This is a genomic window from Pantoea sp. X-Soil-TKNS-1280 (assembly GCF_059730475.1).
The window spans coordinates 630001-745343 of sequence record NZ_AP035962.1; the positions used below are offsets into that span (position 1 = coordinate 630001).

Genomic DNA, 115343 nt, shown 5'->3' on the forward strand with positions numbered 1-115343 from the left:
TACGCGCACCACTAAAGCTGCTCGCCCGGCTAAAAAAGGCAACAAGCATTCTGAAGCCAAAACCGACCGTGAAGAAGCGCGTGCCGCTGTTCGTGGTGGTAAAGGTGGTAAGAACCGTAAGCCGAGCGCACTGCAGCAGGGCTTTAACAAGCCGGCTCAGGCCGTTAACCGCGACGTTATCATTGGCGAAACCATCACTGTTTCCGAACTGGCCAACAAAATGGCGGTGAAAGGTTCTCTGGTCATCAAAGCGATGATGAAGATGGGTGCAATGGCAACCATCAACCAGGTAATCGATCAGGAAACGGCTCAGCTGGTAGCGGAAGAAATGGGTCACAAAGTGATCCTGCGCCGTGAGAATGAGCTGGAAGAAGCGGTGATGGACGATCGTGATACCGATGCTGCGCAGGAAAGCCGCGCACCGGTTGTGACCATCATGGGTCACGTTGACCACGGTAAAACCTCACTGCTGGACTACATCCGTTCAACCAAAGTCGCTTCAGGCGAGGCTGGCGGTATTACTCAGCATATCGGCGCATACCACGTTGAAACTGATAACGGCATGATCACCTTCCTGGATACCCCGGGCCACGCCGCGTTTACCGCGATGCGTGCACGTGGTGCGCAGGCAACGGATATCGTTATCCTGGTGGTGGCTGCGGATGATGGCGTAATGCCACAGACTATCGAAGCAATCCAGCATGCTAAAGCCGCGAAAGTGCCGGTCGTTGTTGCTGTGAACAAAATCGATAAACCGGAAGCCGATCCCGATCGCGTTAAGAACGAGCTGACTCAGTACGGTATCATCCCGGAAGAGTGGGGCGGCGAAAACATGTTCGTCAACGTTTCTGCGAAAGCAGGTACCGGTATCGACGATCTGCTGAACGCCATTCTGTTGCAGGCGGAAGTTCTGGAACTGACCGCTATCCGTGAAGGTATGGCAAGCGGCGTGGTGATTGAATCGTTCCTCGATAAAGGTCGTGGTCCGGTTGCTACCGTGCTGGTGCGTGAAGGTACCCTGAACAAAGGCGACATCGTGCTGTGCGGCTTTGAATATGGCCGTGTGCGTGCGATGCGTGATGAGCTGGGCCGTGAAGTCCTGGCTGCAGGTCCGTCTATTCCAGTTGAAATCCTCGGCCTGTCTGGTGTTCCGGCGGCCGGTGACGAAGCCACTGTGGTTCGTGACGAGAAGAAAGCGCGTGAAGTCGCACTGTATCGTCAGGGTAAATTCCGCGAAGTGAAACTGGCGCGTCAGCAGAAGTCGAAGCTGGAGAACATGTTCGCCAACATGACCGAAGGCGAAGTCTCCGAGCTGAACATCGTACTGAAATCCGACGTACAGGGTTCTGTGGAAGCGATCTCCGACTCCCTGCTGAAACTCTCCACCGACGAAGTGAAGGTGAAGATTATCGGTTCGGGTGTGGGTGGCATCACCGAAACCGACGCCACGCTGGCAGCGGCTTCCAACGCGATTATCCTTGGCTTCAACGTGCGTGCTGATGCGTCTGCGCGTCGCGTGATCGAAGCGGAAAGCGTGGATCTGCGTTACTACTCCGTCATCTATAACCTGATCGACGAAGTAAAAGCAGCGATGAGCGGCATGCTGGCTCCGGAATATAAACAGCAGATCATTGGTCTGGCTGAAGTCCGTGATGTGTTCAAGTCACCGAAATTCGGCGCTATCGCAGGCTGTATGGTCACCGAAGGCAACATCAAACGTCACAACCCGATCCGCGTTCTGCGCGACAACGTTGTTATCTATGAAGGCGAGCTGGAATCTCTGCGCCGCTTCAAAGACGATGTCAACGAAGTGCGTAACGGCATGGAATGTGGTATCGGCGTGAAGAACTACAACGACGTTCGTGTTGGCGATATGATCGAAGTCTTTGAAGTGATTGAAGTTAAACGCACCATCGATTGATCATCATCTGATGTGTTGCAATTTGGGAGGCCATTGGCCTCCCGAATTATTTGGGAGAAATAATCATGGCGAAAGAATTTGGTCGCCCGCAGCGCGTTTCTCAGGAGCTGCAGAAAGAGATTGCCATTATTCTGCAACGCGAAATTAAAGATCCGCGCCTCGGTATGATGGTGACGGTTTCTGGCGTTGAAGTGTCACGCGATCTGGCTTATGCCAAAGTGTTTGTCACTTTTCTGAACGATAAAGATGAAGAAGCGGTGAAAAACGGTCTGAAGGCGCTGAAAGAAGCTTCAGGCTATATCCGTACTTTGCTGGGTAAAGCGATGCGTCTGCGCATTGTGCCTGAGCTGACCTTCTTCTATGACAACTCGTTGATCGAAGGTATGCGCATGTCAAACCTGGTCACCAATGTTGTCAAAAATGATGCTGAACGCCGTGGCGATCATGCAGCGGACGACGACAAGGAGGATTGATGAGTCGTCCTCGTCGTCGCGGTCGCGATGTGCATGGTGTATTGCTGCTGGATAAGCATCAGGGCGCGTCTTCCAATGACGTGCTGCAAAAAGTAAAACGCATCTTCAATGCGAACAAAGCGGGCCACACGGGTGCTCTGGATCCTCTGGCGACGGGCATGTTGCCCATTTGCCTCGGCGAAGCGACCAAGTTCTCGCAATATCTGCTGGATTCAGACAAGCGTTACCGCGTGATTGCCCGCCTCGGCGAGCGTACCGATACCTCCGATGCTGACGGCAACGTGGTCGAAACGCGTGCGGTGACCTTTACTCAGGCGGATCTTGACGCCGCGCTGGAAAGTTTTCGTGGCGACACCCAACAGGTGCCGACCATGTTTTCGGCGCTGAAGCATCAGGGACGCCCGTTGTATGAGTACGCGCGTCAGGGAATCACCGTCGAGCGCGAACCCCGTCCCATCACCGTGTATGAACTGCTGTTTATTCGCTGGGAAGGGGACGAGCTGGAGCTGGAGATTCACTGCTCCAAAGGCACCTACATTCGTACCATCATTGACGATTTGGGTGAAAAGCTGGGCTGTGGTGCGCATGTGACCATGCTGCGTCGCTTGCAGGTTTCCCGCTATCCGGCAGAAAAAATGGTGACGCTTGAGCAGTTGCAGGCTTTGCTGGAGCAGGCCAATGCGGCAGAAATTGCGCCCGCTGATTTGCTTGACCCTCTGCTGCTACCGATGGATAGCCCGGCGGCGGATTTCCCGGAAGTGAATCTCCCCGATGCCATCGCGGTTTACTTCAAGCTGGGGCAACCGGTAGAGGCCGTTGACGTGCCTGCTGCTGGCCTGGTGCGTGTCACCGAAGGTGAGGCGCGTAAATTTATTGGTATGGCAGAGATTGATGACCGGCAGCGCGTTGCCCCACGCCGTCTGGTGGTGGAGTTTCCACAATAATGCGCCTTGCATAAAGGGGCATTTGCGTTGCTGTTGTACGAAGAGTAGAATAGCGCGGCTTTAAAGCGGGCTGCTGAATTAGAGATCGGCACCCATACATTCATTATTCACTGGAGTTTATTATGTCTCTAAGCGTAGAAGCTAAAGCAGAGATCGTTGCCAAATACGGTCGTGGCACCAACGACAGCGGTTCAACTGAAGTTCAGGTTGCTCTGCTGACTGCTCAGATTAACCACCTGCAGGGTCACTTCTCTGAGCACAAAAAAGACCACCACAGCCGTCGCGGTCTGCTGCGCATGGTATCCCAGCGTCGTAAGCTGCTGGACTACCTGAAGCGTAAAGACGTTGCACGCTACACCAGCCTGATCGAAAACCTGGGTCTGCGTCGCTAAGTCTGAAGAATCTGATCAAGGGCGTAGCGCAGACAGTATGCAAAAAAACGCATCTGACGATCAGATTTGTGCGAGTTTCGCGAAAAGGGGGCCTTTACGGCCCCTTTTTTCGAGCAATCGGCAGCAATCCGGTCCAAACTCATGTATTGTTGCTGAGAGTGATCTTCGCTTGCAGAGGTTCGCGCGGCTAATGAGAGGCTTTACCGCAAGGGCGGTTAAAGGTTGTCATTAGTCGCGAGGATGCAGCTGAAGATCGGTAATCCCCGGCGGGCCTGAGATGGGTCTGCCCCGACGTTAAGGACTTTTATTTTGCTGAACCCGATCGTACGCAAATTCCAATATGGTCAGCATACCGTCACGCTGGAAACCGGCATGATGGCACGCCAGGCTACTGCCGCTGTGATGGTGAGCATGGACGACACCGCGGTTTTCGTAACCGTTGTTGGCCAGAAAAAAGCGAAAGCTGGTCAGGATTTCTTCCCGCTGACCGTTAACTACCAGGAGCGTACCTACGCTGCTGGCCGTATCCCGGGTAGCTTCTTCCGTCGTGAAGGCCGTCCGAGCGAAGGCGAAACCCTGATCGCGCGTCTGATTGACCGCCCGGTTCGCCCGCTGTTCCCGGAAGGCTTCGTTAACGAAGTTCAGGTTATCGCTACCGTTGTTTCCGTTAACCCGCAGGTTAACCCGGACATCGTGGCAATGATCGGTGCCTCTGCTGCACTGTCACTGTCCGGTATCCCGTTCAATGGCCCGATTGGCGCGGCACGTGTTGGCTATATCAACGATCAGTATGTCCTGAACCCAACCGCTGACGAAGTCAAACAATCTCGTCTGGACCTGGTGGTTGCCGGTACTCAGAACGCGGTGTTGATGGTTGAATCAGAAGCTGACATCCTGACTGAAGATCAGATGCTGGGCGCAGTGGTATTCGGCCACGACCAGCAGCAGGTTGTTATTGAGAACATCAATGCACTGGTGGCTGAAGCCGGCAAACCGCGTTGGGACTGGCAGCCAGAAGCGGCTAATGATGCCCTGATTGCACGCGTTGCTGCCCTGGCAGAAGCACGTATCAGCGATGCTTACCGCATCACCGACAAGCAGGAGCGTTATACTCAGGTTGGCGTCATCAAAGATGAAACCATCGCTGCACTGCTGGCTGAAGATGAAACTCTGGATAGCGCTGAAATCGGCGATATCGTGCACAGCCTTGAGAAGAACGTTGTTCGTACCCGTATTCTGAACGGTGAACCGCGTATCGATGGCCGTGAAAAAGACATGATCCGTGGTCTGGACGTGCGTACTGGCGTGCTGCCGCGTACCCACGGTTCAGCTCTGTTCACCCGTGGTGAAACTCAGGCGTTGGTTGCTGCGACCCTGGGTACCGCACGTGATGCGCAGAACCTGGACGAGCTGATGGGTGAGCGCACCGACAGCTTCCTGTTCCACTACAACTTCCCTCCGTATTCGGTGGGTGAGACTGGTATGGTCGGTTCGCCGAAGCGTCGTGAAATTGGTCACGGTCGTCTGGCAAAACGCGGCGTACTGGCAGTGATGCCGAAACAGGAAGATTTCCCGTACACCGTACGTGTGGTATCTGAAATCACTGAATCAAACGGTTCTTCTTCTATGGCTTCCGTCTGCGGTGCTTCTCTGGCACTGATGGATGCAGGCGTACCGATCAAAGCGGCCGTTGCCGGTATCGCGATGGGTCTGGTGAAAGAAGACGAGAAATTTGTTGTTCTGTCTGACATCCTGGGTGACGAAGATCACCTCGGCGACATGGACTTCAAAGTAGCCGGTAGCCGTGAAGGTATTACCGCGCTGCAGATGGATATCAAAATTGAAGGGATCACCCGCGAGATCATGCAGGTTGCTCTGAATCAGGCTAAGGGTGCGCGTCTGCATATCCTGAGCGTGATGGAGCAGGCAATCAGCACGCCGCGTCAGGAGATCTCTGAGTTCGCACCGCGCATTTACACCATCAAGATCAATTCTGACAAGATCAAAGATGTTATCGGTAAAGGCGGTTCTGTCATCCGTGCGCTGACTGAAGAAACCGGCACCACCATCGAAATCGAAGATGATGGCACCGTGAAGATCGCAGCGACCGATGGTCTGAAAGCGAAAGAAGCAATCCGTCGTATCGAAGAAATCACCGCAGAAATCGAAGTGGGCCGTATTTACACTGGTAAAGTGACCCGTATCGTTGATTTCGGTGCCTTCGTTGCGATTGGCGGCGGCAAAGAGGGTCTGGTTCATATTTCGCAAATCGCTGATAAGCGCGTTGAGAAAGTGACCGACTACCTGCAGATGGGCCAGGAAGTTCCGGTTAAAGTACTGGAAGTGGACCGTCAGGGCCGTGTGCGTCTGAGCATCAAAGAAGCGACAGAGCAGAAACCGCAGGCGATCGAGACCATCGCTGCGACCGACGCACCTGAAGCTGAATAAGTATTTCCTGATTAACCTCTCCCTGCCAGGCAGGGAGAGGTGTTTGTATACCGCAGGTAATTCAGATAGCAGTAAGGTGGCAAGCGAGTGAATCCCAGGAAACTTACTCAGGTAAGCGACCAGGGTGAATGAGTACAGCCAACGTAGCTGCAATCTGAAGTATGACGGGTATCATCGCGAGGGCGGGAACCCTTGTGCATAGCAGGCGGATGACAGGATGGTTATCCCAATGTTTGTATTCGGGAGTGGGAAATGAAGCCTTTTTTGCGCTGGTGTTTTGTTGCGACAGCTTTGACGCTGGCAGGATGCAGCAACTCCAATTGGCGTAAGAACGAAGTTCTGGCAGTACCTTTGCAGCCCACACTGCAGCAGGAAGTGATTCTGGCGCGAATGGAACAAATTCTTGCCAGTCGTGCCCTGACCGATGATGAACGCGCACAGCTATTATATGAGCGTGGAGTGTTGTATGATAGCTTAGGTCTGAGAGCATTAGCGCGGAACGATTTTTCGCAAGCGCTGTCTATCAGGCCGGATATGCCAGAGGTGTTTAACTATCTCGGCATATATTTAACGCAGGCAGGCAATTTTGATGCTGCCTATGAAGCGTTTGATTCTGTACTTGAGCTTGATCCAACTTACAATTATGCGCATTTAAACCGTGGTATCGCCCTCTATTACGGCGGTCGATACAAGTTAGCGCAAGATGATCTGCTGGCGTTTTATCAAGACGATCCTAATGATCCATTCCGCAGTCTGTGGCTCTACCTCGTTGAACACGAGATGGATGCCAGCAAGGCCAAAGTAACGCTTAAACAACGTTACGATAAAGCGGTCCGGGACCAATGGGGATGGAATATTGTCGAGTTCTACCTGGGCGACATCAGTGAAAAAACATTGATGGAACGTCTCAAGGCGGACGCAACGGATAACACCTCGCTCGCTGAACATCTCAGTGAAACCAACTTCTATTTAGGTAAGTACTACCTAAGTCTGGGGGAGAAGGACGACGCGAAAGCGTTGTTCAAACTGGCGGTGGCCAACAACGTCAACAACTTTGTTGAACACCGATACGCATTGTTGGAACTGGCGCAACTCGGCCAGGCACAAGACGATTTATCAGAATCTGACCAGCAATAGCTGACGAACTTTTATTGCCTGAATTACCCGTTAAGTCATCATCTTCCGGGATGAGGGCTTTTCTGTTCGTCGAAACTTCTAATTTGAGCCGGTTCACACTTTTCGATGAAAATGACTGAAAATTTTCATGACGAGTTATGTAGACTGGCCGCCGCAATCTAAGAGGCACGTGTACTACATGACTGATATTCAAACCACTTTTGCTGATCTGGGCCTTAACGAATCCATCCTGTCTGCTCTTAATGACATGGGTTACGTCAAGCCGTCACCGATCCAGGCCGAGTGCATTCCGCACCTGCTGGCTGGCCGTGACGTGCTGGGTATGGCACAGACCGGTAGTGGTAAAACTGCAGCGTTCTCTCTGCCGCTGCTGAACAACATTGACCCGTCGCTGAAGGCACCGCAAATTCTGGTGCTGGCACCCACCCGCGAACTGGCGGTGCAGGTAGCTGAAGCAGCGACTGAATTCTCTAAACATATGCGTGGCGTCAACGTCCTGGCCCTGTACGGCGGCCAGCGTTATGACGTGCAGCTGCGCGCACTGCGTCAGGGCCCACAAATTGTGGTGGGCACCCCGGGTCGTCTGCTCGACCACCTGAAACGCGGTACTCTTGATCTGTCTAACCTGCGTGGTCTGGTGCTGGACGAAGCCGACGAAATGCTGCGCATGGGCTTTATTGAAGACGTTGAAACCATCATGGCGCAGATCCCGGAAGGTCACCAGACCGCTCTGTTCTCTGCCACCATGCCGGAAGCGATCCGTCGTATCACTAAGCGTTTCATGAAAGATCCGCAGGAAGTGCGCATTCAGTCCAGCGTTACGACTCGCCCGGACATCTCTCAGTCTTACTGGACCGCTTATGGCCGTAAAACTGATGCGCTGGTACGTTTCCTCGAAGCAGAAGACTTCGATGCTGCGATCATCTTTGTGCGTACCAAAAACGCAACGCTGGAAGTGGCTGAAGCGCTGGAGCGCAGCGGTTATAACAGCGCAGCACTGAACGGTGACATGAACCAGGCACTGCGTGAGCAGACGCTGGAGCGCCTGAAAGATGGTCGTCTGGACATCCTGATCGCGACCGACGTTGCGGCACGTGGTCTGGACGTTGAGCGTATCAGCCTGGTTGTTAACTACGACATCCCGATGGACGCAGAATCTTACGTTCACCGTATCGGCCGTACCGGTCGTGCGGGTCGTGCAGGCCGTGCGCTGCTGTTCGTTGAGAACCGCGAGCGTCGTCTGCTGCGCAACATTGAACGCACCATGAAGCTGACCATTCCGGAAGTTGAACTGCCGAATGCCGAGCTGCTGGGTGAGCGTCGTCTGGCTAAATTTGCTGCGAAAGTACAGCAGCAACTGGAAAGCAGCGATCTGGACATGTACCGCGCGCTGCTCAGCAAAATGCAGCCGGAAGAAGAGCTGGATATGGAAACCCTGGCTGCTGCACTGCTGAAAATGGCACAGGGCGAACGTCCGCTGATTCTGCCAGCAGATGCACCGCGTCCGCAGCGCCGTGAATTCCGCGATCGTGATGATCGTCGTGACAGCCGTGATTCACGTGACTCACGCGGTCCGCGTGAAAGCCGTGATGGCGACCGTCCGCGTCGTGAGCGTCGTGACGTTGGCGAAATGCAGCTGTACCGCATTGAAGTAGGCCGTGATGATGGCGTTGAAGTTCGTCATATCGTGGGCGCAATTGCTAACGAAGGTGATATCAGCAGCCGTTACATCGGTAACATCAAACTGTTTGGTACCCACTCCACCATCGAGCTGCCGAAAGGCATGCCGGGTGAAGTTCTGCAGCATTTCACCCGTACGCGTATTCTCAACAAGCCGATGAATATGCAGCTGCTGGGCGATGCACAGCCGCACGAGCGTGGTGGTGAGCGCAGCGGCGAACGTCGTAGCGGTGGTCGTGATTTCGGTGGTGAGCGTCGTGGCAACCGTGAAGGCGGTGCTGGTGCACGTGGTGAAGGTCGTGAAGGCGGTCGTCGCTTCTCCTCTGAGCGTCGTGAAGGTGGCCGTGAAGGCGGACGCTTCAGCCGTGAAGGTGGCCGTGGCCCGCGTCGCGAAGAAGCAGGTGCTGCTGCACCGCGTCGTCGTGACATCTAAGCGACAAAGCTAAATAGCAAAATGGGACGCCTCGGCGTCCCATTTTTTTATCCAGTGTCAGCTAAAGTTTACACCCCGCCAGCAATCAGTACCCGTTCACCGCTGACATAGGCCGACTCCTCTGATGCCAGAAACAGCGCAACCTGCGCGACATCTTCCGGCAAACCAAAACGTCCCAGTGGGGTCGCCGCAATTAACTGTGCTTTCAGTTCCGGATGCATCTTCTTCGCTGCCAGTAAACCTTCAGTCAGGATGATGCCAGGTGCCAGCGCATTAACGCGGATATTACGGGGACCCAGTTCTCGTGCCAGCCCCTGGGTGAGGGTATCAATCGCGCCTTTGGTCGCCGCCCACAGCACCGAGCCAGGGGTGCTACGCTGGCTATTTAGTGCGCTGAGGTTAATGATGCAACCGCCACGCGTAGGGAAATGCCGGGCTGCCTGCTGGCAAACCAGCAACGTACCCAGCAGATTTACATTCAACTGCTGCTGCATCTCAACAACGTTGAGCGCCACAAAATCGCCGTGATGAAAAATGCCTGCGTTGTTGACCACAATATCCGGTGCGCCAAATTGCTCAATACAGGTAGCGAACAACCGCACCACATCATCTTCACGTGAGATATCGGCCTGAACGGCGATGGCATCGCTGCCCAGACCACGAATATCCGTGACGACATCAGCCGCGCCAACTTCGTCCTGACGATAATTCACCACAACCCGGGCACCGGCCGCCGCGAAAGTCATGGCGATAGCGGCACCGATGCCTTTCGAAGCGCCCGTCACCAGCGCAATTTTGCCTTCAAGTGCTTTCATCGTGTCTCTCCACCTGAGGTTTCGGGGAAGCATAAGAATGCGCTGTCCATACAATTAACAGGTAGCGCAATCCTGCAAGCTTTTTGCCCGATCCTGCAAATCTCAGCACCAGAGGCCAGGCGCTACGTCAACGCCAGGTTAGAATAAAAACTCAATGATCCCTCATTGCGGAGCGCTCAACGCATGATTCATCAGGAACAGTGGCAACAGCTGGTTGCTATGATTGCCCGTCACGCCCCGGACGATGGTCGCCATCATAGCGCCATCGATTTTCTCTCTTTTGGTCGCAGCTCCAGGCCAAGCAGTCTGTCACATGTGGCCACCTGGGCCAGTTTTGCGCTGGTGGCACAGGGGCAGAAAGCGTTACGCATGGGTGACGATGTGATGCATTACGGCGCAGGGGATCTGCTGCTGGTGACGCTGGATATGGCGGTACAATCCTGCGTGGTCATGGCGACGCCGGAGAAGCCTAACCTGGGGGTAGGTATCACCATCAATGAAACGCGCCTGATGCGCTATCTTGAGCACTTCCCTATGCAGCAGGTAGGAGCCGCAGCAACCAATGAGCGCGGCATCACGGTACACAAGGTGGCACCTCCGCTGGTGGATGCGGTTATTCGCCTGATCGAGTTGCTGGATCAACCACAGGATATTCCGGCGCTGGCGCCGTTGATTGAACAGGAAATTTTCTATCGACTGCTCACCGGCCCGGAAGGCCCACGCATTCTGAATATGGCGCTGGCGGAACGTCCGGGCAACAAAGTGGCGCGTGCGGCCCGCTGGCTGCGGGAAAATTTTCATCAGCCACTGAAGATGGATCAACTGGCAAGCAACGTGGGTATGAGCATTTCGTCACTGCATCACCACTTCAAAGCAGTTACCGCGATGACGCCGATGCAGTATCAAAAGCAATTGCGTCTCAACGAAGCGCGCCGACTGATGTTGATGGAAAAGCTGGACGCCGGAACGGCAGGTTATCGGGTGGGGTATCAGAGCGCTTCACAATTCAGCCGCGAATACAGCCGCTTTTATGGTCAGTCGCCGGGACGTGATGTGCGGCAGAATGCGGTGGGGGCCGAAGCCTGGCCACCGCAATAATCAGGTTTACAGCGAGCGGGCGGCTTCCATCGCCAGTGCAAAGGAGCGCAGACGCGCTTGTGGATCGAATATCTGGCCGTTTACCATGATTTCATCCGCCTGGGTTTCACGCAGCAAGGCTGCAAGTCCATGGCGTACTTTATCGCTATCACCCACAATCGACATACTCAGCGCCTGCTGGACGCCATATTGTTCTGACGGCGACCACAGGTTATCCATGTTCTCCACCGGTGCCGGTAGCGGACCGGGTTTGCCGCGACGCAGGTTAATAAACTGCTGCTGCATCGAGGTGAACAGGAAACGCGCATCGCGCTCGCTGTCGGCGGCAACCACGTTCACGCATACCATGGCGTAAGGTTTTGCCAGACGCGCGGATGGCTGGAATTTCTCACGGTACACATGCAGCGCCTGGAACAGCAGGTCAGGGGCGAAGTGTGAGGCAAAGGCGAACGGTAAGCCCAGTTGAGCCGCCAGCTGCGCGCTGTAGAGACTGGAACCCAGCAGCCATACCGGAATTTTCGAGCACAGGCCCGGTACTGGCTGCACCGGTGGGCATTCACCGACTTCGGCGTCAAACCAGCTAATCAGTTCGGCAACATCGTCCGGGAAGCTGTCAGCCTGCGCGCCGGAAAGATGGCGACGCAGCGCCAGCATGGTGCGCTGATCGGAGCCTGGCGCACGGCCCAGACCGAGATCAATACGGCCCGGATAGAGCGATTCCAGAGTGCCAAACTGCTCTGCAATCACCAGTGGCGAATGGTTGGGCAGCATAATGCCGCCTGAACCGAGGCGCAGGGTTTCGGTGTTGGCAGCCAGATAGCCAATCAGCACCGAGGTGGCTGCGCTGGCAATGCCGGTCATGTTGTGGTGTTCAGCTAACCAATAGCGGTAAAAGCCGAGGGCTTCAGCCTGACGGGCCAGGGCCAGCGAGTTGTGGAACGCATCACGCGGCGTTGCGCCCTGTGGAATGGGGGCCAGGTCCAGCACGGACAGGCGAACAGTTTTTTTCTCAGACATGGGCACTCCAGAATAAGTATGGCGCAGGTGTTCATTAAGCCTGCGCCATCCAGTATTACGCATCAGTACCCATATTAAAACTGCTAATAAGGGCAGGAATATAGCCGGAACGTGCCTTTCAGCGGCCGCTATCCAGCGCCATTCCTGCCAGGCGTCGCCAGTAACCGTTACTGTCGCTGCCGCGGGCCACCATCAGCGGCGCTTCACCTGCTTCGTTGGCGCGGAAGCGATCCACATCCTCCAGCGTACTGTCGTCCTGCGGTGATAAACGTACGATATCGACCCAGTTATGCATGCCGACCAGATCATTGCCAAGGTTGTAGCAGTAGCCACTCATAGTCTGGATACCATTCAGCACAAACACCTGCTGGCCTTCCTGGGACAACACGCGTCGTCCGTTGGGATAGTCGATGCAGCAGGTCTGACAATCGTCTTTGGCGCGATTTTCCGAGCGTGCGGTGAAGCAGCGCGCGGACAAGGCCAGCGGCAGATAGCCGTAGCCCAGCACTTCTACCTCAAAGCGATCGCGCATGCCTGCGGCATCGCACTGCTGCAACAGCTGAATCAGCCAGTCGCGAGACATCTCAACCGGCATGCACCAGCGCGTCATGCCTTCTTTCAGCAACAGCTGCAAGGTTTGCGCGTTGTAGACGTTAAGCGTCGGGCCAGCGACAAACGGCAACTGGCGTTCGGCCGCCATATTCACCGTACCGATGTCGTTAGCTTCAATCAGAAACTCGCCGTTTTCCACATAGCGGCGCAGTTCTTTCAATTCCGATGGCGATTGCAGCAGCGCCAGCGTGCTGATAACCACCTGTTTGCCGTGCTGTGCCAGTGCGCGGCCCATTTCCATCCATTGGGCGAAAGGCGTGGCGCGGCGTTTGCTGCACACTGCCTCACCCAGATAGACGATTTCCGCGCTGGATTGCGCGGCGCGCTGATAAAAGTTTTCCAGTTTGTCACTGGGCCAGTACCACAGTACCGGGCCGATTGCGTATTTCATGCTGACTCCTTACTGCCAGTCGCGATGGTAAGCGCCGAGCGTGGTCTGGCTACCTTCAGAAAGTTCGCCCAGCGCCTGCATCCAGGGTTCCTGAACGGCATACTGCTCTGGCGCTGCCATACAACGGTCAATCGCCTGACGCCACACTTTCGCCACCTGGGCCACATAGGCCGGGCTGCGCTGGCGACCCTCAATCTTCACCGATGCCACCCCGGCACGCAGCAGTTCCGGCAGCAGCGACAGGGTGTTGAGGCTGGTGGGTTCTTCCAGCACGTGATAACGCTGGTTATCGACCTCGTAGCGTCCTTTACACAGGGTGGGATAACCGGCACTTTCATCCGGTCCATAGCGGTCAATCAGCACCTCATTCAGGCGTGATTCCATGCCCTGCGGCGTCTGTTGCCAGCGCACGAATTTGGCGGGGGAACAGGCGCCGGCGCTGTTCGGTGATTCCCCGGTCAGCCATGAGGAGAGGTAGCAGCGGCCTTCGGCCATGATGCACAGGCTACCGAAAGCAAACACTTCCAGCGGCACCGGTGTTTCTCGTGCCAGCTGCTTCACCTGGTGCAGCGACAATACGCGCGGCAGCACCACGCGATGCAGCTGAAAATGGCGGTGATAAAAGCGGATCGCTTCCAGATTGGTGGCCGACGCCTGTACTGAAAGGTGGCGTTCGACCTGCGGATAGTGCTTTGCCGCATATTCCAGCGTGGCGATATCGGCGAGAATCAGCGCGTCTGCGCCATTTTGCGCGGCGATATCAATCGCCTGTTGCCAGCGATTCATGCCGTCAGGATGGGCAAAGGTGTTAATCGCGACGTGCAGCTTGCGCCGATGCTGGTGCACAAAGCGCGCCGCTTCGGCCAGTTTTTTGTCGGTAAAATTAAGACCAGCAAAGTGGCGGGCATTGGTATCGTCTTTCAGGCCGACGTAGACGGCGTCGGCGCCATGCTCCACCGCCGATTTCAGCGCGGGTAAATTCCCCGCCGGGCACAGCAGTTCCATACATTTTCCTCCCCCGGGTTCTGGACGGCGTTGAGTGTAGGTAAGCACTCGTCACAGAATGTTGATTTAAGGCAGTGAAACGGCCAATGGTGATGCAGATTGAAGATTTTTCACACAACCAGAGTGCGAATTCCTTGATCTCAGTGGAGGCGAAGCCAAACGGATGTGGCAGAATAGGTAAAATTTTCTGAAGGGAGTGCAGCTGGTGTTTACTCGCTTACGCGGTTTGATTGTTGAAAAAGGGCCTGAATTCTTAGCCTTACCGGTGTCATTAACCCCTTTCGCGCTGAAAAAAGCCGTTTTGCAACAACTCCTAAACTGGCAATTTCGCCATGCTTTGGCTGAAGGTGAGTTAGACTTTCTGGAAGGGCGCTCCCTGGGAATCGAAATCAGCGACATCAATTTGCGCTGGATGACCACGTTACAGGCCGGGCGTCTGACTGTTTCGCGCGACACCGAAGCTGATGTCTGGTTTCGCGGCGAAGCCAACGATCTGTTGCTGGTGGCAGCACGCAAAGCGGACCCCGATATGTTGTTCTTTCAACGCCGTCTGGTGATTGAAGGTGACACGGAGCTGGGGCTGGAGGTGAAGAACCTGATGGATGCCATTGAACTGGATGCCATGCCCACGCCATTGCGAACGGGATTGCAGCAGCTGGCTGCTTTTGTTGAGGCTGGACTGAAACAGGACGCGAAGGCCACTGAGTCGCGCGCGGGGATCTCATGTTGATTCGTACTGAAATTGGCGTCGATGCGGCCAGCATCGACAGTCTGTTAAAGCGCTGTTTTGCCAGCGCCGCCGAAGCGGAACTGGTGCAGCAGTTGCGTGAAGATGGTTTGCTGACCCTTGGCGTGGTTGCGACCGATGATGAAGGTCAGGTTTTGGGGTATGCCGCGTTCAGCCCGGTGACGTTGCAGGGCGAAGACCGTAACTGGGTCGCTCTGGCACCGCTGGCGGTGGATGAGACGGTACGCAAACAGGGCATCGGTAAACAACTGGTGTACGAAGGGCTGGATGCGCTGAACGAATTTGGTTACAGCGCAGTGGTGGTGCTGGGCGATCCGGCTTACTACCATGACTTCGGCTTTGAACCGGCAGCGCGTCACGGGCTACATTGCCGCTGGCCTGGCTCAGAAGCCGCGTTTCAGGTGTATAAACTGGCTGACGACGCATTTGCTGGCGCGGAAGGGCAGATCGAGTTCGCTGCACCTTTCAATCGTTTTGCGTAAACCAGTTGTTCAGGCTGGGCGGCTGTTGTGCCACCAGTTGCAGCTTCTGTGCCCGGCTTAACTGCTTCACCTGATACTCAAGCCGTGATGCGGCAGACCGATCGCCCGCATCACAATGAAACACCAGCGTCAGTGGACCTTTTCCGCGCAATGATCGCGCTCCACGTCCCTGCTGATGCTGCTGTAAACGCCGGTTCACGTCTGTGGTGATGCCGGTGTAGAGTTGGCCTGCGGCGGTTTGCAGCATATAAAGCTGCCAGCCCTGCTCCATGATGATTAACCTCGGAAAAATCGCTGACAGGCAGTGTAGCGCGCATCAGGCGTTGCCGCTATCCGTCAGCACAGGCCTCCGGCCTGCAAGGGAGTTCGATTGTGTCCGACCATTCCCATCTGATTCGCTACCTGAAAAAACAGCATGCGCTGTCGCTGTGCGCGACAGACGGCGACGATCTATGGTGCGCCAACTGTTTTTATGTCTTCGATGAATCCCGCATGGTTTTCTGGCTGATGACCGAGCCGGACACCCGACATGGTCAGCTGATGCAGGCTAATCCCCGCGTGGCGGGCACCGTCAACGGCCAGCCGAAAACGGTGCTGCTGATCAAAGGTGTACAGTATCGCGGTCATATTCAGCGTTTAAGCGATGAAGCTGAACAACAGGCGCGTCACGCCTATCAGCGCCGCTTCCCGATCTCACGCGCCGTCACGGCACCGCTGTGGGAGATTGTGCTGGAAGAAGTGAAGATGACCGATAACGCGCTGGGTTTCGGCAAAAAAATTGTCTGGCAGCGCGGTGATTCGTAGCGGCGCGATTTATTGCGCAATGCCGTGCATGCTGGCGGAGAAAAACGCGCGATAAATCGCGCCGCTACGGGTTGTGCAGGCTTAAACTATCAGGCCGTAGTGTTGAGAATCCGCAGGGATTCGCGGTTAAAGGCGGGCAGATCATCCGGGGTGCGGCTGGTGACCAGTTTGTCATCATCCACCACCACTTCTTTGTCGTAGAAGTCGGCACCGGCGTTGCGCAGATCAATGGCGATGGCTTTCACGCAGGTCATTTTCCGCCCGCGCACGCCATTGGCACTGATTAATAACTGCGGCCCGTGGCAGATGGCAAACACCGGTTTCCCGCTGGCAACAAATGCTTTGGTGAAGTTGACGAAACGATCGTCACCGCGCAACGTATCGGGTGAATGTCCGCCCGGCAGCAGCAACGCATCGAACTCTGCCGCGTCCGCATGATCAATATCCTTATCGATTTTTACCTCGGCTTTGCCTTTTTTGCCTTTGACAGTTTTACCGGCTTTCATCTCAATAGTGACCACTTCATGGCCCGCCTTGGTGTAAGCCTCCGCCGGTGAGGTAAATTCTGAGTCTTCAAATTCATCGGTAATCAATACCGCAATCTTCTTGCTCATCTTTCTCCTCCTTGTCGTACCTGTGTCTCAGATCAAGTGTGGTTGCCCACCTGCAAAACGCAAGCAGGTCAAATTTAGAGCGTTTAAGCATGGAAAAATTCCTTCACCTGATAAACACTCAGGTTAATCCGTCGCACCGTTCGGTGTGATTTTCGTTATTCAGGCTGAATACGGGACTCTGTAATGACTCAACTTACATCTGCTGCTCCGGCAACGCGTTTTGCCTGGTGGAAACCGCTGTTGTTTTTGCTGGTGGTGATCATTGGCCTCTGGTACGTCAAATGGCAGCCTTACTACGGCAAAGCCTTTACGGCGGCGGAAACGCATTCCATTGGCAAATCGATTCTCGCGAGCGCTGATGCCTCACCCTGGCGTGCCGCGCTGGATTACGCGATGGTGTATTTTCTGGCGGTGTGGAAAGCGGCGGTGCTGGGCGTGTTGCTGGGGTCGCTGGTCCAGGTACTGATCCCGCGCAACTGGCTGCTACGGCTGATGGGGCAAAACAGCTTCGGCTCAGCGCTGGTGGGCACTGGCCTCGGGCTGCCTGGGATGATGTGTAGCTGCTGTGCAGCACCGGTTGCCGCCGGGCTGCGCCAGTCACAGGTATCCAGCGGGGCGGCGATGGCCTTCTGGCTGGCGAATCCGGTGCTCAATCCGGCTACGCTGATTTTTATGGGGTTTGTGCTTGGCTGGCAGTTTGCCGCCATCCGGCTGGTGGCTGGGGTCATCATGGTGCTGGGCATTGCCTGGCTGGTGCAGCGCAGCGTGCCAGAGCGCATCGCCTCCCCGGTTGCCATTCAGGACACCGGGCCGGAAGAGCCTTTCCTGCAACGCTGGTTGCGTGTGCTGTGGCGACTGTTCTGGAACACCATCCCGTTGTATATCGTGGCGGTGCTGCTGCTGGGGGCGGCGCGTGTCTGGTTGTTCCCGCACGCCGATGGTGCCGTGGGCAATACGTTGTTTTGGGTGGTGGTGATGGCGCTGGCGGGATGCCTGTTTGTGATCCCGACGGCAGCCGAGATCCCGATCGTGCAAACCATGATGCTGGCGGGAATGGGCATCGCGCCAGCCCTGGCGCTGTTGCTGACATTACCCGCTGTTAGCGTACCTTCGTTACTGATGCTGCACCGGGCTTTTCCGGCCCGCGCCTTGTGGATAGCCCTGTTGGGTGTGGCCTTCAGTGGGATGTTGGTCGGGGTGCTCGCCCTGGGGCTGGCGTAAATACCAGATTTTCTGATTGCGGCTGCCGCGCCACAGCAGCCGCGCATCTTTCTCTTCTTCGATAAAACGCCCGTCGATTAGCACGTCAATTTCCGCGATCACCTCGCGCTGGGCATCGCTCAGTTCCGCCAGCTGATAGCCGGTCCACAACCAGATATCTTTATCTGGACATTCGCGCCGTACGCGTTTCACCAGGCGACGTATATGCGGCACGTTATGCGGATGCAGCGGATCGCCGCCGCTCAGCGACAATCCCTGACGCGGAATGCGACGATCCTGCAAATCGGCGATCAATTTTTCTTCCATCGCCAGCGTAAACGGCACACCAGAATCGAGTCGCCAGGTGCTCTGGTTGTAGCAGCCACGGCACTGGTGCTCGCAACCGGCGACAAACAGCGTGCAGCGCGTACCGGGTCCGTTAACGATATCGACGTCATAATAGCGATGGATATGCATCATCCCAGTTGTCCCGTATCCAGGTGTTTAACCCGACGCTGCACCTCTTCCTGCTTACCGGCGTTAAACGGACGCGCATCCGGGCTGCCGAGATAGCCACACACGCGCCGCGTCACCGAAACGCGTGCCGGATCGTGGTTACCACAGCTGGGGCAGGTAAAGCCTTTGCTGGTACAGCTGAATTCACCGCTAAAACCACATTCGTAGCATTCATCAATCGGCGTATTGGTGCCGTAATAGGGCACGCGGTCGTAGCTGTAATCCCAGACATCTTCCAGCGCTTTGAGATTGTGCTGGATATTGGGATATTCGCCGTAACAGATAAAACCGCCACTGGCGAGGGGCGGGTAGGGTGCCTCAAAATCAATTTTGTCGTACGGATTAACCTTCTTCTCGACATCAAGATGGAAGCTGTTGGTGTAATACCCTTTGTCGGTGACACCAGGTACCACGCCAAATTCGGCGGCATCGAGGCGGCAGAAGCGGTCGCACAGATTCTCGCTCGGCGTACTGTACAGGCTAAAGCCGTAGCCGGTTTCAGCTTTCCACGCATCGACGGCCTGGCGCAGATGCTCGACAATCGCCACCCCTTTGGCGCGCAGATAATCGGCATCATAGGGATGGACCTCGTTGCCGCTCAGGGCATTGAGGGTTTCATGCAGGCCGATATAGCCGAGGGAGATGGACGCGCGGCCATTGCGGAAAATCGGCCCGATATCGTCATCCGCGTTAAGACGCACGCCACAGGCTCCTTCCATATACAGAATTGGCGCGACGCGCGCTTTGGTTTTTTCCAGCCGGGCGATACGTGTCATCAGCGCGCGTTTTGCCAGCGCCAGACGCTCATCCAGCAGCGACCAGAAACGTGTTTCATCGCCCTGCGCTTCCAGCGCAATGCGCGGTAGATTGAGGCTGATGACGCCAAGATTATTGCGTCCTTCATGAATCAGCTGACCATTTTCCTTGTACACGCCAAGGAAGCTGCGGCAACCCATCGGGGTTTTAAACGATCCAGTGACTTTCACCACTTGATCATAATTCAGGATATCCGGGTACATGCGCTTACTGGCGCACTCCAGCGCCAGTTGTTTGATGTCGTAGTTCATATCGCCTGCGCGACGGTTGATGCCTTCGCGAATGGCAAACACCAGTTTTGGGAATACCGCGGTTTTATGGTTTTTGCCCAGTCCGGCTATGCGATTACGCAGAATCGATTGCTGTATCAGGCGCGCGGCCCAGTCGGTGCCGAGGCCAAAACCAAAGGTCACAAACGGCGTTTGCCCGTTAGCGGTATGCAGCGTGTTGACCTCATATTCCAGCGACTGAAAGGCGTCGTAGCACTCTTTTTCTGTACGCGCGCGGGCATAAGCCTCGACATCATCAATCTGCCATTCAAGTGCGACGGCCCGATGTTTTTCCAGGCTCAGGGTGACAAAGGGGGCCAGTACTTCGTCAATGCGGTTGATAGTGGTGCCACCGTAAATATGGCTGGCGACCTGGGCAATGATCTGGGCGGTGACGGCGGTGGCGGTGGCGATCGATTTTGGCGGTTCGATCTCTGCATTGCCCATTTTGAAGCCGTTGGTCAGCATGCCGCGCAGATCGATCAGCATGCAGTTAAACATCGGGAAGAAGGGCGAATAATCGAGATCGTGGTAGTGGATCTCGCCGCGCTCGTGCGCCAGCACCACATCACGCGGCAGGATTTGTTGCTGTGCGTAGTGTTTAGCCACGATGCCAGCCAGCAAATCGCGCTGGGTAGGGATCACTTTGCTGTCTTTGTTGGCGTTTTCATTCAGCAGGGCGGCGTTGGTTTGTTCCACCAGGCCACGAATCGCGTGATGCAGTTTCCCGCGCTGCTCGCGTGCCAGATCGCGATCGTGACGATATTCAATATAGGCGCGTGCCAGTTGGGGCCAGGGGCCGCTCATCAGCGTCTCTTCTACCGCGCACTGAATGTCGCGAATATCCACTTCGTCGCGGCTAGCCAGCTGCTGGCTTACCTCAGTCGCCACTTGAGTGCACCAGGCGTTATCGTTCACCTGGGCAGCGCATGCTGCAGCCTGCACCGCACTGGCAATGCGCTGTTCATCAAAAGGCACTTTGCAGCCATCACGCTTAATCACTACCGTTGCCATTTAGCCTCCATGAAACTATATGTTGTGGTTTTATTGAAGTGTAATATCTACATATGGTGTTTGCGCGGAAATTAATTAGGCCGTTATTGACCAGGCGCAAAGAAGTTCCTGCAAAGCATGAAAGGCGTGCAATCTGCCATCTGACTAAACTGAAAAAGTTTTAACACGCCCATACTTCTGGTTTGCCTGGCTTGATTTGCGTCGCGAAGCAGGTTTAATGGGCTTTTTGCCGGTTTTGGTCCGTCAATTTTCCACAAGGATGCCCTTCATGCCTCTGCCCCGAACGCTGCTTGCCTGTTGTTTAGCAATGAGTTTTTCTGCTTTCGCGACACCGGCGGGTGACCTGCCGCTCATGCCCTGGCCGCAACAGGTTGAACTGCCGCACAGCGGCGGAGCGTATCAGCTGACACCACAGCTCACGCTGCAAATCTCAGGCGATCATCTGGAGGGGGCGGAGGCACGCTGGCTGGCACGCATCGCACGGCAAACGGGCTGGCCGTTGTTACCGTCCGCTGCGTCAGACGAAAAGGCCACCATCCGCATCCAGATTGCGGATGCGGTTGATCCGATCCCCCAGCCGGACAGCGATGAAAGCTATCATCTGGTGGTCAACAGTGACGGCGTGCTGCTGGAGGCCAGGACTCGCTTTGGGGCGATGCGCGGCATGGAGACGTTGTTGCAACTGATTGAAAACAGCGAAAGTGGCACGGTGATCCCTTATGTCACCATTGACGATCAACCGCGCTTTGCGTGGCGCGGATTGCTGATCGATTCTGCCCGTCACTTTATGCCGGTGGAGACCCTCAAACGTCAGATTGATGGCATCGCGGCGGCACGCATGAATGTTTTCCACTGGCATCTGACCGACGATCAGGGTTGGCGCTTTGCCTCCAGCCATTATCCCCAGTTGCAGGAGAAAGCCAGCGATGGTCGCTACTACACGCAGCAGGATATGCGCGATGTGGTGCAATATGCCACGCAACGCGGCATCCGCGTGGTGCCGGAAATCGATCTGCCAGGCCATGCGTCGGCCATTGCGGTGGCGATGCCAGAGCTGATGAGCGCACCGGGACCCTATACGATGGAGCGCGGCTGGGGGGTGTTTAAGCCGCTGCTCGATCCGAGTAATGAAGAAGTCTTCAACTTTATTAATACGCTGGTGGGGGAAGTAGCGGCGATCTTCCCGGATCCTTACCTGCATATTGGCGGCGATGAAGTTGATCCCACGCAGTGGAATGATTCCCCAAAGATTCAGCAGTTTATGCGCGATCATGGCTTGAAAGACGCCCATGCTTTGCAGGCATGGTTTAATCAGCGGGTGGAAAAAATCCTCGAAGCCCACCAACGGCAGATGGTGGGCTGGGACGAAATCTATCATCCCTCCCTGCCGCATAGCATTCTGATCCAGTCATGGCAGGGGCAGGATGCGCTGGGCGAGGTGGTGAAAAATGGCTACCGCGGTATCCTCTCTACCGGCTTCTATCTTGACCAGCCGCAGCCTGCGGCTTATCACTACCGCAACGAACCTTTCCCCCAGGGGTTAAATGGGCAGGATCAGCTGCAACCGGGTGAACAGGCGCAGAGCTGGCAATTCACCCTGCCGCGTCTGAAGGGCAGTGCGGTGCAGGGCAGCTTCACCCTGATTGACGGCAAAGAGGGCTGGCGTGGGTTTATCGACTTCAACGGCAAAGCACGGCGTCTGGTCAGCCAGGTTGACTGGCTGTCCCCTGGGCAGGTGACGTTCCGCGTTGATAGCTGGATGGGAGAAGTGCAGCCGGTGGTGACGCTGACGGAAAACAACCTGACCGGTTATATGCTGGTGGGTAACGTGCGTTATCCCACGGAAGGTAGCCGCCTGGCGCAGGTACCGGCGGGCATCGCTCCGTCGCTGCCGACAACCCAGCAGCTCAGCGAAAATCTGCTGGGCGGCGAAGCGGCGTTATGGGCAGAAAACGTCAACAGCCAGATTATTGATACCAAACTGTGGCCACGTACTTTTGTCGTGGCCGAGCGGCTGTGGTCTGCCGCTGATGTGAACGACAGCGACAATATGTACCAGCGTCTGCGTGCTATCGATCGCTGGAGCACCGTGTCGGTGGGGTTACAACAATACCGGCAGGCGGAAGTGCAGATGATGCGTCTGGCCAACAGTACCGATATCACCCCGCTGCGAGTGCTGAGCGAAGTGCTGGAACCGGCGCAATATTACACGCGCCAGCATCTGAAATTCCAGGCGGGACACTACAACTATTTCGAACCACTGAACCGGCTGGCCGACGTGCTACCTGCGGAGAGTGAAGCGATACGTTTGCTGGATCAACAGGTCGATGCGTTGATTGCCAATCGTGAAAACCATCAGGCCGCCAACGCCATTCGCCAGCAGCTACAACGCTGGTTGAGCAATTGCGACCGGGTAATGCCGCTGACGCTGCATAACTATCAGTTACACGCGTTGCAACCGCAGGTGCAGCAGGTGGCTGAGCTGAGTCGTATGGGGCTGGATTTAGTGGCGACGTTGCAGCGTAATCAGGCGTATGGCGCAGGCGAAGTGGCGCAGATGCAGGCAAAACTGGATGCGGCTGCGCAGGTGCAGGATGAAACGGTATTGGCTATGGTGCGACCACTGGAGAAACTGCTGCATTCTTTGAAATAAAGACGGACATAACGGCGCGATTTATCGCGCCGTTATGGCGGATCAACGACGAATCGCGATCGCTTCGATCTCAATCTTCACGTCTTTCGGCAGACGAGCGACTTCTACGCAGGAGCGTGCCGGGAAGCTGGCGTTGTGCTCGGTGAAAAAGGCTTCATAGGTGGCGTTAACGGTGGCGAAATCGTTCAGATCTTTCACGAACACCGTGGTTTTTACGATATCGCCCACTTTCAGGCCAGCGGCTTCAACAATCGCCTTCACGTTCTCCAGCGACTGACGTGCCTGTGCTGACACATCTTCTGCCACGGCACCGGTTTGCGGATTCACTGGGATCTGACCAGAAGTGATGATCATGCTGCCGAGATCCACGCCCTGTACGTAAGGTCCAATCGCTGCCGGTGCTTTTTCGGTACTGATTTCGCGAGACATTGTTTCTCCTTAAGAAGTGCGCTACCGGCAGTCGCCAGCAGCGTGAAAATATCGACCCATTATAGGGACGCAGCCGACGATTACCAGTGACCGAGCACCACGTGGTGCGCGAACTCTTTCTCGCAATATTTGCACTTCAGATGCACTTCATTGTCGCGCTTTTTCACCGCAAAACTGGAGAACACCGGTTCACTGCGGCTGATGCAGTTGCCGTTCGGGCAGGTGAGCACGCGCTCGATACGATCCGGTAAAGTCGGGGCGATCTTCGCCACCACTTCATACTCGTCGATGCGGTTGACGGTGGCATGCGGCGCATACACTGCCAGCTGGTTGATCTGATCGTCAGTCAGGAAGGTGTTTTCGATCTTGATCAGATCCTTACGCCCCATTTCGCCGGAAGGCAGATTCAAACCGATGGTGATGCGTTGATCGGTTTCCGTCAGGCGAAACAGCGACAGTAACTTAAAGCCAACCTGCGCCGGGATATGGTCAATCACCGTGCCGCGTTTGATGGCTTCAACCTGCAATTTGTTATCGTGTGTCATGCTGTTTTCCTCCTTACAGGGCCAGGTCGCGATTCAGGACCAGCGCCAGCAGCGCCTGGCGGGCGAAGATGCCGTTACCCGCCTGCTGGAAATACCAGGCGTGTGGTGTGCTATCGACATCGGTGGTGATCTCATCAATGCGGGGCAGTGGATGCAGCACCTTCATATTGTCGCGTGCCCCTACCAGATCGCTGGCGCGCAGGATGAACTGGGCCTTAACGTTGGCGTATTCCGACGGGTCAAGACGCTCTTTCTGCACGCGCGTCATGTACAGGATATCCAGCTGCGGCAGCACTTCTTCGATACTGTCATGACGTGACCAGCTGATGTTCCGCTCATCCAGCATATCGGTGATGTAAGACGGCATCGCCAGCGCATCAGGGGCGATAAAGAAGAAGCGGTTGCCGTCGAATTTCGCCAGTGCCTGAGTCAGGGAATGCACGGTACGGCCATATTTCAGGTCACCGACCATCGCCACATTCAGGTTATCCAGGCGACTCTGGGTTTCGCGGATGGTGAACAGGTCGAGCAGGGTTTGGGTCGGATGCTGGTTGGCACCGTCACCGGCATTAAGAATCGGCACGCCGCCGGAAAACTCGGTCGCAAGGCGAGCGGCCCCTTCCTGTGGATGGCGCATCACGATGGCATCAACATAGGTGCCAATCACCGAGATGGTATCGGCGAGGGTTTCGCCCTTTTTACCGAGCGAGGTGTTGCTGCCATCAGCAAAACCCACCACCGAGGCACCGAGGCGATGGATGGCGGTTTCGAACGACAGGCGGGTGCGGGTCGAGGCTTCAAAGAAGCAGCTGGCAATCACGTTGTGCTTCAGCAGTTCTGGCTGTGGGTGCGCTTTCAATTGCGCAGCGGTATGCAGTACCAGCTCAAGCTCGTCGCGGCTGAGATCGTTGATAGAAATAATGTGCTTACGATATAGCGGGTTGGCCATAGCTCTCTCCTCTGCGCTGCCGGATGACGGACAAAAAAAAGCCCCTGCTTAAGGGGCTTTTTTTGCGATCGATTGATGACGGAAAGAAACAGGTGCGCCGCCAGCTTTCTGGCGTAATGGAGCGTCAAATTGTGCGCTGCGCTGTTGCATGCTTCCTCCCGGCAAATTGTGGCGCATTATACGCATTCACTGATTTGCATCAAGCAAAAATCGCGGTGAGGTAAACGTTTGCCCTGACGGCTGCTACGGCTGCCCCAGCGTGGCGACCATCACCGCTTTGATGGTGTGCATACGGTTCTCTGCCTGATCAAAGACGATGCTGTGCTCCGACTCAAACACGTCATTGCTGACTTCCATGCCGTCATGCAGACCGTACTGCTCGGCCATCTGGTGTCCGAGGGTGGTTTGATCGTCGTGGAAGGCGGGCAGGCAGTGCAGGAATTTGACCTGCGGATTGCCGGTCAGCGCCAGCATCGCGCTGTTGACCTGATACGGGCGCAGCAGGGCGATACGATCGGCCCATACTGATTTGTCTTCACCCATCGATACCCATACGTCAGTGTAGATGAAATCGGCACCCTGTACGCCGTCGGCGATATCTTCCGTCAGGGTAATTTTGCCACCGGTTTTCTGTGCCGCCACACGACATTGCTCCACCAGCTGTTCTTCTGGCCAGCAGCCTTTTGGTGCGACCAGACGCAGATCCAGCCCGACCAGCGCTGCCGCTTCCAGCATGCTGTTGCCCATATTGTTGCGTGCGTCACCGACGTACACCAGCGTCATTTCGCTCAGGGATTTCTGCGGCAGATGTTCCTGCATGGTGAGGAGATCGGCCAGCAGCTGTGTTGGGTGGAATTCGGTGGTCAGCCCGTTCCATACCGGCACGCCAGCGTATTCGGCAAGGGTTTCCACCAGCGCCTGGCCGTAGCCACGATACTGGATGCCGTCATACATGCGGCCCAGCACACGCGCGGTATCTTTCATCGACTCTTTATGGCCGATCTGGCTGCCGCTCGGGCCGAGGTAAGTGACGTTAGCACCCTGGTCGTAAGCGGCAACTTCGAAAGAGCAACGGGTACGGGTCGAGTCTTTTTCGAAGATGAGCGCGATGTTTTTACCTTTCAGGTACTGCGTTTCGCTGGCGTTTTTCTTTGCGTGTTTTAATTCACCGGCAAGGCTTAACAGGTAATCAATTTCTGCTGGGGTGAAATCCAGCAATCTCAGGAAATGACGTTGATTCAGCTGACTCATACAGCTCTCCGTGTGATCATCATAAATGAATTAAAATTCAATCTAACCGGATGAATATGCATTTTCAACCCCAGCGTTAAGAAACTTTGTGTTTTGAGTAGTGGCGCGCGAGGCAGTGTGGGAAAATAATTGCATTCATTGCCGAACATTTTGAGGACATCACCATGGCATACGAAGCATTGCTGGAAGAACAACGCGAAGAGACGCGGTTGATCATTGATGAATTACTGGAAGATGGCAGCGATCCGGATGCGCTCTACACCATCGAGCATCATCTCTCCTGCAACAATTTTGACTCGCTGGAAAAAGCGGCGGTTGATGCCTTCAAACTCGGCTACGAAGTCACCGAGCCGGAGGAACTGGAGCTGGAAGATGGCAGCACGGTGATGTGTGTCGATATTCTGAGCGAAGCGGCGCTGAAACCCGAGCTGATCGATGCGCAGGTTGAGCAACTGGTGAACCTGGCGGGTAAATACAACGTCGATTACGACGGCTGGGGCACCTATTTTGAAGACCCGGATGCTGAAGACGAGGATGACGACGGCGACTTTATCGACGATGAAGACGACAACGGTGTGCGTCACTAAGGATTAACGGGCGGCCCAGGCCGCCCGAACCCCATTCCCCGCAAGACAAAGACAACCGATGAATTACGCCCCGCTGTTAGAACCTATCCATCAGTTTTTGCATTGCCGCACGCCGCAGGCGTGGATTGATGAAGCACGCAAACCAGAAAATCTGACGTTGCTGCTCACCGATCATATGGTGTGCGAGTTAAAAGCGGCACAAACCGCCGTTTGGCTGATTCGCAAATATGTCGCGGATAAGCCCAGTGGTGACGCCATTCTGGCGTGGCTACAGCCTTATGAAGATTTCATCTTTGGTGAAAATCACGACAGCAACTTTATCAACGCCCATAAGAATCTGACCAAAAGCATCATCGTGCGCAATGAACTGCCGTGGGCAGATGATCTGGTGGAAAAGATGGTGTTGCTGATCAAAGAAGAGCTGCATCATTTTTATCAGGTATGGGAAATCATGCAGGCGCGCGATCTGCCGTATCGCAAAATCACCGCCAGCCGCTACGCGAAGGGATTGCTGCGCGAGGTCACCACGCATGAACCGGATACGCTGGTGGATAAGCTGATTTGTGGTGCTTACATCGAAGCGCGTTCCTGCGAACGTTTTGCCAGCCTGGCACCGTATCTGGATGAGCAACTGGAGAAATTCTACATCTCACTGCTGCGTTCAGAGGCGCGTCATTACCAGGATTATCTGGCGCTGGCGGCGCAGATATCGCCGAAGGATATTGCACCACGCGTGCGCGCCATTGGTGAGGCAGAAGGGCGGTTAATCAGCTCACCGGATACGGAGCTGCGTTTTCATAGCGGTGTACCGACCTTCTGACGTCGCGGCGCGTGTACCAAAACCCGCGCGATAAATCGCGCCGCTACGGTGTTGTGCCACGTGTCTGGCACTCTTTCCTGCCGTATGATTTGTAGCGGCGCAATTTATTGCGCGGTCAATCGTGGTGTTAAAGGGTACGCAGCATCCGTACTTCGCAATCCACATGCCCGGTACAGCCCAGCGCTTCTTCAATCAGCGTAAAACCGAGCGATTCATATAACTTAATGGCACGCGTCAGGCTGCCGGTGGTTTCCAGATAACAGCGACGAAACCCCTGCTGGCGTGCGTAATCCATCGCGCGCAGTGCCAGATCCCGCGCCAGGCCGAAACCGCGCACTTCCGGCATAAAGTACATCTTCTGCAATTCACAAATATCCGGCGCACTGCATGCCAGTGGTGCCACGCCGCCCCCACCCAGCACCTTGCCCTGATGCTCAACAATCCAGTAGGCGCTGTTCGCCTCGCTATACAATTCAAACAGACGATCCAGGTTGGGATCGGACACGGTATAGCCTTTGTCCGCGGTCAGACCGAACTCGGCAGACACCGCGCGAATTACCTGCGCAATCAGCGGATTATCGGCAGCAGTGATCGGGCGCACCTGAAGATCCAGTGGGGTGACGGTGGTCATTATCATCTCATCCGATATAAAAAAGCCGGGCAGTGCCCGGCTTCGGTTAAGCAGTTGGCCTGAAACGCTTACAATGCCGCAATCACGCCCTGCTGTTCAATCAGTTTTGCTTTCGATTGTTCCAGTTCCGCTGCGCGCTCGCGCTCTTTCGCCACCACCGCTTCCGGTGCACGGGCGACAAAGCCTTCGTTCGCCAGCTTGGTCTGGATCTTCTCGATCTCAACATCAAGCTTGGTCAGCTCTTTCGCCAGACGATCCAGCTCCGCGTCTTTGTTGACCAGATCCGCCATCGGGATCAGCAGCTCCGCGCCTTCAACGATCTTGGTCACCGATACCGGACCTTTCTCGCCCGCAGGCAGAATGGTCAGGCTTTCCAGGCGCGCCAGACGCGACAGGAAGTTGCGGTTCTCCTCCACGCGACGCAGCGCCGCAGGGGAGCAATCACGCAGCAGCACATCCAGCGGCTTGCTCAGTGCGATGTTCATTTCGGCACGGATATTACGTACCGCGACAATCGCCTGCTTCATCCACTCGATATCCGCTTTGGCTACGGCATCTTCTTTCGCCGCATCGTACTGCGGGAACGGCTGCAGCATGATGGTATCGTCGCTGATATTTTTCAGTACTTTGACACGCTGCCAGATGGTTTCGGTGATAAACGGAATAATCGGGTGCGCCAGGCGCAGCAACGCTTCCAGCACGGTGACCAGCGTGTTACGCGTGCCGCGCAGTTCCGCTTCGCTGCCGCTGTTCATCACTGGCTTGGTCAGCTCCAGATACCAGTCACAGAACTGGTTCCAGGTGAAGTCGTACAGCAGGTTCGCCGCGATATCGAAACGATAGCTGTCCAGCGCTTCACGATAGGCTTTCACCGTGCTGTTGAACTCGGTCAGGATCCAGTGATCCGCCAGCGACAGCTTCATTTCGCCGCCGTTCTGACCACAATCCTGCTCTTCGGTGTTCATCAGCACAAAGCGGCTGGCGTTCCACAGCTTGTTACAGAAGTTGCGGTAGCCTTCCAGGCGCTTCATATCCCAGTTGATGTCACGGCCGGTTGACGCCAGTGCCGCCAGGGTAAAGCGCAGGGCGTCGGTGCCTGATGGCACGATCCCGTCCGGGAACTGTTTCTCGGTGCGTTTACGGATTTTATCCGCCAGCTGCGGCTGCATCATGTTGCCGGTACGTTTTTCCAGCAGATCTTCCAGCGAAATGCCGTCAACCATATCCAGTGGATCGATGACGTTACCTTTCGACTTGGACATCTTCTGTCCCTCTTCGTCGCGGATCAGGCCGGTGATATACACGGTCTTGAACGGCACCTGCGGCTTGCCGTCTTCATCTTTCATGAAGTGCATGGTCAGCATGATCATGCGGGCAATCCAGAAGAAGATGATGTCGAAGCCACTCACCAGCACGCTGGTCGGGTGGAAGGTACGCAGCGCTTCGGTGTTCTCCGGCCAGCCGAGGGTAGAGAAGGTCCACAGGCCGGAAGAGAACCAGGTATCCAGCACGTCTTCGTCCTGGCGCAGCGCGACGTCGGCAGCCAGATTATTTTCCTGACGAACTTCCTCTTCAGTACGACCCACGTACACGTTGCCGTGGTTGTCGTACCATGCCGGGATGCGGTGACCCCACCACAGCTGACGGGAAATACACCAGTCCTGAATGTCACGCATCCAGGAGAAATACATGTTTTCGTACTGCTTCGGCACAAACTGAATGTCGCCGTTTTCCACCGCTTCCACCGCGACTTTCGCCAGCGGGGCAGTGCGCACGTACCACTGATCGGTCAGCATCGGCTCAATCACCACGCCACCACGGTCACCGTAAGGCACAGTCAGATCGTGCGGTTTGATCTCATCCAGCAGGCCGAGTGCGTCAACCGCAGCCACCATGGCTTTGCGCGCGGCAAAGCGTTCCATGTTCTGGAACTGCGCCGGGATTTCGTTGCTGTACACATCGGTTTCTTCACCGTTGGTGTCCAGCACTTCGGCGGTGACACGGATGTCGCCATCGAAAGTCAGGATGTTGATCATCGGCAGCGCGTGACGACGACCCACTTCGTAGTCATTAAAGTCGTGCGCCGGGGTGATCTTCACGCAACCGGTGCCTTTTTCCATATCGGCGTGATCATCACCGACGATCGGAATGCGACGGTTGACCAGCGGCAGGATCAGCTCTTTGCCGATGAGATCTTTGTAGCGTGGATCTTCCGGGTTCACCGCCACACCGGTGTCGCCCAGCAAGGTTTCCGGGCGGGTGGTGGCGACCACCAGATAATCTTTACCTTCCGCCGTTTTGGCACCATCGGCCAGCGGATAGCGGATATGCCACATGGAACCTTTGGTTTCACGGTTCTCTACTTCAAGGTCAGAAATGGCGGTACGCAGTTTCGGATCCCAGTTTACCAGGCGCTTGCCACGGTAAATCAGGTTCTCTTTGTACAGACGTACAAACACTTCTTTCACGGCATTGGAAAGCCCTTCATCCATGGTGAAGCGCTCGCGCTCCCAGTCAACTGAGTTGCCGAGGCGACGCATCTGACGGGAGATATTGCCGCCAGATTCCGCTTTCCACTGCCAGATTTTGTCGATAAAGGCTTCGCGTCCGTAATCCTGACGTGTTTTGCCCTCTTCAGCCGCGATTTTGCGCTCAACCACCATCTGGGTAGCGATACCCGCGTGGTCAGTACCGGCCTGCCACAGGGTGTTTTTACCCTGCATACGCTGGTAGCGAATCATGGTGTCCATGATGGTCTGCTGGAAGGCGTGACCCATATGCAAGCTGCCGGTGACGTTCGGCGGCGGGATCATGATGCAAAAGCTTTCCTGGCTGGTATCGCCATTGGGTTTAAAGTAGCCCTGCTGTTCCCAGTGCTCGTAAAGCGGCTGCTCGATATCTTGCGGGTTATATGTCTTTTCCATTTCTGCTATGTCGTTTGCGGCTGTGGTGGCGTCGCCGTATTCAATTGGAAACCAACGCTGCGATACGCTTTGTAGCGGTCACGCGCCAGTTGTTTCTGGGATTCTTCGTAAGGTACGAAGTCTATCACTTCATGGAAAGCAGTAGCAAAATCTGCAAACTGCGGCAGCAGGCTGATCAGCAAATCGCGTGGCGAGCTGCCACGACGTTGCGGCCACGCCAGTTCAACCGGTGCGCCATAACGCGGCCCTTCACCGGCAAGGTTATGCGGCACAAAGGCGTTGGCCGGGCGCTGCCATAATGCTTCATCCAGACGATTCGCCTGTTGTTCATCATTGCAGGCAATCAGGATGCGTTTGCCGTCACGCCAGCGTGCTTCAGCCAGATCGCACACCAGCGCTTCGATGGCGCTCAGGCCGTCGCTGGCAGTATCGGACTCCATCACATAAAAGGTGGCGTTTTTCATGGCGGGCTACATTCCATTAATGACATTGGGGCGCATTATGCGCCCCACAAGTAAGGTCAATCCAGCAATCAATCGTCGCCGTTGAGACCTGCACGATTCAGCAGGAACTGCGACAGCAGCGGCACCGGACGGCCGGTGGCACCTTTGGCTTTACCGGAACGCCAGGCGGTACCGGCGATATCCAGGTGCGCCCAGTTAAATTTGCGGGCAAAGCGTGCGAGGAAGCAGGCGGCAGTGATGGCACCACCGGGACGGCCACCAATGTTTGCCATATCGGCAAAGTTGGATTCCAGCTGTTCCTGATACTCATCCGCCATCGGTAAACGCCAGGCGCGGTCGCCAGACTGTTCTGAAGCCCCGATCAATTCGTGCGCCAGCGGATTATGGTTCGACATCAAACCACTGACATGATGGCCCAGCGCAATCACGCAGGCACCGGTCAGGGTAGCGACGTCAATCACCACTTCCGGCTCGAAGCGTTCAACGTAAGTCAGGGCATCACACAACACCAGACGACCTTCGGCATCGGTGTTCAGCACTTCTACTGTCTGGCCTGACATCGTGGTCAGCACATCACCCGGACGCATGGAACGGCCATCAGGCATGTTTTCACAGCCCGCCAGCACGCCCACCACGTTCAGCGGCAGATTCAGCTCCGCCACCATGCGCATCACGCCATAAACCGAGGCAGCGCCGCACATGTCGTACTTCATTTCGTCCATGGCTTCGGCGGGTTTGATCGAGATACCGCCGGAATCGAAGGTCAGACCTTTACCAACCAGCACAATCGGACGTTCGTCCGGATCGCTGCTTCCTTTGTATTCAATCACTGACATCAGCGATTCATTCTGCGAACCGGCACCGACGGCGAGATAGGCATTCATACCCAGCTCTTTCATCTGCTGTTCGCCAATCACCCGGGTGGTGACATTTTTGCTGAAGGCATCCGCCAGCTGGCGCGCCTGCGACGCCAGATAAGCGGCGTTACAAATATTTGGCGGCATATTGCTGAGGTCTTTGGCGGCTTTCACACCAGAGGCGACAGCCAGACCATGCTGAATGGCGCGTTCGCCACTGGTTAACTCACGACGCGTCGGCACGTTAAACACCAGCTTACGCAGCGGGCGACGAGGTTCGACTTTGTTGCTTTTCAGCTGATCGAAGTTGTACAGCGCCTCTTTCGAGGTTTCGACTGCCTGACGCACTTTCCAGTAGGTATTGCGGCCTTTGACGTGCAGTTCGGTCAGAAAACATACCGCTTCCATTGAGCCGGTATCGTTCAGCGTGTTAATCGTTTTCTGAATAACCTGCTTATACTGACGCTCGTCCAGCTCGCGTTCTTTGCCACAGCCGATCAGCAGGATGCGCTCGGAAAGAATATTTGGCACATGGTGCAGCAGCAGTGTCTGGCCCACTTTACCCTCAAGCTCACCGCGGCGCAGCAGGGCGCTGATGTAGCCGTCGCTGATCTTATCGAGCTGTTCGGCAATCGGTGACAGACGGCGCGGTTCGAAAACACCAACTACAATACAGGCGCTACGCTGTTTTTCCGGGCTACCGCTTTTTACACTGAACTCCATGCACTCTCCTGAATCTTAAAGACAACGGCCGAAGCTGTCGTTAGAATGTAGCGCGCTCGTAACGCATTAAATTTGTTGCGACGCCATGACATTTAAACGCCGGCGGTCATAATGAGTTAGGGTGGCAATGTGTTGTTTTTTCACCACCCGGACGCGTTTGTCATACTATTTTAGCTGCGATGACGGCCATTGATGAAGAAAAATGGCTGATAAGCGTTGAAACTAGCGATTTTCCTGCAAAAAGACAAGTTATCACAGGCGTACTAAGCGTGATCATCATTAGATATCTGGTTCGGGAAACGCTCAAAAGCCAGCTGGCTATCCTGTTCATCCTGCTACTGATCTTCTTTTGTCAGAAGTTAGTGAGGATCCTGGGTGCCGCGGTGGATGGCGAAATCCCGACAAACCTGGTTCTGACATTGTTAGGACTTGGCGTGCCTGAAATGGCACAACTAATCCTGCCCCTAAGCCTGTTTCTGGCGATTTTAATGACCCTTGGGCGGCTGTACACCGAAAGTGAAATCACGGTGATGCATGCCTGCGGCCTGGGTAAAAGCGTGCTGGTGAAAGCAGCCATGATCCTGATGCTGCTCACTTCCATCGTGGCAACCATCAACGTGGTGTGGCTGGGTCCCTGGTCCTCGCGTTATCAGGATGAGGTGACGCAGAACGCGAAAGCCAACCCTGGTGCGGCGGCGCTGGCGGCAGGTCAATTCCAGACCTCCAGCGACGGCAATGCAGTGTTGTTCGTTGAAGATGTGAAGGGCAATCAGTTCGGCAACGTTTTCCTCGCGCAGCTGCGTCCGAAGGGCAATGCGCGTCCTTCCGTGGTGCTGGCCGACAGCGGGCATATGCAGCAACGCCCGGATGGTTCGCAGGTGGTGACGCTGGATAAAGGCACTCGCTTTGAAGGCACGGCGATGCTGCGGGATTTCCGCATTACCGACTTCGTCAATTATCAGGCGGTAGTGGGTTACAAAGAAGCGGTGCTCGATCCTAACGATTCCAGCCAGGCCGATATGCTCACGCTGTGGCAAAGCAAAGATCCGTCGTTTAATGCAGAGTTAAACTGGCGTCTGACACTGGTGTTTGCGGTGCTGGTGATGGCGTTGATGGTGGTGCCGCTTAGCGTGGTGAACCCGCGCCAGGGCCGTGTGCTGTCGATGCTGCCTGCCATGCTGCTGTATCTGATCTTCTTCCTGTTGCAAAGCTCGCTGCGGTCGAATGCGGCAAAAGGCAAGTTCGATCCGGCGATTTGGATGTGGGTGGTTAACTTCGCGTATCTGGCGCTGGCGATCGGCCTGAACCTGTGGGATACGGTGCCGATGCGCCGCATCCGTGCCCGTTTTAGCCGTGGAGGGTCAGTGTGATGTTTAAGGTACTTGACCGCTACATCGGCAAAACCATCTTCAACACCATCATGATGACGCTGTTCATGCTGGTGTCACTGTCGGGCATCATCAAGTTTGTTGATCAGCTGCGTAAAACCGGGCAAGGCGTGTACACCGCTCTGGATGCGGGTTACTACACCCTGCTCAGCGTGCCGAAAGATATCGAGATCTTCTTCCCGATGGCGGCACTGCTCGGCGCGTTGTTGGGTCTGGGAACGCTGGCGCAGCGTAGTGAGCTGGTGGTGATGCAGGCATCGGGTTTTACCCGCATGCAGGTGGCACTGGCGGTGATGAAAACGGCGATTCCGCTGGTATTGCTGACCATGGCGATTGGTGAGTTTGTTGCGCCGCAGGGCGAACAAATGGCGCGTAACTACCGGGCGCAGCAGCTGTATGGCGGGGCGCTGGTCTCGACGCAAAATGGTCTGTGGGCGAAAGATGGTCGCAGCTTCATCTATATCGAACGCATCAAAGGCGATAACCAGATTGATGGTGTCAGCATCTACAACTTCAACGATCAACGTCGTCTGCTGAGCGTACGCTATGCGGCGACCGCCACCTGGGATAACGCGAAGAAGCTCTGGGTGTTGTCGCAGGTCGATGAGTCCGACCTGACAGATCCGAAGCAAATTACCGGTTCGCAGAGCCTGAGCGGTGAATGGAAAACCAACCTGACGCCAGATAAGCTGGGTGTGGTAGCGCTGGACCCGGATGCGCTGTCGATTCGCGGTCTCTACAACTACAGCAAATACCTCAAGCAAAGCGGGCAGGAAGCCGGTCGTTATCAGCTGAATATGTGGAGTAAAATCTTCCAGCCACTTTCCGTGGCGGTGATGATGCTGATGGCGCTGTCGTTTATCTTCGGCCCGCTACGTAGTGTGTCGATGGGGGTGCGTGTGGTAACAGGTATCAGCTTCGGCTTCCTGTTCTACGTGCTGGACCAGATTTTTGGCCCATTAAGCCTGGTGTATGGCATCCCGCCGATTCTCGGCGCGATTCTGCCGAGCGGTGCGTTCCTGCTGATCAGCCTGTTCCTGCTGTTTAAACGGCGCTGATAGCTGCATCATCTGTAACGGCGCGATAAATCGCGCCGTTACGGGGAACGGCTTAAATGCTCAATCAACATCGGTAGCTGCGACAGCAGATACAAGCCCAGCCCAATCGAACCGCCCACCAGCGTGCCGTTGATGCGGATAAACTGCAAATCCCGGCCAATATTCAACTCAATCTGCTGCGACATCTCACGGGCATCCCAGCTTTTTACCGTATCGCTGATATGGCGCGTCAGAAACTGTGCAAACTCGGGTGCAACGCTGCGCGCGGCATCTTCCAGATGCTGATTCATTGAGGTACGCAGCGCCTGATCGGCCGCCAGCGTTTCCCCCAGCCATAACGCCGCCAGCCGGACCCGTTCCTGCACGCGCGAGTTATCGCTACTCAGATCTTCCTTCAGCCAGCCGCGCAGATCCTGCCACAATTCACCGATATAACGGTTCAGCGACTCATCTTCCTTTAACCAGCTTTTGATGACATCGGCACGCTCAGCCATGTCCGGATCGTTTTTCAGCTTTGCAATCAACCGTTCCACTGCGCGGTTAAAACCAAGGCGAAATTCGTGTCCCTGATCGAGTGCTACTTCGTCCAGAATCGAATCCACCGCGTTGGCCACCAGATCGGCGCTGTGCTCACCGAGCCACTCCGTCGGCAGCATTTTGGCTTTAATCGGATGCTCACGTTTCAGCCAGCGAACAATTTGCGTGGCGATAAATTCCCGCGTGCCCGGTTTATGCAGCAGGCGCAGCAGTTGTTGTACTGCGGCATCCAGCAGTTCCTGATGACGATTGTTTTTGGTCAGACTCTCCAGCAGCAGCGCACCGGATTGTGTGAGATCCACTTTGTCGAGCGCGCGATGCACCGCCCGACGCAGAAACTGCTGAATACGGGCATCGTCAGTAAGATCGAGAAAGCCGCGCATCACCTGCAACAGATGGCGGCCAATGCGATCGGCGTTACCCGGCGCATTCAGCCACTGCGCCAGCATTTGGGACGGATCATGACGCCGAATCAGCGCCAGCAGAGAATCGGTATCGAGGAATTTTTCCTGCACAAAGCGCCCAAGGTTTTCGCCGATGCGGTCCTTATTGCGGGGAATGATCGCGGTGTGGCGCGAAATAAACGGCACCGGTACGCGGCGGAATAGCGCGACCACTGCAAACCAGTCAGCCAGTGCGCCCACCATCGCCGCTTCCGCAATCGCCTTCACGCCGCTTACCCAGAAGTTGGGCGGCAGAAATAAGGTGATGACAAAAATCGCTGCGGCAATCAGCAGCAACGACAATGCCAGACGCTTGCTTCGTTTGAGCTGTTGATGTTTATCCATAGACCGCTCCCTAACGACGACGACCTCCCATCAGGCTGCCAAGCACGCCGCGAATAATTTGATTGGTAATTTGCCGTGTGGCGCTCTTCGCCATGGTTTGTACCACGCCATCACGTTTGCCGCCCCGAGGGCCGGTGCTACCGAACAGGATATCTTTCAGACCACCGAGGATGCCATCATCGACCGATACGCTATTTCCTTTGGCTTCCGGCGCACTGGCCTGCTCAGTGGCAACCTGAAAGCCTTTTTGCAGCATTTCAAAGGCAGATTCGCGATCAACTTCAGTATCATATTTGCCATACAGCGGCGAATGGTTGATCAGCCCGTTACGTTCATCGCTGCTAACAGGACCCATCCGCGAACCCGGTGCAATCACCATCGCACGTTCGACTATCGACGGGCTGCCTTTTTCATCCAGGAAGGAAATCAGGGCTTCGCCGGTACCGAGCGCCTGAATGGCTTCGACGGTATTAAATGCCGGGTTGGCGCGCATGGTTTCGGCAGCGGTTTTCACCGCTTTCTGATCTTTAGGAGTGAACGCGCGCAGCGCATGCTGTACCCGGTTCCCCAGCTGGCCCAGCACGCTGTCAGGGATATCGCCAGGATTCTGCGTGACAAAATAGACGCCGACGCCTTTGGAACGGATCAGGCGAATCACCTGTTCCACTTTTTCCAGCAGCACCGCAGGCGCATCATTAAACAGCAGGTGGGCTTCATCGAAGAAGAACACCATTTTCGGTTTATCGAGATCGCCCGCTTCGGGCAATTGTTCATACAACTCCGCCAGCAGCCACAGCAGGCTGGTCGCGTAGAGTTTGGGCATCTGATAGAGCTTTTCCGCGGAGAGGATGTTGATAAAGCCGTTGCCCTGGTCGTCGCAGCGCATCCAGTCGCGGATATCCAGCATCGGTTCGCCAAAGAAATGTTCCGCACCTTGCTGTTCCAGCGCCAGCAGACCGCGCTGGATGGCACCGACCGAGGCACTATTGATGTTGCCGTATTGCGTCTGGAAGGATTTGGCGTTGTCGCCGATATATTGCGTCATGGCGCGCAGGTCTTTGAAATCCAGTAGCAACAAGCCCTGATCGTCGGCGATGCGGAAGATGATTTGCAGCACGCCGCTCTGCACCTCATTAAGGTTAAGCAAACGCGCCAGCAGCAGCGGGCCGAGATCGGACACCGTCGCGCGTACCGGATGGCCTTTCTCGCCAAAAATATCCCACAGCATCACCGGATTACGTTGTGCTTGCCAGTCGGTAACCCCGATCTTCGCCAGGCGCGCCAGCAGCTTCTCCGAGCCTTCGCCTTCTGCGGCCACGCCGGTCAGATCGCCTTTCACATCGGCCATAAAGACCGGCACACCAATCGAGGAGAACGACTCCGCCAGCTTTTGCAGCGTGACCGTTTTACCGGTACCGGTTGCACCGGTAATCAGGCCATGGCGGTTGGCCATCTGCGGTAACAGATGGAGTTTCACTTCCGGGGTTTGTGCAATCAGCTGCGGGCTGGTCATGATTTTTCTCTTTCAGGCAAATGGTTATGCCTGAAAGAATAGCAAAGGTGTGCCAGCCGCTACGTAACAGATTAGTGTTTTTCTACCGTATCGAAATACAGCAGGCTGACGCCGATCCCCTGTTGCACATGGTCGATATTGTTGCGCACCGCCACCTGCTGTGCCCCTTGCAAGGTGATGACAAACGGTGAGTTTTGCTGCAATGACTGCTGCAATTCGGTGTAAAGCTGACGGCGTTTGGCGGCATCGCTTTCTCCGGCCGCGGCACGGGTTTTGGCGCTTAAGTCCGGGATTTCCCAGCCAACGCGCCAGGCCAGGGTTTTCGAGCCGCCAGGAACGTTATAAGCAAAGGCGCTGGCGTTGGTATTGGGATCGACATAGTCCGCCCCCCAGTAGATAAAAATCGACTGGAAATCACGCCCACGCATTTTGCTCCACAGCTCTGATTCCGCCACCGGTTGCAGCTCAATTTGCAGATCCGCTTTGGCGAAGCTGGCCTGTAGTGCCTGAGCCACATCGATATAGGGCGGCTGGTTGATCACCGTCAGCGTGAAACGACTACCCGGCTTAATTCCCCCCTGCTGCAGGATCTGCTTCGCTTTCGCCACATCGTAATGGAAGGGCTGATTTTCCAGCGCGCCGTCGAAACCCTGCGGCAGGAAACTCTGATGAATACGGTATTGGCCTTTCAGCAGTTGATCGGCAATGGCGTGATAATCCACCAGCCAGCGAGCCGCCTGCCACAGGGCCGGGTTGCCCAGCGCAGGTTGAGCCTGATTTTGCGTGTTGAAACCGAGGTAGTACACCAGGCTGGAGGGGAAGGCATCGATACGCAGATTCTTATCACTTTTCAGGGCGGCGATCTGATCGGGGCCGAGCTGGTAGGCGACATCGACATCCCCTTGCTGAATCAGCAGACGACGCGCACCGGCATCAGCCACGCCTTTCAGCAGGATACGGTGCAGATGAGGCTGCGGCTGGGCCTGTTCATTAGCGTTCAGCACCAGTGCCTGCTGTGGCACGTATTGCTGAATCACAAAGGCCGCGCTACCCGCAGAGTGGGTATGCAGCCAGCCGTTACCGAGGTCGTTATTGCTGGCATGTTGCTGCACCGTTTTGCTGTCAACAATCGATGCCACCGGCGCGGTGAGCAGACGCAGCGCCAGGTCCTGACCAATCGCCGCTGGCCACTGAATTTCCAGCTGGTGGTCGTTCAGCACCTTAAACTGTCCGGCGATATTGTCCGGCGTCCAGCCAAACTCCGCGAGGATAAACGATGGCGCTTTGTTGAGTTGCACAGCCCGGCTGAGTGAGAACACTACATCCTGGGCGGTCACCGGATTGCCGCTGGAGAAATGCGCTCCCTGTTTCAGGTTGAATACCAGGCTGTGCGCATAGCTGCCGGGTTGCCAGGAGGTGGCCAGCAGTGGCGCGAGTTTCTGTGGTGTATCACGATCCGCCTCAACCAGCGTCTGATACAGATTACGCTGGACGCTGTTGCTGACGGTTTCAAAGCTTTCGGCGGGGTCGAAGCTGATAATGCCGTCGAGCGGTACCGCCACAACCAGCGTGTCTTTCGGCGTTGCCGCCTGTAAGGCAAAGGCGCTGCCCATTAGCGCCAGTAACAAAACGAATGATCGCATTATGGTTATCCTGAGTGATTGATTAACTGACTCTATCGCTGAGGTCGCCAGGGCAAAATGCCGGTTTGTTCTGAGCTGTGCCAGAAATTAACAATTCGTTTCGGTGTTCAATTATTTCGCTTATTTTGTGCGCTGCCTGTCATTTTTCAGAAATAGATATGGAGGTGGTGTTTCTATTAAGTAAATAGAATGTTATTAATGAGAATAATTCTCTTGTATGGAAGTATGATTTCTTTTTATCGATTAATTTACGGTATTATTGCGATACGTAAATTGTTTTGGTCATTTGCACAGTCGATTCGGACAAAAACCTGACATTTGTACGGATAAAACGGAAATTCCCGCCTCGAAAGCGCTTTACCAGCCCGTAACCAAAATTCAACATCATGATGGTTTCTCATCAAAACACATTTTTAATTTAACTCTTACACTTTGAAATATTTGTATGCCTAAGATTGCCAGGTTGTTTACCGATTAATTAAGCCATTAACAAAAATAATTATCTTTCTTAGCAAGTGAGAGTCGTCAGGCCATGCTTCTACAAAAACCGACCACCAGACGTAAATTTCTGCTTGGGTCGCTTTTGGCTTTGCCATTAAGTGACCTGGTATTTAAGGGATTAACTGCGGCCCAGGCTGCGGAAATGGCAGCACCGGAACTTGCCGACTATAAACCGATCTTTTTCAGCGCTGATGAGTGGCAATTTATCCTTGCCGCCACCGATCGCCTGATCCCCGCCGGGGGAAATGGCAAAGCACCCGGAGCACTGGAAACGAACGTACCGATCTTTATCGACCAGCAGCTGCACAGCCCGGAGTTTGGCGATGAAATCTACATGCAGGGTCCGTTTGACGTGCATGCGCCAGCCACCATGGGTTACCAGATCCCGTTCACGCCGCAGCAGATGTACCACACCGGTATCAAACTGGTGAATCAGTGGACGCAGAGCAGCTACCAGAAAGCGTTTCATGAGCTGACGCTGGAAGAGAAAGACGCGGTTCTCACCAAAGTTAACAAGAATGATGGTATCGACTTCGCTGCATTGGGCGAGCCGAACCTGAAAGCCTCCCAGTTCTTTAGCCAACTGCTTGCAGATACCAAACATGGCTACCTCGCTGATCCGATGTACGGCGGCAACAAGGGCATGAAAGCCTGGATTGCCATCGGCTTCCCTGGCGCACGCGCCAGCTTCACCGAGTGGGTTAAACAGCACAACGTACCGTACCCGCTTGGCCCGGTCAGCATTATGGGTGAGCGCGCGTAATTGCGTTTCGCATCAGGTATTTGAGACAGGAATAACATGGCACAGATTACTAAAAAAGAAGTCGATGTCGTTGTCTGCGGCCTCGGCTGGGCAGGCTCGTTAATGAGCATTGAACTGGCGCTGGCTGGTCTGGAAGTTCGCGCGCTGGAGCGCGGCGGTGAGCGCGATTATCCCGAATTCGCCTACCCGAAACCGGCCGATGAATACGCCTATAACGTACGTAACAAGGTATTTGCCACGCCAAAAGAAGTGGCGGTCACCGTGCGTTACAACATGGACCAAACGGCGCTGCCGACCCGTAAATGGGGCGCGTTTGCACCGGGTACCGGGGTAGGTGGTGCAGGTATGCACTGGACGGCGGTATTGATTCGTCCGACCCCAACCGATATCAAACTGAAGACCTACGCCGATCAGGCTTACAAGCCGGGTGTTCTGCAGGAAGATATGCGCGTGATGGACTTCCCGTTCACCTGGGACGAGATCGAGCCTTATTACACCAAATTTGAGAAGATCTGCGGCCAGTCCGGTAACACCGGTAACCTGCGCGGCCAGATCCTCGAAGGCGGTGACCCGTTTGAAGGCCCACGTTCTGAGCCTTATCCGCTGCCAGCGCTGGAAGATACGCTGAACAACGTGATGTTCAAGGAAGCTGCCACCAAACTGGGCTACCATCCGTTCCCGAACCCGTCCGCTTGCGTGTCACGCGCGTGGAAAAACCCGTATGGCAATACCATCGCGCCTTGTAACTACTGCGGTTACTGCTCGAAATATCCGTGCCTGAACTACTCCAAAGCCTCACCGCAAACCGCCGTGATGGACGCACTGAAGCGTATGCCAAACTTCTCTTACGAAGTGCACGCCGAAGTGGTGAAAGTGGTGCTGCATGATGATAAGAAAACCGCGAAAGGCGTGATTTACTACGATGTCGATGGCAACGAAGTCTTCCAGCCCGCGAAGATCGTGGTGCTCTCCAGCTTCCAGCTCTACAACGTACGTCTGATGCTGCTGTCCGGTATCGGAAAACCGTACAACCCGATCACCGAAGAAGGTGTGGTAGGACGTAACTATGCGTTCCTGTCGAACGGCGGCGCGACCCTGTTCTTCAAAGACAAAAACTTCAATTCATTCGCTACCGCGGGTGCGACGGGCCAGATGTTTAACGACATCTCTCCGGGTAACTTCGATGGCCCAGGCCTCGGTTTCCTTGGTGGTGCCAAGATCCACAGTTCGCAGGCGACCGGTACGCCAATCGCCACCTCGCTGCCGAAAGGTACGCCGAGCTGGGGTATGGGTTACAAGGAAGGTCTGGAGCAGTGGTACAACCATTCAATGAAGATCAGCATCACCACGACTTGTCAGTCGTACCGTGATATCTACCTCGATCTGGATCCGCATTACACCGACCACCGTGGCAATCCGCTGCTGCGTATGACCTTCAACTGGAAAGAGAACGAGTTGAAGTTGCAGCAGCATCTGAAAGGCATCGTGGGCAACATCGCCAAAGAACTGAATCCGGATAGCATGAGCATGAGCTTCCTGCCAATGGGCGCTGACTTTGACCTGACCAAATACGTTTCCACCCACAACGTGGGCGGTGCGGTGATGGGTGATAACCCGAGAACCTCCGCGCTGAACAAGTACCTGCAAAGCTGGGACGTGCATAACGTGTTTGTACCGGGCGGAAACGCCTTCCCGCAGAACTTCCAGGCGAACCCGACCGATACCATCGGTGCGATCACCCTGATGGCGGCACAGGCAATCAAAGAACAGTATCTGAAAAACCCCGGCCCACTGGTACAGGCATAAGCGCATGAAATTAAAATCATTGTTAATTGCTAATGCCGTACTGCTGGGAAGTTTTGCAGTACAGGCGCACGCGGCAGATGATGCTCAACTGATCAAAAAGGGTGAATACCTGTCGCGCCTCGGCGACTGTATGGCCTGCCACTCGGTTGCGGGTAAGCCGGACTATGCCGGTGGCCTGGCGATTGAGTCGAATCTTGGCACCATCTACTCCACCAATATCACGCCGGATAAAGAGCACGGTATCGGTAACTATACCGAGCAGCAGTTCTCAGACGCGGTACGTAAAGGCGTGCTGCCGGATGGCTCGCGTCTCTACCCGGCGATGCCGTACCCGGATTACGCCAAAATCAGCGATGAAGATATGCACGCGTTGTATGTCTACTTTATGCAGGGCGTGAAACCCAGTGCCGAGCAACCGCCGGAAACCAAACTGAGCTTCCCGTTCAGCCAGCGCTGGGGCATGCGTTTCTGGAACTGGGCGTTCACTTCTGATAAGCCGTTCCAGCCTATTGGTGGCGCTTCGGAAGAGGTGAACCGCGGTGCGTACATCGTTGAGAGCCTCGGCCACTGCGGCAGCTGCCATACGCCGCGCGGCTTCGGTATGAACGAGAAAGCGCTCGACAGCAGCGATGCGCAGTTCCTGGCGGGCGGTAGCCTGAACAACTGGGATGTGCCTTCTCTGCGTGGTCTGCCGCGCTGGAGTGAGCAGGAGATCGTTGATTACCTGCAAACTGGCCGTAACGATAAAGCGGCAGTGGGCGGTGAGATGAAGTCGGTGATTGAGCACAGCAGCTCGCACATGACCGATGCTGACCTGAAAGCCATCGCGGCCTACCTGAAGTTCCTGGGTGGTAATCCACCGTTGCAGGCGTATAACGTGCAGGCTCAGCAGGCGACGGAAGCGAAACTGACCGCAGGGAAAAATCTCTCGGAAGGTGAGCGTCTGTATCTCGACAACTGTGGTGCGTGCCACTTTGTCACCGGTAAAGGTGCACCGGGCGTGTTCCCGGAACTGGATCAGGCCACTATCGTGAATGCCAAAGATCCTACCGGGCTGATCCATACCATTCTGGCCGGTGCGCAACAGCCATCGACAGAGAAGACGGCCTCAACCTTGTTGATGCCTGGCTTCGCTAATCGTCTGAGTGATGATGAAGTGGCGCAGCTGGCAACCTTTATCCGTCAGGGCTGGAGCAACAACGCACCGGCAGTCACCAAAGATCAGGTGACTGAAGTGCGTAAGACGCTGAAGCACGAATAACCGTGTTCTAAACCGCACCTCATCGTAGCGGCGCGATTTATCGCGCAATTACGGTGTGGTGCGGAAATTCACTTGTAGGTATGTATCACTTCCAGCACGCCGTTGATAATAAATTGCACGCCCATACACACCAGCAGGAAGCCCATCAGGCGTGAAATCGCCTCAATACCGCCTTTCCCCACCAGCTTCATAATCGCGCCAGAACTGCGCAGCGATATCCACAAAATCAGCGAAACTAAAAAGAAGATCATTACCGGTGCCACGGCTATCACCCAGCCGGGGAAATCAACGCCGCTGCGTATCGTTGATGCCGAGCTGATGATCATCGCAATGGTTCCCGGACCGGCGGTGCTGGGCATCGCCAGCGGCACAAAGGCGATATTGACGCTTTCACGTTGGTTATCACTGGATTCCATCTCGTCGTGCTTATGCTCCGCCTCCACCGAATGGCCGACCGGTTTGGCGGGAAACAGCATACGAAAACCGATAAAGGCCACTATCAGCCCACCGGCCATGCGCAGGCCAGGGATGGAGATACCAAAGGTATGGAGTACCGCCGTACCGGCATACCAAGCCACCATCATAATCAGGAAAACGTAGATGGATGCCTGCATGGCCTGGCGGTTGCGTTCCTGAAAATTCATATCCCCCGCGAGGCCAAGGAACAGCGCCACGGTGGTGAGTGGGTTAGCGAGGGGCAGAATGACCACCAGCCCAAGGCCAATGGCTTTGAAAAGTTCCAGCATGTCGATTCCTTCTGATGTAGACGCGCCGATGACATATCAGCGCGTGGCACAGTTTACGGAGACAACGTGGCAAATCTTGCGCGGGCGTGTGATTAGTGTTTTGGACGATCCAGCGCTTCAATCAGCTCCGGGAAAAAGTCTTCCAGCAGCTCGGGCGTCATCAGGTCCGGATATTGGATCAGATGCTCGCGAATACGCTCGTTCACATCCGGTATCAGCCGTTGTGCTGCATCATTGGCGCTGATTTTTTTCTGCTTCATCAGGCGCAGGACATCATCCGGCAGGCTGTCCTCATCTTCGGCTTCTTCCACCGCTTCAAGTTCGTCCAGCTCATCCAGCATATCCATCAGTGCTTCAATCTGCGGCGTACGTGACTGGTATTCCTCTGGCTTTTCCTCCTCCAGATAACGCAGCAGAGCACGTACCGGCGATCCATCTGGCGTGGAGGGGGGCTCGCTGGCAAACCAGTCCAGTAAATCATGCTGGCTCACCTGATGGACGTGATAACCGTTATCCACCAGCTCATCCGCAAGGATATCGGCGGTGTCATGCTCAATCAGGCAAATATGGGTGCGATTGGGGGTGAACTGCTCCAGCCACTGGTAAATCTCTTCAATTACGCTGTCTTCGTAATTGAAGTTGTGGCTCAGGTAGCTGCCGTCCTGCTGATGTACGCAAATGCGAATCAGGTCGGGATCGAAGTAAATCGCAATGTTGATGCCTTTCATGCGCGCTGTCCTATGTGATCCAAAACGCCACTATAACGTTAATGATGTTGCGGGGAAATCACAGCGCAAGAGAAGGACGTGACAGGCAGCACGGACGTGCGATTTTGCCGGGGAAGGGGAGAGCGCGATAAACGCACAGGCAAGGGACAGCTTGCCTGTGCGCCTCGCGCTGCCCCGGAATCAATTACATCCCGATATATTTTTTACCCTGCTTCAATACTACGTCACAGGCTTTGGTTTTCAGTTTCTCGCCCATGGTGGAATTGCTCAGGGTTTCGAGGTTGAGCTGCTGGCCGTTGCCGGCGTTCAGTAAGCCCTGCACGCCCTGCTGGTAGTCCGTAGTCTGTGCCTGCGCGGTGGTGCTGTTCAGACCGAGCTTGCTCATCACCTGGTCTTTCACCGATTGCACATTGTTTTTCACTACGTTGTGCTCAACACAATACTGCATCACACCGGCGGCATTGGTCATGCTGTTGGCGCTCACTGCTTTATCACCGCCGTTCAGCAGGCCGGTAATGGAGGAGAGCGACATCCCGCTGGTCTGCGCTCCGCTGGTTGCAGTGGTGGTGCTATTCTGCTGGCTCAGCTGTGATGCTGCGCTGCTCAGTTGATCCTGCCAGCTCGCCGCCGATGCGCTACCCGCAACCAGCGCAGCTGCCATCCCCAATCCCCAAATCACACGTTGTGTTGCTTTAGTCATCTCAACCTCATTTATCTTTATGGCTGACAGGTGTCAGTGTTGCTTAAGAAAAGGAAGACCTAAGAAAGTTCCAGGATGCAGGGGAGATTGAGATTGTTCTGGGTTTTAAGCCGGGTGTGCGGGGGAGGAAGAAGGGAAACGCTGCTTTTTTCAACGCTTGGCGCACACTCCCATTGATTCCGGTTGCGTGCCTTGTCTGTAACGGTATAATCCCCAACGTTTTCCGCATCCTCTTCAGTGCCGAAGTGGCGAAATCGGTAGACGCAGTTGATTCAAAATCAACCGTAGAAATACGTGCCGGTTCGAGTCCGGCCTTCGGCACCAATCAAGAAAAACCTCTTAGAAACATAGAGTTAGTTAAATAACTCTGCCTTTCTTGCCTGTGTTTTTTGCTTGAGTAATGTCACCAACGATTGCCGCTGTGTTTGGTAGTGGCTTTTGGGATGTTATCACGCAGCGGCAGGTAGTTTCCAGGCTCAACCCTGTACAAAACGTGAACGGTCAGCACTGACGGCTTAATTTTATGTCGCTGGTCTATCCGTTGCGCTTTTCCTTTGAAGCCGGAAGACGCCGCCAGCGTCTCTAATCCTTTTCCCATAACCCTTGTCAATGTGGCTCGCGCTTCGTGCGGTGCTCCATGATGCAACACGTCGAGATGACGTTGCAGCGAATAAACAGGCGTAATGTTGGGAAGACTAACCGGATCGGGAAAGAGTCCGGCTCTGCCACGGTTTCAGCCACCGGATCACAACGGCTACCTGATAAGAAGCCATGACAAGGCGTCATCGTCCCTAAGAGGGGATCATACTTACTGTGGAAGTCGCCGTGCTCCGCCTTTCTTTATGTGCCCAACACGGCACGTAATGGTCACCTATTGCCTTCGGCACCATTTGGTAGGGTATTTTGGCATCTGGATTTGTCACTGCGATTTTCTGTAGCCTGCCCTTATGGCCCAGTGTGAGGGCCGGTCTGGAGGCAATCATGGCGAAGAATGCAGTAGCAACCAAACGCAACAACCGTAAAATTCACGCTCGTAAGTTTCTGGCGACACCAGAGGGTAAAGCATGGCTCGAACGTAAGAAAGCAGAAGAGGCTGAGTTGAAAATGGTCGCAGAGGTCAGAAAATTTAACTGAGTTGAGCTAACTACAAAGGGGTGATGATGTCCCTTCGCCTGCTATACGATTTTGGCCTACTGCGATTGGGCGCGATGCCATTTGCAGATTTAAAAAAAATGGAGCCAGCGTCATTACATTTTGATTGCCGAAAGTGGACAGGGAAAAACTGAAAACGCGACACGACAAGTAGCGATCCATCCCAGTTTGATCGAGTGGGGCTTCCTGGATTTTGTTAATCGTCAGTGGAAAGAGAAAATATTCTCGCCAGTGGCGGGGCAGAACATGCCGAAGATCGGTAAGGTCTTAGCTGATATCCGCGATCAGCTTGGTATCCCATACCTTGATGATTATGGGCAGCGGCGGCTGGTGCATAGTTTCCGGCACACCATGATCTCAGCAAGTTTAGCTGGATGGGTTGGGAATTTGGCCCATTTACAACAGGTAGTTGGTCATGAGAAAAGCGGGTCGGGGATTACGAAGCGCTATTTACATACGTTCCCACTTTCTTCGGTTTGTTATGTCATTGACGGATTGTGCTGGTATTCGACTTGATAATTTTAGGGGGCGATAACATATCGCACTGTGTTTAGATTAAGTGGTGGTTTTCTAACTTAAATTAATTCACCAGATAGCATCTATTTTTTTCAATATATCTAAGTTAAAAAATTTGGGAGTAATATGAGTTTTTTCCAAAAGCATAAGAGTTATACATTTATTATTTAGGGGGGCAACTTTTGGTGTGAAGTTGTCTTCTTTGTGGAAAATATTATTTTTTTATTTAGCAATTGGGGTTTCTGTTAATCTACATTATCTACTTTTATAATATAAAGTTAAGTCTGCATATGGGTATGCGGACTGTAAATTAGTTATAACCGCAGTACTCAGTTCCGCTTCTATTGCTGTATGGTAAAAACTCTGGTGCAAAATATACTAAAGGCATTCGATTATGTGCATCAGATTTGATGACCGCAGTTTTTCCTGAGTCTCCTGCTGTATTACTACATGAGAAATCGTTTTCGCTTAGATACCCAACTTTAATTTCCCAAATCCATACAACATCGCCTCTCGATTCCTTACCTTTTGTATAAACCCCTGATGCATTACCTAATACGTACCTGATGGTCATGTAATTTCCAGCTTTTGGCAAATGTCCTTTAGGACGATTAGTTTCAAGAGCCATTTTTAATTCGAGTTCAATTCCCTGACCATTGGTAGGAATTAGGTCTGGATAAGCATGTGGTCTGTTCCTAATATATTTTCCATCGGAATTTGATGCTATTCCGGCTCCAATAATATTACCAACCATTGAAGATAAATTAGCAAGCTCTACGAGGTTAGCTATTCGAGGTATTCCTTGGGCCATCATCTGATGATCTATATTATCTAATGTTCTATAGCAGTCATTGATTGTACGGATAATTGTTTCAGGCTGTAGTCCAGTAAAATTAATTAAAGATTCTGAATTTCGTAAATGTTCTAATTTTGCAAATCTCATTGCTTCATCCTTTATATTGTTTCATTTTCAATTTGTGCAATCACTTCACTCAATCGAACTCCTAAGGCGTCAGTTATTTGCTTTGCCATCTGTAGGGATGGTGATCGTTCATTGCGAATTATTAAGCCAATTGTTGTACGGTGAGCGCATGCCATATCTGCAAGTTGTTCAATTGTTAAACTTTGTTTGTTTCTTAGTTCATTGATTTTTATTGAAAATTTCATCGCAAATGTTCGTTCGTTGCTCATGGCGCACCTCGATTTTTTTCTTATTCAAATTGTAAAGGGATTGACTTTTACAATCTACGAGACTATTGTCTCCACCGGAGATGGTTTGATTAGGGTAATGATATGAAAGTGTTCGATTTATTTTGTGGTACTGGTGGGTTTTCTAAAGGGTTTGAAAATTCATGTAAGGCAGATTTTGAGGTGTCATTTGGCATAGATTTGTTGCAGACATCTATTTCCACATTCAAACTTAACCATCCTAAATCGCATGCAATTGCAGGTGACATTAGGAAAATATCTAAAAAAGACGTCTCAGAGTTGACAAGTGTTAAACAAGATGAATTAGATGTGTTAGTTGGAGGCCCGCCTTGCCAAGGTTTTTCTTCCATTAGACCGTTTCGTTCTTCGGAGGATGAAGATCCAAGAAATACATTATTTGAGGAATATGCTTCCTACGTTAATTTTTTTCGACCAAAAATTTTTGTATTGGAAAATGTTGTTGGTTTAGCTACTCACAAGTCAGGAAACACAATTGAGCAAATGCAAGAGTGTTTTCACTCTCTTGGTTATGACACTGATTGGAAGATTTTAAACGCAGCTCATTATGGAGTTCCCCAAAAAAGAGAGCGATTAATTATGTTGGGTGCTCAAAGAGGAATTAAATTAGAGTTCCCCGAACCTACTCATTATTATTTTGGATCAACTATTGGTCATAAGAATAAAAATAGAACGACAATTCTAAATGAAGGGAGTGGATTACCTCTTGCTATATCTACAATGGAAGCTATTGGTGATTTGCCTCCAATAGGATCAGGAGAGGAAAGTCTTGTTTACACTATTGAACCAACAAATAATTATCAATTAGAGCGAAGGAAAGGAGCGGATAAATTAGAGCTTCATCATGCAACAAAACATTCTCCAAAAATGATGGAGATAATAAAACATTCAGGGAAAAATATTAGCTGCATACCAAAGGAACTTATTACGAGTGGTTTCAGTAGTTGCTATAGTAGACTGGACAAAGATGAGCCAGCAGTAACTATTACTGTGAATTTTGTACATCCGGCATCAAATCGTTGTATCCATCCTATCCTGCATCGAGCATTAACGCCTCGTGAAGGGGCAAGACTTCAATCATTTGACGATGATTTTAAATTTTTCGGCAATCGCTCTGAAATAACAAAGCAAATAGGTAATGCTGTCCCCCCACTATTGGGGAAGGCTATTGCTGATAAAATAAAAAATTACCTCTGATTTATATTTTGGCTTGGGAGCTTATTTCAAGCCAAATAATTATAACTATTGTGATGTGTGAGGGGCGAGATTTTTGTGTTCAGTAAGTGACATTTTTTGGTTTGGTTTATTTTTTCCTTCGCATGCTATAAGTTCTAATTGTTTAGATGAGAGGTGTTTATATAGGATCCTTATTTTTATGTCCTGAGTGGTCACTTTGTATGGAAATATTTATGGGGGTGTTATATCGAAGATTAATATATTTCATCGAGGTTTAATTTTCTCATTATAATTAAATTTGGATGTAAGTTTATGAAATGAAGTAAATTCCTTAAACACAATGCCATGTATTCGCAAGAATACTGCTGCTTTACATCATAACAACCGATACCCTAAGCAGAAATCACAACTCTGGATGCTCCAATATTTAGAAGTGCTGGCTCACTTAGAGAAGGGTTAGGCGGACAGCCCCAGCCATCGCGGAAAATCAACCATTATTCCAAAATATCTTCGCATCAGGGACATCGAGCCTATTCTGGTTCTTGGTCGCTTGGTTCATCAGACTGGCTGCAAAACCTTTACCATTCGGTCTTAAAAGGACTACCTTTTGAGTCTTCTCTTTGCAGAGCAGGGGCACAGTCGCGGGGTATAAGCCCTTTCTCTGGGAACGCCTATTAATGTGCAATACGAATCATTTTCGCGAATTCACATCTGTACACTATTGGTGATTATCGCTTTTGCTGATAAACGGAAGCCAGCCTTACTTAGCAGCTATATACAGGACACATCACTCGGCCACATCATCCTCTCCCCGCGTTTTGCCATGATCTGGTATGGCACAACCCATAATTTCAAAGTGCCCGAGAACGAAAAGTGCTGCGGTATCGGTTGGCTAAAGTCATCATGCGCAGGGTAGATCAGATACATTTCACCGGCCCCATTAAGATACTTTTGGCCGTAGGCAAACATTTGATAGAAGTCGGATTGTGCTAGCCCGTACAGTGATTTTTTTTGATCGTTGCTGTTCACCAGCTTCCATTTCGTATCCATCACCATTTTGGTTTGAACCGGTTGACGTGACTGAATCAACAAGTCTGGGCGAAGCTTAAAGCAATCTTGAAGTCCATGTTTAACAAGGGAATAAGTGGAAACCTGTGGTTGAACTTTAAGGTGAGGGGGAAGCTCGTGGGGGAGGGTTTGTGCAACAAAGGATTCAAACACCGCTTCCATAGGGAACAAGAGGGATATCGCTTTGGTATTTCCCTGCAAGGCACTCGGGCTCATTCCTCTCAAGATCAATTGCGCCCACGCCATTGGCTCGTTGTAATGAGCCATACCACGCTCGAGGCGTAAGCTGTTTATATCACTTTCAATATCCCGGCTAAGTGGGATACCGTCAAACGCAAAGCGCAGTTCGTAAAGCCAGCGTTGATTCTCTGATGACAGCTGCAGGCTAAGTAACTTATCCAGTGCGGAGTGTAGGAGCCGATTGGCTGCACAATTAGGCATATAGTCATCATAATCGACACAAAACTTATGGCGATTCACCGCGTTATGTCGCAGCTGAGCAGAAAGCATCAGCTTGCCCTTCATAAAAGACAGATTGCCTTGCTCGCTCACATAGTCGGAGCGTAGACCTTGTTTAAGCAATTGGCTGACGCTAAGCAAAAACTGACTGATAAAAATCTCAAGTAAAGGCATGCGCTGAGCCTGCAGAGTTGCCTGTTGGGTTTGAATATGCCGAAACCCAGGCAGATGGCTTAACATCGTCAACAATGTTTCTCGCGCACTCGCAGTCGTGAGGTTTTTACCAACCTTGGGCAGTATCTCAAGCTGGAAACCGTGAGGTGTAGAAAGCATCCCCGCGTAGTTTTGCACCTGAAGCAATTTGAAACCTGAGCGAGAGGTGAGTTTGAGAAACTGACTCCCTTGAATACTTGCCAGGCTAAGTGCTTCTAAATAATTAAAGACCTGTTGAGGCACCAGCTTTGCAACAACTGAAGCCGCTTTTCCACTCCCCAGCAGGTCATATTCAAAAACTGAGATAACTTCACCCATGGTTTACAGCCTGCTCATCAGCAGTGGTCTGCTGGGGCTGATAAATTGAACGATAAGCCTGTGGCATATTCCAGATCTCTTGATCAAATGCTTCGAGCTCGTAAGCTGTCGATTGCTGATCATGGCGTCGTAAACCATTGTTGTTACCAAAAAGCGTATCGAGATCGTCGGTTTTCTCAATCACGAATTGCAGGCTGTCGTCTTGTTTCTGGTTGTCTGCCAGCACCAACCTGATCTTGTTCCAGTCGTCGAAAAAGTATTCCTGTAAAAGCGGAATGATCTTTTTCTGGAATGCGATCTTCAATTGTTTAAACGCAGTTTCTTCATCACCGGCATCGAGTGCATTTTTTACCGGCATAAAGAACGCATGCCCCAGCGTATGTTCTCGATCGCAAAGCGCTTCGATGCGGCTATTGAGTTTCTCTAACAACGGCTCGAGTTCTATGCCTTTCACCTTGGTTCCACTCAGTAGAGAGAGATCAGGCATCATCTCGACAAAGTCAAAGCGACGGCGCAAAGCCGTGTCCATAAGAGCTAAAGAACGGTCCGCAGTATTCATGGCTCCGATGATGTCGACATTGGCGGGTACGCTGAAGTGATCACCGCTATAAGACAGTTGCAGGCTCATTGCATTGGACATACCCGCACGCTTGTCTACTTCAATGAGTGAGATCAGTTCACCAAAGATCTTGGATATGTTGCCGCGATTGATCTCATCAATGAAAATGGCGTAGCGATGTGCTGGATCGGCATTGGCACGCTGACACAGGCGCATAAATATACCCGGCTCAATAGGGTAAGAGATATTGCCACTTTCGTCTGAGCGAGCGCGGATACCTTCAATAAATTCTTCATAGCCGTAAGATTGGTGGAACGTAACCACCGCAAAACGCTGGATGGCTTCGGCAGGTTTAGGTCCTTGCTTTAACTCTGCATAAAGAGATAGCAGCTCATCCACTTGCTCTAACTGGGATTCAACCAGGAACCATTCACTATCGGCTGTTTTGTCGAAGATCGCTGGTTCACGACGGCCTTTGTAAGCAACTGTAGTTGATCTTGGTATGGTGAAGGATTGCAACGTTGCCCATGCCGTTTGTGAAAAGTTACTACTACGGCCGTTCAGTAGCGCTTTACGTTGAAACCACTGATGTTCTGTCATTTGGCGAACTTTGGCTCGTTTCCCAAGATCGAGCAATACCAGGGTTATGACCTGCATCCAGTTCAACGATTCAAGGCGAGAATCCAGCCAGGCATCACGATCGGCTGGCACAGCATGAGAGGTGTACTCTTTCATCTTTTGCTGCAAAGTGAAGGTCTTGCCAGTGCCTGGGGGGCCAAAGAAGATCACATTAGTTGGTGAATGTTGTAGGGTATTAATTTCGGTGAGTTCACTACTGGCTGTTGATATTGTATCGGACACTTTCTCCTGCTTTTGTTCGTTATCGCGTTGACGGAGCAATTCATAGAGATCCCAGATAGCCATATTTACGTAATATGGATCTGCATTCGGGGATTTAGAGTGTATGGCTTGCTTCAATTCATGGTTTTTCTGCAGCCAACTTCCATTCAGTTCCAGACCGAGGCTGAACTTCTTATTTAAGAAATCTGCCACTTTTGTAAACGCATTCTCATCCACGGCACTGGTGCAGGTCTCTGGCAAAAAAGCGGCAAAAACGCGGTTTCTCAAACTCCAATACATACGCTTAAGTAGCCCGGTTTCTTTGGCCTTCTGCAGAGCAGTGCCTACGTATTGGTAGGTTGCTTCATCTGGTAGCTGACGAACGCGTTCGGTTAGTTCTCTAAGCAGCGGCAGACTTTGCTGATACTCCGCCAATGAAGGGACACCCTGACGAATGCTGGCAATGCCGTTATCACGTTCGTACCAAAGTCGTTTGAGCAAATCTTCAGATCCAGGAGCCGTGAATGTTGGGACTTGCTGTAGCAGCCCCGTAAATTCACGGTATCGCTGATTCCACCTGGAAGGTTCATAATTTTCATCTTCTGCCAGGGTATCAATCAATTCACTGAGCGTCAGCTTGCCTGCTTCGACACTATCTACAAGATCCATCGTGAGTTTCCTTTACTGTGATATTACTTACTAGATAGCTAGTGTGCTGTTTGAAAACTTATCTTACCAAGCATGAGTTTGTAGCCAAGCGCAATTAGTAAGATTTTCAATGCAAAGTACAGTTTTTTCATGTTATTGAATTTATTGCTCTCAAACGAGTTTTTGGCACCTTCACTTTGAGTCGTGATTATCGAGTTACTTTGTTGTGCTGAAGTGCTGTTGGTATCAATAGAGTATGAGATGTGCGGATACTAGTGCAGGGCATGCTCCCTTCCTGGGTCAGCAAGGTGCGATGGCTTTGAGTTGGAAGAGGAGAGTACGGGAAGTTGTGTTCGCACCTGTAGAAAAGACCTGAACAATTTAGTCAGAAAGCGGGAAATTACGCTGTGCGCTGGTGCCGTGTAGCAACGCATAACTCATCAGAATAGCTTGCCCAGCAGCTTAATAAAGAAAAATACATCGCTAAAACTGCTGATGCCTCTGAATAAACAGGCTACAAATATGTTCGCTTTGAAGCAGTTCTTCATGCCCGATTTGTCCCCAACTCGATTGCGGTAGAGTCCCAATAAATGACGGGCCTCCACCTGCGCGTGCCGGTACAAAAACACCTTTATTTTTTTGTTTTGTTCCTGTTTCGCTAGCTGGATAATTTCCGCGATCACTTCAACATAGCTTATAGCACGAACACCGTAGTAATCCGGCCGATGCGTGATAGAGGTCTTATTGCTGATATAGATATAGTCCTTAACATCCAATGCGCAGAACTGGCCATTGCTCGCCAGTGATCACTTCGATTCTTTGCACAGGGCACTCCTTAAACATAGCTCTATGACTATGTCTTACTGGTGAGATGTTCGATTTAAACGGGGGCTATTACATTACATATCTTGTTCCTAAAAAGATAAGGCAATTTCTGAACTAAACAGGCTGAGGAAAGTATTTGTCCTTTTCTGATAGATATTAAATGAATAGTTTAAGTGTTATTCCTGTAGGTCCATACTGACATGGGCGTTGAGTTACGAAAGCAAACCAGTATGTGAATTTCCTGATTTGTGATCTGAGAAGGTGAAAATTCGGAAAGATATAAGGTACTGTGTCTCTCAAATCAGCAGCGGATGCCTGATGGAACAGAGTGTTTTTTACTATAAATAGTAATTAATATTATCAAGTGAAGTTAATCAAGTGTATTAGTACTCTTCGTGTTTTAACTTAAAAGGATGTGAGTTATGAGTAACAGGCGAGAGATTCAGGATGGTTCGCAGTTTGATCGGCTTACGAGTGGCATTGTCTATACTGATGTCTTAGGGTGGATTGATATGGGACACGCTCGTGGTGATGATATTGCACTCCTCAAAAATCAGTTTTTGGCTGGTGAGAGTAGTCGTAAAGATTATTATGAAGTAATCTATCGTCAGGATATGCATATTTCCAGGTTTGGAAATAAATTTGGAGTAGGGAAGTTTTCTAAATGGGAAATCAAGCGTGGTTGTAGTGGTGATGATATTAACCGTATCATGCTGGCAATGATGATGAATACGGCAAACCAATTTGAGAGATTTCAAAGTTTACGTGCATTCTCATGGTTTTCAGATAGTGGTTTTAGTGGAGAGGACCTCGTTTCAGACCTATTCGGATTTTATCGATTTATGATTCCTGGGAAATATAGTCATCAGGTTAATGCTGTAAGCTATGATGCTGCGATTCGGCGATGGGATTATTATGGACCAATCGGTTCTTATAAAAACTATGGATTTCGACCTATGATTTTCCCTGATCCAGATGAACCTTGTATAAAATATCAGCCCTATAAAGTTGAACTCCCTCCATTCATGACATGGATGCGGCCGTGGGAAGATTTTTCTTCTGGAATTGTCAAGGTTACAACAAACAATGGCACATCATTGAAATATGGTGGAATCATATAATGATGGTTAAAATTGTTAAGTGGGTGAGTCTTTCATTTGTAATTGCTATCATTTTGTGTTTTTTTATCTTTTATTTCTTTTTGTCTGGTGTTAATAAAAAAATAATTTATACTGAAAGTGAGTTTTTTAATTATTATCGTCTGACTGACAAGAGCATTCAGCAAGTTCCTCGAATATCAAAAGAGTATTATTTTGTATCTGAACCTGGAGATGGGTATGCACCATCCAATACGGTTGTATTTGAAGGTGTCTCTGATGTTTCCCCGTTAAAGTCGTACTTAAAGAATTTAGGTTACACCAAAGAGAATAGAAGGTTAGGTGAAAATGAAATATGGTCGAAACAAGGGCAGGTAAACGGTGATGTTTTTTATCTGTATTTTAACAGGTTGACAGGTGAAGCTACGCTATCAAAAGTGATGAATAACTGATTATAGTATTCGGAATGCATCATCTTCGAGTTTGTGAGCGGGTTTACGTTAAGAGGGACATGGCAATTGTAAGGTTAAATCATCATCTGAGTTCTTTTTCTATATTTGTATTGATCTATCTTGCATGCCTTGCCATTGTTTTCTTTGTTCATCCAGTGTGGGGTGTAATTGAGGAATTATCTTACAGGCTTGATGATGTTCTGAATACTACGGATTTGGCATTAGCTGATGGAGAACTCGATCCGGCTGGACTGTGGGTAATATTTGGAGTCCCTCTGATTGTTGCGGCGTTAATTTTTGCTCTAATCAGAAGAATTGCTCATCATCGATAAGCCTTGCCTGTCACGCTGATTATCTGGTCATGTTCATGATAACCAGCACCTAAAATATACATTCTTGCACCAGGTGATTATTAATCTGATTATGCGATATGTCACAATGTTATCATTAGTCGGAAATACTCGGCAGGCAGCATTTTCTCAGGCCTGCTCGGAAGTTTATTTTGACACTAAACCATCAGGGATAATCATATTCGGAAAGGTATTAGAAGCAGCTTTTCATATTGATAATGACAGATATCTTATCTTTACCACTGATGATGTTTTGTTTGAGGAATCGCTGACTATTACCCTGTTAAGTTCCAATAAGGGCGTTGTTGAAGTTGTCCACCTTAGCGGTGAATACGCCTCGGGCACATTTGAAAATGTCTCCACAGATAAAGAGATTGTTCATTTTCAGTTCATAGATGATGTCAGATGGACAATAAAAATTTCCAGGTCACCTCATTTTCGCATTCCTTTCATGTCTGAACCGCGTGGCGTGAAACGTTCTCCTGGATTAAAAAAATATATGACTTTTTCGACAGGCCGAGTATCCGAAAGTATTAAATGAAAAACGAGAACACGTGTTAACGCGAAGCCGGATGTTGGTTTCGGTGCTGTTATATGGAACCGAACCGGCTACTGCTAAAATCTCTGATGAAACGCCCGCACAGCTGTTCGTGATATCATTTAACTCCGTGGGTAAGGCTTAGATTAACTAATCTTTGGTATAGATGTGGCTCAGGCAGGATTTTAGGATATGAAATCCTTAACAAAATGGAGTTTCTGCAATGGATACGACAGAACAGCTAAACGGAACGTATTTTTACACTGGTAGGATGAATATAAGCGCCAGTGAATTGCTGTTTATGATTTTCTGTGAACAGGTGGCTGATCAGCTTGGAGTTGATGATTTCGGGGCCATAGTGGCCATTGTTGCAGGGCTGAACATTGCATCAACAAGAGGGAAGTTTGCTGGAGCTACGCCCGGAACGTCCTATGCTTCCAAAGCTGCACGTAAAGTCTTTGGCAATGCTAAGTTTCCGTGGGGAAAAGAGTTACCTTCCTTAGTCGGTGGGTATCCTCCACACAAGCTGAAGATTCTTATGACTCACAAAGTCAGTACATTTGTTGGCAGGTCCATTCCTGTTGTTGGTTGGGTTATCCTTTCATATGATTTGTTCCAGATAACTTCCCACACAATGCAAAAATACAATTCCATCGCGAGAGGGAATGACAAGATATGGTAACGGAAAGCGACGTTCTAGAATTTTTCAGAGGTGAGCTATCGATCCCGTTTTCCTTAACAAGCGGAAGAATTCATCTTGAAATGGATACTGTCTTGCAGGATTACTCTGAGTCAGACGAACTTCCCTACGTCATTGAGGATTACAGCAACAAATTCAGTATTGATATTTCGTCTATGAATATCGAAGCATATTATCCATTTGTCGAGGTATCCTTATTCAAAAGGTTATTCAAAAGAAGCCAGATTGAAGCTGAGATGATGCATATCAGAAAACCCCTCACTGTCAGAATGTTTGCCGAGTCGGCAAAAGCAGGTCGCTGGTTGTTCGATTAATCGTGGCTGTTGAAAATTCTGCTACGGTGCCAGAATACTCCCCATCATCCCCAGCCATCAACCCAGGCAAAACCGTGACAACTCGCTCCCTCATTCTCGACTGGCGGATTCCCGTCGCAGGATTATTAATCCTGACGTTACTGGCTATCGGCACCACGATGTACACCCATTGGGGTGCATTTCTCCAGTGGAGCCTTGCCACGCAAATCTCCCTGCACCGCAGGCTGGTAACGTATCTGCTGCAACTCAACGGCCACGATTACAATGGCGGAGTCTGGCTGCTGGGCGGGGCGTTTATTTACGGCGTGCTGCATGCCGTGGGGCCAGGGCACGGAAAATTTATTATCACCACTTACCTCAGCACCAATAAAGAAAGCCTGCTTGCGGCGCGCGTGGTGCCGTTTCTCGGCAGCCTGATGCAGGGGGTCAGTGCCATCCTGTTTGTGTATATCCTGGCGGTGGGTTTCAACCTGGCAGCGGGAGATCTCAGCACCAGCCGCTGGTATGTGGAAAAAGTCAGTGCACTGCTGATTGGGGTTTTCGGCCTGTTCGTGATTTATCAGACGCTTAAGGCGCTACGCCCCCGGAAAATCGTCATTAATACGCTGAAGCCGCTGCATCAACACACTGAACACTGTGGTTGTAGGCAGCACGGGGTAGGCGCAGACCTGAGCCATGCCGACTGGAAAACCCGGTTGGGGGTAGTGCTGACGATTGGTGCCAGGCCATGCAGCGGCGCGATCATGATTTTGCTGTTTGCCAATACGCTGGGGATAGTCAGCTGGGGCATTGCGGCGGTGATGACTATGTCCCTGGGCACCGCATTATCCATTTTGTCATTGTCGCTGGCGGTACGTTACGCGCGTAACCGCACCGTTATGTTCTTCAGCCGGGACAATGAAAATCTCAGCTGGATGGTCCCAGCGGCCAAAATCGTGGGAGGCCTGATTATCATCCTCTTTGCCACGGTTTTATTTCTTACTGTGGTTCCCATCAGCCCAAACGGGGATTACATCGCCGCCGGGTGCTGACCAATACATCCCCCAACTCCGCAAGATCCGTCAGGCCAGGCGCTTCCCCGTTCAGGCATAGTCACCGGCAAGGAGAATGCCATGTCAGCCAATAAACCGGATGCTTACCGCCAGCGCTTCAATAAGGTGTTCGATTATATCGATCAACACCTGGATGATGCGCTGTTGCTGGAACAACTGAGCGAAGTTGCCCATTTTTCGCCGTACCATTTTCACCGCCAGTTTACTGGCTACTGTGGTATGACACCGGGGCGCTATATCCAGTTGATGCGTCTGAAACGCGCGTCATATCGGCTGGCATTTAATTCTGCCGAGAAAATTATCGACATTGCACTGGATGCGGGATTTCAGCACGCCGAGTCGTTCAGCCGGGCTTTCAAACAGGTGTTTGCCATGACGCCGAGCGAATTCCGTCAGCAGCCCGCTTGGGTGAGATGGCATCAGTGCATGCCGCCGCTACAGCCAAAACGGAGAGAGAGCATGCCCGTCACAATCATAGATTTTCCCGCCACCCCGGTGGCGATGTTGTCGCATTTCGGTCAGCCAGAGCGAATTATGGAGACCGCTGCGCGTTTTATCGCATGGCGTAAAACTACGGGGTTATCCCCCATCGTCAGCAGCCAGACTTTTGGCATTGCGCCCCATGATCCCGCCACCACACCGCCGGAAACCTTCCGCTTTGATATCTGTGGATCGGTAAACTCACCGATCCCGGAAGACAATTCCTTCGGTGTGGTGAATGGGGTGATTCCCGCCGGGCGCTGTGCGCGGTTGCGCCATCTGGGTTCACACGATGCATTAGCAGAAAGTGCATGGACGCTCTATCGGGACTGGCTACCCGCCAGTGGCGAAGAGTTGCGTGATTTCCCGCTGTTCTTCCACTACCAGAATTTTATCCATGACGTCCCTGAGCACCAGCTCATCACTGACATCTATCTGCCATTGAAATGATAGAAACTCCCCGGCGGCGTGTGCTGTCGGGAGTTTATCGACACGTCCCGCCCATATCGTGGCAGAATAGCCGCCCGACTCATCGGAAATCGCAAGGGGAAAGACGCTATGTCAGATGACATCGAACAGCGCATCTATGAGCTTGTCCGCCGCTACGATGGCGTATATTTGTTTAAGCAAAGAACGCTGACACCGCAGATTGATATTGATAGCGATCTAAACTTTGAGGACGCCGAAGCGGCGGCATTAATGGAAGAGTTTTTTGCCGAATTCAACGTGACGCGTGGCACCTTCGCTATCGAAACCTATTACCCGCCTGAGCCATCCCTGAGCGAAATTCTGAATCCTTTTAATAAGCGAGCCGTGCCGGTAGTGCCGGATTTCACGCTGGGTATGTTGATTGAATCGGCAAAGGCCGGAAGCTGGCTATATGAATAACCTGGTCCGTTAGCGCTCCCGGTGCACCCCAAACCCGGTTTCGCCCGGTGCAATCTCCTCCTTCAGCGTCAGCGCCGGAATGAAATAGTCACCGTGGTTCTGCCGCCGGAAAGGAATGGGTTCACACGTCTCCAGGGTATCCAGCCTTGTAGCCAGCGTATCGCACCAGCTACTGAAGCGAGTCTCCGCTGATTTCTGCACCTGATAAAACACCACGGGCGGCAGGACGCTAAAACCGGGATAGAACAGCATACCGTGCTGAATGGGGAACAACAGATCCTCAATCGGGCCATTGATCCCGCGCGGGCTGTAGTGAGACTCCCAGCCGCCGGTGGTCACCACCAGCATCGCCCGTTTGCCCGCCAGCATGCCTTCACCGTAGCGGTCGCCCCAGTGGTTTTCGCTGTGTTCTCCCACGCCATAGGCAAAGCCGCAGGCGTACACCCTTTCAAACCAGCCTTTCATGATGGCGGGCATCGAGAACCACCACAGCGGGAACTGGAATATCACCGCATCAGCCCAGCGTAGTTTTTCCTGCTCGGCGCTGATATCCGCCACTTGCAGCTGATGCTCAAAGGCGAAGCGCGGGTCCTCAGATGCCTGAAAATACGCCCCCACCAGCGGGGCGAGGGTGTCGGCAGCATCCAGCTGCGCTTTCCAGTTCATGGCATACAGATCGGAAACCTGTACCTGATGTCCGGTTTGTTGCAGGTGCTGCACACTAAAATCTTTTAACGATCCATTCAGCGAATGGGCTTCCGGATGGGCATAGACAATCAATATATTCATGGCGTAATCCTGTTGGAAGAAATCAGGTGCAGGGTACGGCAGGGTTTTCTATAGTAGAAATCAATTGCTGATATCTCAGGTATAGACAGAGTGAATATCGGAAATCTGGACCTGAATTTGCTGCTGACGCTGGATGTGTTACTGGCGGAGCTAAACGTGACGCGCGCCGCGCAACGTCTTAACCTGACTCAACCTTCGGTCAGCGCTCAGCTGGCACGATTACGCGGCATCTTTGATGACCCGCTCCTGTTGCCGGGGCCGCGTGGTATGTTGCCGACGGCTCGGGCCGAAGCGCTGCGCGAACCGCTACGGCTGGCGCTGGAATCGTTGCAACGGGCGGTTGCACCGCCGGATGATTTTGATCCGGCAAAGGCGAGTCTTACCTGGCGTATTGCCGCCACCGATTATATGTCCTCAGCCATTATGTTGCCGACCATCAATAGGTTACGATCCTCTGCCCCGGATTGCCGCGTGGCCGTGTTCGGCCTCAACCCGCCCATGGTGGCTCAGCAGCTGGAGAAGGGCGAGTTGGATCTGATTTTCCATACCGGTGACCACGCCCCTGAGACGCTGCATCAGCGAAAATTGTTTAGCGAGCGCTATATGCTGGCCGGGCGCAGGGGGCATCCTCGGTTGCAGCCAGGGCTGACGATTGATGAATTTTGTCAGCTGGAACATCTGATTGTCTCGCCGGATGGCGGCGGATTCAGTGCTGCGACAGACAGCGCACTGGCGAAGCTCGGACGCTCGCGTTCGGTGGTGCTGTCGGTGCCGCATTTCCTTTTTATGCTCGAGGTGCTGGCGAGCAGCGATTTAGTCGCAGTGCTTCCGGAACGGCTGGTGCGTTCATCCACGCGGTTACAGGTGATCGAGCCCCCGATTGAGGTACCAGGATTTGATATTTTGATGATGTGGCATGAACGCGTGCAACGCGATCCGGCGCATCAGTGGCTGAGGCAACAGATTCTGGCGGTGGTGTAGTGATGATTTCGCCAAAAATTCACTTCTCCCCGTCCGAAAAACTGCGCACACTAGCCACCTTTACCATTATGGAGAGATGGCATGACTTCCCGATACCTGCTGGCGCTCGCGCTGTTTGCCAGCATGGCTGCGCCGCTGTGGGCAGACGACAGCGGCGTTTCTTACAGTCATAAAGACTGGGAGCTGGCGTGCGACAACACGCTGACCTGCCGCGCGGCGGGCTATAGCACCGAGGAAGGTGCGGGTGGATCGGTATTGCTGACGCGTCAGGCGGGTCCGGGCACTGTGGTTAGCGGGGAAGTGGTGCTGGCCGATACCATGGATGAGGAGCCGAAGCCGGTGACGGCGCTGTCGCTGTGGATCGACGACACTGCTCTCGGTGAGCTGCAAAAGATCGATAACGACGAATGGCGCTTAACCGAAGCGCAGACGCAGGCCGTGATCACCGCCGTCAAAGGCAGTGGCACCGTCGAGTTTCGCGGCGGCGTCGAACCGTTTGAGCTATCTGGCAATGGCGCTTTTGCCACCCTGCTGAAAATGGATGATGCGCAGGGACGTATTGGTACACCCGGTGCGATGATCAGAAAAGGCGATAAGCCGGAGAGCAGCACGCTGGTGGCGGTGGCGGCTCCGGTGATTCAGCAGGTGAAAGTCATCAAAGCCCAGCCGCGCCCGTTGAGCGCACAGGAGCTGTCATCGGTGAAGCCGCAGCTCATCGCTTCGCTTACTGATGATGACAGCTGCGATAATCTTGAGCCGTCCGACGATCAGCCAGAAGCGGGTGCTGAGCCCATCACGCTGACGCCGGTCGATGGCTCACATGTCCTGATTTCTGCCCTGTGCTGGCGCGGTGCCTATAACGAAGGTTATGGCTACTGGCTGATGGATAAACGCCTGCAACAGAAACCCGAACTCATCACCGATTCCGCTTCAGACTACAGCGATGGGGTGATTTCGCTGGCACAAAAAGGGCGCGGTATCGGCGATTGCTGGAGTACGGCTGCCTGGGTGTGGGACGGTAAAGATTTCCAGCAAAGCAGTGAAGCCACCACAGGCATGTGTCGCGCTATTCGCGCGGGAGGCCCGTGGCAACTGCCGACGCTGGTGACCAACGTCAAACCTGCGCGATAAATCGCGCCGCTACACGATGTGTGATGATTAACGCCGTAATCCAATATCGCAATGGGCCGTAGCGGCGCAATTTATTGCGCACCTTAATAGTTGTTACTTCATGCAGCACTGCTTGTATTTTTTGCCGCTGCCGCACGGGCAGGGATCGTTACGGCCCACTTTCTCCCCGGCAAAATACGGCACCTGCGGCGCTGGCTCGGGTTGTGCAAGACGCTGTTCCTGCCAGTAATCATGCAGTTGCAACGCTGCCGGGAGAATCGCCTCGATGCTGGCCTCAAACTGTTCCGGTGAGAAGCCGTCGAGTTTGGCGAAATTCTCTTCGCTGCCATGCAAAGCGATGGCCTCCAGCGCGGGCTGCTGCGCTTGCGGCAGGGCTGACCAGTCATCCAGCGCGACGCCGCGCATATAACCAAAGCACCACTCTTCCACCACGGTGAATTCCTGGCCTTCCATCTCCCGCGTGCCGAACAACGGATCGAACTGGTCCGGGAATTCGCTTAAACGCTCGGCGATATCGTTCATATGCTGGAACGTCAGGGTCATAAAGCGATCCATTTCGCGCTCGCTGGACCACTTAGGAATGTATTTCTGACCACCCCACATCGCCACCAGCCATTCGCTCGGTTCGATGTCGTTCGGGCCGGAAAGTAGCGCTGTCAGCATGCCATCGAGTTCGGCGACATCCACCACGGAATGTTCATTGCCGTATTTCTCCAGCATTTCCTCCAGCCAGTTCAGTTCTTTCTCGGTTAACGGGCCCTGGTTCATACGGCATCTCCTGCGTCTGTGCTTATTGGCGGGCGCATTGCCCAACGTCGATAACGCGCGATTATAGCGGCAAGCATAGTGATTCAGCCATCAATTGCCACTTTATGACTATCCATTGCTGAACCTCTCCTAAAAATCATTTCCCATAACATATTGCTCAACATTATTGGCCCTGATTCGCGACCAATGTCAGCGTAAATACCGAAACTTGCTGCACAAAGGACGCAACTATCATGGGTATAAGCACCTTGCCAGTACTGGATTTGGCTCTGCTCGAATTACCAACCGCTGAACAGGCAGAACATCTGGCCGGGTTACGGGAAACCGCGCGTGATATCGGTTTTTTCTACCTTGTTAATCACGGCATTAATCCACAGCTACTGCAAAATGTGCAGAGCCTCACTCGCGCCTTTTTTGCCTTACCTGAGACGGAAAAACAGCGGGTGTCGATGATCCATTCGCCACATTTTCGCGGCTACAACCGGGCGGGCGTGGAATATACCCGTGATCAACGTGACCAGCGTGAACAGTTTGATATTGGCGCAGAGCGGGCAGCCCTCACGCTGCTGCCGGGGGACCCGGCATGGAAGCGCCTGCAGGGGCCAAATCTGTGGCCGGAGGCGCTGCCGCAGTTGCGTCCGGTGATTTATGCCTGGCAGCAGGCGATGACCGATGTGGCTCTGCGTTTGCTGCGTGCCTTCGCCAAATCGTTATCGCTGCCTGCCAATGCTTTTGATGCGCTGTACGGCACCTATCCCAATGAACACGTCAAGCTGATCCGCTACCCCGGCCAGGAGGCGGAGGCGAGCCAGCAGGGAGTGGGGGCGCATAAAGACTCCGGCTTTCTCACCTTTTTGTTGCAGGACGAACAGCCAGGGTTGCAGGTGGAAGTCACGCCCGGCAACTGGGTGGATGCGTTGCCGAAACCCGGTGCCTTTGTGGTGAACATTGGCGAATTGCTGGAACTGGCGACCAATGGCTATCTGCGCGCCACGGTACATCGTGTGGTGTCACCACCGCTGCGCAAGGAGCGTATCTCCGTGGCCTTTTTCCTCGGCGCGCAGCTGGATGCCCAGGTGCCACTTTATCAATTGCCTGCCTCACTGGCGGCGGAAGCACAGGGGCCGACCAGCGATCCGGCTAACCCGCTGATTCGCGAGGTGGGCTGGAATTACCTGAAAGGGCGTTTGCGATCGCATCGCGATGTCGCGCAGCGTTACTACGCCGACACTCTCAATACCGTTAAATCATAAGAACTAAGGAAAACATATGCATAAAAAGGTGATAGCTGGACTGGCGTTATTTTCGCTGATGACCACATGGGCCTCGGCTGCCGCATTACGCGTGGCAGCCGATCCGGTGCCACACAGCGAAATCCTTAACCAGATCAAACAGACGGATAAGCATCTCGATCTGAAGGTGATTGAACTGAACGGTAACCTCAATGCTAACGAACTGCTGGCGCGCGGCGATGTTGATGCCAATTACTTCCAGCACGTGCCTTACTTGCGTGATCAGGAAAAAGCGCTGGGCGAGAAGTTTGTGGTGGTTGCGACAGTACATATTGAGCCGCTGGGGATTTATTCGCACAAAATCAAATCGTTGAAGGATATCCCTGATGGCGCACAGGTTGCGGTGCCAAATAACGTCACCAATCTGAGCCGCGCGCTATACCTGTTGCAGGCGAATGGGGTGATTAAACTGAAGGGGAATGGCGATGCCAGTACGCTGGTGACGACCGCCGACATCAGCGACAATCCGCGTCATCTGAAGATTATTGAGATTGAAGCGCCACAGCTGCCGCGTGCGCTGGATGATGCCACGCTTGCGATCATCAACGGTAACTATGCTTTGCAGGCGGGGCTGGTGCCGTCGAAGGACGCGCTGGCGCTGGAACAGGCGAAGGGCAATCCCTATGCGAACGTATTGGTGACGACACCAAAACTGGCGCATGACCCGCGCATTCTGGAGCTGGCGAAAGATCTTGAGTCAAAACAAACGGCTGAATTTATCAACCAGCAGTACAAAGGGTCGGTGATTCCGGTACATCTTTAATTCCTGTCACCACCCGTATTCTGCGGGTGGTTCTGTGTTACCTTTCGCCAGATACATCAGCGATGATTTCCCTCAACCTGTTAATTTTACTTAAAAATACCTGTGATCTTCCCTTTTTATCTCTTTGATGGCTTTGTGATGAGGCTGTTCACGCTACTGGTGATGGCGGTGTTGCTCAGTGCCTGTGGCACTCTGTCGCAAACGTCTGCCCCGGTATCGCTCAGTGCCGACGCCAGACGCATTACGTTGCTTCAGCTGGTGACGCATAATGGTTGCTTGCAATTTTGCTTAGCGGAAAAGCGCGACGGCTGTTGTATGCTGTCGGGCGAAATTTGACGCGCAGGTTGCGGGGTGCACAACGCACCGGGGAACCTTCCGCGTTCTGCACTTGTCAGTACATTGAACCGGTAATAATCAACCAGAGTGGAAATCACCATGCGCAGGACTCACGCTGTACTTCTTTCTGCAGGACTTTTTCTGGGCTCGTTAACCCTGACGCCCGCCGCGCTGGCCGAAGGCGAGCAAACTGATAACGTACCCACGCCACCGCAGGTGGAACAAACCGCACCGGACGCGCAGGTCCAGACTCCGGTTACCGACGCTCCGGCGGCCGTTGCCCCAGCGCAGCCGCAGGACAATGCGGCACAACCCGCAGCACCGAATAATTACGATCTGACCACCATCGTCATCGACTATAAAGAATACAAAGTCGGCGATGTGGTGCCGGATCAGTATCGTGGTAAATCCTACATCATTGCTGAATGGCAGCCGCGTCATCTGCCGGCTCCGCAGGAAAATACCCATTGGGCGTATATCAACGCCAACTACATCCTGATTACCGACGATACTGGTAAAATCGTGATGGCAAAATCAGGTGATATCTTCTTCAAAGGCTAAGTAAGCGCGCTAACTGCGCCACTGCATTGCCAATCTGGCTGGTGCTGGTGTTGCCATATCCCAGCACCAGTCCCTGCTGTTTCTCCACCCCCAGATAAAACCCCGATAACGCACCCGGTGCATAACCCGTTTTTAGCAGTTGATCGACCAGCGTGATATCCGCGAGGGATGCTGGTAGCTGCATCACCAGATGCATCCCACATTCTCCACCGAGTAACGGCACCTGAGCGCCGAATTGTTGCATCAGGGCTGCACGAAGGGTGGCCTGGCGTTGGCGATACAGACGGCGCATTTTGCTCAGGTGACGGCTGAAATCGCCACTGCGCAGGAAGTGTGCCAGCGCCTGCTGCTCCGGACGGTTGCCGCCACGCAGCAGTTCATGCAGCGCCGGGCGTAAAGGGGGGACCAGCTGTGCGGGCAGCACCATAAAGCCCAGACGCAGGGCAGGGAACAGCGTTTTACTGAACGATCCCACGTAGATGACGGGTGTCTGCGGAGCCATACCCTGCATCGCTGCAATTGGTTCGCCGCTGTAACGAAAATCGCTGTCGTAGTCGTCCTCAATGATCCACGCCTGATGCTCGGTGGCGGCAGCCAGTAGCGCCAGACGGCGTGAGGCACTCATTACCACGCCGGTGGGATACTGGTGGGTCGGGGTGGTGTAGATCAGACGTGGCGGGCGCTGCTGCCAGTCCTCGGGGTGTGGTGCCAGCCCCTGGGCATCAACGGCGATCGGTTCGATGCGCATATCACCCGCACGCATGGCGGCTTTGGCCCCGCGATACCCCGGTTCTTCTACCCAGCCAGTCTCTCCCGGATTACTCAGCAACATTACGCACAATGACAGGGCCTGTTGTGCGCCTTCAGTGATAACAATTTGCTCGGGCGTGCAGCGTACACCCCGCGCCAGAGCAAGATGCTGTGCCAGCGCCTCACGTAATGTTCGCTCGCCAAGAGGATCACCATAGCCCATCAGCGCCTGCGGTTGATGCAGCATCACGCGATTAAAAGCCCGCCGCCACCGGGCCAGTGGGAAGTGTGATAACGCAGGGATACCGGGTCGCAGTGCCATCTCCTGGTTCAGCGTGCGGTGAGAGGAACGCAACTGTGTCACGCGTGAGGCCACCCTGATTTCTGCGGCGTTTGCCATGTCAGGGGAGGGCTGCGGTAACTGCGCGATGGGGCTGACACGGCTGCCCTGGCGATCGCTGGTGAGAAAACCTTCCGCCTGTAGCTGCGCCCAGACGGCAATGACCGTGTTACGCGAAACCTGTAGTTCCGCTGCCAGCTGACGCGTGGCGGGCAGGCGTGTCCCTGCCGGCAGCTTACCGGCCAGAATCGCCTGGCGGATGCGCTGAAAAAGCTGTTGTTGCAGGGTTAAGGCATCGTCGCAACGCAATGGGGCCAGGAGCAGGGTGCTGAGATCAAAGGTGTTCATGCTGCGCTCGCGTGGATCTATCAATAAGTCTGATTGTGGCGCTTTTTAACGAGCCAGCAAAGTGGCAATCTGCTGTTCACACCTCATCCAGCGACAGGGAAAATATCATGTCTCAAAACACCAATGCTTACGGACAACCGGTGGGTTTTGCGTTGCCAGACTGGCAGCCGCGCCCGTGGCCGGAATTTACGACTTTTACCGGTGACTATTGCCGTCTCGAACCGCTCAATGCGGAACGGCATGGCCAGGAGTTATATGCCGCCTATGCGCAAACCGGGGATGGTCGGGACTGGACTTATATGTTTGCAGAACCCTTCGCCACTGAAGAAGCTTATCTGGCTTATGCGCGTCAGATCGAGAATGGACGCGATCCGATGCATTTTGCAGTGATTGACCGGCAAACCAACCGTGCTGTGGGTACGCTGGCGCTAATGCGTATCGAACCCAATCATGGTGTGCTTGAAATCGGGCATGTGGCGTTTTCCCCCTTGCTGAAGCAAACACGTATGGCGACCGAAGCGCATTTTTTACTGATGCGTTATGCGTTTGAGCAACTGGGTTACCGCCGTTATGAGTGGAAATGTGATAGCTGTAATCAGCCTTCACGCAAGGCGGCGCTGCGGCTGGGCTTCCAGCCTGAAGGGATTTTTCGTCAGGCCATTGTCTACAAAGGCCGCAGCCGGGATACCTGCTGGTTTTCCATTATTGATAGTGAGTGGCCGCAGGTGAAACAGGGATTTGTACGCTGGCTGGCGGCGGAAAACTTTGCCCCTGAAGGTACGCAGCGCAACCGGCTGGAAGCGCTGCGTCAGGCTAGCTGATAAAGATATATTTGCTGGCGGCAAGCACCACGGCACAGGTGGCCGCCATCATCACCCGCTTCAGCCATTGCAGTTCTTTCTTCATACCGATGATGTCCAGATGTAAGGTATGAATCTGGGCATCCGTTTTTTCAAACCGTGCGTCAATTTTATCGAAGCGTTTATCGACCTGCTCGAAACGTTTATCGACCTGTTCGAAACGTTGATCAACCTGTATGAAACGTTTATCAACCTGATCGAAGCGTTCATTGACGTTTTTTTCAAACAGGTCAACGCGCTCTTCTAATCGGTCAACGCGTTGATTGAGGGTCTGCTGCCCCTGCACCACACCTTCCATCGCCTGGGCGAGGTCGGCCTTCGTCAGTGAATGTTCCTGCTGCATTTCGGCAAAGATCTCGACCAGCACTTCTGCCTGCCGTTCTTCCACGCCTGCCTGCTGCAGAGATTTGTATGCTTTATGGGTGTTCATCATCGCCAGTGTCATCCATGTTCTCCCTGATCCGTTTCCTAGTGCGGAGGAAACTAACCAGGTTGTGATAATTACGCTATGCAACGATGTTTATTTTGCGCGCTGTCTCGAAAAAAATCAATTAGTACAACGAGTAACGCGATATGAGGCAGGGTTAGCCTGCACCGAAGTGCAGGCGGGAAAGGATTAATTGTGTGCGTATTTGCCGCTGACGCTATTGCCGGATGACGGTGTTTCATCCTCTTCATCGGTGATGGCGGGAACTGACAGGCTGGCTTTCACTCCCCAGAAATAGCAAACCAGTGAGGCGACAATCACCAGAACCATATCCAGTGGCGCGCTAATTACCTCACTGCCACCGTAAGTACCCAGCATGGAAATCACCATCACTGCAATGTAATAGGCCAGCAGCCACCAGGCGCATTGTAAATCACGGCTGAACTGGCTGTTTTTCTTGCCAAAAATGGCGTAACCAATCCAGGCAATAATCAGTATCGGGATGAGGATTTCATTCACCGACCAACCGCTCCAGTAAATCAGCAAGGTACTGGCAACAAACGCCAGCGGGCTGAGAATGGCGGCGACCGGCAGGCGGAATGGGCGCTGCATATCTGGCAGATGATTACGGAAGGCGCCCAGCGTTACCGGACCGGGCATATAGGTGAACACGGTCGCCGAGGTCACTGCGCCAATCAGACCACCCCACACCTGGAACTCTGATGGCAGCGTCCAGACGATAGCCAGCAGCAGCGATAACCACAGCGCGCCACGCGGTACGCCGGATTTCGCATCCACTTCGCCAAACACCTTGAACAGATGGCCATTGCGCGCCCAGGCAAACAGCACGCGTGCGGCACCGGCCAGGTAGATGTTGCCGGTCCCGGCTGGTGAAATCACCGCATCAATCAGGATCAGGTTAATCAGCCAGGTCAGGCCAAGGCTGCGCGCCAGGTCAGCATAAGGAGACTGGAACACCTGCTTCAGGCCAGCCCAGCCATGTTGCGACAGTAAATCGGTGGGTACCGCACCCATAAAGGCGTATTGCAGTGCCAGATAAATCACGAAACTGACGGCAATCGCGATACCAATTGCCAGCGGTACGTTGCGCTGCGGGTTTTTGGCTTCACTGGCGAAATCCACCGCCTGGCGAAAACCGAGGTAGGCAAACACAATACCTGCGCCAGTCAGCGAGCTGAACACGCCATGCGCGCCACCTGGGGGAGCCGGTGGAACATCGAGGTTGGGTGCATGGAAATAAAGCAACAGCGTGCCGATGGTCAGCAGCGGCACGATGAATTTGAAAGTGGTCACAATGGTATTTACGCGACCAAAGAAGCTGACGCTCCAGTAGTTAAGCAGGAAAAATGCCACCAGCAGGCCAATCTGTACGGCAAAACCGAGTCCGGTTGGGCTGCCGTCAGCATGGCCAAGCGCGGGCCACCAGTAAATGGCGTATTGCCGAACCGCTTCCACTTCAACCCCGGCAGTACTGGTGTAGGCCAGCAGTGAGCTGACGCCAATAACAAAGCCGACGATGTTGCCATGGGAATAGTTGGGATAGCGTACAAAGCCACCCGCTCGCGGCAGGGCCGATGATAGCTCGGCGTAGACCAGGCCGATCATCAGCACAATGACCGCCCCTAACACCCATGCCCAACCGGTGTTACTGCCTGCATAACCGGAACTGTTTAGCGCCGCATACAACCAGCCGGATCCGATCATCGATCCAATGCCAAGTAACGACAGATCGACCAGCCCCAATTTCTGTTTCAGTCCACTTGACGCCATATAATGCCCCTGTGATGTGTTTATCTGAATGGATTTCAGTTTTGCTTATTAAATGTTGTGGCAGGGGGATAAAGCATATCGCGTGCCAAAATTATTTTATTAGCGTGATTGTTTTTTTATGAAATAAACGCGGGTGGCGAATGGCTGAATAATTGGCTTTTAGCTTGATGAATGATGCTAAATAAACTTTCTGACGCAGGATGATTTGCCTGAAATAGCGGAAGCACGGTGCAGGGCGCACCGTGATGATCCGAAATATATATTATGATTGTAGTTGAAACATTATGTCATCCCTGGTTGAGAAATGACATAACTCAATTTAACTCTGTGGCTGAGGAATGATCTTAATATCCACCATGCCGATGCCTAATTTACGCGGGTCCTGGCCAATGATATTTCCCACATTGGACAGCTGCGGTTCCGGCGGTGAGATAATTAAATTATGGCTGCCACCGGGATTGGTGAAATGCAGGGTCGTCGTCGATACATCGTCCCCCAGGGTGATGTCCTGCTGTTGATCACCGACCCGCACCGGGATCGGCCGATGGGCATTCGGGCCAAAGGCGCGTGCGGTGATCACCACATCAAAACGGCCTGGTAACGGGTCAACATATTCAATGTTGACCTCAGGGGCCAGATTGGCGTTGGACCAGCGTCCCCACAGTTCCGGGCGCGAAATACCGGTAAAACTTTTTACGCTTAGCGGTGCACCGGGCACGTTGAGCATAAAGCTGTCGGCGCTGTAGCGGATAGCGTTGTCTTCGATACGAATTTGCTGCTCGTTGTGCTGATACTGCGCGTCGCTCAGCGTGGTTTGCGGGAAGGTGGCTTTGCCTTTCCACACCGGCTTATCGATACGGGTCACACTCGGCTGGCCCCCCATTTGTCCCATCGCGACACAAAGATCGCCGGACAGCGCCAGCTGTGGCTGCCACAGACGCGCCATCTTAAAGCAGCGGTCAACCCAGACAAACCTATCGGCAGCGGCAAAGTCCGCCAGTTGATAGCGCAGCGGGGCGGAATATTCGCCTTCTGGCAGTGGCTCCACGCGTTTATCACCGACACGGAAGAGAATGGGCAGCCTGAAGGTGGTTCCGGAGAAACTAAAGGTCCCTTTCTGCTGATCGATGGTGAAAGCATCAAGCTTGCTGGGGAAATTCCACAGCTGAATGATATCCGGTTTCCACGCCAGCACCTTCTGCGCCATGTTATCAAACTGGGCAGACAGTGAAGGGCTGCTGAGGCCACTACGACCCAGGCCAATGGCCTTATCGCCGCCGAGAATATCCAGCACGGTGGCACCGTTATCCAGCGTACTCCGTTTACCGTCGATCACTTTGGCTTCAGGCTGATCGCCACGAATCACCATAAACAGGTCATGACGAGGTTGCTTGATCAGATATTGATGGGCGGTGTTGTTCATAGCCAGGTGATCAGACGTCACCACAATGATGGTGTTCTTAAACCAGGGCGAGGCTTTGATGCGTGCAATCAGGCGTGCCACATGTTCCTGCGAACAGGCAACGGCGCTGAAAGACTGGTTAGGTTTACCGTCATAGCTATAACTTTTATGTTCACAGGTGCGGGAAATAAAACCATCCGGGTGGTGTGTATCAACCGTCAGGGTAAAAAGTGCGAAGCGTTTTTGCTGGCTTGACAGCTCCTCAAACTTTTTAAATACCTCATCCATCACGGTGTCATCGTAATAACCCCAGTTATTACGATAGTTGGGATCGCTAACGCGGTCTTTGAGCTCCTGCGCACCATACATATGGGCCGGGTCAAAACCATGTGATTTCAGGAAGGTGTCTTTACCGGCAAAGCGTAAATCCGCCCCCTGAATAAACCAGTTCTCATAACCTGAGTTTTTCAGGATATCGCCGAGGCAAACATTCTGCGGGAAGAAGCTGGAAAGCGCTGCCGAGGCATTATCCTGGAATGGCGCAAACAGCGGGATACCGCACTGTGAGCCGACCATCCCGGCAATGGTGTAATCGGTGCCAGGCAGTTGCTCAGTGTTACTGAAATCGAGGCTTTGATCTTTTTCCCGGCTCAGTTCAGGGGCCAACCCTGGAAAAGTTTGTTCATTGAAGTAAGTCCGTTCCAGACTTTCGCCATAGATGTAGACCAGGTTGAGCTTTGGCTCGGCAATAACTGACTTGGGTGTTTTGTAATAGGTCTCGAAGTCGGAATCCGCCTGGCGGTTATGGGAGACGATCAAATCTTTGACCTGACGAAATGCCGGGGTGGTTTGTACCGAACCCGCAGCGCAGGCGATAGCCAGCAGACTCCAGCCAAGATGATGCTGCTGTTTACGGCGGCGCAACAGCCAGGAGAGCAGGCAGAACAGCAAAAACAGCGCAATGATAAGCCCGATGCCAGGCACCACGTATTTGCTGATACCCGCACCAGTCAGGCTGTTGGTCAGGGTATAGAGTACGGCGTCATTGATGCCGTCACCGGTAAAATAGTTGCTGGCATACAGCGTGGTATTCAGCACGATAAACAGGGTAAGCAAAACCAAAATCAATACAAACCAGAACTTATTTCGCCCGGCTTTGTAGGAATAGACTGCGATTGCAGCCAAAAAAAGTACAACCGATATGAGTTCGGACAAGATTCAGATCCTCAGGCTAATTAAATACGCATTCCGTGCGTAACGACCCTCTGCGGGGGTTTTCGCGTCAATCTATATTGGCTGTCACATGGCTGCAACATGACCAGTCAGATTTGTGCGGCTGATTTGAATTTGTTTAAAGCGGGTTTAGGCGGGCTATGGTTTGGGCTGGCAGCATAGGGTTGCTGCCAGCAGGGGAGCGGGGATGAGGATCAGAGTTTGCCGGTCAGATACTGTGCTTCGCCATCGGCAAAACTCCAGTCACCTTTGTTATTCGTGATAAAGCTGATCATCAGGTCGTTACCCTGCACGCCACAGTTTTCCTGCAACTCGCGTGCTAACTCTGCCATGAACAGCGTTTTCTGTTCTTCACTTCTTGGGCTGGTGTACACCCGCACCATCACCAGGTTGTCACTGCGTTCAAAGCCGAGGCCAGTATCCTGGAACACCATCTGGTATCTTTTATTTTCGTGAACAATCTGATAACGATCGCGTGCCGGGACTTTAAACGCGGTTAAGACGGCGCGGTGAGCGGCATCCAGCAGTGTACGTAATTCTGATTCAGAACGGCCCTGAATAACATCGAACTGGAGAAGCGGCATGATTAAACCCTCGTTTTTGCTCACATGAAAAGAGTAGGATGTGGGGCTATGCTGCCGCGTGCCGCGGCAAAGAAAAAGCGCGCTGCCTGAAATGATTATTTATTATTTTGAACAATCATGATGAAAGAGATAAAAACCGACGCCCTTTGGGTGCATCTGCACTGGCTCACGGTGCTGGCCGAACTGGGAAGTTTTACCCGTGCGGCCGAACGCCTCGACGTGAGCAAGGCGGCGATGAGCCAAAAGATTAAAGAACTGGAAGAGATGGCAGGAGTGGCGCTGGTGTTGCGCACGACACGCAGCGTGCGCCTCACTTCTGCCGGGGAAAAGCTGGTGGAGGAGTTACGCGATCCCTTTGCGCGTATTGAGCAAAGTTTTTTCAGCGTGCGTGATGAAGCCGGTCCGGTGCGCGGGCTGGTGCGCGTTAGCGCCCCTGTGGCCTTTGCCCGCCAGCAGCTGGTGCCGATTATCGGCGATTTTTTGCGGGAATACCCGCAGGTGCGTTTACAGCTGGATGTGACTGATCGGCTGGTATCGCTCGGTAGCGAGGGGTTCGATCTGGCGATTCGCCATAGTCAGCAACTGCCGGAAACCCATGTCGCGTTGCCGCTGTGTGAAACCCATACCTTGCTGGTGGCGTCCCCTGCTTATCTGGCGGAGTACGGCACGCCAGCAACCCCACAGGCGTTGCCGCAGCATAACTGCCTGTATTACCCGCGCGGGCTGGAATCCCCCCAGTGGCGGTTTTGTCAGCGCAGCGATGCCAGTGAAACGGTGCAGGTCAGGATCCAGGGAAATTTTGCCACCAACAATAGCGAATCGATCCGCGATGCTGCTTTGCAGGGTTTGGGGATTGCCATGTTACCGGATTTTAGTGCCCGCGCGGCGCTGGCCGCCGGTACATTGCAGCAGGTGCTGCCGCAGTGGCAGTCGGTGGATGCGTTTGCCGATCGTTTGTGGGTGGTGCGCCCTTATGCGGCTCAGGTGCCACGGGCGGTCACCACCTTTATTCACTGGCTACGCGCGCACTTTGTTGATGGCTGAAGGGGACGTCAGCGTGACGGGCGCATGCGGTTGCATCAGCTCGCCCAACAGGCTGGTGCGATTGTAGTTACCCAGACGCAGATTAAAGTCGAGGTGCAGGCGTTCAAGACCGCTCAGTTTGATCACCGGCGGCGGGTTATGTGGACGCTGCTGAAAGAGTACCGACCGGGCAAAGGCGGCGCTATTCCATCCGCTCAGGCGCTGATAGAAATACGCATTGGCCTGGCCTTTGCGCAAATAGACATTTGCCCGGCGGTATTCACGCATCGCGGCCTGCTGGGCCAGGGAACATAATTGCTGCTCCGGCTCGGCAATTTTTTGTGTCAGCAGATAATAGTCATCACGTTTATTCAGCTCAGCGAAGAAACGTGGCCCGCCGAGATGTTTAATCGGTGCATACTGCTTTTGCCACTCGCGGATATAGGGATTATTGGCGGCGGCGGCAATAAACCAGTTTTCCATCACCGGTGACAGATAATTCATGGTTGAGACTTCACAATAGAAGCCAATCACATCCATGCGCTGTTCCTGATGCACACGATGTACCCAGCTGAGATCTTCAAACAGCAAGGTGCTGCAATCAATGCTGATACCGCCGTAGCGCAACAATAATTCCAGCCGAATCGCTTCGCTCTTTTGTTGCAGAGTTAATTCAGAGGAAGTAAAGACAAAATCCGGCAGCACTTCTTCAACGTTCCGACGATGTAACAGGTGCACCTGGTGATCAGGATTATCCTTACGGATTTTTTGAATATTTAACATCATCGATGCTGGCAAATATTCATCTTCCCAATACATCCAGACTATTTTGGGTATTTCCGGCAGATCTTTCTTACCGGAAGTTAACACCACATTATCCTCTTCGCTCGGATCGTATTCCGGTGCAGGTACGGCATTAAGCTGCTTTTTCTGCAGTAACATCAGGCTGGTAAAGGCAATTTTTTGCCAGTTTTGCCACAGCATACGGGCCGGTTGTAGGCGTTTAGTTGTCATGGTGCACCTGATTATTGTGATTATAGTGGTTGGGTTTCCCTGATGCTGGCGCCTGGAGCGCTCTTGTTTCCTCACGGCTGTGTGTAAAATACTACACTTGCTTAATAAAACATTCAGGCGTGTGAGGCTATCGTTTTTTTTCTTTTTCAGATAAACCGGAAAATGAATGAACCGCTGTTGATAAAATGAGTGTGAAATAGATCAATTAATGTGGATTGATTTAATTAAAAGTGGATTGAGATTCTTCCTAAGAAAATAGATTTTCCACCCGAAAGAATGCGAGGAAATTAAAAATTCCGTGTCAGGTGAGGTATCAACCCTGTGGTTTTTGTTACGGTCCTGGCCTTAAATAAACGGTCGATGATAAATGGCACTGCTCCAGTGACGGCTGCTGGCATGTTTTTCAGCCTGCCAGCCGCGCTTACGCAGTTCGCGGGCAATCAACTTATTCATAATGCCGTGGCCAACCAGCAACACGGTGCCGCTATCCGCCAGGGCGATAAGCTTGTCCGCCGCCTGGCAGGCGCGCAGACGGGCATGTTGCACCGATTCCACATGTCCGGCGTAGCCACACAACCACAGCAGGCGTAGCAGCGCCAGCCAGACGTTAAGCGGCAGATGTAATCGCTCGAACGGCAGCAGGGGGATGGCGACCTCGCTAAATACCGCATCCACCGCATGGGGCTGTAATCCCAGGCGCGCCAGTGACGAGCGTGCACGCGGCAGCGGGCTGGAAGCGATCACGTTGGCGAGGCTGGCAATCGCCTGGCTGCGCGGTGGCGGTGAATCGCAAATATCAGCCTGATCATAACCTTCGCACCAGTCGGCTAACGCGCGCGCCGTAAAGCGCCCACTCACCGGATGGTCGGGTTTGCCGTGTCGCATAAGGATGATGGTCATAACGCTCCTGAATGATTTTCTCCAGTGTAATGCAGATTCCGCAGGACCTGTCAGGTCGGCAGGATTTAAGACAAATTCGCATTTGTCATTAAACCTTAACTGAAATGTGCGACAAGAAGCGCGATGCAGGATCAGTCGCCACTTTGCTAATGATAAGCAGAAATCGTCAATTAAGTGCATTTTTGACGTTTTTTTGCTCTCGCGCATTGAATGTAATGTCATGAATTGACGCCATTTTTATCCTTAACCCCTGAGAGATAGTAAAGATAAATTAATTATTTTTACTAAGATCACTTGATTTATCTACGCGCGTAGATAGACTAATTACACAGTGATAGCTCACGGTGCCACGGAAAAAGTTGGCCTTGAGATGATGCAGTTACATTTGCCTTATTAATGCGATCGGTGAAAAAAACATCGGCAAAGCCTGGCGAATAAGAGAATTCCAACACCAGGGAATCCTTTACTGACCTTTCATCCAGGTTTGCCCACCAAACGTCGCCACCGGGGCGTTCCGCTTGTTGCAAGGGAACCTACCCAGGGAAGGGCGTTTGATTGATCTTCATCTATCAGGGAAATGGTTATGACGGTACATCACTCCGTTTCGCAACAACGCGCACTGTCTTCTTCTTCGGCTGCTGATGAGCGGCTGGCAACTTCTGCTGGCCGCAAAGATTTCTGGCGTGCCACCTTATCCTGCTGGCTGGGTACGGCGATGGAGTATGCGGATTTCGCACTCTATGGCCTTGCCGCCGGTATCATTTTTGGCGATGTGTTCTTCCCCGAAGCCAGCCCGACGATGGCGCTGCTCTCCAGTTTTGCCACCTGGTCGGTGGGTTTTATTGCCCGTCCGATTGGCGCACTGCTGTTTGGCTGGATTGGCGATCGCAAAGGACGCAAAGTAGTGATGATCACCACCATCATTCTGATGGGAGCCTCTACCACGCTGATCGGTTTTATCCCTTCTTACGCCAGCATTGGCCTGTGGGCACCAGCCTGCCTGGTGCTGCTGCGCTTTACCCAGGGGCTGGGAGCTGGGGCTGAACTCTCTGGCGGCACGGTGATGCTGGGCGAATATGCGCCGGTTGAACGCCGTGGATTGGTGTCATCGGTGATAGCGCTCGGTTCTAACAGCGGTACGCTGATCGCTTCGCTGGTATGGCTGGCGGTGGTGCAGATGGACCAGCAAAGCCTGCTCGCCTGGGGCTGGCGTATTCCTTTCCTCAGCAGCGTGCTGATTGCGCTGGTGGCACTGTGGCTGCGTCGTCATCTGCGCGAAACCCCGGTATTTGAACGCCAGCAAGCCGAGCTGAATGCTCAGCGTCATGCCCAGCTGGCAAGTCCGCTACCGGCAGACACGCGGAGTTTCTGGCAGCGCAGCCGTGCCTTCTGGACCATGGTCGGCCTGCGTATCGGCGAAAACGGTCCTTCTTATCTGGCACAGGGCTTTATCGTCGGCTATGTGGCGAAAGTGCTGATGGTGGATAAGTCGGTGCCCACCACTGCGGTGTTTATCGCCTCCCTGCTGGGTTTCCTGATCATTCCTTTTGCTGGCTGGCTCTCCGACCGCTTTGGTCGTCGTATCACCTATCGCGGTTTCTGTCTGCTGCTGATGTTCTACGCCTGGCCTGCTTTCCATCTGCTCGACAGCCGTGAACCGGCGGTGGTTATTCCGGTGATGGTGGTCGGTATGGCACTGGCATCACTCGGCATCTTTGGCGTACAGGCGGCCTGGGGGGTCGAGATGTTTGGCGTTAAACATCGTTACACCAAGATGGCGGTGGCGAAGGAGCTGGGGTCTATCCTTTCAGGAGGCACTGCGCCCCTGGTTGCGGCGGCGCTGCTGTCGTTTACCGGACACTGGTGGGCGATTGCGGTCTACTTCACGGCAATGGCGACCATCGGTTTTCTGACCACCTTTGTGGCACCGGAAACCCGCGGGCGTGACCTGAACCTGCCGGATGATGCGATCTGACAGCAGGTTAACGCATTGATGTATCGGGCATAAAATGAGGCAGGCTATTGGCTAAATCGTCATCCGGAAATATTACACGCAGCGATGTCGCTAAAGCCGCAGGCACGTCGGTCGCGGTGGTGAGTTATGTCATCAACAACGGGCCGCGTCCGGTGGCGGAAGCGACCCGTCAGCGGGTGCTGGAGGCGATTAAGCAAACCGGCTACCGCCCCAATGCTGTCGCGCGAGCGCTGGCATCGGGCAGCACCAAAACCTTCGGTTTAGTGGTGCCAAATATCGCCAACCCGTTTGTCGCGGCGATGGCCCATGCGTTGTTGCAGGAGTCGCTGAATCACGGTCATGTGATGCTGCTGGGCGATGCCGGTGATGATCGCCAGCGCGAGCTGGAGTTGATTCAGGGGCTGCTGAATCGTCAGGTTGATGGCCTGTTTTACAACAGCGTCGATCGCCATCCCTATATCGATTTAATCAAGGCCAGCGGTACACCGCTGGTCATGCTCGATCGTGTGGAACCGCAACCGGGCGTCAGCATGCTGCGGGTGAACGAACGCGAAGCGGCACGTCAGGTGACGATGCACCTGCTCAGCCACGGCTATCAGCAGGTGGGGATGATCAGTGGTCCGCTGGAGATGCTGAATACCCAGGATCGTATTCAGGGCTGGCGCGATGCGCTGACGGAGTACGGGGTGCAGGCTGATGATAGTTTGATTTTCCCCGCCGGTTATTCGCGGCAGGGCGGTTACGAGGCCGCGCAGCAGATGCTGAACAGGGGTCGCGTTCCGCGCGCCCTGTTTGCCAGCAACGAAGGGCAGGCGATTGGCTGCATTCGTGCGTTTTCTGAACATGGTCTGCGTGTGCCGCACGATGTCGCGCTGGTGTGTTTTAACGGTACCGAGCAGTCGGCATTTCATGTGCCAGCACTGACGACGGTACGCCAGCCGTTGCGCGAAATGGCGCAGCGTGCAATTGCCATGCTGAAAAACGGAGATGGCGAGGCGGAGCTGGCGGAGTTTCCTCACCATCTGGAGATCGGTGAGTCCTGTGGTTGCCAACTTAGCAGAAAAAAATAAATAACATCATGAAAAGACTGATTATTGATTGTGATCCGGGGAATGGTATTGCCGGTGCAAACACCGATGACGGCCTGGCGCTGGCCTTAGCACTGGCATCGCCTGCGGTATCGCTGGAGTTAATTACCACCGTCAGCGGCAATACGCCCTGTGCAGTGGGCGCGCAGGTGGCGAAGGACCTGCTGCAACGGCTGGGCGTCAATATCCCGGTGGTGCAGGGGGCAAAGCAGGCGCTGCGCGAAGACCCGGCTCCGTGGCGCGCCCGTCTTGACGGTGTCGAAGATAAGGCGCTGGCCGATCTGTGGCATGGGGTGCGTCAGCCACAGCTGCTCCCGGCAGATGGCAATGATGCTGCGGGGGTGATGGGGCAGCTGATTTGTGATAACCCCGGTGAGTTTACGCTGGTGGCTATCGGCCCGCTCACCAACGTGGCGCAGGCGCTGCAACGTTATCCACAGATGGCGGAAGCGGTGGCGGAGATTGTGATCATGGGTGGCGTGTTCGCGCTGGATGACTACATCAAAGACACCAACTTTGGCCTCGATCCGGAAGCCGCGCATCAGGTACTGCACAGCGGGGCGACGGTGACGCTGGTGCCGATGGATGTCACCACGCAGACATTGATGACGCATCAGGATCTCAACCGCCTGACGCTTAACGATCACCCGCTTACCCAGTTTGTGCGCGAAACCCTGCGACCCTGGATAGATTACTCGATTCGCACGCGCCATTTGCCCGGCTGCTGGATCCATGATGCGCTGGTGGTGGCCTGGCTGCTGAATCAGCGTGTTGCCGACGGCATGGATTATCATGTCGATGTGGAGTTACGCCCAGGGGCGACACGCGGCAAAAGCTGGCGGTATCGCACGCCGCTGCGTCTGGATGTGGGTATCCCGCAAAATGCCGGTGCGCTAGTGCATGTCTTGCACAGCGTGGATAACCCGCTGCTGCTGGATATTCTCGAACAGGCATTCAATGGTCTGAAATAATCAACAACACACGGTCATCCTGTGGCAATGACCGTGTGACATGCTTGCTTACAGCCAGAAGCACTCGCTGACAATTCCCCGCCACAGCCCCCCTTTCTGACATGCTATATACAAATAGTTAACATAATAATAACCGATGCAATCATTCGCACGGTAACGTTCACAAGAATGTCCGGCCAACGATCCGGACGCTGTCAGACAGGATACCCCCCTATGTTTAACTGGACTGCAACGCAGCGAAATGTGGCTTTTGCCAGCTTCGCCAGCTGGACGCTGGACGCGTTCGACTTTTTTATCCTGGTGTTTGTACTCAGCGATCTGGCTCAGTATTTCCACACCAGCGTGTCAGATGTCTCTATCGCGATTATGCTCACCCTGGCGGTGCGACCGATTGGGGCGCTGGTGTTTGGGCGTCTCGCGGAAAAATATGGCCGTCGGCCTATTCTGATGCTCAACATCGTGCTGTTTTCACTGTTTGAGTTGCTGTCGGCCTGGTCACCCAACTTCGCGGCCTTCCTGACGTTTCGCGTGATTTACGGTGTGGCGATGGGGGGGATCTGGGGAGTTGCCTCGTCGCTGGCGATGGAAACCATCCCGGACCGTTCGCGCGGTTTGATGTCCGGTATCTTCCAGGCCGGTTATCCGTGCGGTTATCTGCTGGCGTCGATTATCTTTGGTCTGTTCTTCGAGAGCGTGGGTTGGCGCGGGATGTTTATGATTGGCGCACTGCCGATCCTGCTGCTGCCGTTTATCTATTTTAAAGTGCCGGAATCACCGGTCTGGCTGGCGGCGCGTCAGCGCAAAGAGAGCACGGCATTGCTGCCGATTATTCGCCAGCACTGGAAAATCTGTATCTACATGGTGTTGCTGATGGCCTGCTTTAACTTCTTCAGCCATGGTACCCAGGATCTCTATCCCACCTTCCTGAAAGTGCAGCATCAGTTTGATCCGCATACCGTAAGTATTATCGCCATCAGTTACAACATCGCTGCGATGCTGGGCGGTATCTTCTTTGGATCGTTGTCGGAACGCATTGGGCGCAAAAAAGCCATTATGCTGGCGTCATTTCTGGCATTGCCGGTGCTGCCGCTGTGGGCCTTTTCCAGTGGTACGTGGATGATTGGGATTGGCGCGTTTCTGATGCAGTTTATGGTGCAGGGCGCGTGGGGTGTGGTTCCGACCTACCTGACTGAGCTGGTGCCCGCCAACGCCCGTGCCGTGTTGCCAGGGTTTGTCTATCAGCTGGGTAACCTGATTGCCTCGGTCAACGCGACGTTGCAGTCACGGATTGCCGAGGCCCATGGCGGCAACTATGGCTTAGGGATGGCAATTGTTGCCGGGACGGTGGCGGTGCTGATCTGCGTGTTTGTCGCCTTTGGGCGTGAAACGCGCGGCATTCAAATCTCCGGTGCCGTGGCGCGCGAATCGCGTTAGCGCGACTCGCACACATCAATCCATTTTGCCGCAGTGAGATCGGCCATACGCTGCGGTGAAATGCGCACTGCACTATGAATCGATCCTGCTGCGGGCAACACTTCCTCAAAGCCGCGCAGTGACACATCGCAATACACGGTTAGCGGGTTTTCCAGCCCGAACGGGCAGACGCCGCCAACCGGATGGCCGGTCCAGTTCACCACTTCATCGACGCTCAGCATGCGTGCTTTGGCACCCAGTGCGGCTTTCAGTTTGCGGTTGTCGAGGCGCGCATCACCGCGCGTGACGATCAGCACCACGTTATCTTTCACCTTTAACGACAGGGTCTTGGCGATCTGCCCCGGTTCCACCCCGTGGACGCGGGCGGCCAGTTCAACGGTGGCGGTGCTTTCTGGCATCTCGATGATGTCTACATCCGGTGCGTGTTCGGCAAAGAAGTGCCGTACCGATTCCAGGCTCATTTTTTTCTCCGGCAAAAACGAAGCCTAAAAGCTGCCATAAGCCTTTTCTGCTGTAAACGGGAGAAAGGGAGAATCTGTAACAGAATGCGCAGGCTTTACACCGCTTTTAACGTGCAGTTACCACAGCGCTCAACATCGGGAATACGATAGCGCTGGCAGCAGCTCTTGCGTTCCATCTCGCCGTTACGCGGGATCATGGTGCGGTACAGCGGATTGTCGCTGCCATCCAGCAGGGACTGGCTGAAAAACCATGCCTGCTCCAGCTGTGACGCCAGCCCGGCAGGCAGCCGCGTTTTCAGTTCGCTGAGGAACCACCAGAAGGAGAAACCCATGTTGTTCCAGATAAGCCTGGCGTTGATGTCACCGTGCTGCGTCATGCCGTTCACTGCCGGGATCAACAGCTGCTGAATCAGGCGGTCAATGCGTTGTTGCGGATTCAGGTAGCGTGCGTCTTCATCTTCCTGCACATCAATCCAGAAGGCACAGGGATGGCCGTTTTCATGGAACTCAACGTGGATCAGATGGGGCGCGCAGTTCAGCGCCCGCGGCTCCAGCAGCAGCGCCAGCATCAGCGGGGGCAGCAACAGGCCAAAATACCATTGCGCCCACAGCGACTGGAGCGGTTTGGCTTCCTGCTCCACATCGGGATGATTACGGTAGAGATGATCGCTGTAGCGTTGTGTCAGGCGGCGGTAATGCGGGGTGGCAGACCATTCGGCCAGCGTCAGCGTACCTGCCGGAGCGGGCTGGCCGAGTTTGATGGTTTCCAGCATATAGCTGCGCTGCTCACGCATCAGATCTTCCAGTGCGCTCGCAAGCCTGCGGTCGCTCTGCATAAAGATCAACGGATGTTCGCTGAAGCGATGATCCTGACGAGTGATAATGGCCATGCCGATCCTGAATGAAAACGGTAAGCGAAAAACAAATGATAATCGTTCACGCTTAACCTAACAAGACTGTCGGCGGAAGGATTCACCGCCTCAGCGCGGTGAATCCCCGGTTTTTCAGGCCAAATCCTGGCTACTCAGCGCAGTTTTCGGTAAATCTTCCCAGGCAAGAATGGTGTTACGTCCCTGATTTTTCGCCACATACAGAGCACGGTCGGCATTGGATACCGCCTGATCAAAATCGTCAGCAAAAATCGGGGCGATGCCTGCACTGATGGTCACGTGGGTGGAAACCCGCTCATTAAACCGATGGGGAATCTCCAGGTTGAGCACATACTGGCGAATCCGTTCAGCCAGTTTCATGGCAATGGAAGCATTCACGTTGGTCATTAGCACCAGAAACTCTTCACCGCCGTAGCGGGTTACCACATCCCGCGAGCGTACCGCATCGCGAATCGCTACGGAAACCCGAGCCAGTGCCTGATCGCCCATCGCATGACCATAATTATCGTTGTAAGCCTTAAAATGATCGATATCCAGCAGCAGCACAAAATGGCTGCCTGCGTGGTTTTCCAGAATGGTATCGAGTCGATTTTTCAGCCCCCGGCGGTTATACAAACCGGTTAGCGGGTCCAGCATACTTAAATCGCTAAAACTTTCTTTTTCTTCATACAGCTGGCGCACCAGACGGCGGGTGAAATGATCGAAGCGGCGACGCATCAGATGGTGTAATGAAAAACCGATCAGCGGCAGGGTGATGGTGAACAAAATCATCACTAAATGCTGGCCATCATCCAGCAGTAAAACGGTTAATACGGGCGGCGTGATATGTAAACTGAAAGCAACTAAATAATCACTGAGCGCAATAGCACTGACAAAAAATACGCTTAACAGACTGATTATTAAAAAACTGCCATCAAAATAAAAAACCAGATGGTACTTATGGTCAATGTGCCATGCCCATAATGCACCGAATAACAGCGCAACAGGATTTAATAGCGGGAATTTAAGTTTTGGAATGATTAAACAAACGGTAAGCAAGGTGATGCTAAAGCCCGCCACCAGTGCTGCTGGCAATGACCAGGTGCTGGAACCCTCCCCTAAAAATGGTAACAAACTAAATAGTGAAACAGCGACATTAAGAAACAGAAAAAGCATCACTGAAAGGCGATATTTGCTGTGTTTCAATTCATCGTAAGATTGTAATTTCATTATTATTACTCGTGACAGCCCTGAAATATCAAAGCGCTATCCGGCCGAGATATTCTCTCCACCAGGATACTGAGCACATTATTGCTGTGTTTTCAAAATAGTTATCGGCGGCAATTTAGCATTTTCCAGTAGCAGTGTCATCCGCATGGCACCGCGTATAAAAAATCCGCTGCAAGATGAGAAGTATTATCATATGATAATGGGAATACTTATCATTTGAGGGGTGTGCGATGATCATGGCGATGATAGCTGCCTGCGGGTTGTGGGGCGTGAGCTGGATTATGGGCAAACGTCTGGATAGCGGCTGGGGCGTGTTGTTACCGTGCGCGGCGATGCCGGTCTTCGCGTTGTGGGAACCCAGCTTCAGCCAGTGGCGTGTGGTGATGATGGTGGCGCTGCTGCTGACGGTAGTGATGTTGTTTCATCATCGCCTGCGTCACTACCTGCTGCTGCCTTCCTGCCTGGCATTGGCGGGTGGACTGGCTGCGGTATCGGTGAATTTTCACCTGATCTGAAAAGCAGAAACGACAAAATCACGCCAGAGCGTGTTCAGCGATAATGAAAAATCTGAGGGAGATAACACCGGGAAGGATGACAACGTTGGTGCGAAGAGAGGGACTTGAACCCTCACGTCCGTAAGAACACTAACACCTGAAGCTAGCGCGTCTACCAATTCCGCCACCTTCGCATCGAGTTGTCTGTTTATATCATCGCATTGGTGCGAAGAGAGGGACTTGAACCCTCACGTCCGTAAGGACACTAACACCTGAAGCTAGCGCGTCTACCAATTCCGCCACCTTCGCGCAGTGCGCTACGATATAAACTTTGTGGTTTTTGGTGCGAAGAGAGGGACTTGAACCCTCACGTCCGTAAGGACACTAACACCTGAAGCTAGCGCGTCTACCAATTCCGCCACCTTCGCGTACCTGCAACACCTTAGAGTATTGCTAACCACGGAGGCGCATTTTAGAGATTTTACTCAATGCGTCAACACATATTTCGCGACGGTGAAACGATTGCTGCAAAAAGCAACGTTTCTGCCGCCGCGTCAGCCACATCGCTGAATTAACGCGCTTTCGCGCCGCGTCCGTAAACCGCACGATAAACCTTGAAGCGCCCGGTTTGCGCCAGCACTTCATGATTACCGAAGGTTTCATCCAGCACCTGCGGATAGGGCAGGAAGGCGTTGGCGACAATGCGCAGCTCACCGCCGGTGCTGAGATGCTTCAGCGCGCCACGGATCAGCGTGTTTGCCGCATCCAGGCTGGTTTGCAGGCCATCGTGGAACGGCGGGTTGGAGATGATCAGATCGAAACGGCCATTCACATCAGAGAAGACGTTGCTGGCAAACACTTCACCTTCGAGACCGTTGGCCGCAAGGGTAGCTTTACTCGCGGCAATCGCGGCGGCATGCACGTCGCACAGCCACAGACGCACTTTCGGTGAGTGCTGCGCCAGTACCGTTGCCAGCACACCGCTGCCACAGCCGATATCCAGCACTTTCCCTTTGGTATGCGGTGTCAGCGTAGACAGCAACAGCGCGCTGCCGGCATCAAGGCCGTCACGGCTGAAGACACCCGGCTGGGTATGGATGGTGAGATCGTCCAGCATGTAGCTGTCACCGAACGCGGCAGCATCAAAGGCCGGTTGCTGCTCCAGCTGGCCGTGATACAGGCCGCAGCGGCGTGCGCTGTCGATCTTCTCTAATTTGGCCCAGGGTTCGATCATGCCTTCCGCGCTGCGTACACCGCTGCGGTTTTCACCCACCACAAAGATATCGCTACCGACCGGCAGCAGAGAGAGCAGGTTTTGCAGCTGGAACTGGGCTTCTGGTTTGTTCTTTGGCCAGAAGTAGATCAGGGTATCGCAACCGGCAACATCGTCGGCGCTTGCCACCAGACCATACACCGCGCGCTCTGCGAGGCGACGGCTGAGGTTCTGCCAGTGATGATATTGCTGGGTATGCACGCGCGTTGAAGCGGTTTCCAGCTGGGCGGGCAGGTCATCCTGCAAATCGCCAGCAAATAAAACGTGGCGGGCGGTAAATTCATCACTGTGGCGCAGAATCACTTCGCTGGCCGGGGTTAAAGCTGACATGAATGGCTCCTGTTAAATCAGAGCGGGGATTATAGTGCTTTGTTGGCGCATGTTCGATGGGTTTGCTAGCATAGCGTCGCATTATGGCTGCACAACGGGTAACAGCATGACATCAAGGCGCGACTGGCTTTTACAGCAAATGGGGATTACGCAGTATCAATTGCGGCGTCCGCGCGTGCTTCAGGGCGAAATAGCGGTGAGTCTTGCGCCCGATACCCGACTGGTGCTGGTGGCCGAACACGCGCCCGCCTTGCACGAACCGCTGGTGCAGGATGTGCTGCGTACGCTGCATCTTCAGCCTGCTCAGGTGATGACGCTCACCCCGGAACAACTGCCGATGCTGCCGGAAAAGGTCGATTGCGCAGGCTGGTTGCTGGGTGTTGACGGCGCGCATCCTTTTAATGGCGTCACCTTCACGACTGCCGCTTTCAATGAATTAATCAGCAGCGGCGCGGCGAAACGCGCCCTCTGGCAACAGATGTGTAATCATGACAGCCATCTCTTTAATCACCCCTGAAGACCAGCCACAACTGCTGGCGATTGAACGCCGCAGCCACGCTTTTCCCTGGAGCGAACAGACGTTTGCCAGCAATCAGGGCGAGCGGTTTTTAAATTTACGTTTTGAAGCGGAAGGCAAGCTGGTGGCCTTTGCCATCACCCAGGTGGTGCTGGACGAAGCTTCGCTGTTCAATATCGCGGTCGATCCTGATTTTCAGCGTCGGGGTTATGCGCGCCAGCTGTTGCAGCATTTGATTGCCGAGCTGGAGAAGCGCGACGTAATGACGCTGTGGCTGGAAGTGCGCGCGTCCAACTTGCCTGCCATTGCTTTGTATGAGCAGCTGGAGTTTCATCAGGTCAGCCGCCGCCCGAATTATTACCCCACTGCCAGCGGACGAGAAGATGCCATCATCATGGCGTTAACGCTGTAGCCCTTTGGCTTAGGAGATCTATGTTAAACGATTGGGACTGCATTATTTTTGATGCGGATGACACGCTGTTTCACTTCGACGCCTATGCCGGCCTGCAACGTATGTTTGCCGGTTATGATGTGCAATTCACCGACCAGGACTACGCCGATTATCAGGCGATCAACAAGCCGTTGTGGGTCGATTATCAGAATGGTGCGATTTCGGCCTTGCAGCTACAAACACGTCGTTTTACCGGCTGGGGCGAGAAACTCAGCATCGCACCAGAAGTGCTGAATCACGGCTTCCTCACTGCGATGGCCGAGATCTGCCTGCCTTTGCCGGGTGCGGCCAGTTTGCTGAACGCGCTGCACGGTAAGGTGAAAATGGCGATCATCACCAATGGTTTCACCGCCTTGCAACAGGCACGACTGGAACGTACCGGTTTCCGTGATTATTTTTCTGCGGTGGTGATTTCGGAGCAGGTGGGGGTGCCGAAACCCGATCGCGCCATCTTCGATCACACGCTGGAATTACTCGGCAACCCGGCGCGTGAACGCGTGCTGATGGTGGGCGATACGCCGGAGTCGGACATTCTCGGCGGCATCAATGCCGGATTGAAAACCTGCTGGCTGGATCACGGCACGCGTCCATTGCCGCAGGACATCATCCCAGACTGGCGCGTGACATCGCTGGCTGAGCTGGAAAACTTGCTGACGCAGGGGTAAAAGTATCTATTCATCATTATGATGAACCTGCGCCTGAAGGCCCGCTGAGCGGGCCTTTTTTTATGCTAGAATCTATTCATTAATCTATTCATCAGGGGGCGGGATGGCGGATATCACTTCACAACTGCTGGATGGCCCGCTGGGCGCGCCCGAACTGGTACGTCGGCTTGGCATCAGCCAGGCGACGTTGTCGCGGCAGTTACGTCAGCTGGACCAAATTGTCAGATGGGGCAAAGCGCGCGCCACACGTTATGCGCTGCTGCGGCCGCTGCGGGGCGAAAGCCGTTTTCCTCTCTATCGGGTGCTGCCGTCGGGGCAAACGGTGCAGACGGGCTGGCTGGTGCGTACCTGGCCGCAGGGCAGCTGCCTCCATCTTGATGCACAGAACAACGGGACGTTTTACGAAGGATTGCCGTGGTTTCTTAGCGATATGCGCCCGCAGGGTTTTCTCGGACGGCTTTGGGGGCGGGAGAATGCGCAATCTCTTGGGCTGACCGAGGATCTGCGCGTCTGGAGTGATGAACAGTGCCTGATGGCGCTGACGGTAACCGGCATGGATATGCCAGGCAATTGCCTGCTGGGGGCTACCGCGTATCAGCGCTGGTTGCAGCAATCGGCTCCCACGGCGTTGAGTGCCGGGCAAAAAATCATGCGTTATCCGCAGCTGGCGCAGCAGGTGCTGGACGGTGATGAAGTGGGATCGTCGGCGGCGGGTGAGCAGCCCAAATTTCTTTGTTACGCCGAAACCACCTCGGGTCAGCGCCATTGTCTGGTCAAATTCACCGTAGCGCGCCAGAGTGAAAGCAGCCAGCGCTGGCGCGATTTGCTGCGTGCGGAGGATTGCGCGCTGCGCCAACTGGCGGCGGCGGGGCTGGCGGCGGCGCATAGCCAGATTCTCGAACAGGGCGGTCAGTTGTTTCTTGAGGTCCAGCGCTTCGATCGTGAAGGCGAGCGGGGCCGTCGGGGCATGTGTTCCCTTGAGGCGGTCAGTGCCGAATTTTTAGGGCGACAGCAGCACTGGCCGGATGCGCTGCGCGAGCTGGCGCAGCAGCAGCGCATTGATGAGGCGTCAGTGCAGCGCGGCACGCTGCAATGGGCGTTTGGTCGCCTGATCGCCAATAGCGACATGCATGCCGGGAATCTGTCGTTTTTTACTGGCGGCGAGCGGCTGCAACTCACCCCGGCTTACGACATGTTGCCGATGGCGCTGGCGCCGAATTCGCTGGGACATATGCGCGACGAAGTGAATTTAACCCTCGATTTCTCATTGCCGGGAGATGTCTGGCGTGCTGCCAGCGCGATGGCAAAACGCTACTGGCAGACGATTGCGGCTGATATGGCGTTTAGCGAGGGATTCCGGCAGATCGCGCACCAGGCGCAGCAACAGCTGGCTGCGCTGGATGTGACTATCGAAAAAATGGCCTAAGATTTGGTTTCTTCGGTGGCCGTTTCTTCTTCTTTATCTTCCTTCACTGGTGTACTGGCGGTAAGCAGGAAAGGGGATTGCTGCCAGCGGGTACGGCGGTCGCGCAGCAGAGTACGGGTCAGGATGATACCGATCGCCAGCGCCAGCAGCATCATCAGGCGCAAAATATTGGTGGTGTTATCCACCTGGCGTGATTCGGTGACCAGCACGTGGGTATCCAGCGTGACGCGCAGAAAACCCAGCGGGCCATCTTTTCCGTTGAGCGGCTGGACAATCTGGTGGTTGAAGTAACTCCCGGCGCGTTTGCCGTCGAGCGCCAGGCGATCCCGCACATTGATGTTTTCACCGCTGTGCGCCACCAGGCTGCCATCATCGTCATAGACGGAGGCATCCAGAATACGGCTGTTATCGGTGAGCTGATGGAGGATGGCTTCAATCTGCGGGCGATTATCGTCGCTGTTATCCATCAGGGGTTGCAGGCTGAACGCCACCTGTTTGGTCAGGGTACGTGCGAGTTCATCCACCTGTTCGGAGCGTGCCATTTGATGGCCGAGACTAAACCAGGATGCACCCTGCATCAGCACCACTAACAGGGCCAGCGAGATAAGAACAATTACCGTGCGGTGCAGGCGAAATTTCAGTGCCGTTTTAACCATCAGAAACCCGTGTGACATAACAACAGAAAGCCTGGCAATTATGTTGCCAGAACCCGCGCAGACAAGGTAGCCTCTTGCGTGGTTTTGTTGTCCCTACAGGAGCTGTAATGCCAAATCGTCTTACCTGGTGCGATCTGCCTGCCGATGTGTCCCTCTGGCCGGGCTTACCCCTTTCCCTCAGCGGTGATGAAGTGATGCCGCTGGATTACCGTGCTGGTCGGACTGGCTGGTTACTGTATGGGCGCGGGCTTGATAAACAAAAGCTGACCGACTACCAGCATCAGCTGGGGGCGGCGATGGTGATCGTCAGTGCCTGGAATGTCGATGAGTACCAGGTGATGCGTCTGGCTGGCTCGCTGACGCCGCGTGCCATGAAACTGGCGCATGATGCCGGTTTTGATGTGGCGCCGCTCGGCAAGATCCCCCATCTGAAAACGCCTGGCCTGCTGGTGATGGACATGGATTCCACCGCGATTCAGATCGAATGCATCGATGAAATCGCCAAACTGGCGGGCTGTGGTGAGCAGGTGGCGGAAGTTACCGAGCGTGCGATGCGCGGCGAACTGGATTTCAAAGCCAGCCTGCGTGAACGCGTCGGCACCCTGAGCGGGGCGGATGCTAATATCCTGAAGCAGGTACGCGATACGCTACCGCTGATGCCGGGCCTGACCACGCTGGTGCAAAAGTTGCAGGCGCTGGGCTGGCAGGTAGCGATTGCTTCCGGCGGCTTCACCTACTATGCCGATTATCTGCGTGACACGCTGCATCTGGCGGCGGCCATGGCAAATGAGCTGGAAATCCGCGACGGCAAGCTGACCGGCCAGGTGCTGGGACAGATTGTCGATGCCCAATTTAAAGCCGATACCCTGAACAATCTGGCGCAGCGTTTTGCCATTGCACCGGAACAGACCGTGGCGATTGGCGACGGGGCTAACGACCTGCCGATGATTAAAGCCGCGGGTCTGGGTATCGCCTATCATGCTAAACCGAAAGTGAATGAGCAGACGGAAGTGATTATCCGCCATGCTGACCTGATGGGGGTGTTCTGCATCCTGAGCGGCAGCCTGATTCACGAAGAGCGTTAATTAAGGAACTGATTTGGCCAAAGCGGCAAAACGCGCGTTCGTTTGTAATGAATGCGGCGCTGATTATCCGCGCTGGCAGGGGCAATGCAGCGCCTGCCACGCCTGGAACACCATCACCGAGGTACGCATTGCGGCCTCGCCGGCGAGCGCACGTAACGAGCGTCTGAGTGGCTATGCCGGTAGCGCGGGCACCAGCCGGGTGCAGAAGCTCTCCGAGATCAGCCTTGAGGCGTTGCCACGCTTCTCCACCAGTTTTAAAGAGTTTGACCGTGTGCTCGGCGGCGGCGTGGTGCCGGGCAGTGCCATTCTGATTGGCGGCAATCCCGGTGCCGGGAAATCGACGTTGCTGTTGCAGGTGATGTGTAAGCTGGCGGAAGGGATGAAAACCCTGTACGTCACCGGCGAAGAATCCCTGCAACAGGTGGCGATGCGCGCCCATCGTCTGGGATTACCTACCGAAAACCTGAATATGCTGTCGGAAACCAGTATCGAGCAGATCTGTCTGATCGCCGAGCAGGAACAACCGAAGCTGATGGTGATCGACTCGATCCAGGTGATGCATATGGCGGAGATCCAGTCTTCGCCCGGTAGCGTGGCGCAGGTACGCGAAACCGCCGCCTACCTGACGCGCTTCGCCAAAACGCGCGGCGTGGCGATTGTGATGGTGGGACACGTCACCAAAGATGGCTCGCTGGCGGGCCCAAAAGTGCTGGAACACTGCATCGACTGTTCAGTGCTGCTGGATGGCGATGCCGATTCCCGTTTCCGCACCCTGCGCAGCCATAAAAACCGCTTTGGTGCGGTGAACGAGCTGGGGGTGTTCGCTATGACCGAGCAGGGCATGCGCGAGATCAGCAACCCGTCGGCCATCTTCCTGTCCCGTGGTGATGAGGTGACCTCAGGCAGCTCGGTGATGGTGGTGTGGGAAGGCTCGCGTCCCTTGCTGGTGGAGATTCAGGCGCTGGTCGATCACTCGATGATGGGTAATCCACGTCGTGTGGCGGTTGGCCTGGAACAGAACCGTCTGGCGATTCTGCTGGCGGTGCTGCATCGCCACGGTGGCTTGCAGATGGCGGACCAGGATGTGTTCGTGAACGTGGTCGGTGGCGTGAAAGTCACCGAAACCAGTGCCGACCTGGCGCTGCTGCTGGCGATGGTCTCCAGCCTGCGCGATCGTCCACTGCCGCAGGATCTGGTGATCTTTGGTGAAGTCGGGCTGGCGGGGGAGATTCGTCCGGTGCCAAGTGGCCAGGAACGTATTTCAGAAGCGGCCAAGCACGGCTTTAAACGTGCGATTGTGCCTGCGGGCAATGCCCCCAAAAAACCTATCGACGGGATGAAAGTTTACAGCGCGAAGAAGCTGGCCGATGCGCTGGCGATTCTGGATGAGCTGTAAACCTGGCCTGTAGCGGCGCGATTTATCGCGCTCTTTTGACCTTAACGGTGGCAAAATCTGCGCGATAAATCGCGCCGCTACGGACATGCGAAAACATTAGTATCCCAATTTTATGCAGGAGGCACGCAGTGTCATCATTTGACTACCTGAAAACCGCCATACGCCAGCAGGGCCACACGCTGCAACAGGTAGCGGATGCCAGCGGGATGACCAAAGGCTACTTAAGCCAGTTGCTGAATGCCAAAATCAAAAGCCCCAGTGCGCAAAAGCTGGAAGCGCTGCACCGTTTTCTCGGGCTGGAATTTCCGCGTCGGCAGAAAACGGTCGGCGTGGTGTTCGGTAAATTCTATCCGCTGCATACCGGGCATATTTATCTGATCCAGCGCGCCTGTAGCCAGGTGGATGAGCTGCATATCATCATGGGACATGACGATCCGCGCGATCGTGAGTTGTTTGAAAACAGCGCCATGTCACAGCAGCCGACGGTCAGCGATCGTCTGCGCTGGCTGCTGCAAACCTTTAAATATCAGAAAAATATCCGTATCCACTCGTTCAATGAAGAGGGGATCGAACCGTATCCGCACGGCTGGGATGTGTGGAGTGAAGGGGTGAAAGCGTTTCTGACGCAGCAGGGGATTGAAGCCGATTGCGTTTACACCAGCGAAGCGCCGGATGCGCCGATGTATCAGCAGCATCTCGGTATCGAAGCGGTGGTAATCGATCCCAGCCGATCTTTTATGAGCATCAGCGGTGGGCAGATTCGTCAGGATCCGTTCCGCTACTGGGAATATATTCCCACCGAGGTGAAACCGTTCTTTGTGCGCACCGTAGCGGTGCTGGGCGGTGAATCGAGCGGTAAATCGACGCTGGTGAATAAGCTGGCGAATATCTTTAATACCACCAGCGCGTGGGAATATGGCCGCGATTATGTTTTCTCCCACCTCGGCGGGGATGAGATCGCGCTGCAATATTCCGACTACGACAAAATTGCTCTCGGCCAGGCGCAGTACATTGATTTTGCCGTCAAATACGCCAACAAGGTGGCGTTTATCGACACTGATTTCATCACTACGCAGGCGTTCTGCCTCAAGTATGAGGGGCGTGAACACCCCTTTGTCCAGGCGTTGATTGATGAATACCGTTTCGATCTGGTGATCCTGCTGGAGAATAATGTGCCCTGGGTGGCGGATGGATTGCGCAGCCTCGGCAGTTCGGTGGATCGACGCGAATTTCAGTCGCTGCTCATCACCATGCTGCGCGAGAACAATGTTGAATTCGTGCATGTGAAAGAAGATGACTACGACACGCGCTTCCTGCGCTGTGTCGAGTTGGTGAAGCAGATGCTGGGGGATGGTGCCCCACGTTAAACAAAGCCGGGCATCAGGCCCGGCAAGGATTTTAATGCGTCGCCAGTGCGCGCAGGGTATTCACCCCTTTTTGCCGCACCAGCAGCGCCAGCAATAACATGCCTGCCAGCGCCAGCACACTCGCCAGCACGAAGGCGGTGTGATAGCCGCCGCCATACTGAATCAGGAAGCCGGTGATCCCCGGCGACAAAATGCCTGCCAGATTCGCCAGCAGATGGACGAAGCCACCCGCAGTGCCGATGCGACCCGCCGGGACGATATCCTGCAACAACGACCAGCACGCCTGTGGCGTCATATAGGCAAACACGCTCGCCAGCGTAATCAGCGTCACTGCGCCTGCCAGGCTCTGGCTCCAGGCGGTGAGCAGCACGCACAACGCTGCCACTGCCAGACCGACAAAGATCACCAGCTTGCGCGACAACAGGAAGTTTTGGGTACGGCGAAACAGCATGTCACACACCACGCCGCCACCGAGAAAACCCACTGTGGCACCAAGCCACGGCAGAATGCCGATGATGCTCATGCTTTTGATATCCAGATGCTGGAAATCGGTCAGGTAGCTGGGCAGCCAGGAGAGGAAGAAATACTGGATGTAATTGAAGCAGAAGAACGCACTGGCGACGCCCAGCACCGGCAGCGAGAAGACATAACGCCACAGCGAATGATTGTCCTGCTGCGGCGTGCTGGTGCTCTGGCTGGCGGGACGCTGCTGCATAATCAGCTGGCTTTCCGCCTGGCTGACGCGCGGATGCTGCTCCGGTTTATCACGGAACAGCAGCAGCCAGCAGGCGACCCAGACAAAGCCCAGTGCGGCAATCACCACAAAGGCGATACGCCAGCCATAATTCAGCCCCACCAGTCCGACGATCGGTGCGGCAATCGCTGCCCCCAGCGGTTGTCCGGCATTGGTAAAGCCGACGGCCCGGCCCACCTCCTGGCGTGGGAACCAGTTGGCAATCGATTTATTGGTGGTGGTGCCCATCGGGCCTTCGCCAATGCCGAACAGCATACGGACGATCAGCAGATGGCCAAAGCCGGTGACCAGCGCCGTTGCGCCGCAGAACAGCGACCAGATAGTGGCAGCCCAGGCGTAAACGCGGCGTGGACCAAAGCGGTCTGCCCCCCAGCCACCGAGGAAGCAAAACAGGCAGTAGCCAATAAAGAAGCAGCTGAACAGGATGCCCATCTGCGCATCATCAATCCCCAGATCCTTTTTCACCAGTGGAGCCATCACCGACAGGGCCGCGCGATCGAGATAGTTGAGCATACCGGCACAGAACAGCAGCAGGGCAATGACCACACGATAGTTTTTAAACATGGCGCTGCACTCCCTGTTGATCGATCTGCTGATGGGTTAACCGATATTCCCGCAGCACCTGTTCATCGGGCTGATAACCGAGGCCTGGGCGCTGGCTCAGGGTAAAGCTCACCTCGGCAGGCAGGTCGGGATAGAGTGGGGCGGCAAAATCGATCCACGGGATCTCCATTTTGACGCTCTCCGGCAGCACAGCCACCAGATGCGCCGTTGCCAGCATCCCTGCACCGTAATAGAAGCAGTGCGGCACCACACGCACACGATATTGTTGCGCCAGTTCGAATACATGCAGGGCCGCCGTGATACCCCCCACCTTGGTGACGCTGGGTTGCACCACATCGACGGCACCACTTTCCAGCAGATTGACGAAACCAAAATCGCCATCGACATTTTCCCCTGCTGCCAGCGGCACGCCCACGCGGCGTAGCTGCGACAGGCCATCAAAATCATCCGGTGGCCAAATCGGTTCCTCCAGCCAGCCTAAATCCAGCGAGCGTAATGCGTAAGCCTGCTGGCTGGCCTGTTCACGTGTCCAGGGACAGTTCACGTCCACCATCAGTTGCACCTCGGCAGGCAGCGCGGCGCGTGCGGCGGCAATGGCGGGTTGGGCGGTTTCATGCAGCTTCAGGGTGCGGAAACCCTGCTGGTGGGCGCGCTGCACCTGAGCGGCGACTTCCTGCGGATCGTTGGCATAACTCACCAGGCTGGCGTAACGCTCTATGCGCTGCCGCGTGGCTCCCAGCAGTTGCCACAGCGGTTGCTGGCGCTGCTGGCCGAGCAGATCCCACAGGGCGATATCCATCGCCGATAACGCGTAGCGTACCGGACCGCTGCGACCAAATGCATGTAAAGCCTGCTCGGCACTTTGCATCAGCGCCGCGATGGCCTGTTGGCTATCGGGCAACTCCCGTTGCAGGAAAAACGGTGCCACCAGGCTGGACAGCGCCTGCTCGGTCACTGGATTCGCCAGATGCCCAAAAGCTTCACCCCAGCCAACCAGTCCGGTGTCACTGGTGACTTTTACCAGTAGCGTTTCCATCCGACTGAGTGACGGCGAGGCGGCGTTAAAGGTGGTTTCCTGTTCCGCTGGTGGGCGTCGATGCGCATCAAACGGGATCGCGATACGCATCACTTCGATCATAGTTATTTTCATGCCATAGACCTCAATAGGGTAACGCCCGGCGTGAATAGTTATGAAGAATGCCGGGACTGAGAGAGATAAGTCAGGTCAATAGCGAGTATAAAAAGCGGGCAAAGCGGCTACATCGGGCAACAGCCCAGGAGTGAAAGCGGATTCAGGCGAGTTTTTGGGCCGATCAACGGAGCAGGGTGCAGGCGATCACAAATAGCGTTTAAAAATCAAAACCGCGCGATAAATCGCGCCGCTACGGAAGAGGCAACTGTCTGTAGCGGCGCGATTTATCGCGCAAAAAAAAGCACCGTTGAAGGTGCCTCATTTCATGCGTTAGCGTACTTACTTCGCCATACGTTTGTACTTCATACGCTTCGGCTCCAGTGCATCGGCGCCGAGGGTGCGTTTTTTGTACTCTTCGTATTCGGTGAAGTTACCTTCGAAGAACTCCACTTTGCCCTCATCCTGATAATCAATGATGTGGGTAGCGATACGGTCGAGGAACCAACGGTCATGCGAGATCACCATGGCACAGCCCGGGAATTCCAGCAGGGCGTTTTCCAGCGCGCGCAGGGTTTCGATATCGAGGTCGTTAGTCGGTTCATCGAGCAGCAGCAGGTTGCCGCCTACCTGTAACAGTTTTGCCAGGTGCAGACGACCGCGCTCACCACCAGACAGCTCGCCAACGCGTTTGCCCTGGTCAGTGCCTTTAAAGTTAAAGCGACCGACGTAAGCACGGCTTGGCATTTCGGTGTTACCGATACGCATAATGTCCTGGCCGCCAGAAACTTCTTCCCACACGGTTTTGCTGCCATCCATCGCATCACGGAACTGATCAACTGACGCCAGCTTAACGGTTTCACCCAGCTCGATGCTGCCGGAATCCGGCTGCTCCTGACCCGACATCATACGGAACAGAGTGGATTTACCCGCGCCGTTCGGTCCGATAATCCCGACAATCGCGCCTTTCGGCAGCGAGAAGGACAGATCATCAATCAGAACACGGTCACCATAAGATTTGCTCAGATGGCTGACTTCCACCACCTTGTCACCGAGGCGTGCACCTGGCGGAATGAACAGTTCGTTGGTTTCGTTACGTTTCTGGTATTCGGTGTTGTTCAGTTCTTCAAAGCGTGCCAGACGGGCCTTGCCCTTTGACTGACGGCCTTTCGCGCCCTGACGCACCCACTCCAGCTCTTTCTCAATCGATTTGCGACGTGCAGCTTCAGACGACGCTTCCTGCGCCAGACGCTGATCTTTCTGCTCCAGCCAGGAGGAGTAGTTACCTTCCCACGGAATACCTTCACCGCGGTCCAGCTCCAGAATCCAGCCAGCGACGTTGTCGAGGAAGTAACGGTCATGGGTGATCGCCACCACGGTGCCTTCGAAATCGTGCAGGAAACGTTCCAGCCACGCCACGGATTCTGCATCCAGGTGGTTCGTCGGTTCGTCGAGCAGCAGCATGTCTGGCTTTTCCAGCAACAGACGGCACAGCGCGACACGGCGGCGTTCACCACCGGACAGGTTGGCGATTTTCGCATCCCAGTCTGGCAGACGCATCGCGTCAGCCGCACGGTTCAGCTGTGTTTCGAGGTTGTGACCATCGTGCGCGTGGATCACTTCTTCCAGACGGCCCTGTTCGGCGGCCAATTTGTCAAAATCTGCATCCGGATCGGCGTACAGCGCGTAGACTTCGTCGAGACGCTTCAGTGCGCCTACCACTTCGGACACCGCTTCCTCAACGGATTCACGCACGGTGTGCTCCGGGTTGAGCTGCGGTTCCTGCGGCAGGTAGCCGACTTTAATACCCGGCTGCGGGCGGGCTTCCCCTTCGATATCTTTATCAATCCCGGCCATGATGCGCAGCAGGGTAGATTTACCCGCGCCGTTCAGGCCGAGGACACCAATTTTTGCCCCAGGGAAAAAGCTGAGAGAGATATTCTTCAGAATATGACGCTTCGGCGGAACCACTTTGCCGACGCGATGCATGCTATAGACGAATTGAGCCACGTTGTATGGAACTCCTGGTCTGTGGAGGTGAACGTCAGATGCTGAAGTTTAGCCGTTTTCCCGTGGTATTCACAGCCACGCGGCGGTGAAACTCGCCGGAAGTGGATAACTGATTGATTCTCACTCAGTCGCCGGACTATGCTGCCTTTTTGCCTTAAAACGGGAGGAGGTGCGATGAGAGTGCTGATTGCTGCGGATGAACATGCCTGGGGCGGATTGATACCGTCGATTCGTCAGACATTACCCGACGTGGAGTTTGTGGCGTCTGCCGGTCATGCGGCGGAAAGTCTGGCGGGATTCGATGCGCTGGTGCCCGGCATGTGCCGGGTGGATGCACGGCTGCTGGCCACCGCCGATCGTCTGAAGCTGATCCAGCAGGCGGGTGTCGGGCTGGAAGGCGTCGATATCGATGCGGCAAAGAAGGCTGGCATCATGGTGGCGAACGTCCCCTCCGACCATTCCGGCAATGCTGATTCAGTGGCGGAGCTGGGCATCTGGATGATGATTGGTCTGGCGCGTCGCCAGCAGGAAATCTCCCAGTGCCTGGCACAGCAGCGCCTTGGACAGCCGATTGGTATGGGGCTGATGGGCAAAACCGTGGGGCTGGTGGGTCTGGGCGGCATCGGTAAAGCGCTGGCGAAGCGTCTCGCGCCCTTTGGTATGCGTATGATTGGCGTGAAACGTGAAGCCGATGACGCCTTTGCGCGTCAGCATCAGCTCGACTGGGCGGGCGGTATCGGCCAGTTGCCGCAGCTGCTGGCAGAGTCCGATTTTGTGGTGCTGAGTCTGCCGGATAGCGCCGAGACGCACCACATCATCGACGCCGCCGCGCTGGCGCAGATGAAGCCAGACAGCTTCCTGGTAAACCTTGGACGTGGCGGCCTGATCGACAAAGCGGCGTTTCTGGCGGCGCTGGAAAATAAAACCCTGGCCGGTGCTGGATTAGATGTGTTCTGGCAGGAGCCGCCGGACCCGAACGATGCGGTGTTCCGTCATAACGTGATTGCCACGCCACACATCGGTGGCGTCACCGATATCTCACTGGCGGGCAATATCAAAGGGGTGTGCGATAACCTGCGTCGTCTGCGCGATGGCGAAGCGGTAGTCGATCGCTGGGCCTAACCACAACACAGCTTCACCTCTGCCGCCTGCATCACTTTCAGTAACGCGGGCGGCGGCGGGCTGTCGCTCACCAGAATATCAAACAGCGAGAAATCGCCGATGCGTGCAGGCAGTACCTTGCCATATTTGCTGCTGTCACCCACCATGATGCGCGTCTGCGCCCGTTGCAACGCCAGATGTTTAATCGGCAGCTCGTTCAGGTTGTAACAGGTCGCCCCCTGACGCACATCCATCCCGGCGGCGGAGATAAAGGCTTTGGTCGGGCAGAGCGCGTCCAGCACCGTGACCTGCTCCAGTGGGGTAAACACCGCGTTATCGGCGTGAAATTCCCCGCCCGATAAAATCACCCGACAGTTCGGTTTCTCCTTCAGCGCCAGAAAGGTATTGATTGCGCTGCAAATGGCGGTGAACGGCAGGTCATTGTCGATGGCATCCACCACCAGCGGCAGCGTGGTGCCGCAGTCGAAAAACACGGTATCGTTAGGCTCAATCAGCGCAGCTGCATACTGGGCCAGCTGCTGCTTTTTGCTTACGTTGAGATTCTGCTGGTCGCTGACAAAGTAATGGGCGATGTGCTGGCGTGGGTCACGCATGATATAGCCACCCAGCAACACCACGCCGTTTGCCGCAGCGGGCAGATCGCGGCGAATGGTCATTTCAGACACGCCCAGCAGCTGGGCGGCTTCTTTCAGATGCAGTTTGTCGGTGCGCTTCAGCGCCTGGGCCAGGCGGGTGATGCGGTCATCGCGGCGGGTTTCCATCTCTCGGTTTTTCCTGGCAAAAACATAGGTCATGTTAACCAGAAATCACCTCAAATCGCTACCAGTCCGCGCACCCCATCGGCTTCCATCGCCTCGCCACGGCCACGCTGCACGATTTCACCGCGTGACATCACCAGATAGCTGTCGGCCAGCTCCGCGGCAAAGTCGTAAAACTGCTCCACCAGCAGGATCGCCATATCGCCACGCTGCGCCAGTTGACGGATCACCGCGCCGATCTCTTTGATCACCGACGGTTGGATCCCTTCGGTGGGTTCATCAAGGATCAACAGCTGCGGTTTGCAGGCCAGTGCGCGACCAATCGCCAGCTGCTGCTGCTGCCCCCCGGAGAGATCGCCGCCACGCCGTGCTTTCATTTCGCGCAGTACCGGGAATAGCTGATAAATCTCTTCCGGCACCGCTTTGGCCTGCGCCCCTGAAAAACGCGCCAGCCCCATCAGCAGATTCTCTTCCACCGTCAGACGCGGGAAGATTTCCCGACCCTGTGGCACGTAAGCAATCCCGGACTGCACGCGCTGATGTGGTTTGCGGCTGTTGATCACTTTATCCTGCCAGCGGATTTCACCGGATTTTGCCGGAATCAGCCCCATCAGGCACTTCAGCAGCGTGGTTTTCCCCACGCCATTGCGTCCCAGCAGGCAGGTGATTTCACCGGGTTTAGCGTCGAACGACAGGCCGCGCAGAATATGGCTGCCGCCGTAATATTGATTCAGTTCCGATACCTGTAACATCTCAGCGCCCCAGATAAACGTCGATAACCCGATCGTCGGCCTGTACTTCGCGCAACGATCCCTCGGCCAGCACCTGCCCCTGATGCAGCACCGTCACATGATCGGCGATGGTCTCGACAAACCCCATGTCGTGTTCCACCACCATCAGCGAATGCTTACCGGCGAGGCTGCGGAACAGCTCGGCGGTGTACTCGGTTTCCGCATCGGTCATACCCGCCGCCGGTTCATCCAGCAGCAACAGATGCGGGTCCTGCACCAGCAACATGCCGATCTCCAGAAACTGTTTTTGCCCGTGCGACAGCAAACCCGCTTTGCGCTGCCGTTCAGCGCCGAGCCGCAGCAGTTTCAGCACCTCATCGATGCGATCCTGCTGTTCGCTGCTGAGGCGGGCACGCAAACTGGCCCATACCGATTTGTCATTTTTCAGCGCGATTTCGAGGTTTTCGAACACCGTCAGCGCTTCAAAAACCGTGGGTTTCTGGAACTTGCGGCCAATCCCGGCGCGTGCGATCTCTACCGAAGACAGACGGGTGAGATCGGTATCCTGGTCATAGATCACCCGGCCATTATCGGGTCGGGTTTTGCCGGTGATCACATCCATTAGCGTGGTTTTGCCCGCACCGTTAGGGCCGATGACGCAGCGCAACTCGCCGACGCCGATCTGCAACGACAGATCGGTCAGCGCACGGAAGCCATCGAACGAGACGTTAATGTTTTCCAGCAGCAGCACCGGATCGCTTTGATCACGATGGCGGTCCGCCGGATGGGGTTGGGTAAACAGGGGTTCAGTCATCTCGCCTCCGGCGCAACAGACCAATCACGCCACGCGGCAGGAACAGCGTGACGAGGATAAACATCAGGCCAAGGAAGAACAGCCAGTATTCCGGGAACGCCACGGTGAACCAGCTTTTGGCACCGTTAACAATGGCCGCGCCGAGCAGTGGGCCGATCAGCGTGCCGCGTCCACCCAGCGCTACCCAGATTGCGGCTTCGATCGAGTTGGTCGGGGACATTTCGCTCGGGTTGATGATGCCCACCTGCGGCACATACAGCGCGCCTGCCAGGCCGCACAGCACGGCAGAGAGCGTCCAGACAAACAGCTTAAAGCCGCGTGGATCGTAACCGATGAACATCAGGCGGTTTTCCGCATCACGCACCGCGGTCAGCACCCGGCCAAACTTGCTGCGCGCCAGGGCAAAACCGATGCCGAGGCTGACCAGCAACAACAGGACGGTGGCGACAAACAGGCCGATACGCGTGCTGGTGGCGGTGACGTTGAAACCGAGCAGGGTGGTGAAGCCGGTAAAACCGTTGTTGCCGCCAAAGCCGGTTTCGTTGCGAAAAAACAGTAACATCCCGGCGTAGGTCAGCGCCTGAGTCATGATCGAGAAGTAGACGCCTTTAATCTTCGAGCGGAAGGCAAAGAAGCCAAACACCAGTGCCAGCAGGCCGGGCACCAGCACGATTAGGCACAGCGCCCAGGCGAAGTGCTGGGTACCGGCCCAGAACCACGGCAGTTTATTCCACGACAGGAACGACATAAAGGCGGGCAGGCCGTCACCCGATGCCTGACGCATCAGATACATCCCCATGCCGTAGCCGCCGAGGGCGAAGAACAGGCCGTGGCCGAGAGACAGCAGCCCGGCGTAGCCCCATACCAGATCAAGCGCCACCGCGACGATGGCATAGCACAGGATTTTGCCCACCAGCGTCAGGGTGTAGGTGGAAAGTGCCAGCGGATGGCTGGCGGGCAGCAGCGCAAAGAACGGCATGATCAGCAGCAGCAGGGCGATGATCACGCCGAGGCTGAGGGTCAGGCGCGGCGCTTTGCGCGCTGCGGTTAAGGTTAGCGGCTGGCTCATCAGTCAATCACCCTCCCTTTAAAGGCAAACAGGCCTTGTGGTCGTTTCTGAATAAACAGCACGATCAACACCAGGATAAGGATTTTGCCCAGTACCGCACCAATCTGCGGTTCCAGCACCTTATTAAGAATGCCGAGGCCAAAGGCCGCCACCACGGTGCCCGCCAGCTGCCCGACACCGCCGAGCACCACCACGAGGAAGGAGTCGATGATGTAGCCCTGGCCGAGTTCCGGGCCGACGTTACCCAGCTGGGACAGGGCCACCCCACCAAGTCCGGCGATGCCGGAACCGAGGCCAAACGCCAGCATATCAATGCGTCCGGTGGGAACACCGCAGCAATCCGCCATCGCGCGGTTTTGCGTGACTGCGCGCACGCTGAGGCCGAGACGGGTTTTATTCAGCAGCAGCCAGGTCAGCCCCAGTACCGCAAACACAAACAGGATCACCGCAATACGGTTGTAAGGCAGCACCAGGTTCGGCAGCACCTGCATGCCACCCGAGAGCCAGTCCGGGTTGGAAACTTCAAGGTTCTGTGCGCCAAACAGCATCCGCACCAGCTGGATCAGCATCAGGCTGATGCCCCAGGTGGCGAGCAGGGTTTCCAGCGGGCGACCGTACAGATGACGGATAATGGTACGTTCCAGCACCATGCCCATCACCGCAGTGACAAGGAAGGCGACCGGCAGCGCCAGCAGCGGATACCATGCCAGCCACTGCGGTGCGAACTGCTGAAACAGGCTCTGCACCAGCCAGGTAGCGTACGCGCCCAGCATCAGCATCTCGCCGTGCGCCATGTTGATCACCCCGAGCAGACCATAGGTGATCGCCAGACCGAGCGCCGCCAGCAGCAGGATCGATCCCAGCGACAGGCCGGTAAACGCCTGGCCGAGCAGATCCCCCCACATCAGGCGATGTTTGATTTGTTGCAGACTGGCGCTGGCAGCGGCGCGCACCTGAGCATCAGGTTCGTTCGCCGGTTGTGTCAGGTTGAGCAGGCTGGCCTGCATATTGGGATCGCTGGATTCCCCCAGCAGCTGCACCGCTTTCAGCCGCACCTGCGCATCCGGGCTGGCAAGTTGCAGGTTGGCGGCGGCCATGGCGAGGGTGGCATGGACCTTGCTGTCTTTTTCGCTGGCGAGACGTTGTTCAATCAACGGCAACTGGTCGGCGGCCCCGTCATTTTGCAGTTGCTGCGCGGCGCGCAGGCGAATGGCCGGATCGTCACTGACCAGTTGGTGTGCAGCGAGGGCGCTGGCGATCAACACGCGCAGCCGGTTGTTCATAAAGAGTTTTTTGGCGTCGCCGGTCGGCTGCTGTGCGCTGTCGAGCGGCTGGAATTTATCGTCCTGTTTACTGAACGGTTGTTTGTTTTCATCAATGACCACGGTTTCATTGTGCAACGCCTCCAGCAGTGGCAGGCGGCTGGCCTGCGGCGCAGCGGCCCATTGCTGGAGCAGCGTGGCCTGCTGAGTACGACTGGCGGCAGCGAAATCTGCGCCATCGCCCGCCTGGGCCAGCCAGGGCAGGAGCAACAGCAGACAGCAGAGAGTGCGGCGAATTGTCATGGTTCTGGCCCTGTGGTTTTGTGGCGTAGCGGCGCGATAAATCGCGCCGCTACGGGGAACTGGTCGCCATTGATGGCGACCTGGTCTTATTTATTGGGTTGATTTCACCGGGTAATCCGGCTTCTTATCGTTACCGGCGATATACGGGCTCCACGGCTGGGCGCGTACCGGTTTATCGGTCTGCCACACCACGTTGAACTGACCGTTCTCTTCCACTTCACCAATCATCACCGGCTTATGCAGATGGTGGTTGGTTTTGTCCATGGTCAGGGTGAAACCGTCTGGTGCTTTGAAGGTTTGTCCGGCCATCGCCGCACGGACTTTGTCCACGTCGGTGGTGCCTGCTTTTTCTACCGCCTGCGCCCACATATGGATGCCGACATAGGTGGCTTCCATCGGGTCGTTGGTGACCACGGTGTTGGCATTCGGCAGGTTATGCGCTTTGGCATAGGCACGGTAATCGGCGACAAACTTCTTGTTGGTTGGATTATCAACGGACTCAAAGTAGTTCCACGCCGCTAACTGCCCCACCAGCGGTTTGGTGTCGATACCGCGCAGTTCTTCCTCGCCTACCGAGAAGGCAATCACCGGAATATCGGTGGCTTTGATGCCCTGGTTCGCCAGTTCTTTGTAGAACGGCACGTTGGAATCACCGTTAATGGTGGAGATCACCGCAGTTTTACCGCCAGCGGAGAATTTCTTGATGTTGGAAACGATGGTCTGGTAATCGCTGTAACCAAACGGCGTATAAACTTCCTGGATATCTTTATCCTGGACGCCTTTTGAGTGCAGGAAGGCGCGCAGGATTTTGTTGGTGGTGCGCGGATAAACGTAGTCGGTGCCCAGCAGGAAGAAGTGTTTAGCGCTGCCGCCATCTTCGCTCATCAGGTATTCCACCGCCGGAATTGCCTGCTGGTTCGGTGCAGCACCGGTATAGAACACGTTCGGTGACATCTCTTCACCTTCATATTGCACCGGATAGAACAGCAGGCCGTTCAGCTCCTCAAACACCGGCAGCACCGATTTACGCGATACGGAGGTCCAGCAGCCAAACACCACTGCCACTTTGTCCTGGGTCAGCAGCTGGCGGGCTTTCTCGGCAAACAGCGGCCAGTTGGATGCCGGGTCAACCACCACCGGTTCCAGCTTTTTGCCCAGCACGCCGCCTTTGGCGTTAATTTCATCAATGGTCATCAGCGCAACATCTTTCAGCGGTGTCTCCGAAATGGCCATAGTGCCGGAGAGCGAATGCATAATCCCCACTTTGATGGTATCGGCAGCCTGAGCACCAAAGGCAAAGCCCATGCTGACGACGGTAGCGGAGAGAGCGAAAGCCTTAAGCAACGAACGTCTTTTCATCGTTTAAACCCCTAAATGTGTAATGTGTTTTTATTCAATGGGTTGAAGCCTGGCCTGCTGTAACATATGTAAAGTGATTTTCCTGACCTCGGCCTTGCTGACGGCGATATGGTCGGTCAGAATGCGCTGTGCCTCCTCGGTGTGTTGCTGAAAAATCGCCCGTAAGATCTGAGCGTGTTCGCGGTACGTGGCATCGACCCGGTCATCTCGCGTGAAGTCGAGACGGCGGATGATGCGAATTTTTTCGGTCAGTTCGGCGTGCACCCGCGCCATCTCGCGGTTGCCGGTGGCACTGACCAGCGCCATATGAAACGCTTCGTCATGCAGCGACACCGCTTTGCCATCCTCCAGTCGTGCATTGTCGATCCAGAAGATTTTCAGTTCGGTCAGGGTTTCCGCGCACTGCAACGGGGGCAGGGCGCAGAGACGGCGCACCGCTTCCCGTTCCAGCACGGTGCGGAAGTCGTACAGTTCTTCGAAGTATTCGAAGTTGAACGGTTTGATCTGCCAGCCGCTGCGGAACCACACCTCGACATAACCCTCACGCTCCAGCCAGAACAACGCCTGACGTACCGGCGTGCGGCTGACCTCCATCCGTTCAGCGATTTCGCTCTCGCTGAAGCGGTCACCGGGCATCAGGCGAAACTCGAAAATATCGTTCTTCAGCGCCTGGTAGACCTTCTCTGCCAGCGCTTCCGGACGGCCTTTGCTGCGTTGCGGGTGAGTACTCATGGCCATTCCTTATTCCAGCCACAGCAGGGTGTCGCCCGGGCTTACCGGACGGCCCGCCTGGCAGGCGATACGTTTAACGCGACCCGCCTGTGGGGCAGTGATCGCCAGTTCCATCTTCATCGCTTCCACGATGATCAGCGTCTGACCGGCTTCGACCTCGTCACCCGGTTGCACCAGCACTTTCCAGATGTTGCCGTTCATATCGGCACACACCGCCAGTGCGCTGTCATCCTGTTCGTCGCTCACTACCAGTGTCTCTTCACTGGTCAGCGGTGCGTTCTGTTCTTCCTGCGCCCACAGCGTTACTTCCTGTTCAAATGCGGCAGCCTGACGGGTGCGGAAGTCTTCGATAGATGCGGCATGTTCGGTGAGGAATTGTCGATGCGCGGCGAAGTCAAACACCGTGTCCTCGATGCGGATACGCGCCCGGCCTTCACGGAAGTCGTCACGCAGTTGAGTCAGCTCTTCTTCGCTCACCGGGTAGAAACGCACCTGGTCGAAGAAATGCAACAGCCAGGGTTCGTCGGCGGCGAACTGATCGTTTTTCAGGAATTTGTTCCAGATAGGCAGTGTGCGGCCGACCAGCTGGTAGCCACCTGGAGAGTCCATGCCGTAGATACACATGTACATGCCGCCGATACCCACCGTGCCTTCGGCGGTAAAGGTACGCGCCGGGCTGTATTTCGAGCTGAGCAGACGATGGCGCGGATCGACAGGCACCGCGCAGGGTGCGCCGAGATACACATCGCCGAGGCCGAGAATCAGGTAGCTGGCATCGAAAATGGTGTCGCGCACCGCTTCGCGACTCTCCAGGCCATTAATACGCTGGATAAAATCCACGTTGTTCGGCAACCAGGGTGCCGTGGCGCGCACCGTTTCTTTATAGCGTTCCACCGCACCGAGTGTGGCGCTGTCTTCAAACGCCATCGGCATCCAGACGATACGCGACGGCACTTTCAACTGGCTGACATCACCCAGCCCGGCTTCCAGTTCCAGCAGCAACGCCATCAGGCGCGGCTGGCTGAGGATCAGGCTGTCGTAGCGAATTTGCAGTGAACGTACGCCGGGGGATAATTCTTCCACGCCGGGCACCGCACGTTCGCGCAGGGCATTCATCAGCAGATGTACGCGCAGACGCAGCGCCAGATCCAGCACGTTGTCGCCGTATTCAATCAGCACATATTTATCCCCGGCCTGACGATAGGCCACCGCCGGGGTGGTCGTGGTGGCGGGCAGGGCGGCCAGCAGGGTAGCGGAACCGAGGTCGCTATCGGCCAGCGACGGCACCTCGAAAGCGGGCGCATGGGTCGGGCGCAACGTTGCGACGCTGTGTGCCTGGGCTTTTTCCCGCGCCACCGCTTCTTCAGCGCTGATCGGATGGAAACGGATGCTATCGCCCGGTTTGACCTGGCCGACTTTCCACAACTCCGCTTTGGCGATAGTGACCGGGCAGACGAAGCCACCGAGGCTTGGGCCGTCATGGGTCAGAATCACCGGGAAGTCGCCGGTGAAGTTAACGGCACCGATAGCGTATTCGCAATCGTGCACGTTGGAGGGATGCAGCCCGGCCTCGCCGCCGTTGGCGCGCGTCCAGCTTGGTTTCGGTCCCACCAGGCGCACGCCCAGACGGTTGGAGTTGTAGTGAACCTGCCAGTCGCTGGCAAAGAACTCGTCAATGGCGGCCTGAGTGAAGAAATCAGGCGCGCCATGCGGTCCGTACAGCACGCCGATGCGCCATTCGCTGCCGTAGTGCGGCACCAGCGCAGGATCCAGCGGCTGCGGTTCGCTGACCGGGGCGGGCGTGGTGCAGGCGGCCAGCTGCGGCTGGGAGATCGGCAGCATATCGGCGACGCGCAGGGTGCGTCCGGCATGACCACCAAACTGGCCGAGGGAGAAGGTGGCGCGGCTGCCCAGATATTCCGGTACATCAAAACCGTTGCGTACCGCCAGATAGGTGCGGCAACCGCTGTGCGCACGGCCCAGCGTCAGGGTCTGTCCGGCACGGACGTTGACCGGCTGCCAGTAGCTGATCGCTTCACCATCGAGATCTGCCGGGCAATCCGCACCGGTCAGGGCAATCACTGCATCGCTGTGAAAACGCAGCGTCGGGCCCTGCAAGGTAAATTCCAGCCCGGCAGCGGCTTCATGATTGCCGACAATACGGTTGGCGAGACGGAAGGCGAAATCATCCATCGGGCCAGACGGTGGTACGCCGATGTCCCAGTAGCCGAGGCGGCCCGGGAAATCCTGGATGGTACTGAAGGTGCCGGGTTGCAGCACTTCAATCACGCTGGCTGACGGGGTGAAGCTATCAAGGAAACGCGTCCAGACGGTGCCGCTGCGGAAAGCCTCGGTAGCGACGATTTGGCGCAGATAATCGAGGTTGCTGGCAATGCCGTGCAGCTGGGTCGCGCCCAGTGCCTGCTGCATTTTAGCCAGCGCCGCGTCACGGGTTGCCGCATGGACGATCAGTTTGGCAACCATCGGATCATAATATGCCGAGACCTCGGTGCCAGTATCGATCCAGCCATCAACACGCACATCATCCGGGAAACTGACGCCGGTCAGCACGCCAGGGCTGGGCTGGAAGTTTTTCAATGGGTCTTCCGCATACAAACGCACTTCAATCGACGCGCCCTGTGGTGCCTGCTGCATCCGCGCCCAGTCGAGGCTGTCGCCCGCTGCCACTTTCAGCATGCATTCCACCAGGTCGAGGCCGGTGACGCACTCGGTCACCGGATGCTCCACCTGTAAACGGGTGTTCACTTCGAGGAAATAAAACGCGTCCTGTTCGGCGTCGTAGATATATTCCACGGTACCGGCGCTGCGGTAGCTCACCAGTTCGCCAAGGCGTACCGCTGAAGCCAGCAACGCTTCGCGCGTCGCCTGCGGCAGATTGGGGGCCGGGGTTTCCTCCACCACTTTCTGATTGCGACGTTGCAGCGAGCAGTCGCGCTCGCCAAGGGCGATGACCTTGCCGCTGCCGTCACCAAAGATCTGTACTTCGACATGACGGGCGCGATCGATGCAGCGCTCAAGAAACACACCGGCATCGCTAAAGAATTGTTCGCCGAGACGGCGCACGCTCTCCCACGCGTTGCGCAGGGCATCGGCATCGGCGCAGCGCGTCAGGCCGATGCCGCCGCCACCGGCGGTGCTTTTCAGCATCACCGGATAACCGATGTCATCGGCGGCGCTCAGCGCCTCGTCCAGCGAGCTCAGCAGCGGGGTGCCCGGCGTCATGGGTACACCGGCGCTGGCCGCCAGTTCACGCGCCCGGTGTTTCAGGCCGAATTCGCCGATTTGCCGGGCGGTGGGGCCGACAAACGCGATGCCCGCTTCTTCACAGGCGGCAGCAAACGGCAGGCTTTCCGACAGGAAACCGTAGCCCGGCCAGATGGCTTCAGCACCGGTTTCTTTTGCCGCAGCGAGGATTTTGTCGATCTTCAGGTAGCTGTCGCTGGCTTTATCGCCGCCCAGCGCAATGGCAACATCGGCTTCTTTCACGTGACGCGCGTTGCGGTCGGCGTCGGAATAAACCGCCACGCTTTTCACGCCAAGGCGCTTCAGGGTACGGATGGCACGACAGGCGATTTCGCCACGGTTAGCAATCAGAACGGTGCTGAACATGATTATTTACTCCCCTGAGTCGCCAGCCAGTTGCGCCAGCCGCCAAATTCGGTGATCTCCAGTGCCTGTTTCAGCACCGCCGGTTCACAAATAAAACCTTTCACGACGCGGCCATCGGCCAATGTCAGTGAGCCAATGCCCAGCGGCGGCGGGATTTCCGCCACGAATTCGCCAAAGCGCGCCAGCGGGATGTCCCACAGTTCAACGGTGATCGCCGCGCCCTGCTCATCGCGCAGCAGGCCGGGTTTTTTGATTGGCCCATCAAGCAGGGCAAACAGCCGGTAATTGCTGGCGGTGGTGGTTTCTTCCACCAGAACTGCCTGGCGGGAGGTGAGCTGGAAATTCAGCGGCATACCGGTGAGGTGAGCGCCCACCACCGCCACACGTACATGGTCGGCTGAAGGAGGCAAGGTGGCGTGCTGCGTCGGTTGCGCCTTGCCGGTGGCACCAAGCGGCAAGGCCAGCTGTTGTTGCCAGCGCAGGCCAAACTCCACCAGCGCACGATCGTGCCAGGCGGGCGCGATCAGGGTGATGCCCGCAGGCAGGCCATCGGCACGGAACGGCGCAGGCAGCGCCAGCGCGCTGAGATCGGCCAGGTTGGTGAAATTGGTGTAAGTGCCGAACTGCGAGTTGTAGTGCACCGGCTCCTGTTGCATCTCTTCCAGCGTGTGGATAGTTGGCGAAGTGGGCACCACCACGGCATCAAACTGTGCCAGGGTCTGCTGAATCTGACGCGTCAGTTCGGCGCGCAGGTATTCGGCCTGATAAGCCTCCACTGCGCTGTACTTCAGACCGCTGCTGACGATGCCGTACACCACCGGATCCATCTCTTCCGGGCGGTTGATCATCTCGCCCACCGCCACGGTGCGCTCGGCAACCCACGGGCCGTAGTACAGCTGCTCTGCCAGCTGATGGAATGGGGTAAAGTCGATCGGATGCAGCGTGGCACCGCTGGCCAGCAGGCGCTCCAGCGCACTATCCCAGGCGGCTTCGGCTTGTTTGTCATCAAAGAATTCCGGGTTGGCCGGGATGGCAAAGTCCGGGTGTGCCTTGATGCTGGCGGGCGCGGTATGCGGGTTGCTGCGTGAGTAGGCATCGTCCGCGTCATAGCCACCGGCGGCGCTGGCGACGGCGAAGGCATCTTCCACCGTCAGTGCAAACACGGAAACGGTGTCATTCAGGCGACAGGCAGGCAGTAAGCCACTGGCGGAGAACCAGCCTTTGGTGGGTTTCAGGCCGACAATATTGTTAAACCCGGCCGGTACGCGGCCAGAACCGGCGGTATCGGTGCCGAGGGAGAAGCCGACCAGACCGCGTGCCAGTACCGAGGCGGAGCCTGAGCTGGAGCCGCCGCTGACGTAGTCTGGGTTAAAAGTATTGCTGACCGCACCAAACGGCGAGCGGGTGCCGACCAGGCCGGTAGCGTATTGGTCAAGATTAGTTTTACCGATCAGCACCGCACCCGCGGCTTTCAGTTGTGCCACGACGAAGGCATCGGCAGTGGCGGTGTAGGTCAGCGCCGGACAGGCCGCCGTGGTCGGCCAGCCCGCGACATCGATATTGTCTTTAACCGCAAAGGGGACGCCGAACAGCGGCAGCGCAGCCGGGTCGCGACGGTAGCTGGCGAGCAGTGGCTCAATTTGCGCCTGCAATTGTGCCGGGGTAGCGAGGTAAAGCCAGGCGTTGTCCTGAGGATCAATGGCGTTGAGGTGTGCAGTCAGCAGGGCAGTAATCTGCTGCGGTTCCTGTTGGTAGCGCTGTTGCCAATCCTGAATTGTGAGACCAAAAGTCGATGCCATGGGTGAATTCCAACTGGTATACAAGATGGAATTCAACAGAGCAAAGGGCGTGCCATTTTTGTAACAGAATGATTAGGCGCAATTAATGCTTTTACGATAAGTTTTTGTGATGAATAAATGCACAATAGCAGCGCGTCGCGTGGTCGATGACGGTGCGTGAGCGTAAATTTTGTGAAGAACATGGCAAGAGGCCGTGGGCCTGGTTAGCATGAATGAAGTCCGGCATGAGCTGGATCGCAGCACAAAGAGGAGATCGTAGTGGAGAAGTGGCGTAACTGGATGATAGGGATCTGTCTGGTCAGTGCGGCCAGCAGCGTATGGGCCGATTCGCTTGATCAACAACGACAGCGCTATGCCCAG

At 54.6% G+C, this 115343-nt stretch carries 106 protein-coding genes, 4 tRNA genes and 1 pseudogene (2 of these 111 only partly in view); 56 read left to right on the forward strand and 55 right to left on the reverse strand.

Annotated features, from left to right (window positions below; translation table 11 throughout):
* From infB to AC6I8X_RS02875, 8 genes are all read left to right on the forward strand, one after another.
* Positions 1–1921, forward strand: partial view of a translation initiation factor IF-2 gene (gene infB / locus AC6I8X_RS02840; protein ID WP_299457771.1) — the 3' portion only. 773 nt of this gene lie to the left of the window's left edge; the window shows 1921 of its 2694 coding nt (coding positions 774–2694); its start codon lies beyond the left edge, outside the window; it ends in the stop codon at positions 1919–1921.
* 65 nt (positions 1922–1986) lie between these two features.
* Complete coding sequence (gene rbfA / locus AC6I8X_RS02845; protein WP_084872258.1) at positions 1987–2394, forward strand: 30S ribosome-binding factor RbfA; 408 nt, start codon at positions 1987–1989, stop codon at positions 2392–2394.
* Complete coding sequence (truB, locus tag AC6I8X_RS02850; RefSeq protein WP_313689128.1) at positions 2394–3338, forward strand: tRNA pseudouridine(55) synthase TruB; 945 nt, start codon at positions 2394–2396, stop codon at positions 3336–3338. Before rbfA ends, truB begins: the two co-directional genes overlap by 1 nt.
* A 122-nt stretch (positions 3339–3460) precedes the next feature.
* The gene (gene rpsO, locus AC6I8X_RS02855; RefSeq protein WP_038016938.1) at positions 3461–3730 is read left to right on the forward strand and encodes a 30S ribosomal protein S15; all 270 of its coding nucleotides are present in this window, start codon (positions 3461–3463) and stop codon (positions 3728–3730) included.
* 309 nt (positions 3731–4039) lie between these two features.
* Positions 4040–6178: a polyribonucleotide nucleotidyltransferase gene (gene pnp, locus AC6I8X_RS02860; RefSeq protein ID WP_313689132.1), complete on the forward strand. Its 2139-nt coding sequence runs from the start codon at positions 4040–4042 to the stop codon at positions 6176–6178.
* 252 nt (positions 6179–6430) lie between these two features.
* Complete coding sequence (gene nlpI / locus AC6I8X_RS02865; RefSeq protein ID WP_084872267.1) at positions 6431–7315, forward strand: lipoprotein NlpI; 885 nt, start codon at positions 6431–6433, stop codon at positions 7313–7315.
* Positions 7316–7420: 105 nt separating this feature from the next.
* A complete protein-coding gene (yrbN, locus tag AC6I8X_RS02870; protein ID WP_100229640.1) occupies positions 7421–7477 on the forward strand; it encodes a protein YrbN in 57 nt (18 codons plus the stop codon).
* A 16-nt stretch (positions 7478–7493) separates the two neighbouring features.
* Positions 7494–9428 (forward strand): DEAD/DEAH family ATP-dependent RNA helicase, encoded by a 1935-nt coding sequence (locus AC6I8X_RS02875; RefSeq protein ID WP_299457750.1) that lies wholly within the window; start codon positions 7494–7496, stop codon positions 9426–9428.
* 68 nt (positions 9429–9496) lie between these two features.
* Here the strand turns inward: AC6I8X_RS02875 and AC6I8X_RS02880 are convergent, their stop codons facing one another.
* Positions 9497–10243: an SDR family NAD(P)-dependent oxidoreductase gene (locus tag AC6I8X_RS02880; protein WP_497840531.1), complete on the reverse strand. Its 747-nt coding sequence runs from the start codon at positions 10241–10243 to the stop codon at positions 9497–9499.
* A 183-nt stretch (positions 10244–10426) separates the two neighbouring features.
* On the opposite strand from AC6I8X_RS02880, the gene AC6I8X_RS02885 reads away from it, so the two are divergent.
* Positions 10427–11341, forward strand: coding sequence for an AraC family transcriptional regulator (locus AC6I8X_RS02885; protein WP_299457746.1), 915 nt, complete (start codon positions 10427–10429; stop codon positions 11339–11341).
* Between the two features lie 6 nt (positions 11342–11347).
* On the opposite strand, the gene AC6I8X_RS02890 is transcribed toward AC6I8X_RS02885, so the two are convergent.
* From AC6I8X_RS02890 to ubiU, 3 genes are all read right to left on the reverse strand, one after another.
* The gene (locus AC6I8X_RS02890) at positions 11348–12358 is read right to left on the reverse strand and encodes a luciferase-like monooxygenase (protein ID WP_313683314.1); all 1011 of its coding nucleotides are present in this window, start codon (positions 12356–12358) and stop codon (positions 11348–11350) included.
* A 118-nt stretch (positions 12359–12476) separates the two neighbouring features.
* Positions 12477–13361, reverse strand: a complete 885-nt coding sequence (locus tag AC6I8X_RS02895; protein ID WP_313683313.1) for a U32 family peptidase — start codon at positions 13359–13361, stop codon at positions 12477–12479.
* Between the two features lie 9 nt (positions 13362–13370).
* Positions 13371–14366 carry a ubiquinone anaerobic biosynthesis protein UbiU gene (gene ubiU / locus AC6I8X_RS02900; protein ID WP_208713862.1) on the reverse strand — a complete coding sequence of 332 codons (996 nt, stop codon included), beginning with the start codon at positions 14364–14366 and terminating at the stop codon, positions 13371–13373.
* A gap of 205 nt (positions 14367–14571) precedes the next feature.
* Here ubiU and ubiT point away from each other — a divergent pair, with 205 nt between their 5' ends.
* Together ubiT and AC6I8X_RS02910 are read left to right on the forward strand one after the other, a co-directional pair.
* The gene (gene ubiT, locus AC6I8X_RS02905) at positions 14572–15096 is read left to right on the forward strand and encodes a ubiquinone anaerobic biosynthesis accessory factor UbiT (RefSeq protein WP_313683312.1); all 525 of its coding nucleotides are present in this window, start codon (positions 14572–14574) and stop codon (positions 15094–15096) included.
* The gene (locus tag AC6I8X_RS02910) at positions 15090–15596 is read left to right on the forward strand and encodes a GNAT family N-acetyltransferase (RefSeq protein WP_299457739.1); all 507 of its coding nucleotides are present in this window, start codon (positions 15090–15092) and stop codon (positions 15594–15596) included. The genes ubiT and AC6I8X_RS02910 overlap by 7 nt, the downstream gene beginning before the upstream one ends.
* On the opposite strand, the gene AC6I8X_RS02915 is transcribed toward AC6I8X_RS02910, so the two are convergent.
* Entirely contained in the window at positions 15580–15867 is a 288-nt protein-coding gene (locus tag AC6I8X_RS02915) for a GIY-YIG nuclease family protein (protein WP_084872293.1), read from the reverse strand. The two genes, AC6I8X_RS02910 and AC6I8X_RS02915, sit on opposite strands and share 17 nt — an antisense overlap.
* 101 nt (positions 15868–15968) lie before the next feature.
* On the opposite strand from AC6I8X_RS02915, the gene AC6I8X_RS02920 reads away from it, so the two are divergent.
* Positions 15969–16400 (forward strand): YhbP family protein, encoded by a 432-nt coding sequence (locus AC6I8X_RS02920; RefSeq protein WP_084872295.1) that lies wholly within the window; start codon positions 15969–15971, stop codon positions 16398–16400.
* A gap of 89 nt (positions 16401–16489) precedes the next feature.
* On the opposite strand, the gene AC6I8X_RS02925 is transcribed toward AC6I8X_RS02920, so the two are convergent.
* Complete coding sequence (locus AC6I8X_RS02925) at positions 16490–17014, reverse strand: type 1 glutamine amidotransferase domain-containing protein (protein ID WP_313683311.1); 525 nt, start codon at positions 17012–17014, stop codon at positions 16490–16492.
* A gap of 183 nt (positions 17015–17197) precedes the next feature.
* Here AC6I8X_RS02925 and AC6I8X_RS02930 point away from each other — a divergent pair, with 183 nt between their 5' ends.
* The gene (locus AC6I8X_RS02930; protein ID WP_497840532.1) at positions 17198–18235 is read left to right on the forward strand and encodes a permease; all 1038 of its coding nucleotides are present in this window, start codon (positions 17198–17200) and stop codon (positions 18233–18235) included.
* On the opposite strand, the gene nrdG is transcribed toward AC6I8X_RS02930, so the two are convergent.
* Entirely contained in the window at positions 18128–18694 is a 567-nt protein-coding gene (gene nrdG, locus AC6I8X_RS02935; protein WP_310617597.1) for an anaerobic ribonucleoside-triphosphate reductase-activating protein, read from the reverse strand. The genes AC6I8X_RS02930 and nrdG overlap by 108 nt on opposite strands.
* A complete protein-coding gene (gene nrdD / locus AC6I8X_RS02940) occupies positions 18691–20829 on the reverse strand; it encodes an anaerobic ribonucleoside-triphosphate reductase (RefSeq protein WP_313683308.1) in 2139 nt (712 codons plus the stop codon). Before nrdD ends, nrdG begins: the two co-directional genes overlap by 4 nt.
* 268 nt (positions 20830–21097) lie before the next feature.
* On the opposite strand from nrdD, the gene AC6I8X_RS02945 reads away from it, so the two are divergent.
* Positions 21098–23482 carry a beta-N-acetylhexosaminidase gene (locus tag AC6I8X_RS02945; protein WP_497840533.1) on the forward strand — a complete coding sequence of 795 codons (2385 nt, stop codon included), beginning with the start codon at positions 21098–21100 and terminating at the stop codon, positions 23480–23482.
* A gap of 42 nt (positions 23483–23524) precedes the next feature.
* Here the strand turns inward: AC6I8X_RS02945 and ridA are convergent, their stop codons facing one another.
* The 4 genes from ridA to argF all read right to left on the reverse strand — a co-directional run bounded on the left by ridA (position 23525) and on the right by argF (position 26656).
* Positions 23525–23911 carry a 2-iminobutanoate/2-iminopropanoate deaminase gene (gene ridA / locus AC6I8X_RS02950; RefSeq protein WP_313683306.1) on the reverse strand — a complete coding sequence of 129 codons (387 nt, stop codon included), beginning with the start codon at positions 23909–23911 and terminating at the stop codon, positions 23525–23527.
* A gap of 80 nt (positions 23912–23991) precedes the next feature.
* Positions 23992–24456 (reverse strand): aspartate carbamoyltransferase regulatory subunit, encoded by a 465-nt coding sequence (gene pyrI, locus AC6I8X_RS02955; protein ID WP_013507722.1) that lies wholly within the window; start codon positions 24454–24456, stop codon positions 23992–23994.
* Between the two features lie 13 nt (positions 24457–24469).
* The gene (gene pyrB, locus AC6I8X_RS02960; RefSeq protein ID WP_084872316.1) at positions 24470–25405 is read right to left on the reverse strand and encodes an aspartate carbamoyltransferase; all 936 of its coding nucleotides are present in this window, start codon (positions 25403–25405) and stop codon (positions 24470–24472) included.
* A gap of 243 nt (positions 25406–25648) precedes the next feature.
* Entirely contained in the window at positions 25649–26656 is a 1008-nt protein-coding gene (gene argF / locus AC6I8X_RS02965) for an ornithine carbamoyltransferase (protein ID WP_313683305.1), read from the reverse strand.
* Positions 26657–26820: 164 nt separating this feature from the next.
* Between argF and rraB the strand changes: the two genes are divergently transcribed.
* On the forward strand, positions 26821–27243 hold the full coding sequence (rraB, locus tag AC6I8X_RS02970) for a ribonuclease E inhibitor RraB (protein ID WP_084872321.1): 423 nt from the start codon (positions 26821–26823) through the stop codon (positions 27241–27243).
* Between the two features lie 58 nt (positions 27244–27301).
* A complete protein-coding gene (gene miaE / locus AC6I8X_RS02975) occupies positions 27302–28063 on the forward strand; it encodes a tRNA isopentenyl-2-thiomethyl-A-37 hydroxylase MiaE (RefSeq protein WP_497840534.1) in 762 nt (253 codons plus the stop codon).
* 127 nt (positions 28064–28190) lie between these two features.
* Here miaE and AC6I8X_RS02980 read toward each other — a convergent pair whose 3' ends face one another.
* The 4 genes from AC6I8X_RS02980 to pepA form a co-directional block, all read right to left on the reverse strand.
* On the reverse strand, positions 28191–28694 hold the full coding sequence (locus AC6I8X_RS02980; protein WP_299457711.1) for a GNAT family N-acetyltransferase: 504 nt from the start codon (positions 28692–28694) through the stop codon (positions 28191–28193).
* Between the two features lie 68 nt (positions 28695–28762).
* The gene (locus AC6I8X_RS02985; protein ID WP_497840535.1) at positions 28763–31618 is read right to left on the reverse strand and encodes a valine--tRNA ligase; all 2856 of its coding nucleotides are present in this window, start codon (positions 31616–31618) and stop codon (positions 28763–28765) included.
* A gap of 5 nt (positions 31619–31623) precedes the next feature.
* Entirely contained in the window at positions 31624–32082 is a 459-nt protein-coding gene (locus AC6I8X_RS02990) for a DNA polymerase III subunit chi (RefSeq protein ID WP_084872332.1), read from the reverse strand.
* Between the two features lie 68 nt (positions 32083–32150).
* The gene (gene pepA / locus AC6I8X_RS02995; RefSeq protein ID WP_084872334.1) at positions 32151–33662 is read right to left on the reverse strand and encodes a leucyl aminopeptidase; all 1512 of its coding nucleotides are present in this window, start codon (positions 33660–33662) and stop codon (positions 32151–32153) included.
* 269 nt (positions 33663–33931) lie between these two features.
* Here pepA and lptF point away from each other — a divergent pair, with 269 nt between their 5' ends.
* Positions 33932–35032, forward strand: coding sequence for an LPS export ABC transporter permease LptF (lptF, locus tag AC6I8X_RS03000; protein ID WP_299457704.1), 1101 nt, complete (start codon positions 33932–33934; stop codon positions 35030–35032).
* Positions 35032–36108, forward strand: a complete 1077-nt coding sequence (lptG, locus tag AC6I8X_RS03005; protein WP_084872337.1) for an LPS export ABC transporter permease LptG — start codon at positions 35032–35034, stop codon at positions 36106–36108. Before lptF ends, lptG begins: the two co-directional genes overlap by 1 nt.
* Before the next feature lie 38 nt (positions 36109–36146).
* Here the strand turns inward: lptG and AC6I8X_RS03010 are convergent, their stop codons facing one another.
* The 3 genes from AC6I8X_RS03010 to AC6I8X_RS03020 form a co-directional block, all read right to left on the reverse strand.
* Entirely contained in the window at positions 36147–37433 is a 1287-nt protein-coding gene (locus tag AC6I8X_RS03010) for a DUF445 domain-containing protein (RefSeq protein ID WP_313683301.1), read from the reverse strand.
* A gap of 10 nt (positions 37434–37443) precedes the next feature.
* Complete coding sequence (locus tag AC6I8X_RS03015) at positions 37444–38946, reverse strand: helicase HerA-like C-terminal domain-containing protein (protein WP_497840536.1); 1503 nt, start codon at positions 38944–38946, stop codon at positions 37444–37446.
* Positions 38947–39017: 71 nt separating this feature from the next.
* Positions 39018–40589, reverse strand: a complete 1572-nt coding sequence (locus AC6I8X_RS03020; protein WP_497840537.1) for an ABC transporter substrate-binding protein — start codon at positions 40587–40589, stop codon at positions 39018–39020.
* Between the two features lie 532 nt (positions 40590–41121).
* On the opposite strand from AC6I8X_RS03020, the gene AC6I8X_RS03025 reads away from it, so the two are divergent.
* Genes AC6I8X_RS03025 through AC6I8X_RS03035 form a run of 3 tightly spaced genes read left to right on the forward strand, consistent with a single transcriptional unit; the run spans position 41122 to position 44920 of the window.
* A complete protein-coding gene (locus AC6I8X_RS03025; RefSeq protein ID WP_084872347.1) occupies positions 41122–41853 on the forward strand; it encodes a gluconate 2-dehydrogenase subunit 3 family protein in 732 nt (243 codons plus the stop codon).
* A 36-nt stretch (positions 41854–41889) separates the two neighbouring features.
* On the forward strand, positions 41890–43659 hold the full coding sequence (locus AC6I8X_RS03030) for a GMC family oxidoreductase (protein WP_299457694.1): 1770 nt from the start codon (positions 41890–41892) through the stop codon (positions 43657–43659).
* 4 nt (positions 43660–43663) lie between these two features.
* On the forward strand, positions 43664–44920 hold the full coding sequence (locus AC6I8X_RS03035) for a c-type cytochrome (protein ID WP_313683298.1): 1257 nt from the start codon (positions 43664–43666) through the stop codon (positions 44918–44920).
* A 68-nt stretch (positions 44921–44988) separates the two neighbouring features.
* Here the strand turns inward: AC6I8X_RS03035 and AC6I8X_RS03040 are convergent, their stop codons facing one another.
* The 3 genes from AC6I8X_RS03040 to AC6I8X_RS03050 form a co-directional block, all read right to left on the reverse strand.
* Complete coding sequence (locus tag AC6I8X_RS03040) at positions 44989–45666, reverse strand: MarC family NAAT transporter (RefSeq protein WP_497840538.1); 678 nt, start codon at positions 45664–45666, stop codon at positions 44989–44991.
* Positions 45667–45758: 92 nt separating this feature from the next.
* The gene (locus tag AC6I8X_RS03045; RefSeq protein ID WP_299457687.1) at positions 45759–46394 is read right to left on the reverse strand and encodes a hypothetical protein; all 636 of its coding nucleotides are present in this window, start codon (positions 46392–46394) and stop codon (positions 45759–45761) included.
* A gap of 184 nt (positions 46395–46578) precedes the next feature.
* Positions 46579–47094, reverse strand: coding sequence for a YjjA family protein (locus tag AC6I8X_RS03050; protein ID WP_497840539.1), 516 nt, complete (start codon positions 47092–47094; stop codon positions 46579–46581).
* A gap of 239 nt (positions 47095–47333) precedes the next feature.
* On the opposite strand from AC6I8X_RS03050, the gene AC6I8X_RS03055 reads away from it, so the two are divergent.
* The 3 genes and pseudogenes from AC6I8X_RS03055 to AC6I8X_RS03065 form a co-directional block, all read left to right on the forward strand.
* Positions 47334–47418: transfer RNA gene (locus tag AC6I8X_RS03055), tRNA-Leu, on the forward strand.
* A 657-nt stretch (positions 47419–48075) separates the two neighbouring features.
* Complete coding sequence (locus AC6I8X_RS03060; protein WP_497840540.1) at positions 48076–48228, forward strand: hypothetical protein; 153 nt, start codon at positions 48076–48078, stop codon at positions 48226–48228.
* A 102-nt stretch (positions 48229–48330) separates the two neighbouring features.
* Positions 48331–48762, forward strand: a pseudogene (locus AC6I8X_RS03065) (site-specific integrase); the annotation flags it as partial.
* Between the two features lie 310 nt (positions 48763–49072).
* On the opposite strand, the gene AC6I8X_RS03070 reads toward AC6I8X_RS03065, so the two are convergent.
* Positions 49073–49705, reverse strand: coding sequence for a hypothetical protein (locus AC6I8X_RS03070; RefSeq protein WP_497840541.1), 633 nt, complete (start codon positions 49703–49705; stop codon positions 49073–49075).
* An 11-nt stretch (positions 49706–49716) separates the two neighbouring features.
* Positions 49717–49953, reverse strand: a complete 237-nt coding sequence (locus tag AC6I8X_RS03075) for a helix-turn-helix domain-containing protein (protein WP_497840542.1) — start codon at positions 49951–49953, stop codon at positions 49717–49719.
* A 102-nt stretch (positions 49954–50055) separates the two neighbouring features.
* Between AC6I8X_RS03075 and AC6I8X_RS03080 the strand changes: the two genes are divergently transcribed.
* The gene (locus AC6I8X_RS03080; protein ID WP_497840543.1) at positions 50056–51186 is read left to right on the forward strand and encodes a DNA cytosine methyltransferase; all 1131 of its coding nucleotides are present in this window, start codon (positions 50056–50058) and stop codon (positions 51184–51186) included.
* Positions 51187–51936: 750 nt separating this feature from the next.
* Here AC6I8X_RS03080 and AC6I8X_RS03085 read toward each other — a convergent pair.
* Both AC6I8X_RS03085 and AC6I8X_RS03090 read right to left on the reverse strand, forming a co-directional pair.
* A complete protein-coding gene (locus AC6I8X_RS03085) occupies positions 51937–53223 on the reverse strand; it encodes an McrC family protein (protein WP_497840544.1) in 1287 nt (428 codons plus the stop codon).
* Positions 53216–55291, reverse strand: coding sequence for an McrB family protein (locus tag AC6I8X_RS03090; protein WP_497840545.1), 2076 nt, complete (start codon positions 55289–55291; stop codon positions 53216–53218). The genes AC6I8X_RS03085 and AC6I8X_RS03090 overlap by 8 nt, the downstream gene beginning before the upstream one ends.
* A 1226-nt stretch (positions 55292–56517) precedes the next feature.
* Between AC6I8X_RS03090 and AC6I8X_RS03095 the strand changes: the two genes are divergently transcribed.
* The 9 genes from AC6I8X_RS03095 to AC6I8X_RS03135 all read left to right on the forward strand — a co-directional run bounded on the left by AC6I8X_RS03095 (position 56518) and on the right by AC6I8X_RS03135 (position 61966).
* On the forward strand, positions 56518–57216 hold the full coding sequence (locus AC6I8X_RS03095) for a hypothetical protein (protein ID WP_497840546.1): 699 nt from the start codon (positions 56518–56520) through the stop codon (positions 57214–57216).
* Entirely contained in the window at positions 57216–57644 is a 429-nt protein-coding gene (locus AC6I8X_RS03100) for a hypothetical protein (RefSeq protein WP_497840547.1), read from the forward strand. Before AC6I8X_RS03095 ends, AC6I8X_RS03100 begins: the two co-directional genes overlap by 1 nt.
* Positions 57645–57703: 59 nt before the next feature.
* Positions 57704–57976, forward strand: coding sequence for a hypothetical protein (locus AC6I8X_RS03105; protein ID WP_497840548.1), 273 nt, complete (start codon positions 57704–57706; stop codon positions 57974–57976).
* Positions 57977–58082: 106 nt separating this feature from the next.
* Entirely contained in the window at positions 58083–58535 is a 453-nt protein-coding gene (locus tag AC6I8X_RS03110; protein ID WP_497840549.1) for a hypothetical protein, read from the forward strand.
* 220 nt (positions 58536–58755) lie between these two features.
* Complete coding sequence (locus tag AC6I8X_RS03115; protein ID WP_497840550.1) at positions 58756–59214, forward strand: STM2901 family protein; 459 nt, start codon at positions 58756–58758, stop codon at positions 59212–59214.
* Positions 59208–59546, forward strand: coding sequence for a DUF1493 family protein (locus AC6I8X_RS03120; RefSeq protein WP_497840551.1), 339 nt, complete (start codon positions 59208–59210; stop codon positions 59544–59546). The genes AC6I8X_RS03115 and AC6I8X_RS03120 overlap by 7 nt, the downstream gene beginning before the upstream one ends.
* A 74-nt stretch (positions 59547–59620) precedes the next feature.
* Positions 59621–60577, forward strand: coding sequence for a nickel/cobalt transporter (locus AC6I8X_RS03125; RefSeq protein WP_497840552.1), 957 nt, complete (start codon positions 59621–59623; stop codon positions 60575–60577).
* 81 nt (positions 60578–60658) lie between these two features.
* Positions 60659–61528 carry an AraC family transcriptional regulator gene (locus AC6I8X_RS03130; RefSeq protein WP_497840553.1) on the forward strand — a complete coding sequence of 290 codons (870 nt, stop codon included), beginning with the start codon at positions 60659–60661 and terminating at the stop codon, positions 61526–61528.
* Positions 61529–61636: 108 nt separating this feature from the next.
* A complete protein-coding gene (locus tag AC6I8X_RS03135) occupies positions 61637–61966 on the forward strand; it encodes a DUF1493 family protein (protein ID WP_497840554.1) in 330 nt (109 codons plus the stop codon).
* Between the two features lie 9 nt (positions 61967–61975).
* Here AC6I8X_RS03135 and AC6I8X_RS03140 read toward each other — a convergent pair whose 3' ends face one another.
* On the reverse strand, positions 61976–62755 hold the full coding sequence (locus tag AC6I8X_RS03140; RefSeq protein ID WP_497840555.1) for an NAD(P)H-dependent oxidoreductase: 780 nt from the start codon (positions 62753–62755) through the stop codon (positions 61976–61978).
* 90 nt (positions 62756–62845) lie between these two features.
* Between AC6I8X_RS03140 and AC6I8X_RS03145 the strand changes: the two genes are divergently transcribed.
* Together AC6I8X_RS03145 and AC6I8X_RS03150 are read left to right on the forward strand one after the other, a co-directional pair.
* Entirely contained in the window at positions 62846–63736 is an 891-nt protein-coding gene (locus tag AC6I8X_RS03145) for a LysR family transcriptional regulator (RefSeq protein ID WP_497840556.1), read from the forward strand.
* A gap of 81 nt (positions 63737–63817) precedes the next feature.
* A complete protein-coding gene (locus AC6I8X_RS03150; protein ID WP_497840557.1) occupies positions 63818–64867 on the forward strand; it encodes a DUF1176 domain-containing protein in 1050 nt (349 codons plus the stop codon).
* A 93-nt stretch (positions 64868–64960) separates the two neighbouring features.
* On the opposite strand, the gene AC6I8X_RS03155 is transcribed toward AC6I8X_RS03150, so the two are convergent.
* Positions 64961–65635: a YecA/YgfB family protein gene (locus tag AC6I8X_RS03155; RefSeq protein ID WP_497840558.1), complete on the reverse strand. Its 675-nt coding sequence runs from the start codon at positions 65633–65635 to the stop codon at positions 64961–64963.
* Between the two features lie 233 nt (positions 65636–65868).
* Between AC6I8X_RS03155 and AC6I8X_RS03160 the strand changes: the two genes are divergently transcribed.
* From AC6I8X_RS03160 to AC6I8X_RS03175, 4 genes are all read left to right on the forward strand, one after another.
* A complete protein-coding gene (locus AC6I8X_RS03160; protein WP_497840559.1) occupies positions 65869–66888 on the forward strand; it encodes an isopenicillin N synthase family dioxygenase in 1020 nt (339 codons plus the stop codon).
* A 16-nt stretch (positions 66889–66904) separates the two neighbouring features.
* The gene (locus tag AC6I8X_RS03165) at positions 66905–67690 is read left to right on the forward strand and encodes a MetQ/NlpA family ABC transporter substrate-binding protein (protein ID WP_313683367.1); all 786 of its coding nucleotides are present in this window, start codon (positions 66905–66907) and stop codon (positions 67688–67690) included.
* A 138-nt stretch (positions 67691–67828) separates the two neighbouring features.
* The gene (locus AC6I8X_RS03170) at positions 67829–68026 is read left to right on the forward strand and encodes a hypothetical protein (protein ID WP_313683368.1); all 198 of its coding nucleotides are present in this window, start codon (positions 67829–67831) and stop codon (positions 68024–68026) included.
* Positions 68027–68125: 99 nt separating this feature from the next.
* The gene (locus tag AC6I8X_RS03175; protein ID WP_084872405.1) at positions 68126–68587 is read left to right on the forward strand and encodes an RcnB family protein; all 462 of its coding nucleotides are present in this window, start codon (positions 68126–68128) and stop codon (positions 68585–68587) included.
* On the opposite strand, the gene pdxR is transcribed toward AC6I8X_RS03175, so the two are convergent.
* Complete coding sequence (gene pdxR, locus AC6I8X_RS03180) at positions 68577–70025, reverse strand: MocR-like pyridoxine biosynthesis transcription factor PdxR (RefSeq protein ID WP_313683369.1); 1449 nt, start codon at positions 70023–70025, stop codon at positions 68577–68579. The two genes, AC6I8X_RS03175 and pdxR, sit on opposite strands and share 11 nt — an antisense overlap.
* Positions 70026–70132: 107 nt before the next feature.
* On the opposite strand from pdxR, the gene AC6I8X_RS03185 reads away from it, so the two are divergent.
* On the forward strand, positions 70133–70846 hold the full coding sequence (locus tag AC6I8X_RS03185; RefSeq protein ID WP_497840560.1) for a GNAT family N-acetyltransferase: 714 nt from the start codon (positions 70133–70135) through the stop codon (positions 70844–70846).
* On the opposite strand, the gene AC6I8X_RS03190 is transcribed toward AC6I8X_RS03185, so the two are convergent.
* The 4 genes from AC6I8X_RS03190 to AC6I8X_RS03205 form a co-directional block, all read right to left on the reverse strand.
* A complete protein-coding gene (locus AC6I8X_RS03190; RefSeq protein WP_497840561.1) occupies positions 70839–71330 on the reverse strand; it encodes a hypothetical protein in 492 nt (163 codons plus the stop codon). The genes AC6I8X_RS03185 and AC6I8X_RS03190 overlap by 8 nt on opposite strands.
* 171 nt (positions 71331–71501) lie before the next feature.
* Positions 71502–73103 (reverse strand): APC family permease, encoded by a 1602-nt coding sequence (locus AC6I8X_RS03195; RefSeq protein WP_313683372.1) that lies wholly within the window; start codon positions 73101–73103, stop codon positions 71502–71504.
* Between the two features lie 319 nt (positions 73104–73422).
* Complete coding sequence (gene opgB, locus AC6I8X_RS03200; protein ID WP_497840562.1) at positions 73423–75720, reverse strand: phosphatidylglycerol--membrane-oligosaccharide glycerophosphotransferase; 2298 nt, start codon at positions 75718–75720, stop codon at positions 73423–73425.
* A gap of 212 nt (positions 75721–75932) precedes the next feature.
* Positions 75933–76322 carry a tautomerase family protein gene (locus tag AC6I8X_RS03205; RefSeq protein WP_084872422.1) on the reverse strand — a complete coding sequence of 130 codons (390 nt, stop codon included), beginning with the start codon at positions 76320–76322 and terminating at the stop codon, positions 75933–75935.
* 120 nt (positions 76323–76442) lie between these two features.
* Here AC6I8X_RS03205 and AC6I8X_RS03210 point away from each other — a divergent pair, with 120 nt between their 5' ends.
* A complete protein-coding gene (locus AC6I8X_RS03210; RefSeq protein WP_313683380.1) occupies positions 76443–77366 on the forward strand; it encodes a LysR family transcriptional regulator in 924 nt (307 codons plus the stop codon).
* Here the strand turns inward: AC6I8X_RS03210 and AC6I8X_RS03215 are convergent.
* Positions 77340–78359, reverse strand: coding sequence for a glycosyltransferase family 32 protein (locus AC6I8X_RS03215; protein ID WP_313683374.1), 1020 nt, complete (start codon positions 78357–78359; stop codon positions 77340–77342). The genes AC6I8X_RS03210 and AC6I8X_RS03215 overlap by 27 nt on opposite strands.
* 345 nt (positions 78360–78704) lie before the next feature.
* On the reverse strand, positions 78705–79259 hold the full coding sequence (locus AC6I8X_RS03220) for a histidine phosphatase family protein (protein WP_313683375.1): 555 nt from the start codon (positions 79257–79259) through the stop codon (positions 78705–78707).
* A gap of 583 nt (positions 79260–79842) precedes the next feature.
* Here AC6I8X_RS03220 and AC6I8X_RS03225 point away from each other — a divergent pair.
* From AC6I8X_RS03225 to AC6I8X_RS03240, 4 genes are all read left to right on the forward strand, one after another.
* Entirely contained in the window at positions 79843–81234 is a 1392-nt protein-coding gene (locus AC6I8X_RS03225; RefSeq protein WP_313683376.1) for an MFS transporter, read from the forward strand.
* Between the two features lie 47 nt (positions 81235–81281).
* Entirely contained in the window at positions 81282–82304 is a 1023-nt protein-coding gene (locus AC6I8X_RS03230) for a LacI family DNA-binding transcriptional regulator (RefSeq protein WP_313683377.1), read from the forward strand.
* A gap of 8 nt (positions 82305–82312) precedes the next feature.
* A complete protein-coding gene (locus AC6I8X_RS03235) occupies positions 82313–83293 on the forward strand; it encodes a nucleoside hydrolase (protein WP_497840563.1) in 981 nt (326 codons plus the stop codon).
* Positions 83294–83461: 168 nt separating this feature from the next.
* Complete coding sequence (locus AC6I8X_RS03240; protein ID WP_497840564.1) at positions 83462–84727, forward strand: MFS transporter; 1266 nt, start codon at positions 83462–83464, stop codon at positions 84725–84727.
* Here AC6I8X_RS03240 and AC6I8X_RS03245 read toward each other — a convergent pair.
* The 3 genes from AC6I8X_RS03245 to AC6I8X_RS03255 form a co-directional block, all read right to left on the reverse strand.
* On the reverse strand, positions 84724–85188 hold the full coding sequence (locus tag AC6I8X_RS03245) for a YbaK/EbsC family protein (RefSeq protein ID WP_084872445.1): 465 nt from the start codon (positions 85186–85188) through the stop codon (positions 84724–84726). The two genes, AC6I8X_RS03240 and AC6I8X_RS03245, sit on opposite strands and share 4 nt — an antisense overlap.
* 95 nt (positions 85189–85283) lie before the next feature.
* A complete protein-coding gene (gene fhuF, locus AC6I8X_RS03250; RefSeq protein WP_313683379.1) occupies positions 85284–86078 on the reverse strand; it encodes a siderophore-iron reductase FhuF in 795 nt (264 codons plus the stop codon).
* Positions 86079–86192: 114 nt separating this feature from the next.
* The gene (locus AC6I8X_RS03255) at positions 86193–87287 is read right to left on the reverse strand and encodes a GGDEF domain-containing protein (protein WP_299457607.1); all 1095 of its coding nucleotides are present in this window, start codon (positions 87285–87287) and stop codon (positions 86193–86195) included.
* A gap of 230 nt (positions 87288–87517) precedes the next feature.
* Here AC6I8X_RS03255 and AC6I8X_RS03260 point away from each other — a divergent pair, with 230 nt between their 5' ends.
* Positions 87518–87802: a DUF1435 domain-containing protein gene (locus tag AC6I8X_RS03260; protein ID WP_497840565.1), complete on the forward strand. Its 285-nt coding sequence runs from the start codon at positions 87518–87520 to the stop codon at positions 87800–87802.
* Positions 87803–87888: 86 nt separating this feature from the next.
* On the opposite strand, the gene AC6I8X_RS03265 is transcribed toward AC6I8X_RS03260, so the two are convergent.
* From AC6I8X_RS03265 to rsmC, 4 genes are all read right to left on the reverse strand, one after another.
* Positions 87889–87975, reverse strand: a tRNA-Leu gene (locus AC6I8X_RS03265).
* Between the two features lie 28 nt (positions 87976–88003).
* Positions 88004–88090 (reverse strand) — tRNA-Leu (locus tag AC6I8X_RS03270).
* Between the two features lie 32 nt (positions 88091–88122).
* Positions 88123–88209 (reverse strand) — tRNA-Leu (locus AC6I8X_RS03275).
* A gap of 143 nt (positions 88210–88352) precedes the next feature.
* The gene (gene rsmC / locus AC6I8X_RS03280; protein WP_299457604.1) at positions 88353–89384 is read right to left on the reverse strand and encodes a 16S rRNA (guanine(1207)-N(2))-methyltransferase RsmC; all 1032 of its coding nucleotides are present in this window, start codon (positions 89382–89384) and stop codon (positions 88353–88355) included.
* Positions 89385–89490: 106 nt separating this feature from the next.
* Between rsmC and AC6I8X_RS03285 the strand changes: the two genes are divergently transcribed.
* The 4 genes from AC6I8X_RS03285 to yjjJ all read left to right on the forward strand — a co-directional run bounded on the left by AC6I8X_RS03285 (position 89491) and on the right by yjjJ (position 92443).
* Complete coding sequence (locus tag AC6I8X_RS03285; protein WP_313689890.1) at positions 89491–89901, forward strand: DNA polymerase III subunit psi; 411 nt, start codon at positions 89491–89493, stop codon at positions 89899–89901.
* The gene (rimI, locus tag AC6I8X_RS03290) at positions 89873–90313 is read left to right on the forward strand and encodes a ribosomal protein S18-alanine N-acetyltransferase (protein ID WP_310616126.1); all 441 of its coding nucleotides are present in this window, start codon (positions 89873–89875) and stop codon (positions 90311–90313) included. Before AC6I8X_RS03285 ends, rimI begins: the two co-directional genes overlap by 29 nt.
* Positions 90314–90333: 20 nt before the next feature.
* Positions 90334–91017 carry a pyrimidine 5'-nucleotidase gene (gene yjjG / locus AC6I8X_RS03295; protein ID WP_313689886.1) on the forward strand — a complete coding sequence of 228 codons (684 nt, stop codon included), beginning with the start codon at positions 90334–90336 and terminating at the stop codon, positions 91015–91017.
* Positions 91018–91120: 103 nt separating this feature from the next.
* Entirely contained in the window at positions 91121–92443 is a 1323-nt protein-coding gene (yjjJ, locus tag AC6I8X_RS03300; RefSeq protein WP_313689883.1) for a type II toxin-antitoxin system HipA family toxin YjjJ, read from the forward strand.
* On the opposite strand, the gene AC6I8X_RS03305 is transcribed toward yjjJ, so the two are convergent.
* Positions 92440–93099, reverse strand: coding sequence for a YtjB family periplasmic protein (locus AC6I8X_RS03305; protein WP_497840566.1), 660 nt, complete (start codon positions 93097–93099; stop codon positions 92440–92442). The two genes, yjjJ and AC6I8X_RS03305, sit on opposite strands and share 4 nt — an antisense overlap.
* A 107-nt stretch (positions 93100–93206) precedes the next feature.
* Between AC6I8X_RS03305 and serB the strand changes: the two genes are divergently transcribed.
* The 3 genes from serB (at position 93207) to nadR (ending at position 96947) form a co-directional block, all read left to right on the forward strand.
* A complete protein-coding gene (gene serB / locus AC6I8X_RS03310; protein WP_299457592.1) occupies positions 93207–94184 on the forward strand; it encodes a phosphoserine phosphatase in 978 nt (325 codons plus the stop codon).
* Between the two features lie 13 nt (positions 94185–94197).
* Positions 94198–95580, forward strand: a complete 1383-nt coding sequence (gene radA, locus AC6I8X_RS03315) for a DNA repair protein RadA (protein WP_084872470.1) — start codon at positions 94198–94200, stop codon at positions 95578–95580.
* A gap of 128 nt (positions 95581–95708) precedes the next feature.
* On the forward strand, positions 95709–96947 hold the full coding sequence (gene nadR, locus AC6I8X_RS03320) for a multifunctional transcriptional regulator/nicotinamide-nucleotide adenylyltransferase/ribosylnicotinamide kinase NadR (protein WP_313683801.1): 1239 nt from the start codon (positions 95709–95711) through the stop codon (positions 96945–96947).
* A gap of 31 nt (positions 96948–96978) precedes the next feature.
* Here nadR and AC6I8X_RS03325 read toward each other — a convergent pair whose 3' ends face one another.
* The 3 genes from AC6I8X_RS03325 to ettA form a co-directional block, all read right to left on the reverse strand.
* The gene (locus tag AC6I8X_RS03325) at positions 96979–98265 is read right to left on the reverse strand and encodes an MFS transporter (RefSeq protein ID WP_299457587.1); all 1287 of its coding nucleotides are present in this window, start codon (positions 98263–98265) and stop codon (positions 96979–96981) included.
* Positions 98258–99415 (reverse strand): mandelate racemase/muconate lactonizing enzyme family protein, encoded by a 1158-nt coding sequence (locus tag AC6I8X_RS03330; protein ID WP_313683803.1) that lies wholly within the window; start codon positions 99413–99415, stop codon positions 98258–98260. Before AC6I8X_RS03330 ends, AC6I8X_RS03325 begins: the two co-directional genes overlap by 8 nt.
* 321 nt (positions 99416–99736) lie before the next feature.
* Positions 99737–101404, reverse strand: coding sequence for an energy-dependent translational throttle protein EttA (gene ettA, locus AC6I8X_RS03335; RefSeq protein ID WP_299457583.1), 1668 nt, complete (start codon positions 101402–101404; stop codon positions 99737–99739).
* Between the two features lie 174 nt (positions 101405–101578).
* Between ettA and AC6I8X_RS03340 the strand changes: the two genes are divergently transcribed.
* Positions 101579–102526 (forward strand): 2-hydroxyacid dehydrogenase, encoded by a 948-nt coding sequence (locus AC6I8X_RS03340; protein WP_497840567.1) that lies wholly within the window; start codon positions 101579–101581, stop codon positions 102524–102526.
* On the opposite strand, the gene deoR is transcribed toward AC6I8X_RS03340, so the two are convergent.
* The 9 genes from deoR to atzF form a co-directional block, all read right to left on the reverse strand.
* Positions 102523–103287, reverse strand: coding sequence for a DNA-binding transcriptional repressor DeoR (deoR, locus tag AC6I8X_RS03345; RefSeq protein ID WP_313683805.1), 765 nt, complete (start codon positions 103285–103287; stop codon positions 102523–102525). The two genes, AC6I8X_RS03340 and deoR, sit on opposite strands and share 4 nt — an antisense overlap.
* Before the next feature lie 50 nt (positions 103288–103337).
* Positions 103338–104036: an urea ABC transporter ATP-binding subunit UrtE gene (gene urtE / locus AC6I8X_RS03350; protein WP_313683806.1), complete on the reverse strand. Its 699-nt coding sequence runs from the start codon at positions 104034–104036 to the stop codon at positions 103338–103340.
* 1 nt (position 104037) lies between these two features.
* A complete protein-coding gene (gene urtD, locus AC6I8X_RS03355; protein ID WP_313683807.1) occupies positions 104038–104829 on the reverse strand; it encodes an urea ABC transporter ATP-binding protein UrtD in 792 nt (263 codons plus the stop codon).
* The gene (gene urtC, locus AC6I8X_RS03360; RefSeq protein WP_313683808.1) at positions 104822–105898 is read right to left on the reverse strand and encodes an urea ABC transporter permease subunit UrtC; all 1077 of its coding nucleotides are present in this window, start codon (positions 105896–105898) and stop codon (positions 104822–104824) included. The genes urtD and urtC overlap by 8 nt, the downstream gene beginning before the upstream one ends.
* Positions 105898–107463 (reverse strand): urea ABC transporter permease subunit UrtB, encoded by a 1566-nt coding sequence (gene urtB / locus AC6I8X_RS03365; RefSeq protein WP_313683809.1) that lies wholly within the window; start codon positions 107461–107463, stop codon positions 105898–105900. Before urtB ends, urtC begins: the two co-directional genes overlap by 1 nt.
* Positions 107464–107553: 90 nt before the next feature.
* Entirely contained in the window at positions 107554–108822 is a 1269-nt protein-coding gene (gene urtA / locus AC6I8X_RS03370; protein WP_497840568.1) for an urea ABC transporter substrate-binding protein, read from the reverse strand.
* A 30-nt stretch (positions 108823–108852) separates the two neighbouring features.
* Positions 108853–109554, reverse strand: coding sequence for a GntR family transcriptional regulator (locus AC6I8X_RS03375; protein WP_313683810.1), 702 nt, complete (start codon positions 109552–109554; stop codon positions 108853–108855).
* A gap of 9 nt (positions 109555–109563) precedes the next feature.
* Positions 109564–113184, reverse strand: a complete 3621-nt coding sequence (gene uca, locus AC6I8X_RS03380) for an urea carboxylase (protein ID WP_497840569.1) — start codon at positions 113182–113184, stop codon at positions 109564–109566.
* 2 nt (positions 113185–113186) lie between these two features.
* Positions 113187–114983, reverse strand: a complete 1797-nt coding sequence (gene atzF, locus AC6I8X_RS03385; RefSeq protein ID WP_497840570.1) for an allophanate hydrolase — start codon at positions 114981–114983, stop codon at positions 113187–113189.
* A 258-nt stretch (positions 114984–115241) separates the two neighbouring features.
* Between atzF and sltY the strand changes: the two genes are divergently transcribed.
* Positions 115242–115343, forward strand: partial view of a murein transglycosylase gene (gene sltY, locus AC6I8X_RS03390; RefSeq protein WP_313683813.1) — the 5' end (the start) only. It continues 1818 nt past the right edge of the window; only the first 102 of its 1920 coding nucleotides appear in the window; it begins with the start codon at positions 115242–115244; its stop codon lies off the right edge, out of view.

Coding starts and splice junctions, on each gene's coding strand:
- AC6I8X_RS03070 (WP_497840541.1), bottom strand. CDS start 49,705: ATGAGATTTGCAAAATTAGAACATTTACGAAATTCAGAATCTTTAATT.
- AC6I8X_RS03115 (WP_497840550.1), top strand. CDS start 58,756: ATGGATACGACAGAACAGCTAAACGGAACGTATTTTTACACTGGTAGG.
- AC6I8X_RS03110 (WP_497840549.1), top strand. CDS start 58,083: ATGTTATCATTAGTCGGAAATACTCGGCAGGCAGCATTTTCTCAGGCC.
- AC6I8X_RS03260 (WP_497840565.1), top strand. CDS start 87,518: ATGATCATGGCGATGATAGCTGCCTGCGGGTTGTGGGGCGTGAGCTGG.
- AC6I8X_RS03120 (WP_497840551.1), top strand. CDS start 59,208: ATGGTAACGGAAAGCGACGTTCTAGAATTTTTCAGAGGTGAGCTATCG.
- AC6I8X_RS03215 (WP_313683374.1), bottom strand. CDS start 78,359: ATGACAACTAAACGCCTACAACCGGCCCGTATGCTGTGGCAAAACTGG.
- AC6I8X_RS03210 (WP_313683380.1), top strand. CDS start 76,443: ATGAAAGAGATAAAAACCGACGCCCTTTGGGTGCATCTGCACTGGCTC.
- AC6I8X_RS03030 (WP_299457694.1), top strand. CDS start 41,890: ATGGCACAGATTACTAAAAAAGAAGTCGATGTCGTTGTCTGCGGCCTC.
- AC6I8X_RS03150 (WP_497840557.1), top strand. CDS start 63,818: ATGACTTCCCGATACCTGCTGGCGCTCGCGCTGTTTGCCAGCATGGCT.
- AC6I8X_RS03100 (WP_497840547.1), top strand. CDS start 57,216: ATGATGGTTAAAATTGTTAAGTGGGTGAGTCTTTCATTTGTAATTGCT.
- atzF (WP_497840570.1), bottom strand. CDS start 114,983: ATGGCATCGACTTTTGGTCTCACAATTCAGGATTGGCAACAGCGCTAC.
- uca (WP_497840569.1), bottom strand. CDS start 113,184: ATGTTCAGCACCGTTCTGATTGCTAACCGTGGCGAAATCGCCTGTCGT.
- AC6I8X_RS03185 (WP_497840560.1), top strand. CDS start 70,133: ATGTCTCAAAACACCAATGCTTACGGACAACCGGTGGGTTTTGCGTTG.
- AC6I8X_RS02980 (WP_299457711.1), bottom strand. CDS start 28,694: ATGACCACCGTCACCCCACTGGATCTTCAGGTGCGCCCGATCACTGCT.
- AC6I8X_RS03080 (WP_497840543.1), top strand. CDS start 50,056: ATGAAAGTGTTCGATTTATTTTGTGGTACTGGTGGGTTTTCTAAAGGG.
- AC6I8X_RS03245 (WP_084872445.1), bottom strand. CDS start 85,188: ATGAGCCTGGAATCGGTACGGCACTTCTTTGCCGAACACGCACCGGAT.
- AC6I8X_RS03165 (WP_313683367.1), top strand. CDS start 66,905: ATGCATAAAAAGGTGATAGCTGGACTGGCGTTATTTTCGCTGATGACC.
- AC6I8X_RS03040 (WP_497840538.1), bottom strand. CDS start 45,666: ATGCTGGAACTTTTCAAAGCCATTGGCCTTGGGCTGGTGGTCATTCTG.
- AC6I8X_RS03015 (WP_497840536.1), bottom strand. CDS start 38,946: ATGACCAGCCCGCAGCTGATTGCACAAACCCCGGAAGTGAAACTCCAT.
- AC6I8X_RS03130 (WP_497840553.1), top strand. CDS start 60,659: ATGTCAGCCAATAAACCGGATGCTTACCGCCAGCGCTTCAATAAGGTG.
- AC6I8X_RS03255 (WP_299457607.1), bottom strand. CDS start 87,287: ATGAAATTACAATCTTACGATGAATTGAAACACAGCAAATATCGCCTT.
- deoR (WP_313683805.1), bottom strand. CDS start 103,287: ATGGAAACCCGCCGCGATGACCGCATCACCCGCCTGGCCCAGGCGCTG.
- AC6I8X_RS03095 (WP_497840546.1), top strand. CDS start 56,518: ATGAGTAACAGGCGAGAGATTCAGGATGGTTCGCAGTTTGATCGGCTT.
- urtD (WP_313683807.1), bottom strand. CDS start 104,829: ATGACTGAACCCCTGTTTACCCAACCCCATCCGGCGGACCGCCATCGT.
- AC6I8X_RS03105 (WP_497840548.1), top strand. CDS start 57,704: ATGGCAATTGTAAGGTTAAATCATCATCTGAGTTCTTTTTCTATATTT.
- AC6I8X_RS02910 (WP_299457739.1), top strand. CDS start 15,090: ATGTTGATTCGTACTGAAATTGGCGTCGATGCGGCCAGCATCGACAGT.
- pyrB (WP_084872316.1), bottom strand. CDS start 25,405: ATGGCCAACCCGCTATATCGTAAGCACATTATTTCTATCAACGATCTC.
- lptG (WP_084872337.1), top strand. CDS start 35,032: ATGTTTAAGGTACTTGACCGCTACATCGGCAAAACCATCTTCAACACC.
- AC6I8X_RS02925 (WP_313683311.1), bottom strand. CDS start 17,014: ATGAGCAAGAAGATTGCGGTATTGATTACCGATGAATTTGAAGACTCA.
- AC6I8X_RS03195 (WP_313683372.1), bottom strand. CDS start 73,103: ATGGCGTCAAGTGGACTGAAACAGAAATTGGGGCTGGTCGATCTGTCG.
- AC6I8X_RS03060 (WP_497840540.1), top strand. CDS start 48,076: ATGGCGAAGAATGCAGTAGCAACCAAACGCAACAACCGTAAAATTCAC.
- urtE (WP_313683806.1), bottom strand. CDS start 104,036: ATGTTACAGGTATCGGAACTGAATCAATATTACGGCGGCAGCCATATT.
- AC6I8X_RS02930 (WP_497840532.1), top strand. CDS start 17,198: ATGACTCAACTTACATCTGCTGCTCCGGCAACGCGTTTTGCCTGGTGG.
- AC6I8X_RS03305 (WP_497840566.1), bottom strand. CDS start 93,099: ATGGTTAAAACGGCACTGAAATTTCGCCTGCACCGCACGGTAATTGTT.
- AC6I8X_RS02915 (WP_084872293.1), bottom strand. CDS start 15,867: ATGGAGCAGGGCTGGCAGCTTTATATGCTGCAAACCGCCGCAGGCCAA.
- AC6I8X_RS03205 (WP_084872422.1), bottom strand. CDS start 76,322: ATGCCGCTTCTCCAGTTCGATGTTATTCAGGGCCGTTCTGAATCAGAA.
- AC6I8X_RS03285 (WP_313689890.1), top strand. CDS start 89,491: ATGACATCAAGGCGCGACTGGCTTTTACAGCAAATGGGGATTACGCAG.
- AC6I8X_RS03025 (WP_084872347.1), top strand. CDS start 41,122: ATGCTTCTACAAAAACCGACCACCAGACGTAAATTTCTGCTTGGGTCG.
- miaE (WP_497840534.1), top strand. CDS start 27,302: ATGAATTACGCCCCGCTGTTAGAACCTATCCATCAGTTTTTGCATTGC.
- AC6I8X_RS03190 (WP_497840561.1), bottom strand. CDS start 71,330: ATGACACTGGCGATGATGAACACCCATAAAGCATACAAATCTCTGCAG.
- AC6I8X_RS02895 (WP_313683313.1), bottom strand. CDS start 13,361: ATGAAATACGCAATCGGCCCGGTACTGTGGTACTGGCCCAGTGACAAA.
- AC6I8X_RS02885 (WP_299457746.1), top strand. CDS start 10,427: ATGATTCATCAGGAACAGTGGCAACAGCTGGTTGCTATGATTGCCCGT.
- AC6I8X_RS02880 (WP_497840531.1), bottom strand. CDS start 10,243: ATGAAAGCACTTGAAGGCAAAATTGCGCTGGTGACGGGCGCTTCGAAA.
- nrdD (WP_313683308.1), bottom strand. CDS start 20,829: ATGGCAACGGTAGTGATTAAGCGTGATGGCTGCAAAGTGCCTTTTGAT.
- AC6I8X_RS03050 (WP_497840539.1), bottom strand. CDS start 47,094: ATGACTAAAGCAACACAACGTGTGATTTGGGGATTGGGGATGGCAGCT.
- truB (WP_313689128.1), top strand. CDS start 2,394: ATGAGTCGTCCTCGTCGTCGCGGTCGCGATGTGCATGGTGTATTGCTG.
- AC6I8X_RS03235 (WP_497840563.1), top strand. CDS start 82,313: ATGAAAAGACTGATTATTGATTGTGATCCGGGGAATGGTATTGCCGGT.
- rraB (WP_084872321.1), top strand. CDS start 26,821: ATGGCATACGAAGCATTGCTGGAAGAACAACGCGAAGAGACGCGGTTG.
- AC6I8X_RS03010 (WP_313683301.1), bottom strand. CDS start 37,433: ATGGATAAACATCAACAGCTCAAACGAAGCAAGCGTCTGGCATTGTCG.
- nrdG (WP_310617597.1), bottom strand. CDS start 18,694: ATGATGCATATCCATCGCTATTATGACGTCGATATCGTTAACGGACCC.
- fhuF (WP_313683379.1), bottom strand. CDS start 86,078: ATGGCCATTATCACTCGTCAGGATCATCGCTTCAGCGAACATCCGTTG.
- rimI (WP_310616126.1), top strand. CDS start 89,873: ATGACAGCCATCTCTTTAATCACCCCTGAAGACCAGCCACAACTGCTG.
- AC6I8X_RS03045 (WP_299457687.1), bottom strand. CDS start 46,394: ATGAAAGGCATCAACATTGCGATTTACTTCGATCCCGACCTGATTCGC.
- AC6I8X_RS02985 (WP_497840535.1), bottom strand. CDS start 31,618: ATGGAAAAGACATATAACCCGCAAGATATCGAGCAGCCGCTTTACGAG.
- rsmC (WP_299457604.1), bottom strand. CDS start 89,384: ATGTCAGCTTTAACCCCGGCCAGCGAAGTGATTCTGCGCCACAGTGAT.
- AC6I8X_RS03225 (WP_313683376.1), top strand. CDS start 79,843: ATGACGGTACATCACTCCGTTTCGCAACAACGCGCACTGTCTTCTTCT.
- yjjJ (WP_313689883.1), top strand. CDS start 91,121: ATGGCGGATATCACTTCACAACTGCTGGATGGCCCGCTGGGCGCGCCC.
- AC6I8X_RS03375 (WP_313683810.1), bottom strand. CDS start 109,554: ATGAGTACTCACCCGCAACGCAGCAAAGGCCGTCCGGAAGCGCTGGCA.
- AC6I8X_RS03140 (WP_497840555.1), bottom strand. CDS start 62,755: ATGAATATATTGATTGTCTATGCCCATCCGGAAGCCCATTCGCTGAAT.
- yjjG (WP_313689886.1), top strand. CDS start 90,334: ATGTTAAACGATTGGGACTGCATTATTTTTGATGCGGATGACACGCTG.
- urtA (WP_497840568.1), bottom strand. CDS start 108,822: ATGAAAAGACGTTCGTTGCTTAAGGCTTTCGCTCTCTCCGCTACCGTC.
- ridA (WP_313683306.1), bottom strand. CDS start 23,911: ATGTCTCGCGAAATCAGTACCGAAAAAGCACCGGCAGCGATTGGACCT.
- rbfA (WP_084872258.1), top strand. CDS start 1,987: ATGGCGAAAGAATTTGGTCGCCCGCAGCGCGTTTCTCAGGAGCTGCAG.
- AC6I8X_RS03330 (WP_313683803.1), bottom strand. CDS start 99,415: ATGAAAATAACTATGATCGAAGTGATGCGTATCGCGATCCCGTTTGAT.
- AC6I8X_RS03340 (WP_497840567.1), top strand. CDS start 101,579: ATGAGAGTGCTGATTGCTGCGGATGAACATGCCTGGGGCGGATTGATA.
- rpsO (WP_038016938.1), top strand. CDS start 3,461: ATGTCTCTAAGCGTAGAAGCTAAAGCAGAGATCGTTGCCAAATACGGT.
- AC6I8X_RS02875 (WP_299457750.1), top strand. CDS start 7,494: ATGACTGATATTCAAACCACTTTTGCTGATCTGGGCCTTAACGAATCC.
- pdxR (WP_313683369.1), bottom strand. CDS start 70,025: ATGAACACCTTTGATCTCAGCACCCTGCTCCTGGCCCCATTGCGTTGC.
- AC6I8X_RS03135 (WP_497840554.1), top strand. CDS start 61,637: ATGTCAGATGACATCGAACAGCGCATCTATGAGCTTGTCCGCCGCTAC.
- AC6I8X_RS03020 (WP_497840537.1), bottom strand. CDS start 40,589: ATGCGATCATTCGTTTTGTTACTGGCGCTAATGGGCAGCGCCTTTGCC.
- AC6I8X_RS03035 (WP_313683298.1), top strand. CDS start 43,664: ATGAAATTAAAATCATTGTTAATTGCTAATGCCGTACTGCTGGGAAGT.
- AC6I8X_RS03075 (WP_497840542.1), bottom strand. CDS start 49,953: ATGAGCAACGAACGAACATTTGCGATGAAATTTTCAATAAAAATCAAT.
- argF (WP_313683305.1), bottom strand. CDS start 26,656: ATGAGTCAGCTGAATCAACGTCATTTCCTGAGATTGCTGGATTTCACC.
- AC6I8X_RS03220 (WP_313683375.1), bottom strand. CDS start 79,259: ATGACCATCATCCTTATGCGACACGGCAAACCCGACCATCCGGTGAGT.
- AC6I8X_RS03175 (WP_084872405.1), top strand. CDS start 68,126: ATGCGCAGGACTCACGCTGTACTTCTTTCTGCAGGACTTTTTCTGGGC.
- AC6I8X_RS02890 (WP_313683314.1), bottom strand. CDS start 12,358: ATGTCTGAGAAAAAAACTGTTCGCCTGTCCGTGCTGGACCTGGCCCCC.
- urtC (WP_313683808.1), bottom strand. CDS start 105,898: ATGAGCCAGCCGCTAACCTTAACCGCAGCGCGCAAAGCGCCGCGCCTG.
- AC6I8X_RS03160 (WP_497840559.1), top strand. CDS start 65,869: ATGGGTATAAGCACCTTGCCAGTACTGGATTTGGCTCTGCTCGAATTA.
- AC6I8X_RS02990 (WP_084872332.1), bottom strand. CDS start 32,082: ATGAAAAACGCCACCTTTTATGTGATGGAGTCCGATACTGCCAGCGAC.
- AC6I8X_RS03325 (WP_299457587.1), bottom strand. CDS start 98,265: ATGTTTAAAAACTATCGTGTGGTCATTGCCCTGCTGCTGTTCTGTGCC.
- AC6I8X_RS03240 (WP_497840564.1), top strand. CDS start 83,462: ATGTCCGGCCAACGATCCGGACGCTGTCAGACAGGATACCCCCCTATG.
- AC6I8X_RS03090 (WP_497840545.1), bottom strand. CDS start 55,291: ATGGATCTTGTAGATAGTGTCGAAGCAGGCAAGCTGACGCTCAGTGAA.
- AC6I8X_RS03085 (WP_497840544.1), bottom strand. CDS start 53,223: ATGGGTGAAGTTATCTCAGTTTTTGAATATGACCTGCTGGGGAGTGGA.
- pepA (WP_084872334.1), bottom strand. CDS start 33,662: ATGGAGTTCAGTGTAAAAAGCGGTAGCCCGGAAAAACAGCGTAGCGCC.
- AC6I8X_RS03170 (WP_313683368.1), top strand. CDS start 67,829: ATGAGGCTGTTCACGCTACTGGTGATGGCGGTGTTGCTCAGTGCCTGT.
- nlpI (WP_084872267.1), top strand. CDS start 6,431: ATGAAGCCTTTTTTGCGCTGGTGTTTTGTTGCGACAGCTTTGACGCTG.
- pyrI (WP_013507722.1), bottom strand. CDS start 24,456: ATGACACACGATAACAAATTGCAGGTTGAAGCCATCAAACGCGGCACG.
- AC6I8X_RS03155 (WP_497840558.1), bottom strand. CDS start 65,635: ATGAACCAGGGCCCGTTAACCGAGAAAGAACTGAACTGGCTGGAGGAA.
- ubiU (WP_208713862.1), bottom strand. CDS start 14,366: ATGGAACTGCTGTGCCCGGCGGGGAATTTACCCGCGCTGAAATCGGCG.
- AC6I8X_RS02945 (WP_497840533.1), top strand. CDS start 21,098: ATGCCTCTGCCCCGAACGCTGCTTGCCTGTTGTTTAGCAATGAGTTTT.
- serB (WP_299457592.1), top strand. CDS start 93,207: ATGCCAAATCGTCTTACCTGGTGCGATCTGCCTGCCGATGTGTCCCTC.
- urtB (WP_313683809.1), bottom strand. CDS start 107,463: ATGACAATTCGCCGCACTCTCTGCTGTCTGCTGTTGCTCCTGCCCTGG.